This is a genomic window from Candidatus Pelagibacter sp. HIMB1709 (genome assembly GCF_052047635.1).
GTDB lineage: Bacteria > Pseudomonadota > Alphaproteobacteria > Pelagibacterales > Pelagibacteraceae > Pelagibacter.
The window spans coordinates 1031114-1130000 of record NZ_JBNAJW010000001.1 but is presented as its reverse complement, the minus strand read 5'-3'; the positions used below and the strand labels follow the sequence as shown (position 1 = coordinate 1130000).

At 29.4% G+C, this 98887-nt stretch carries 94 protein-coding genes, 5 tRNA genes, 2 rRNA genes and 1 riboswitch (2 of these 102 cut by a window edge); of the genes, 40 read left to right on the top strand and 61 right to left on the bottom strand.

All coding sequences use genetic code 11. The annotated features are described in order from the left end of the window. The 4 genes from ACTTAR_RS06120 to ACTTAR_RS06105 form a co-directional block, all read right to left on the bottom strand. Positions 1-197: ribosomal RNA gene (locus ACTTAR_RS06120) — 23S ribosomal RNA — on the bottom strand (it extends 2556 nt beyond the left edge of the window). 131 nt (positions 198-328) lie between these two features. Beyond that, positions 329-404 (bottom strand) — tRNA-Ala (locus ACTTAR_RS06115). Positions 405-416: 12 nt separating this feature from the next. Further along, a tRNA-Ile gene (locus ACTTAR_RS06110) sits at positions 417-493 on the bottom strand. Positions 494-591: 98 nt separating this feature from the next. Next, positions 592-2066: ribosomal RNA gene (locus tag ACTTAR_RS06105) — 16S ribosomal RNA — on the bottom strand. The 16S and 23S rRNA genes sit together here with 2 tRNA genes alongside, the layout of an rRNA operon. A 337-nt stretch (positions 2067-2403) precedes the next feature. Between ACTTAR_RS06105 and ACTTAR_RS06100 the strand changes: the two genes are divergently transcribed. After that, on the top strand, positions 2404-3696 hold the full coding sequence (locus ACTTAR_RS06100; protein ID WP_440697984.1) for a peptidoglycan DD-metalloendopeptidase family protein: 1293 nt from the start codon (positions 2404-2406) through the stop codon (positions 3694-3696). Here the strand turns inward: ACTTAR_RS06100 and ACTTAR_RS06095 are convergent. The 5 genes from ACTTAR_RS06095 to ACTTAR_RS06075 are packed head-to-tail and all read right to left on the bottom strand — an operon-like array spanning position 3693 to position 8390. Next, complete coding sequence (locus ACTTAR_RS06095) at positions 3693-4151, bottom strand: DUF4167 domain-containing protein (protein WP_440697983.1); 459 nt, start codon at positions 4149-4151, stop codon at positions 3693-3695. The two genes, ACTTAR_RS06100 and ACTTAR_RS06095, sit on opposite strands and share 4 nt — an antisense overlap. Positions 4152-4163: 12 nt before the next feature. Beyond that, entirely contained in the window at positions 4164-5006 is an 843-nt protein-coding gene (gene prmC / locus ACTTAR_RS06090; protein WP_440697982.1) for a peptide chain release factor N(5)-glutamine methyltransferase, read from the bottom strand. Next, the gene (gene prfA / locus ACTTAR_RS06085) at positions 5006-6079 is read right to left on the bottom strand and encodes a peptide chain release factor 1 (protein ID WP_440681217.1); all 1074 of its coding nucleotides are present in this window, start codon (positions 6077-6079) and stop codon (positions 5006-5008) included. The genes prmC and prfA overlap by 1 nt, the downstream gene beginning before the upstream one ends. Further along, positions 6079-7176: a flavodoxin-dependent (E)-4-hydroxy-3-methylbut-2-enyl-diphosphate synthase gene (ispG, locus tag ACTTAR_RS06080; protein WP_440697981.1), complete on the bottom strand. Its 1098-nt coding sequence runs from the start codon at positions 7174-7176 to the stop codon at positions 6079-6081. Before ispG ends, prfA begins: the two co-directional genes overlap by 1 nt. 2 nt (positions 7177-7178) lie before the next feature. Beyond that, the gene (locus tag ACTTAR_RS06075) at positions 7179-8390 is read right to left on the bottom strand and encodes an aspartate kinase (RefSeq protein WP_440697979.1); all 1212 of its coding nucleotides are present in this window, start codon (positions 8388-8390) and stop codon (positions 7179-7181) included. A 77-nt stretch (positions 8391-8467) separates the two neighbouring features. Between ACTTAR_RS06075 and ubiG the strand changes: the two genes are divergently transcribed. Next, positions 8468-9190, top strand: coding sequence for a bifunctional 2-polyprenyl-6-hydroxyphenol methylase/3-demethylubiquinol 3-O-methyltransferase UbiG (ubiG, locus tag ACTTAR_RS06070; RefSeq protein ID WP_440697978.1), 723 nt, complete (start codon positions 8468-8470; stop codon positions 9188-9190). Here ubiG and ACTTAR_RS06065 read toward each other — a convergent pair. Together ACTTAR_RS06065 and argJ are read right to left on the bottom strand one after the other, a co-directional pair. Then, positions 9187-9615: a DUF1178 family protein gene (locus ACTTAR_RS06065; protein ID WP_440697977.1), complete on the bottom strand. Its 429-nt coding sequence runs from the start codon at positions 9613-9615 to the stop codon at positions 9187-9189. The genes ubiG and ACTTAR_RS06065 overlap by 4 nt on opposite strands. A gap of 43 nt (positions 9616-9658) precedes the next feature. After that, entirely contained in the window at positions 9659-10960 is a 1302-nt protein-coding gene (gene argJ / locus ACTTAR_RS06060; RefSeq protein ID WP_440697976.1) for a bifunctional glutamate N-acetyltransferase/amino-acid acetyltransferase ArgJ, read from the bottom strand. A gap of 65 nt (positions 10961-11025) precedes the next feature. Between argJ and secA the strand changes: the two genes are divergently transcribed. After that, entirely contained in the window at positions 11026-13572 is a 2547-nt protein-coding gene (gene secA / locus ACTTAR_RS06055; RefSeq protein WP_440697975.1) for a preprotein translocase subunit SecA, read from the top strand. 2 nt (positions 13573-13574) lie between these two features. Here secA and ACTTAR_RS06050 read toward each other — a convergent pair whose 3' ends face one another. Then, a complete protein-coding gene (locus tag ACTTAR_RS06050; protein WP_440697974.1) occupies positions 13575-14669 on the bottom strand; it encodes an acetyl-CoA carboxylase carboxyltransferase subunit alpha in 1095 nt (364 codons plus the stop codon). Between the two features lie 104 nt (positions 14670-14773). Further along, positions 14774-14857: riboswitch (glycine riboswitch) on the top strand. 79 nt (positions 14858-14936) lie between these two features. Here ACTTAR_RS06050 and ACTTAR_RS06045 point away from each other — a divergent pair. After that, the gene (locus ACTTAR_RS06045; RefSeq protein WP_440697973.1) at positions 14937-17099 is read left to right on the top strand and encodes a malate synthase G; all 2163 of its coding nucleotides are present in this window, start codon (positions 14937-14939) and stop codon (positions 17097-17099) included. Here the strand turns inward: ACTTAR_RS06045 and recR are convergent. The 5 genes from recR to kdsB form a co-directional block, all read right to left on the bottom strand. Beyond that, positions 17086-17697 (bottom strand): recombination mediator RecR, encoded by a 612-nt coding sequence (gene recR / locus ACTTAR_RS06040; RefSeq protein WP_440681227.1) that lies wholly within the window; start codon positions 17695-17697, stop codon positions 17086-17088. The two genes, ACTTAR_RS06045 and recR, sit on opposite strands and share 14 nt — an antisense overlap. A gap of 3 nt (positions 17698-17700) precedes the next feature. Further along, the gene (locus tag ACTTAR_RS06035; protein ID WP_440681228.1) at positions 17701-18018 is read right to left on the bottom strand and encodes a YbaB/EbfC family nucleoid-associated protein; all 318 of its coding nucleotides are present in this window, start codon (positions 18016-18018) and stop codon (positions 17701-17703) included. Further along, positions 18011-19657 (bottom strand): DNA polymerase III subunit gamma/tau, encoded by a 1647-nt coding sequence (gene dnaX, locus ACTTAR_RS06030; RefSeq protein WP_440697972.1) that lies wholly within the window; start codon positions 19655-19657, stop codon positions 18011-18013. Before dnaX ends, ACTTAR_RS06035 begins: the two co-directional genes overlap by 8 nt. 144 nt (positions 19658-19801) lie before the next feature. Beyond that, positions 19802-20635 carry a prephenate dehydratase domain-containing protein gene (locus ACTTAR_RS06025; protein ID WP_440681230.1) on the bottom strand — a complete coding sequence of 278 codons (834 nt, stop codon included), beginning with the start codon at positions 20633-20635 and terminating at the stop codon, positions 19802-19804. After that, entirely contained in the window at positions 20632-21366 is a 735-nt protein-coding gene (gene kdsB, locus ACTTAR_RS06020) for a 3-deoxy-manno-octulosonate cytidylyltransferase (protein WP_440697971.1), read from the bottom strand. The genes ACTTAR_RS06025 and kdsB overlap by 4 nt, the downstream gene beginning before the upstream one ends. A gap of 112 nt (positions 21367-21478) precedes the next feature. Between kdsB and ACTTAR_RS06015 the strand changes: the two genes are divergently transcribed. Continuing rightward, positions 21479-22018, top strand: coding sequence for a c-type cytochrome (locus ACTTAR_RS06015; protein WP_440697970.1), 540 nt, complete (start codon positions 21479-21481; stop codon positions 22016-22018). Here ACTTAR_RS06015 and argF read toward each other — a convergent pair. Then, entirely contained in the window at positions 22010-22939 is a 930-nt protein-coding gene (gene argF / locus ACTTAR_RS06010; RefSeq protein WP_440697969.1) for an ornithine carbamoyltransferase, read from the bottom strand. The genes ACTTAR_RS06015 and argF overlap by 9 nt on opposite strands. Positions 22940-22941: 2 nt before the next feature. Next, a complete protein-coding gene (locus ACTTAR_RS06005; RefSeq protein WP_440697968.1) occupies positions 22942-24108 on the bottom strand; it encodes an aspartate aminotransferase family protein in 1167 nt (388 codons plus the stop codon). A 169-nt stretch (positions 24109-24277) separates the two neighbouring features. On the opposite strand from ACTTAR_RS06005, the gene ACTTAR_RS06000 reads away from it, so the two are divergent. Further along, on the top strand, positions 24278-24772 hold the full coding sequence (locus ACTTAR_RS06000; protein WP_440697967.1) for a GcrA family cell cycle regulator: 495 nt from the start codon (positions 24278-24280) through the stop codon (positions 24770-24772). Positions 24773-24776: 4 nt separating this feature from the next. On the opposite strand, the gene ACTTAR_RS05995 is transcribed toward ACTTAR_RS06000, so the two are convergent. Next, positions 24777-25763, bottom strand: coding sequence for a complex I NDUFA9 subunit family protein (locus ACTTAR_RS05995; protein WP_440697966.1), 987 nt, complete (start codon positions 25761-25763; stop codon positions 24777-24779). Positions 25764-25779: 16 nt separating this feature from the next. On the opposite strand from ACTTAR_RS05995, the gene ACTTAR_RS05990 reads away from it, so the two are divergent. The 14 genes from ACTTAR_RS05990 to ACTTAR_RS05925 are packed head-to-tail and all read left to right on the top strand — an operon-like array spanning position 25780 to position 38208. Beyond that, positions 25780-26391 (top strand): ribonuclease D, encoded by a 612-nt coding sequence (locus ACTTAR_RS05990; protein ID WP_440681237.1) that lies wholly within the window; start codon positions 25780-25782, stop codon positions 26389-26391. After that, on the top strand, positions 26391-27359 hold the full coding sequence (locus tag ACTTAR_RS05985; protein ID WP_440697965.1) for a KpsF/GutQ family sugar-phosphate isomerase: 969 nt from the start codon (positions 26391-26393) through the stop codon (positions 27357-27359). The genes ACTTAR_RS05990 and ACTTAR_RS05985 overlap by 1 nt, the downstream gene beginning before the upstream one ends. Next, positions 27359-27937 (top strand): LPS export ABC transporter periplasmic protein LptC, encoded by a 579-nt coding sequence (locus ACTTAR_RS05980; protein WP_440697964.1) that lies wholly within the window; start codon positions 27359-27361, stop codon positions 27935-27937. The genes ACTTAR_RS05985 and ACTTAR_RS05980 overlap by 1 nt, the downstream gene beginning before the upstream one ends. Beyond that, a complete protein-coding gene (locus tag ACTTAR_RS05975; protein WP_440697963.1) occupies positions 27938-28714 on the top strand; it encodes an ATP-binding cassette domain-containing protein in 777 nt (258 codons plus the stop codon). Positions 28715-28720: 6 nt separating this feature from the next. Next, the gene (aroA, locus tag ACTTAR_RS05970) at positions 28721-30046 is read left to right on the top strand and encodes a 3-phosphoshikimate 1-carboxyvinyltransferase (protein ID WP_440697962.1); all 1326 of its coding nucleotides are present in this window, start codon (positions 28721-28723) and stop codon (positions 30044-30046) included. Beyond that, a complete protein-coding gene (gene cmk / locus ACTTAR_RS05965) occupies positions 30043-30699 on the top strand; it encodes a (d)CMP kinase (RefSeq protein ID WP_440681243.1) in 657 nt (218 codons plus the stop codon). Before aroA ends, cmk begins: the two co-directional genes overlap by 4 nt. Beyond that, a complete protein-coding gene (locus ACTTAR_RS05960) occupies positions 30699-32426 on the top strand; it encodes a S1 RNA-binding domain-containing protein (RefSeq protein WP_440681244.1) in 1728 nt (575 codons plus the stop codon). The genes cmk and ACTTAR_RS05960 overlap by 1 nt, the downstream gene beginning before the upstream one ends. 16 nt (positions 32427-32442) lie before the next feature. Continuing rightward, the gene (locus tag ACTTAR_RS05955) at positions 32443-32733 is read left to right on the top strand and encodes an HU family DNA-binding protein (protein ID WP_440681245.1); all 291 of its coding nucleotides are present in this window, start codon (positions 32443-32445) and stop codon (positions 32731-32733) included. Next, positions 32723-33412: an orotidine-5'-phosphate decarboxylase gene (gene pyrF / locus ACTTAR_RS05950; RefSeq protein WP_440697961.1), complete on the top strand. Its 690-nt coding sequence runs from the start codon at positions 32723-32725 to the stop codon at positions 33410-33412. Before ACTTAR_RS05955 ends, pyrF begins: the two co-directional genes overlap by 11 nt. After that, positions 33412-34041 (top strand): phosphoribosylanthranilate isomerase, encoded by a 630-nt coding sequence (locus tag ACTTAR_RS05945; RefSeq protein ID WP_440697960.1) that lies wholly within the window; start codon positions 33412-33414, stop codon positions 34039-34041. The genes pyrF and ACTTAR_RS05945 overlap by 1 nt, the downstream gene beginning before the upstream one ends. Beyond that, positions 34031-35260 carry a tryptophan synthase subunit beta gene (trpB, locus tag ACTTAR_RS05940; protein ID WP_440697959.1) on the top strand — a complete coding sequence of 410 codons (1230 nt, stop codon included), beginning with the start codon at positions 34031-34033 and terminating at the stop codon, positions 35258-35260. Before ACTTAR_RS05945 ends, trpB begins: the two co-directional genes overlap by 11 nt. After that, entirely contained in the window at positions 35260-36060 is an 801-nt protein-coding gene (gene trpA, locus ACTTAR_RS05935) for a tryptophan synthase subunit alpha (protein ID WP_440681249.1), read from the top strand. The genes trpB and trpA overlap by 1 nt, the downstream gene beginning before the upstream one ends. After that, positions 36057-36986, top strand: coding sequence for an acetyl-CoA carboxylase carboxyltransferase subunit beta (locus ACTTAR_RS05930; protein ID WP_440681250.1), 930 nt, complete (start codon positions 36057-36059; stop codon positions 36984-36986). The genes trpA and ACTTAR_RS05930 overlap by 4 nt, the downstream gene beginning before the upstream one ends. Continuing rightward, on the top strand, positions 36940-38208 hold the full coding sequence (locus tag ACTTAR_RS05925) for a bifunctional folylpolyglutamate synthase/dihydrofolate synthase (protein WP_440697958.1): 1269 nt from the start codon (positions 36940-36942) through the stop codon (positions 38206-38208). The genes ACTTAR_RS05930 and ACTTAR_RS05925 overlap by 47 nt, the downstream gene beginning before the upstream one ends. On the opposite strand, the gene ACTTAR_RS05920 is transcribed toward ACTTAR_RS05925, so the two are convergent. The 4 genes from ACTTAR_RS05920 to ACTTAR_RS05905 all read right to left on the bottom strand — a co-directional run bounded on the left by ACTTAR_RS05920 (position 38205) and on the right by ACTTAR_RS05905 (position 41852). Further along, positions 38205-38522 (bottom strand): thioredoxin family protein, encoded by a 318-nt coding sequence (locus ACTTAR_RS05920; protein WP_440681252.1) that lies wholly within the window; start codon positions 38520-38522, stop codon positions 38205-38207. The two genes, ACTTAR_RS05925 and ACTTAR_RS05920, sit on opposite strands and share 4 nt — an antisense overlap. A 66-nt stretch (positions 38523-38588) precedes the next feature. Continuing rightward, on the bottom strand, positions 38589-40034 hold the full coding sequence (locus tag ACTTAR_RS05915) for an exonuclease domain-containing protein (protein ID WP_440697957.1): 1446 nt from the start codon (positions 40032-40034) through the stop codon (positions 38589-38591). Then, positions 40031-40717, bottom strand: coding sequence for a hypothetical protein (locus tag ACTTAR_RS05910; RefSeq protein ID WP_440697956.1), 687 nt, complete (start codon positions 40715-40717; stop codon positions 40031-40033). The genes ACTTAR_RS05915 and ACTTAR_RS05910 overlap by 4 nt, the downstream gene beginning before the upstream one ends. A gap of 37 nt (positions 40718-40754) precedes the next feature. Then, positions 40755-41852 (bottom strand): DNA recombination protein RmuC, encoded by a 1098-nt coding sequence (locus ACTTAR_RS05905; protein ID WP_440697955.1) that lies wholly within the window; start codon positions 41850-41852, stop codon positions 40755-40757. A 31-nt stretch (positions 41853-41883) separates the two neighbouring features. Here ACTTAR_RS05905 and ACTTAR_RS05900 point away from each other — a divergent pair, with 31 nt between their 5' ends. Further along, positions 41884-42015, top strand: coding sequence for a hypothetical protein (locus ACTTAR_RS05900; RefSeq protein ID WP_256998081.1), 132 nt, complete (start codon positions 41884-41886; stop codon positions 42013-42015). Here the strand turns inward: ACTTAR_RS05900 and hisG are convergent. The 12 genes from hisG to ACTTAR_RS05840 all read right to left on the bottom strand — a co-directional run bounded on the left by hisG (position 41998) and on the right by ACTTAR_RS05840 (position 50713). After that, the gene (gene hisG / locus ACTTAR_RS05895; protein WP_440678924.1) at positions 41998-42690 is read right to left on the bottom strand and encodes an ATP phosphoribosyltransferase; all 693 of its coding nucleotides are present in this window, start codon (positions 42688-42690) and stop codon (positions 41998-42000) included. The genes ACTTAR_RS05900 and hisG overlap by 18 nt on opposite strands. Continuing rightward, a complete protein-coding gene (locus ACTTAR_RS05890; RefSeq protein WP_440697954.1) occupies positions 42690-43742 on the bottom strand; it encodes an ATP phosphoribosyltransferase regulatory subunit in 1053 nt (350 codons plus the stop codon). The genes hisG and ACTTAR_RS05890 overlap by 1 nt, the downstream gene beginning before the upstream one ends. Then, entirely contained in the window at positions 43720-45114 is a 1395-nt protein-coding gene (hisS, locus tag ACTTAR_RS05885; protein ID WP_440697953.1) for a histidine--tRNA ligase, read from the bottom strand. The genes ACTTAR_RS05890 and hisS overlap by 23 nt, the downstream gene beginning before the upstream one ends. A gap of 313 nt (positions 45115-45427) precedes the next feature. Beyond that, the gene (locus ACTTAR_RS05880; protein ID WP_075505957.1) at positions 45428-45640 is read right to left on the bottom strand and encodes a cold-shock protein; all 213 of its coding nucleotides are present in this window, start codon (positions 45638-45640) and stop codon (positions 45428-45430) included. An 80-nt stretch (positions 45641-45720) separates the two neighbouring features. Beyond that, positions 45721-45795: transfer RNA gene (locus tag ACTTAR_RS05875), tRNA-Phe, on the bottom strand. 4 nt (positions 45796-45799) lie between these two features. Then, on the bottom strand, positions 45800-46015 hold the full coding sequence (infA, locus tag ACTTAR_RS05870) for a translation initiation factor IF-1 (RefSeq protein ID WP_440697952.1): 216 nt from the start codon (positions 46013-46015) through the stop codon (positions 45800-45802). A 2-nt stretch (positions 46016-46017) separates the two neighbouring features. Further along, positions 46018-47301 (bottom strand): histidinol dehydrogenase, encoded by a 1284-nt coding sequence (hisD, locus tag ACTTAR_RS05865; RefSeq protein ID WP_440697951.1) that lies wholly within the window; start codon positions 47299-47301, stop codon positions 46018-46020. Positions 47302-47303: 2 nt separating this feature from the next. Beyond that, positions 47304-47696 carry a DUF2948 family protein gene (locus ACTTAR_RS05860; protein ID WP_440697950.1) on the bottom strand — a complete coding sequence of 131 codons (393 nt, stop codon included), beginning with the start codon at positions 47694-47696 and terminating at the stop codon, positions 47304-47306. Continuing rightward, positions 47693-48955 carry a UDP-N-acetylglucosamine 1-carboxyvinyltransferase gene (gene murA / locus ACTTAR_RS05855; RefSeq protein ID WP_440697949.1) on the bottom strand — a complete coding sequence of 421 codons (1263 nt, stop codon included), beginning with the start codon at positions 48953-48955 and terminating at the stop codon, positions 47693-47695. The genes ACTTAR_RS05860 and murA overlap by 4 nt, the downstream gene beginning before the upstream one ends. Before the next feature lie 3 nt (positions 48956-48958). Further along, positions 48959-49519: a dCTP deaminase gene (gene dcd, locus ACTTAR_RS05850; RefSeq protein ID WP_440681264.1), complete on the bottom strand. Its 561-nt coding sequence runs from the start codon at positions 49517-49519 to the stop codon at positions 48959-48961. 97 nt (positions 49520-49616) lie between these two features. Then, on the bottom strand, positions 49617-49817 hold the full coding sequence (locus ACTTAR_RS05845) for a hypothetical protein (RefSeq protein WP_440681265.1): 201 nt from the start codon (positions 49815-49817) through the stop codon (positions 49617-49619). A 173-nt stretch (positions 49818-49990) separates the two neighbouring features. Continuing rightward, entirely contained in the window at positions 49991-50713 is a 723-nt protein-coding gene (locus tag ACTTAR_RS05840) for a TVP38/TMEM64 family protein (protein ID WP_440697948.1), read from the bottom strand. Positions 50714-50807: 94 nt separating this feature from the next. On the opposite strand from ACTTAR_RS05840, the gene rpmH reads away from it, so the two are divergent. The 10 genes from rpmH to ACTTAR_RS05790 are packed head-to-tail and all read left to right on the top strand — an operon-like array spanning position 50808 to position 58200. Then, on the top strand, positions 50808-50948 hold the full coding sequence (rpmH, locus tag ACTTAR_RS05835; RefSeq protein ID WP_023854404.1) for a 50S ribosomal protein L34: 141 nt from the start codon (positions 50808-50810) through the stop codon (positions 50946-50948). A gap of 4 nt (positions 50949-50952) precedes the next feature. Then, a complete protein-coding gene (rnpA, locus tag ACTTAR_RS05830; RefSeq protein WP_075505950.1) occupies positions 50953-51294 on the top strand; it encodes a ribonuclease P protein component in 342 nt (113 codons plus the stop codon). Then, the gene (yidD, locus tag ACTTAR_RS05825) at positions 51294-51542 is read left to right on the top strand and encodes a membrane protein insertion efficiency factor YidD (protein WP_075505949.1); all 249 of its coding nucleotides are present in this window, start codon (positions 51294-51296) and stop codon (positions 51540-51542) included. Before rnpA ends, yidD begins: the two co-directional genes overlap by 1 nt. A 1-nt stretch (position 51543) precedes the next feature. Further along, entirely contained in the window at positions 51544-53220 is a 1677-nt protein-coding gene (gene yidC, locus ACTTAR_RS05820) for a membrane protein insertase YidC (RefSeq protein WP_440697947.1), read from the top strand. Further along, positions 53220-54086 carry an acetylglutamate kinase gene (gene argB / locus ACTTAR_RS05815; RefSeq protein ID WP_440697946.1) on the top strand — a complete coding sequence of 289 codons (867 nt, stop codon included), beginning with the start codon at positions 53220-53222 and terminating at the stop codon, positions 54084-54086. Before yidC ends, argB begins: the two co-directional genes overlap by 1 nt. Further along, positions 54083-54754, top strand: coding sequence for a pyrimidine 5'-nucleotidase (locus ACTTAR_RS05810; protein ID WP_440697945.1), 672 nt, complete (start codon positions 54083-54085; stop codon positions 54752-54754). The genes argB and ACTTAR_RS05810 overlap by 4 nt, the downstream gene beginning before the upstream one ends. 4 nt (positions 54755-54758) lie before the next feature. Next, positions 54759-55586, top strand: coding sequence for a 2,3,4,5-tetrahydropyridine-2,6-dicarboxylate N-succinyltransferase (gene dapD / locus ACTTAR_RS05805; protein ID WP_440693641.1), 828 nt, complete (start codon positions 54759-54761; stop codon positions 55584-55586). Between the two features lies 1 nt (position 55587). After that, the gene (gene dapE / locus ACTTAR_RS05800) at positions 55588-56745 is read left to right on the top strand and encodes a succinyl-diaminopimelate desuccinylase (RefSeq protein ID WP_440697944.1); all 1158 of its coding nucleotides are present in this window, start codon (positions 55588-55590) and stop codon (positions 56743-56745) included. After that, positions 56742-57671, top strand: coding sequence for a histone deacetylase family protein (locus ACTTAR_RS05795; protein ID WP_440697943.1), 930 nt, complete (start codon positions 56742-56744; stop codon positions 57669-57671). Before dapE ends, ACTTAR_RS05795 begins: the two co-directional genes overlap by 4 nt. A 31-nt stretch (positions 57672-57702) precedes the next feature. Further along, positions 57703-58200: an SET domain-containing protein gene (locus ACTTAR_RS05790; protein ID WP_440697942.1), complete on the top strand. Its 498-nt coding sequence runs from the start codon at positions 57703-57705 to the stop codon at positions 58198-58200. Here ACTTAR_RS05790 and truA read toward each other — a convergent pair. The 5 genes from truA to ACTTAR_RS05765 are packed head-to-tail and all read right to left on the bottom strand — an operon-like array spanning position 58174 to position 62299. Next, a complete protein-coding gene (gene truA / locus ACTTAR_RS05785; protein WP_440697941.1) occupies positions 58174-58914 on the bottom strand; it encodes a tRNA pseudouridine(38-40) synthase TruA in 741 nt (246 codons plus the stop codon). The genes ACTTAR_RS05790 and truA overlap by 27 nt on opposite strands. Next, positions 58915-59835 carry a methionyl-tRNA formyltransferase gene (gene fmt, locus ACTTAR_RS05780; RefSeq protein ID WP_440697940.1) on the bottom strand — a complete coding sequence of 307 codons (921 nt, stop codon included), beginning with the start codon at positions 59833-59835 and terminating at the stop codon, positions 58915-58917. It abuts the gene before it with no gap. A 3-nt stretch (positions 59836-59838) separates the two neighbouring features. Further along, positions 59839-60357 (bottom strand): peptide deformylase, encoded by a 519-nt coding sequence (def, locus tag ACTTAR_RS05775; RefSeq protein WP_440697939.1) that lies wholly within the window; start codon positions 60355-60357, stop codon positions 59839-59841. A gap of 24 nt (positions 60358-60381) precedes the next feature. Further along, positions 60382-62142 carry a hypothetical protein gene (locus ACTTAR_RS05770; protein ID WP_440697938.1) on the bottom strand — a complete coding sequence of 587 codons (1761 nt, stop codon included), beginning with the start codon at positions 62140-62142 and terminating at the stop codon, positions 60382-60384. After that, positions 62117-62299 (bottom strand): hypothetical protein, encoded by a 183-nt coding sequence (locus ACTTAR_RS05765; RefSeq protein WP_440697937.1) that lies wholly within the window; start codon positions 62297-62299, stop codon positions 62117-62119. The genes ACTTAR_RS05770 and ACTTAR_RS05765 overlap by 26 nt, the downstream gene beginning before the upstream one ends. Before the next feature lie 57 nt (positions 62300-62356). Here ACTTAR_RS05765 and ACTTAR_RS05760 point away from each other — a divergent pair, with 57 nt between their 5' ends. Further along, positions 62357-62869, top strand: a complete 513-nt coding sequence (locus tag ACTTAR_RS05760) for a shikimate kinase (RefSeq protein ID WP_440697936.1) — start codon at positions 62357-62359, stop codon at positions 62867-62869. Beyond that, positions 62856-63974, top strand: coding sequence for a 3-dehydroquinate synthase (gene aroB / locus ACTTAR_RS05755; protein WP_440697935.1), 1119 nt, complete (start codon positions 62856-62858; stop codon positions 63972-63974). The genes ACTTAR_RS05760 and aroB overlap by 14 nt, the downstream gene beginning before the upstream one ends. Here aroB and ACTTAR_RS05750 read toward each other — a convergent pair. Continuing rightward, a complete protein-coding gene (locus tag ACTTAR_RS05750) occupies positions 63951-64211 on the bottom strand; it encodes a BolA/IbaG family iron-sulfur metabolism protein (protein WP_440697934.1) in 261 nt (86 codons plus the stop codon). The two genes, aroB and ACTTAR_RS05750, sit on opposite strands and share 24 nt — an antisense overlap. A gap of 17 nt (positions 64212-64228) precedes the next feature. On the opposite strand from ACTTAR_RS05750, the gene ACTTAR_RS05745 reads away from it, so the two are divergent. From ACTTAR_RS05745 to ACTTAR_RS05735, 3 genes are read left to right on the top strand one after another with little or no spacing between them, the layout of a single operon-like run. After that, complete coding sequence (locus tag ACTTAR_RS05745) at positions 64229-64762, top strand: J domain-containing protein (RefSeq protein ID WP_440697933.1); 534 nt, start codon at positions 64229-64231, stop codon at positions 64760-64762. Next, positions 64746-65720 carry a cobaltochelatase subunit CobS gene (gene cobS, locus ACTTAR_RS05740; RefSeq protein ID WP_440681285.1) on the top strand — a complete coding sequence of 325 codons (975 nt, stop codon included), beginning with the start codon at positions 64746-64748 and terminating at the stop codon, positions 65718-65720. The genes ACTTAR_RS05745 and cobS overlap by 17 nt, the downstream gene beginning before the upstream one ends. Beyond that, a complete protein-coding gene (locus ACTTAR_RS05735; RefSeq protein WP_440697932.1) occupies positions 65721-67520 on the top strand; it encodes a cobaltochelatase CobT-related protein in 1800 nt (599 codons plus the stop codon). On the opposite strand, the gene ACTTAR_RS05730 is transcribed toward ACTTAR_RS05735, so the two are convergent. The 11 genes from ACTTAR_RS05730 to ACTTAR_RS05680 form a co-directional block, all read right to left on the bottom strand. Further along, a complete protein-coding gene (locus ACTTAR_RS05730; RefSeq protein ID WP_440697931.1) occupies positions 67517-68797 on the bottom strand; it encodes an ActS/PrrB/RegB family redox-sensitive histidine kinase in 1281 nt (426 codons plus the stop codon). The genes ACTTAR_RS05735 and ACTTAR_RS05730 overlap by 4 nt on opposite strands. 2 nt (positions 68798-68799) lie before the next feature. After that, on the bottom strand, positions 68800-70857 hold the full coding sequence (locus ACTTAR_RS05725; RefSeq protein ID WP_440697930.1) for a DNA gyrase subunit B: 2058 nt from the start codon (positions 70855-70857) through the stop codon (positions 68800-68802). Positions 70858-70971: 114 nt separating this feature from the next. After that, positions 70972-71061: transfer RNA gene (locus tag ACTTAR_RS05720), tRNA-Ser, on the bottom strand. Positions 71062-71063: 2 nt separating this feature from the next. After that, the gene (lepA, locus tag ACTTAR_RS05715; protein WP_440681290.1) at positions 71064-72872 is read right to left on the bottom strand and encodes a translation elongation factor 4; all 1809 of its coding nucleotides are present in this window, start codon (positions 72870-72872) and stop codon (positions 71064-71066) included. A 5-nt stretch (positions 72873-72877) separates the two neighbouring features. Then, on the bottom strand, positions 72878-75286 hold the full coding sequence (pheT, locus tag ACTTAR_RS05710; protein ID WP_440697928.1) for a phenylalanine--tRNA ligase subunit beta: 2409 nt from the start codon (positions 75284-75286) through the stop codon (positions 72878-72880). Beyond that, positions 75283-76350, bottom strand: coding sequence for a phenylalanine--tRNA ligase subunit alpha (gene pheS / locus ACTTAR_RS05705; RefSeq protein WP_440681292.1), 1068 nt, complete (start codon positions 76348-76350; stop codon positions 75283-75285). Before pheS ends, pheT begins: the two co-directional genes overlap by 4 nt. A gap of 40 nt (positions 76351-76390) precedes the next feature. After that, positions 76391-76747 (bottom strand): 50S ribosomal protein L20, encoded by a 357-nt coding sequence (gene rplT, locus ACTTAR_RS05700; protein WP_440633264.1) that lies wholly within the window; start codon positions 76745-76747, stop codon positions 76391-76393. A 2-nt stretch (positions 76748-76749) separates the two neighbouring features. Further along, a complete protein-coding gene (gene rpmI, locus ACTTAR_RS05695) occupies positions 76750-76956 on the bottom strand; it encodes a 50S ribosomal protein L35 (protein WP_440681293.1) in 207 nt (68 codons plus the stop codon). Between the two features lie 53 nt (positions 76957-77009). After that, positions 77010-77555, bottom strand: a complete 546-nt coding sequence (infC, locus tag ACTTAR_RS05690) for a translation initiation factor IF-3 (protein ID WP_075484372.1) — start codon at positions 77553-77555, stop codon at positions 77010-77012. Next, complete coding sequence (gene thrS / locus ACTTAR_RS05685) at positions 77556-79472, bottom strand: threonine--tRNA ligase (protein ID WP_440681294.1); 1917 nt, start codon at positions 79470-79472, stop codon at positions 77556-77558. Further along, positions 79473-80627, bottom strand: coding sequence for a glycosyltransferase family 4 protein (locus ACTTAR_RS05680; RefSeq protein ID WP_440681295.1), 1155 nt, complete (start codon positions 80625-80627; stop codon positions 79473-79475). 42 nt (positions 80628-80669) lie between these two features. On the opposite strand from ACTTAR_RS05680, the gene ACTTAR_RS05675 reads away from it, so the two are divergent. Further along, positions 80670-81416 (top strand): serine aminopeptidase domain-containing protein, encoded by a 747-nt coding sequence (locus ACTTAR_RS05675; protein ID WP_440697927.1) that lies wholly within the window; start codon positions 80670-80672, stop codon positions 81414-81416. Here ACTTAR_RS05675 and gltB read toward each other — a convergent pair. Both gltB and ACTTAR_RS05665 read right to left on the bottom strand, forming a co-directional pair. Further along, positions 81409-85914: a glutamate synthase large subunit gene (gene gltB / locus ACTTAR_RS05670; RefSeq protein WP_440681297.1), complete on the bottom strand. Its 4506-nt coding sequence runs from the start codon at positions 85912-85914 to the stop codon at positions 81409-81411. The genes ACTTAR_RS05675 and gltB overlap by 8 nt on opposite strands. Continuing rightward, on the bottom strand, positions 85914-87353 hold the full coding sequence (locus ACTTAR_RS05665; protein WP_440681298.1) for an NAD(P)-dependent oxidoreductase: 1440 nt from the start codon (positions 87351-87353) through the stop codon (positions 85914-85916). The genes gltB and ACTTAR_RS05665 overlap by 1 nt, the downstream gene beginning before the upstream one ends. Before the next feature lie 182 nt (positions 87354-87535). Here ACTTAR_RS05665 and ACTTAR_RS05660 point away from each other — a divergent pair, with 182 nt between their 5' ends. Continuing rightward, complete coding sequence (locus ACTTAR_RS05660; RefSeq protein WP_440681299.1) at positions 87536-88300, top strand: undecaprenyl-diphosphate phosphatase; 765 nt, start codon at positions 87536-87538, stop codon at positions 88298-88300. Here the strand turns inward: ACTTAR_RS05660 and ACTTAR_RS05655 are convergent. The 3 genes from ACTTAR_RS05655 to aceE are packed head-to-tail and all read right to left on the bottom strand — an operon-like array spanning position 88297 to position 93500. After that, on the bottom strand, positions 88297-89190 hold the full coding sequence (locus tag ACTTAR_RS05655; protein ID WP_440650654.1) for a DMT family transporter: 894 nt from the start codon (positions 89188-89190) through the stop codon (positions 88297-88299). The two genes, ACTTAR_RS05660 and ACTTAR_RS05655, sit on opposite strands and share 4 nt — an antisense overlap. Positions 89191-89196: 6 nt before the next feature. Beyond that, a complete protein-coding gene (locus tag ACTTAR_RS05650; protein WP_440697926.1) occupies positions 89197-90459 on the bottom strand; it encodes a 2-oxo acid dehydrogenase subunit E2 in 1263 nt (420 codons plus the stop codon). After that, a complete protein-coding gene (gene aceE, locus ACTTAR_RS05645) occupies positions 90459-93500 on the bottom strand; it encodes a pyruvate dehydrogenase (acetyl-transferring), homodimeric type (RefSeq protein ID WP_440697925.1) in 3042 nt (1013 codons plus the stop codon). The genes ACTTAR_RS05650 and aceE overlap by 1 nt, the downstream gene beginning before the upstream one ends. A 147-nt stretch (positions 93501-93647) precedes the next feature. On the opposite strand from aceE, the gene ACTTAR_RS05640 reads away from it, so the two are divergent. Beyond that, positions 93648-93724: transfer RNA gene (locus ACTTAR_RS05640), tRNA-Arg, on the top strand. A 116-nt stretch (positions 93725-93840) separates the two neighbouring features. Next, positions 93841-94266 carry a PaaI family thioesterase gene (locus tag ACTTAR_RS05635; RefSeq protein WP_262590106.1) on the top strand — a complete coding sequence of 142 codons (426 nt, stop codon included), beginning with the start codon at positions 93841-93843 and terminating at the stop codon, positions 94264-94266. Position 94267: 1 nt separating this feature from the next. Here the strand turns inward: ACTTAR_RS05635 and ACTTAR_RS05630 are convergent, their stop codons facing one another. The 3 genes from ACTTAR_RS05630 to ACTTAR_RS05620 all read right to left on the bottom strand — a co-directional run. Then, positions 94268-96589 (bottom strand): TRAP transporter permease, encoded by a 2322-nt coding sequence (locus ACTTAR_RS05630; RefSeq protein ID WP_440697924.1) that lies wholly within the window; start codon positions 96587-96589, stop codon positions 94268-94270. Positions 96590-96661: 72 nt separating this feature from the next. Beyond that, complete coding sequence (locus tag ACTTAR_RS05625) at positions 96662-97666, bottom strand: TAXI family TRAP transporter solute-binding subunit (RefSeq protein ID WP_262590104.1); 1005 nt, start codon at positions 97664-97666, stop codon at positions 96662-96664. A gap of 84 nt (positions 97667-97750) precedes the next feature. Further along, positions 97751-98887 carry the 3' portion of a pyridoxal phosphate-dependent aminotransferase gene (locus ACTTAR_RS05620; RefSeq protein ID WP_440681303.1) on the bottom strand. Its footprint extends 90 nt past the window's final position, so only the last 1137 of its 1227 coding nucleotides appear in the window; its start codon lies beyond the right edge, outside the window; the stop codon is at positions 97751-97753.

Genomic DNA, 98887 nt, shown 5'->3' with positions numbered 1-98887 from the left:
GATGTTTCAGTTCTCCAGGTTGTCTCTTTAAACCTATGTATTCAGTTTAAAGTACCACATAAAGTGGTGGGTTTCCCCATTCGGAAATTTTCGGATCAAAACTTACATACAGCTCCCCGAAACTTATCGCAGTATATCACGTCCTTCATCGGCTTTCAGTGCCAAGGCATCCACTACACGCCCTTAAACGCTTGATTTATGCACAGAAAAAAATTCTGTGTTGAATCAAATTTTTATTTTGAACATTAGCTAATAACGTTACTAATGTTCGGATATAGATATTGATATTAATTATTAATTCTTAACGATTTTTTATAACTAAGTGTTTTGGTGGAGGATAGCGGGATCGAACCGCTGACCTCCTGAATGCAAATCAGGCGCTCTCCCAGCTGAGCTAATCCCCCATGATCTTAAATTGGTGGGCCGAGAAAGACTCGAACTTTCGACCCCACCCTTATCAAGGGTGTGCTCTAACCAACTGAGCTACCGGCCCCTATGCAAAGAGAAACACTACTTTAAGAAGAGAAATGAGGACGGTCAACATTACCTGTATATTATTTAGAATGAAATTTTACTTTCATTCATCCTTAGAAAGGAGGTAATCCAGCCGCAGGTTCCCCTACGGCTACCTTGTTACGACTTCACCCCAGTCGCTGACTATACCGTGGTCAAGGGTTTTAAACCTTGCCTTAAGGTAGAACCAACTCCCATGGTGTGACGGGCGGTGTGTACAAGACCCGGGAACGCATTCACCGTGGCACGCTGATCCACGATTACTAGTAATTCCAGCTTCATGCACTCGAGTTGCAGAGTGCAATCCGAACTGAGGTATCTTTTAAGGATTTGCTTGACCTCGCAGTCTTGCTTCCTGTTGTAGATACCATTGTAGCACGTGTGTAGCCCAACACGTAAGGGCCATGAGGACTTGACGTCATCCCCACCTTCCTCCAGCTTATCACTGGCAGTTCTTTCAGAGTGCCCAACTTAATGATGGCAACTAAAAGTGAGGGTTGCGCTCGTTGCGGGACTTAACCCAACATCTCACGACACGAGCTGACGACAGCCATGCAGCACCTGTGTTTCGTCCGGCCGAACCGAAAACTCTAATCTCTTAGAGTCGCGACGAACATGTCAAGTGTTGGTAAGGTTCTGCGCGTATCTTCGAATTAAACCACATGCTCCACTACTTGTGCGGGTCCCCGTCAATTCATTTGAGTTTTAACCTTGCGGTCGTACTCCCCAGGCGGTGTGTTTATCGCTTTCGCTGCGACACTGAAAATAAATTTCCAACGTCTAACACACATCGTTTACGGCATGGACTACGAGGGTATCTAATCCTCTTCGCTACCCATGCTTTCGTTCCTCAGTGTCAGTAATGATCCAGAAAGCTGCCTTCGCAATTGGTATTCTTTCTAATATCTACGAATTTCACCTCTACACTAGAAATTCTGCTTTCCTCTATCATACTCTAGCTGAAAAGTTTTAATGGCAGTTCCAGAGTTAAGCTCTGGGATTTCACCACTAACTTTTTCAACCACCTACGAACTCTTTAAGCCCAGTAATTCCGAACTACGCTAGGTCCCTTCGTATTACCGCGGCTGCTGGCACGAAGTTAGCCGGACCTTCTTATTCGGGTACAGTCATTTTCTTCCCCGACGAAAGAGCTTTACAACCCAAAGGCCTTCTTCACTCACGCGGCATCGCTGCATCAGAGTTTCCTCCATTGTGCAAGATTCCCCACTGCTGCCTCCCGTAGGAGTTTGGGCCGTGTCTCAGTCCCAATGTGGCTGATCATCCTCTCAAATCAGCTATTGATCACAGTCTTGGTAGGCCATTACCCCACCAACAAACTAATCAAGTGCAGGCTCATCCAATGGTGCATAAAGCTTTCTCCGTAAAGACTTATCCGGTATTAGCACAAGTTTCCTCGTGTTATTCCAGGCCAAAGGGTAGATACCTACATGTTACTCACCCGTCTGCCACTAAGTATTGCTACTTCGTTCGACTTGCATGTGTTAGGCGTGCCGCCAGCGTACGTTCTGAGCCATGATCAAACTCTCAAGTTTAAAAACGGCGCACACTAGCTTCCATATAAATTCTAAGAATAAAATTTATATGTGATTGAAGTGTGTACGACAAATTTTTGGTAACCTTAACCGTCCACACTTCTCTTCTTAAATTTTTACTTTTTAAATAGCTAATTGAGCAAAAAAGGCTCAATAAATCTCACTAATTTATTGTGTTAACAATAATTTTATTGAGAAAGTTCAGTGCTTATAGGCTAAAATTATAGGAAATCAAGCATATTACATTAAAAAAAAAGATAAAAATGATAGACTTTACTTGGTTTTTTTTGATTTTTAAGAGGCACTAAACTAATAATTGCACATTATTTATTTGAAGATGCTTAAAAATATTACAAAAAAAATAAAAAAAAATTTTGAAATATTTGGACTAGTTGTTCTAATTATAATTGTAGCTCTTTCCACAAATTACTTTAACGCAAAAAAAAATACCGAAATTCAAACTTTTAATAATTTTATAGATAATATTTATTTTAAAAAAACATTAAAGCATGTTGTTGCTAATCTTGAACCTAAATATAAAAAAATAAAACATAAAATTAGACCAGGTGAAACTTTTGATAAAATTTTAGAGAGTTATGAAATTAAAAAAGATGAAATAATAAAAATAAAACAATCTCTTAAAGGTAAAACTAATTTGAATAAATTAAACACCAGACAAATTATTTATTTTAGTTTAGATAAAACAAACAATAAAATTAACGAATTTACTTTTCAAATTTCAAATACCCAGAAAATATATTTAAAAAGAAATTTTGATAGCGATGATTTCAAAAATGAGATGCTCGCTATAAAATTAGATAAAAAAATAATTTATAAAGAAAATATAATTTTACAAAGTTTATATAAATCAGCGTCAGATGAAAATGTACCACCAAATACTATAATTGAATTTGCTAGAATTTATGGTTTTCAAGTTGATTTTCAAAGAGACATTAGAAAAGAAGATAAATTTCAAATTATGTATGAAATATTTTTAAATGAAAATAATGAAATTGTTGAAACAGGCGAAATTCTTTTTGCAAACTTAGAACTGAGTGGACAAGATAATAGTTTATATTATTTTGATCATGAAGGAAGTGAAGGACATTACGATAAAAATGGTAAAAGTGTTAAGAAAGCATTAATGAAAACTCCAATTAATGGAGCTAGACTTTCCTCTCCATTTGGAATGAGAAAACATCCTATCGATGGATTTAATAAAATGCACAGAGGTACAGATTTTGCTGCACCAACTGGAACACCTATAATGGCTTCAGGTGATGGGGTTGTTAAAAAAGCTGGATGGTGTGGAGGCGGAGGTAATTGCGTGAAAATTAGACATAATTCAACTTATCAAACAATTTATGCTCATATGTCAAAATTTGCTAGAGGGATAAAAAGTGGTGTAAGAGTTAAACAGGGACAAACCATAGGTTATGTTGGATCAACAGGAAAATCGACTGGTCCACATTTACATTACGAAGTAATAGTAAATGGTAAAAAAGTTAACTCACAAAAATTAAAGCTTCCATCAGGAAAAATTTTAAAAGGGAATGAAAGAAAAATTTTTGAAACTAAAAAAATTAAACTTGACGTTCTTAAATCTGAAAAAATTATTGGATTAAATTAAACTATCTCAGCCTGAGATTTTGCAGTCTTTTTAACTTCCTTTTTTTCTAAAACTTCTGATTTATCTTCTTCTTTATTTTGATCAGTTATATCCACAACGTTATCTGAAGTCTCTTCACTCAATTCAGCGCTATTTTCAACGTTTTCTGAAAATCTTTCCCTTCTTTGAATTTCTCTTTCATTAAGTACTCTTGTGAAATGGTCTGCATGTTGCATGTAATTTTCTGACAAAATTTTATCTCCATTAGAAAGAGCCTCTCTAGCTAAATCATTATACTTTTCAATTAACTTTGCAGCATTATGGTTATTTCTTCCTGGTGCTTTTCTTTTAAAATTTTCATTATTTGAAAAGTTTGATGAAAATTTTTGTCTATCACCATTAGATTTAAAATTTCTATCATTTCTTCTAAAATTACTACGTCTGTTATTATTGTTGTTATTTCTAAATGTTACCATGATTTTAATAAATTATATTTTTGTTGAAATGATGCATCGATCATTCTTTGCAAGATCTTTCTCTACACTATTAATATAATATCCTTCTTTCTTTAATAAATTTATAACTTTATATTTTTGGTCAAATCCAATTTCTAATATCAATTTGCCATTTTTTTTAATCAGCTCAGAAGATTTTTTTATAACTTTTCTGATTTCTGATAAGCCATCTAATCCGCCATCTAATGCCAATTTTGGTTCAAAACTAGCAACATCTTTATCCAAATATTTAATTTTACTTTTTTCAATATAAGGAGGATTAGATACAATCAAATCATATTTGCCTAATGTAAATTTGTCAACATTTGATTTAAATAGTTTTAATCTGCTAAATACGTTGAGACGATTAGCATTAATTCTGCTTATATTTAAACAGTTTTTACTCAAATCAATGCCAGTGCCATAAAAATCTTTTTTTTCTTTTAACACTGATAATAGAATACATCCAGAACCAACACCAATATCAAGAATACTCAATTTTTTTTTATGCTTAGTTAATTTTAAAATATTCTCAACAATCAATTCAGTATCAGGACGTGGAATTAATGTATGATTGTTGATATAGAACTCCGAGCTCCAAAAAAACTTTTGATTAGTTAATTGAGCTATAGGTTTTCTTTTTAATCTTTCATTTATTAATTTGCTAAAAAAACTTAAATTTTCTTTACTTATTTTTTTATTAGAATTTAGTAAAATATACTTTCTGTCTCTATTAATTGCTTTTGCCATTAATATCTCGGAATCTAAGTATGCATTCGGTATGGATTTATAACTTAAAGCTTTAGAGCCATTCTTAATTGCCTCTGAAATAATCATTAATTTAAATTACTCAAACTTTCTTCTTGTGCTTGTAAAGTTAATGCCTCAATCATCTCATCAAAAACCTCACCCTCTAAAAATTCATCCAATTTATGAAGTGTTAAGTTTATTCTATGATCTGTAACTCTGCCTTGAGGGAAATTATAAGTTCTTATTCTTTCAGATCTATCTCCTGTCCCAATTTTTGTTTTTCGATCTTGAGATCTCTCTTGATCAATTCTAGATCTCTCCAACTCATATAAGCGAGCTCTTAAGATCTTCATACCTTTAGCTTTATTTTTATGCTGTGATTTTTCATCTTGCTGGGAGACTGAAATTCCAGTTGGAATATGAGTTATCCTAACTGCGCTATCAGTAGTATTTACAGACTGGCCACCAGGTCCGCCAGCTCTAAAAACATCTATTCTCAAATCAGAGTCATTAATTTTTAAATCAACTTCTTCAGCTTCAGGTAAAACAGCAACCGTGGCCGCTGAAGTGTGAACTCTACCTTGAGTTTCAGTATCTGGCACTCTTTGTACTCTATGAACTCCACTTTCATATTTTAATGTTGAATAAATATTACTTCCTTTAATTGAGGCAATTACTTCTTTCAAACCACCAGCATCACTTCTTGAAATAGAAATCATTTCCAAGGACCATTTCTTTTTATGACTTACTTTTTCATACATTTTAAACAAATCTGATGCGAATAAACTCGCCTCTAATCCTCCTGTCCCCGCTCTAATTTCTATGATTGCATTTTTTTTATCTGCTTCATCTTTTGGAAGCAAAAATAATTTTAATTTTTTTTCATTAATTTCATACTGAGTTTTTAATTCTGTTAATTCAGAATCTGCCATATTTTTAAGCTCTTCATCAGAAGAACTGTCATTTAAAATTTTTTCTAACTCATTTTTATCATTTTCAAAGGAAACATAGCTTTTAGCTACCTCAATAATCTCATTTACATCTGAATATTCTTTCGATTTTTCAGCAAATAATTTTTTATCTAAGTCCCCTGAAGAAAGTTCTTTCTCAAGAGTAGAGTGTTTAGTTATAAGTTCTTCAACTGTTTTTATTGGTATCATTATTTTTTTTCCAGTTCAGAAGCTTTTTTTTCAACTTCTGATACAACTCTGTTAATTATATCTCCAGTTAAAACTTTTTCACTTTGTACTCCAGAAAGATAAAGCATATTATTCCCCTTTCCACCTCCTGTAATACCAATATCTGTTAATGCAGCCTCACCAGGTCCGTTTACAACACAGCCTATAATTGAGAGTGTCATTGGAGTTTTAATGTGTGATAATTTTTGTTCGAGTATTTTTACAGTATCTATTACCTCAAAACCTTGTCTTGCGCATGAAGGGCATGAAATTATTTTTACTCCTCTTTTTCTTAATCCTAAAGATTTTAGTATCTCATTCCCAATTTTAATTTCCTTTACTGGGTCATCTGATAAGGAAACTCTTATAGTATCTCCAATTCCATCCAAAAGTAATGATCCAAGACCTATAGAGGATTTTATACTTCCTGGAATAAAACTACCAGCTTCAGTAATCCCAAGATGAAGTGGATAATCAGTTACTTTGGATAGCTGTCTGTAAGCAGCGATTGACAAAAAAACATCTGAAGATTTAACACTAATTTTAAAATTAAAAAAATCCTGATCTTCTAAAATTTTAATATTTCGAATAGCACTTTCAACTAAAGCCTCTGGACAAGGTTCTTTATATTTCTCTAATATATCTTTTTCTAAAGATCCAGCATTGACACCAATTCTAATTGAACAATTATTATCTTTTGCAGCCTTTAAAACCTCATGAACTTTATCTCTGTCACCAATATTTCCTGGATTAATTCTTAAACATTTAGCTCCATTTTCAGCTGCTTCAATAGCTCTTTTATAGTGAAAATGAATATCGGCAACTACTGGAATTTGAACATTTTTAGTAATTTCTTTTAAAGCTTTTGATGAACTTTCATCTGGACAAGATACTCTTACAATGTCTGCACCTTCTTCATGTATTTCATTAATTTGTTTTATAGTTGCAGCAACATCAGTGGTTAAAGTATTTGTCATAGATTGAACTGAAATTGGATTGTCTCCTCCAATTTTAACATCGCCAACCTTAATAACTTTTGTTTTTCTTCGATTGATATTTCTAAATGGTCTAAGACTCATAACTAGTCTAATTTAAATTCTTTATGAAGGGCAGCTACTGCTTTTTTTACATTTTTTGAAGAGACTAGTACAGAAATTTTAATCTCTGAAGTTGATATCACAAGTATATTAATTTTTTTTGAAGCTAATGCCTGAAACATTCTATAAGTTATTCCAGGAGTAGTGATCATACCAACTCCAATTATTGATACTTTTGATACATTTTTATCAAAAGTTAATTCTTTGTATGAAATTGACTTATTTTTCTTAATTAACTTTTCTGTTTTTTTTAAATCATCAGCTTTAATTGTAAAAGTTAAATCAGTTTCTTTTCCATTTTGAGATATATTTTGGACAACCATATCCACATTTATTAAATTTTTGGATAAAGGTCTAAATATAGATGCGGCAATTCCTGGTTTATCTTTAACTCCAACGATTGTTATTTTTGCATCATTTTTAGTTGATGAAATTCCTGTAATTATTTGATCACTAAATGATTTTTTTGAACCTGTAATTAATGTCCCAGACTTAGAAACAAATGAAGATTTTACTCTAATGTCTATATTATTTAATTTTGCATCTTGAACAGATGTGGGCTGCATTACTTTTGAGCCTAATGATGCCATTTCTAACATCTCATCATAAAATATTTTTTTAATTTTCTTTGCTTTTTTATACAGTCTAGGATCAGTGGTATATACACCATCAACATCAGTATAAATTATACATTCATCTGCTTTAATAAATTTTGCTAACATTATTGCTGTTGCATCTGAACCACTTCTACCAATCGTTGTAATTCTATAATTGTTATTTATTCCTTGAAATCCAGTAATGATTGGTATTCCACCTGATTTTAAATAATTATTTAACTCTTTTACCTTAACAGATGAAATTCTTGCACCAGAATGAGGTCCCTCTGTTAAAATAGGAAGTTGCCATGAAATAATAGATCTAGATTTAAAACCTTCATGTTTTAATCTTCCTGCAATTAAAGCACAAGAAACTTGCTCTCCAGTTGATACTAACGCATCATACTCAGCTCTATCAAAATTATTACTAATTGATTTTGATTTATTTACTAAATCGTTTGTCACACCACTCATCGCAGAAGAAACAACTACAACTCTATTTCTCTTTTTTTTATAAAAGGCAATAATTTTGCAGACTTTTTTAATTCTCTCTATACTTCCAACTGAAGTACCACCAAATTTTAAAACAACTGTTTTCATGATCTTTTTAAAAAATTATTATTTAATAAATGTTTGATAAAATACATCTTAATTGTTATGTCAACTAATTATCTAATATGACCACTATTAACAAAAAAGAAATAGAAAAATTTTCAAAAATGGCAGATGAATGGTGGGATCCAAATGGAAAATTTAAACCTTTGCATAAATTTAACCCTATTAGAATTCAATATATTAAAGAAAACATAATTAAAAATTTTAATTTGCCAAAAAATAATGAACCTTTGTCAGGTATCAATATTTTAGATATAGGTTGTGGAGGTGGTCTTTTGTCAGAGCCAATGAGTAGACTAGGAGCAAATGTTACAGGTATTGATGCTTCTGAAAAAAATATTCAAATTGCAAAATTACATTCAAAAAAAAATAAATTAAAAATAAATTATATATGTTCATCACCAGAAAAAATAAATGTGAAAAAAAAATTTGATGTCATTTTAAATATGGAAATTGTTGAACATGTTGAAGATATTGAGTTATTTTTAAAATCCTCGTCAAATCTACTAAAAAAAAATGGGTTAATGTTTATTGCAACAATAAATAAAACACTAAAATCTTATATTTTTGCAATTGTTGGAGCTGAATATATTCTCAGATGGTTACCTAAAGGAACACATGAATGGGAAAAATTTGTTAAACCTGAGGATCTAAAAAAAATTCTATATAAAAATAATCTTTCTTTAAGTAAGCTCAATGGTATGAACTTTGATATTATTAAAGATCAATGGAAAATCTCTAACGACTTATCAGTAAACTATATAGCAAAATTTTTAAAAAACTAATTTTCTTGATCTTCTATCCAGGGAATTATTTGAGTATCAATACCCTCATCTTTTAACTCTTTGATATCTTTATTAGATGCTGTTCCATAAATACCTTTTGATTTTTTTTTGCTATTATAATGAATAGTTCTAGCCTCATAAGCAAAATTATCACCTACATATTTAAAATTATCTTTAATAAACTTTTGATAACTCTTTATGGTTTTTTTTACTTCATTTAATTTTTTGAGATCTATTCTTTTTTCTGATTTCTTCTTACTATTTATTAATTGAGGCGACATTAAACTTTTCTCAACTTTTTGAGAATTGCAATTATGACAATTTAAAAATTTTCTTCTTTTTAATTTTTCAAATTCATTCGATGAAGCAAACCAACTATCAAATTGAATACTACAATCTTTGCAAATAAGTCTATATTTAATCATATTTTTACATTTATTTAATTACTTCATCTAATTTTGCAATATCTCAGCTTCTATAATCAGCATTAATCTCAATGTATTTTTTTGTAAGATCCATCGTGTACGCAGTAAAATTTTTTAATCCGGTGTAAATTTCTATATTAATTTCAATATTCTCACCTTTCATATATTGAGCTGCAACTTCCTCATTATAGCTTGAATGTAATTTCCCGTTATCAATAATTTTTATTTTTCCCAATTTTATATTTAATTTTTTTATATTTATTTTTACATTAGCTTTACCAATTGCCATAATTACTCTGCCCCAGTTAGGATCCTCCCCAGCAATTGCAGTTTTAACTAATGGAGAATTGGCAATAGAAAAGGCAATTTTTTTTGCTTCTTCCTCGCTTTTACATCTAGCAACATTTACAGAAATAAACTTTGAAGCACCCTCACCATCTGCAACTACTCTTTTGGCTAAATTAAGCAAAACATTATTTAAGGCACTATCAAATTTCTTTATTTTATTATCATTAATATTTTTGATTTGAGGATTTTGTACTTTATTTGTAGCAAAAATACTTGCCATATCATTAGTACTTGTATCTCCATCGCAAGAAATAGCATTAAAAGTATTATATATATTTTTTTTTAACAATTTTTTTAAAATTTCATTTGATAAAGTTGCGTCAGTAAAAACATAAGCAAGAGTAGTTGCCATGTTTGGATAAATCATTCCTGATCCTTTAGCTATTCCATAAATTTTTACATTTTTATTTCCTATCTTGCATTCTTCCATAGCTAATTTTGGTTTAGTATCTGTGGTCATTATTCCAAGTGCTGCCTTCATCCATATAAATTTGTTTTGGGTATATCTGACTTTATTAACTAAATTTGGAATTTGACTTGCTACTTGATCATAAGGAAACTTTTCACCAATAGTTCCCGTACAACCAAACAAGATATCTTTTGGTGAAATTTTTTGAGGTCTGTCTTCATCTTGTTTTTGTTTTTCAGTTAATTCTTTAGAGATTATATCTGCAAGTTTTTTTAAACTTTCATAACCCTGTGAACCTGTAAATGCATTTGCGTTTCTGGTATTAACTAATAGAGAAAATATTTTTTTTGAATTTTGTGCTAAATTCCATTTTATATTTTCAGAAACAATATTTGATTGGGTATAAACAGATGCATAATTAGCTCCATCCCTAAAATAAAACATTGATAGATCATCTCTATTATTTTTATACAAATTAGCACTTAAAACCGAGATTGATAGACCATCTATATGATCTAGGTCCTGAAAATCAATCATTCTGGTGTTGTTTGATTTAGATGATAAAAAGTTTGATAAATTAATTCCCATGATATTTAAAATATTTATTTAATACATATATTAAAGCATATAAATAAAGAATAAATCAAATAGTCATGTTTAACCCACTTAATTTAATCTCAAAGTTCATCAAATCTAGTAATCAAAAAGAGTTGGATAGGATTGGAAAAATTGTTGAAAAAATAAATTTACTTGAAGAAAAGTTTATTAATTTAAATGACTCAGATTTTCCAAAAAGAACTGTTGAGTTTAAAGATCAAATAAAAAATGGAACATCCCTAGATCAAATTTTGCCAGAAGCTTTTGCTCTTGTAAGAGAGGCTGCAAAAAGAACTCGTAAGGAGAGACATTTTGATGTTCAATTAATTGGCGGAGTAGCTCTTCATGAAGGTAAAATTGCTGAAATGAGAACTGGAGAGGGTAAAACTTTAACAATTACCTTGGCAGCTTATCTAAATGCTCTTAATGAAAAGGGTGTGCACATTGTAACTGTTAATGATTATTTAGCAAAAAGAGATTCTATAGAAATGGGAGAAATATACAATTTTCTAGGTCTGACCTCGGGATTTATAAATAACGATCAAGATGATGTTGAAAGAAAAAAAAATTATAACTGTGATATAACTTATGCAACTAATAGTGAGCTAGGTTTTGATTATTTAAGAGATAATATGAAATTCTCTGAAAACCAGATGGTTCAAAGGGAACATCACTTCTCAATAGTAGATGAAATAGATTCATGTTTAATCGATGAAGCCAGAACTCCTCTAGTTATATCAGGAGCTGCTGAAGACAAAACTGCTCAATACTTAGCCATAGATAAATTAGTAAGATTATTAAATGATAAAGATTATGATATTGATGAAAAAGAAAAAAGCATTCTACTTACAAATGAAGGAATCAATAATGTTGAAAAACTTTTTTCAAATGCTGGTATTTTAAAAAATAATAATTTTTATGATCCAGAAAATCTTCATCTAGTTCATCATGTAAACCAAGCCCTTCGAGCAAATCATTTATTTGAAAAAGGCAGGGATTATATTGTAAAGGAAGGTAGTCTTAAAATTATAGATGAGCTAACAGGAAGAATTTTAGAAGGAAGGCGTTTTGGAGATGGTTTGCATCAAGCTCTTGAAGCTAAAGAAAAAATTCAGGTTCAGGCAGAAAACCAAACATTGGCTTCTATAACTTATCAAAATTATTTTAAACTTTATAAAAAAATTTCAGGATGTACTGGAACTGCAGCCACAGAGGCTGAAGAATTTTTTGAAATCTATAATTTACCAGTATTAGTAATTCCAACAAATAACGATATGATAAGAAAAGATTTCAACGATTTAATCTTTAGAACTGAAAAAGAAAAAAATGATGCTATTATTAATAAAATTATAGAACGTCATAATATTGGTCAGCCAATTTTAGTTTTTACATCAAGCATCAATAAATCTGAAGTTTACTCAAACTTATTAAACCAAAAAAATATTAAACATGTTGTGCTAAACGCTAAAAATCATGAAAATGAAGCAGAAATAATAGCAAATGCTGGAAAAGAGAAATCATTAATAATTACAACAAGCATTTCTGGAAGAGGTGTTGATATACAACTTGGTGGAAAAAAAGGATCTATTCCTGACGATGAGCTTAAAAATAATAAAGAAAGAATTAAATCTTTAGGTGGTTTGTTTGTTATTGGAACTGAAAGAATGGAGTCAAGAAGAGTTGATAATCAAGCAAGGGGAAGAGCGGGAAGACAGGGAGATGAAGGAAGTTCTGTTTTTTATGTAAGCTTAGAAGACGACCTGATGAGAATTTTTGGGTCAGAGTCAATGAATACAATGCTTGAAAAACTTGGTCTTAAAGATGGAGAAAGTATTGACCACCCATGGATAAATAAAGCGCTCGAAAGAGCACAACAAAAAGTTGAAGCTCGTAACTTTGATATTCGGAAAACTCTTATAAAATTTGATAATGTGCTTAATGATCAAAGACATGTAGTTTTTTCACAAAGAAAAAATGCAATGAATAGTGAGCATATTTTTGATTACTCAGATGAATTTTTAAAAGAGATTAATGATGATTTAATTAAACTTAAAATTTCAAATTTATCTGATCCTAAAAGTAATGAGTTCAGTAATAGGATTAGACAAATTGTGGGTAAAAGCTTCAATGAAATTGAATTAAAAGAGTTAATTGAAGCAAAAGATATTGAGCTAAAAGAAAAAATTTTTAGCAAATTTAGTGAAACAAGAAACGAAAGAATTAAAATTTTAGGTGAAGATCATGCTAAAGATATTGAGAAAAGAATTTTTCTTCAATCAATTGATTTAAATTGGAAATCTCATATTCAATATTTAGAACAACTAAGACAAGTAATTGGACTTAGATCATATGGTCAAAGAGATCCATTGGTAGAGTACAAAAAAGAAGCTTTCGAATTATTTTCAAATCTTTTAGAAAAACTAAAACTTGATTATGTTACCATTTTAATGAATTTAAAAATTGTTAGAGACTCAGGTCAAAACGAAAAAAAGAATGAGGAAGAAAATACAAAACAAATATTAAAAAATAAAAAAATTGGTAGGAATGAACCTTGTTTTTGCGGCTCAGGAAAAAAATTCAAACACTGCCACGGATCCTTATAAATTTAAAATAAGAAAAAAGCTGTTATTAATAATATTACTCCAGCACCAATTGCTATTAAACTCTTTTTAGATTTAAAGATTTTTTCTAAATTGTTTCCTTTGACACTAAGAGTGCTTAAATCTTCAGTAGTACTTATAAAACCTTCATTTCTTCCTATTTTTAGAAATTTATTTTTTCTTTCATTGACAATATCCTCAGAGCTTAATTCTTTAAAATATTCTAAATTACTAATTAATGATTTTTTTAAATTTTCTAACATCAAATCCCTATCTCTATGTGCTCCTCCAATAGGTTCTTTGATAATTTCATCAATAACTTTTAATTTTAACAAATCTTTAGCTGATAATTTCATGGCTTTTGCTGCATCAAGCATTTTTTTTGGATCCCTCCACAAAATTGTGGCACATCCCTCAGGTGAAATAACTGAATAAATTGCATTCTCTAGCATTATAACTTTGTTGGATGAAGCTAGAGCTATTGCACCACCAGAGCCTCCTTCTCCAATAATTACTGCAATTGTAGGAACCTTAAGCTCCATGCAACATTCGATAGATTTTGCAATCGCCTCTGCTTGTCCTCTTTCTTCAGCACCTACTCCTGGATAAGCTCCTGGAGTGTCAATAAATGAGATTATTGGAATATTAAATTTATTAGCTAATTTCATTAATCTTATTGTTTTTCTATAACCCTCTGGTCTCATCATTCCAAAATTTCTCTCTATTCTGCTCTCTAAATCTTCTCCCTTTTCTTGACCGATTACTAAAACTGATTGACCATTAAACTTTGCGAAACCAGTTAAAACTGATTTATCCTCTCCATAATAACGGTCTCCAGACAAAGAAATAAAATCCTCAAATAAATTATCTATAAAAAATTTAGATTTAGGTCTGTCTTCATGACGTGCAACCATTGTTGTTTGCCAAGGATCCAGGTTTGAATAAATATTTTTTAGTTTTTCATCTATTTCTGACTGTGTACTTGAAATTTTTTGGGTATCTACTTCAGATAATCCATCTTGGTTATATGGATCTTTTAATTTCTCTAGCTCATTTTCTAGATCTTTAATTTCCGTCTCAAAATTTAGGTAATTTTTCATATAATATTTATATCGGATGGTTAGATTAGAAAAAAGGCAATAAAGTGATCAATTATAAGACTTTGTAATTGTTATCAATTGACTTAATTCTTTTTAAAGATACAAATTATCTATCGGGAGAGACTATTATTAGCGCCGAAGGAGCAACCGCCCCGGAAACTCTCAGGCAAAAGGACCGATTAAAGCATAACACTCTGGAAAGAGATTAATTTCCGCCGAAGGAGCAAAACTCTCAGGCAAAGATACAGATGGGGTAATAAAAGTGCTATGCAACATAAATATATACAAATTAAAAATCTTAAAGTTTCAGAAAATCTTGCAAAATTCATAGAAGAAGAATTGTTAAAAGACACAGATGTCAGTGTAGAAAATTTTTGGACAGGTTTTGAGAAGTCTCTAGATGAGTTAGTTCCAAAAAATAGAGACTTAATAAAAATCAGAGAAAATTTACAAAAAAAAATAAATGATTGGCACATAAATAACAAAGGTGAGGAATTAAATTTAGAAGAATACAAAAAATTTTTATTAGAAATTGGTTATTTAAAAAATGAAGGACCTGATTTTAAAATTGAAACAGAAAATGTTGATGATGAAATCACAAGTATAGCTGGTCCTCAATTAGTAGTACCTGTTATGAATGCTAGATACGCATTAAACGCTGCTAACGCAAGATGGATGAGTTTATATGATAGCCTTTATGGTACTGATGTAATTGAACAATCTGAAGATAGTGTATCTGAAAGATATGATCCTCTGAGAGGTGAGATGGTAATAAAATATGGAAGAGATTTTTTAGATAAATATTTTCCTTTGAAAGGACTTAGTTGGCAAAAAATTACAAGTTTTGCAATTAAAGATGGTAAGTTTAAAGTATTAAAAGGAGCTGATATTTTTGATTTACAAGATGAAAATAAATTTATTGGTCATAGAGGCGAAATTGATAATCCTTCAGCGATAATTTTAAAAAATAATAATTTACATATTGAAATACTAAAAGACTCGAGAGCATTTGCAGCTCAACAAGATCATGCTGGGATTAGTGATATAATTCTGGAGTCTGCGGTTTCAACTATCTGTGATAATGAAGATAGTGTTGCTGCCGTAGATGCCGAAGATAAAATCATTTGTTATCGAAATTGGCTTGGTTTAATGAAGGGAGATTTGAAATCTACTTTTGAAAAAGATGGTAAATTATTTGAAAGAAAACTAAATCCAAATAGAAGTTATGTTTCAAAAGAAGGTAAAGGTTTAAAACTTCATGGTAGAAGTCTTTTATTAGTAAGGAATGTAGGTCATCTTATGACCAATCCATCAATAATATTAAGTGATGGAAATGAAATTCCTGAAGGTATCATGGATGCATTTATTACTACAGCTGCTGCTTTACATGATCTTAAGAATAAAAATAACTCAAGGAGAGGTTCAATTTATATTGTTAAGCCTAAAATGCATGGACCAGATGAAACTGAATTTACTGATCAAATTTTTTCTAAAGTTGAAGAGGTCTTAGGTTTAAAAAAATACACATGTAAAATTGGAATAATGGACGAGGAAAGAAGAACTTCAGCTAACCTTAAAGAATGTATTAGAAACCTTAAAAATAGAGTGTTTTTCATAAACACTGGTTTCCTAGATAGAACAGGTGATGAAATGCATACATCAATGGAAGCAGGTCCTATGATTAAAAAAGGTGACATGAAGACTTCTAAATGGATTAACGCCTATGAAAATAATAATGTTGATGTTGGTTTAAGATGTGGTTTTTCGGGCAAAGCACAAATAGGAAAAGGAATGTGGGCAATGCCGGATAAAATGAAAGATATGATGGAGCAAAAAACTGGACATTTAAAAGCAGGAGCTAATTGTGCATGGGTACCATCTCCAACAGCAGCTGCTTTACATGCTTTACATTATCATGAAATAAATATTTTTGGTGAGCAAAAAAAATTAATCAACAGGGAAGCAGCTAAACTAGATGATCTCTTAACAATACCAGTAGCAGATAGACCAAATTGGTCAGTAGAAGAGATAAATAAAGAAATTTCTAATTCAGCACAAACCTTATTAGGTTATGTGGTTAGATGGGTTGATCAGGGGGTTGGTTGCTCTAAAGTTCCTGATATTAACAATGTGGGATTAATGGAAGATAGAGCAACACTTAGAATTTCATCTCAACATATTGCAAATTGGATTCATCATGGAATTACAACTAAAATACAAGTAACTGAAATCATGAAAGATATGGCTAAAATTGTTGACGATCAAAATAAAAACGACCCAAAATATGTTAAGATGAGTGATAATTTTGATAGTTCAATAGCTTTTCAAACTGCATGTGATTTAGTGTTTAAAGGTAAAGAACAACCATCAGGTTATACTGAACCTTTGCTTCACTTAAATCGATTGAATAAAAAATCTAATCTGAATTAGAAACTAAACTAGATCTATTTTTAAAAGCAGAAAATAAAGTTCCATCATCCAAACTTTCAATTTCTCCACCCACTGGCAGTCCTTGTGCAAGCTTAGTTATTTTAATATTTAAATTTTTTAAACTATCTTGAATATAATATGCTGTTGTTTGACCTTCAACAGTTGCGCTAGTTGCAAGAATTACTTCCTCAATATTTTCTCGATTAACTCGATCAACTAGAGAATTTATTAAAAGATCTTCTTTTCTTTGACCTACTGAAGATATTGTTCCACCCAATATATGAAAGTAACCTTGGAATATATTTGAATTTTCTATAGACCACTGATCTGCAATATCTTCGACAACACAAATTTTATTGTATTTAGTATTTTTGTCCTCACAATTAATACATCCTGTTGAAATAGATTTTAAAGATCCGCAAGAGTTACATCTAACAACATTTTTATAAAGTTGAGCCAAAGTATTTGCCATTGGTTTAACAAGTTCATCTCGATTATTGATCATCTTTAAAACAATCCTTTTTGCTGACTTTGGTCCTAAACCTGGAAGTTTAGAGATTAGCTTTATTAATTCTTCTATCTCACTAATGTTTTGCATTTATTATAAAGGCCACTTAAAACCAGGTACTCCAAAGCCTCCTGTTGCTTTTGAAATTTCCTCAGTTGTTTTTGATTTTAGCTGAGATTTAGCGCTGTTATGAGCGGCAACAATTAAATCTTCTATGATTGTTTTATCTTCTTTCATTATTTCATCCGATAAATTAATTTTTTGCATCTCACCTTCTCCATCCAGTACAATTTTTACCGAATTAGACCCAGAAACTCCCTCAACTCTTATCTCTTTTATTTTTGCTTGGCTCTCTTTCATTTTTGCTTCAAGTTCCTTAGCTTTGTCTAAAATTTTACTAAAATCAGTCATTTGAATCTCCTTCTTTAATTAAACTTACATCTATCAACTCAGCATCTGGAAAATTATCAATTACTTTTTTAAAAATATCTGATTTTTTTGCCTCTTCTACCAATAACTTTTTATTTTGAACAATTTTATCTTTTATAGAAATTTCACCTTTTGCCTTACTAAACGTAATAATCCATCTTTCATTAGTCCACTCAAAAAGTTTTGTCGATAAATCTTTTACAAAGTTTTTATCTAAATTATCATTAAAGGATATCTCGATTCTATTTTGCTCAAATTTTACTAGATTAACATTTTTTTCTAATTCATATTTTAATTTAATTTCTTTTTTGTCTAGACAAATTTGGATTAGACCTTCAAGAGAATTAATTTTTAAAGAGCTATCAGCCTTAACTTCATTAGAGAGTTCTGGTTTGCTTTTTTCTTCTTGAGCAATATTTTTTATTTGATTTACAGTTGGAGAAGACAGATTTTTTTCTTTAATTTCATTAGAATTATTAAAATCTTTAATATCATCCATTTTAGTTTTAGATTTAGTAGAGCTTAAATACATCAATCTGATAAGAAACATTTCAATTGACAAATGTTGATTGGAAACAATATCTAGCTCCTCAAGGGTAGAAATAGTAAATTGCCAAAATAATATCAACGTATCTGGGTTTACTTGATTTTCTATATTTTTAATTTTTTCAAATTCATCATCATTTAGAGAAAAATTGGTACTTTCTAAACTTAGTGAATTTATATTTTTAAAATAATATAATAATTCTAGAAAATCATTTATAAATACTTTTGGTTCAACACCTTGGTCATAAATTTTTCTATAAGTATTAATTACTTTATCCTCTTCCCCTTTTAAAATTAATTCAAATAAATCTATAAGTTGTGATTTATCAAAATATCCAAATATTTTTTGTGCAGCTACTAAATCTAATTCTACGTCATTTTCTAAACTTAACATGGCCCTATCTAAAAGCGACAAAGCATCTCTAACGGAACCCTCAGAAATTTTAACAATTAATTTTAAAGCATCATCTGAAATGTTTCCTTTCTCTTTGTCTTTTATTTTTTTTATAAATTCCAATAATTCTGAAGATTTAATTCTAGACAAATCAAATCTTTGACACCTTGATACTACAGTTATTGGTATTTTTTTAATTTCAGTAGTTGCAAAAATAAATTTTAAATATGGGGGTGGTTCTTCTAATGTTTTTAGTAATGCGTTAAATGCCTGTTTACTGAGCATATGAACCTCATCGATGATAAAAATTTTAAATTTTGCTGTAGTTGGTCCATATCTAGAAAATTCAATTAAATCTCTAACATCATCTACACCTGTTTTGCTAGCTGCATCCATCTCAAGAACATCAATATGTCTTGAATTACTAATCGCATCACAATGTTCACAATAATTTTCCTCACATAAATTTTCTATTCCATTTGAACAATTAAGTGCTTTAGCAACAATTCTTGCTGTTGTCGTTTTTCCTATCCCTCTAATTCCTGTAAATAAGTAAGCGTTAGGAACCTTATTTGCTATAATAGAATTAATTATTGTTTCAGCTACTACTTCTTGACCAATGAGATGATCAAATGTTTGAGGTCTATATTTTAAAGCTAATACTTTAGAATTATTATTCATATTTATATAATTTAGGAGACTAGAACCTGAATAACTGTCTCTACGACTGCTTCCGTTAAGATCTGGTCGGGTTCAAGCAGCATCCACCTCTAGCCTCCAGATCTATTATAGCAGTTAAAATTTCTAATCCACAAGAAAAGAATATTATTTTTTTTCTCTAAGGGTATCTGCCTCAAACACACCTAAAACGTGAAAATCTTCACAGTGAAGACCTAACTCTTCTAAAGATTTTTGAACTTTTAAATCCTCAATATGTCCATCTAAATCACATAAGAAAAAATATGAATCAAAACTATTTTTTTCTGGGTAACTTTGCAATTTTGTTAAATTGACACCATTTATAGCAAAACCTCCTAGTGACTGGTAGAGGGCTGCTGGTTTACTTTTAAGTTTAAACAAAAAAGAGGTTATATATTTTTTATCTTTAAATTCAGGTTGAGAAATATTTTTTCCCATAACTAAAAATCTAGTCAAGTTTCCAGTCTCATTCTCTATATTTTTTTTTATTATTTCTAATCCATAAATTTCAGCACTTAATGAAGATGCGATTGCAGCTTGTTTTGGATCTTTTGTTTTAGAAATCATTTCTGCAGATCCAGCTGTATCTGCTCTTATATGTTCAGATAAATTATTTTCTTTAATGAAATTTGAACATTGAGATAAACCTTGTGCATGAGAATATACTTCTTTGATACTTTCTAGTTTTACACCAGGTTGTCCAAGTAAATTATGTTCAATTTTTTGAAAGTGTTCCTTATAAATATTTAATCTGTGTTTAAAAATTAAATATTCAATTCCTATATTTCCAGTAATTCTGTTAGACTCAGGAATTATAATCTTGCACTCATGCTCTTCGGAAGCTTTATTAAAACAATCATCAAAAGTTTTACAAGGTATAATCTCAGCATCTGGATCAATTGATAGAGCGGCTAAATGTGAATACGCACCATAAGTTCCTTGGAAATATATTTTGCTCATAACGATTTATATTCCATAATTTTTTTCAAGGCCAGATAATCTTCCTCGGTATCAACCCCTATAGGATTTGAATTGGCTATACTTACATTGATATCAATTTTATTATCTAAAGCTCTCAATTGCTCTAGTCTAAATTTAATTTCATTTTCTGTTTGATTTAAATTTACAAACTTTTCAAGTGTATCAGCAGCGTAACAATAAATACCAATATGATGATAAGTATTACTGATATTTTTAGATATTCGATTAAATGACTTAGCTTTAGAAAAATTATTATCCTCAAGTTTTTTTTCTGTTAATACTTTAACAACATTTTCATTTTCCAAATCTTTCTGATCTTTTATTTTGGCTGCAAGTGTGCCTATCTTTGATTTATGGACAATCATTTTTTGATTTAAGCTAATTATATCTTCAACTTTAATAGATGGTTCATCTCCTTGTAAATTCATAATCAAATCAATATTTTTTATATTTAGTTTTTTATAGGCCTCATAAATCCTATCAGTCCCAGTTTTATGTTTATTGCTCGTTAAAATAGCTTTAAAACCATTTTTTTTAACATCATCAACAATTTCTTGATCTTCTGTTGCCACATAAACATCCCCAATATTTGCCTCTGATGCTCTTTTGCAAACATGAGAAATAATTGATAAATCATTAATTTTTAACAAAGGTTTGCCTGGAAGTCTGGTAGCAGACATTCTTGAGGGTATAATAATTATGGTTTTCATTATTTTTGATTTATTTAACCATTAATTAATGAGAGAGGCAAATTTATACATTAAATTTTAGCGATTTTTTTATTTAACGTGTTATACGTTCAATCTCATAATAAAAAAAAAAATGGATTCTTTTGAAATAAATAAGATTATTGCAGCAGTATTAATAGTTGCTCTTTTGGTTATAGGAATCGGTAAACTATCTGATGCTATATTTTATGTGGAGAAGCCTGAAACTCCTGGCTATACAGTTGAAATAGAGAATGCAACCACTGTATCTACTTCTAGTTCTGCAAAAGAAGAGGAAAAAATAGATATTGCAGCATTAATGGCAATGGGAGATATAGCAACTGGTGAAAAAGTTTTTAAAAAGTGTGCAGCATGTCATTCAATAATTAAAGGTGGAAAAAATGCAATAGGGCCAGCTCTCTACAACGTGGTGGGAAGAAAAGTTGGATCTATAGAAGACTATAAGTATTCAAAAGCATTAGCAGCTTATGACAAAGAATGGACATTTGAGGAATTAAATGGTTTTCTTCAAAAGCCAGCAAAATATATTAAGGGAACCAAAATGGCCTATGCTGGACTTAGAAAAGAGAGTGATAGAGCATCAGTAATTAAATATTTAAATGAGAATTCAGATAATCCAGTACCTCTACCTTAGTTTCCCAAAACAATATAATAAAATACTTTTTTGTACGTGAACTCTATTTAGAGCTTGCTGCCAAACATGAGAATTTTTTCCTAGAAAAACTTCTTCACTAACTTCATCTCCTCTAGGCAAACAATGTAAAAATATACAATTTTTATTTGCAAAGCTCATTAGTTTTTTGTTTATTTTAAATTTCTTGAAAGCTTGTATTTTATTTTTCTTATTAACTTTATCATTTAGAGAAATTACTTTATCAGAAAAAATTACATCTGCTCCCACTGCAGCTTTTTTAGGGTCATTGTATATAAATATTTTTTTTTTATTTTTTTTAACCCAATTTCTGACTTGTTGTCCTGGTTCAAATTTTTTTGGACAACCAATTTTCAATTTAAATGAAAATTTAACTGAAGCCGCAATTAAACTATCTAAAACATTGTTAGAGTCGCCTATCCAACAAATATTTAATTTAGAAATAGGTTTTTTTGTTATTTCCTCAACTGTAAAAACATCTGATAGAACCTGGGTTGGATGAGAAGATGGACTCAAACCATTAATTACTGGTATTGATAGATGATCTTTAAAATCCTCAACTTTTTTATCACTATCAGTTCTCAACATAAATCCATCCCCATATGTTGAGAGAATTTTAGCAGTATCAGCAATACTTTCGCCCCCTTGACCTAAGTGTAATTCGTTAGAACGTAAAGTTAAGGTTCCGCCACCAAGTTGTTTTATTGCTAAATAAAAGCTTAATCGAGTTCTTAAACTTGATTTTTCAAACATCTGTATTAGCAATTTTCCTTTTAAAGGTGCTCCTTTATCTAGCTCAAGTGTACTTAATTTTTTTCTTAAATTTTTTCTTTTTTTTGCATCAATTAAAATCTTTCTTAGGTCTTTAGCAGGTATATCTTTTAAATTTATAAAATGTTTCATTATTATTTTAACTCTTCACATACTTTTTTAATAATTTTTAAAGCTTGATTAATTTCAACTTTTTTAACATTTAATGGTGGTAGAATACGAACCACATTTTCAGCAGCACGTATAGTTAAAAGTTTATTATCCATTAGTTTTTTTATAAATAATGTTTGATCTTTTTGAAGTTGAATTCCGATTAATAAACCTTTCCCTCTAATCTGCTTAATAATTTTAGGATACTTATCTTTAATATTATTTAGATTTGATATGAAATGTTTTGATAAATTTTTTACATTTGTTAAAAATTTCTTATTTGAAACAATATCCATAACAGCATTACCAACTGACATTGCTAAAGGATTTCCTCCAAATGTTGATCCGTGTGTGCCTGGCACCATACCAATAGCAACTTTTTTATTCATTAAAACTGCTCCAATTGGAAAACCGCCACCAATTCCTTTTGCAATTGGTACAATGTCTGGCTTAACTTTAGATTTTTCAAATGCGAAAAAATCACCAGATCTTCCAATTCCGCACTGAACCTCATCAAGTATCAATAATATATTTTTTTTATCACATAATTTTCTTAATTCTCTCAAGCACCAATCAGGAATAACTTTAATACCACCTTCACCCATTATTGTTTCAACCATGATTGCAGCAGTGTTTTTGGTTATTTTTTTTTTCAATAATTCATGATTGCCAAAATCAAAATGATCAAAACCATTTACTTTTGGACCAAATCCTTCTGTCATTTTTTTAGAACCACTTGCAAATATTGCTGCCAGAGTTCTTCCATGAAATGAATTTTTTACACATAAAATTCTATTTTTATTTGGTTTTCCTATAGAAAAAAAATATCTTCTAGCAACTTTTATAGCAGCTTCAGTGGCTTCTGCCCCACTATTTTGAAACATGACAAAATCTGCAAAAGTATTTTTACATAATTTTTTAGCTAATCTTTCTCCCTCTGGAATTTGAAAAGCATTTGAAACATGCCAAAGTTTTTTTGATTGCTTGTTAATTGTTTTTACTAATTTTGGGTGTGCATGGCCTAATGAATTTACAGCTATACCACTTACAAAATCTAGATATTTCTTTCCATCAGTGGAATATAAATAACTTCCCTTTCCATGACTAAATGAAATTTTTTTTCTATTATAATTTTTAGCTAGATTGCTCATAAATAAATTTTGTTTTTATAAATTTTAATTAATAGATACAAGTTATGATTGAAACTGGTGAGTTGGTTTCTTGTAAATCGTGTTGATAACTCTTATTTTTTGATTGTTTAATTAATTTTTATAACAGTATATTGTTATTTTTAAAAATTTTAATACAACATATTGATATATGAGCTGGACTGAAGAAAAAGTACAAAAATTAAAAGAGCTTTGGGGCAAAGGAAATACTGCAAGCCAAATAGCTGAGATTATTGGTGGTATTAGTAGAAATGCAGTTATTGGTAAAGCACATAGACTTAATTTATCTGCAAAAATTAAGACAAGATCTGCAACTTCTAATCAAAATTTTGAAGAAACAATTAGTGAAAAAAATATTAGATCTAGAAGAGGACGAAAAAGTAAATTTAAATCTTTAATAATTGAAAAAGACTTTGAGCCAGAAAACCCAAAACAATTGGAAGAACTTGATGAACATTCTTGCAAATGGCCAATAGGTCATCCAGATGAGAAATCATTTTATTTTTGTGGAAGATCTTCTTTAAAAGATTTTTCATACTGCAAACTACATCTTCTATATGCTTATCAGCCTAAAGGTAAAAAAGAAGAAGTAACTGATAAAGAAGAAGTTCCAGAATTTATTGAAAAGAAAATACAGTCAGCTTAATTTGTTAATTAGCTTTTATATCTAAATCATTCTCTGAATTATATTTTTCTGTAGAAAACTGACCGCCTTCTCTCCACATATAACAATATTTTTTTACCTCTTGATCAAAATACCTTAAACTTGGAATTCCTATATCAGAATTAGTTTTGTACTTACCTGAAGCAATATTATTATATTTTAAAAGTCTTAATTGATCTCTTGTAAGCAAAGGTTTTGGCATAATTTCAAAAAATCTTGCAGAAAAATTAGCTACTGGTAGAGGTAGGGGTATAAGTAATCTTTTTTTTCCAATCAAATTTAATAATTTTTCAAGAAGCTCTTTAAAATTAATTTCTTCAGGTCCTACACATTCAATTATTTTTGAATAAACATTATTTGAAATAATATAATGAATTGTATCTGTTAAATCAGAGCAATGAATAGGAGCAAACTTAGTCTTGCCTTCATAATATAATGGGAAAATAGGAAGTCTATTCAGTAAAGTCATAAAGTTTGTAGTAAAATTATCATCAACAGAATAGACAATAGATGGTCTTAGTATTGTTGCCAAAGGAAAATTTTTTAAAACTTTGTTTTCACCATCAAGCTTACTTTTTGCATAGTCGGAATCCAATGCATCATTAATTCCTAATGCGGATAAATGAATAAAATGTTTTAGATTATATTCTTTTGAGAGCTTTGCTAATAAAGAAGGGAATATTGAATGGATATTATCAAACGTATTTCCTTTTTTCTGCTCAAACAAAATACCAATTAAGTTTATGCATATGTCTGCTTTTGAAAAAAGTTCTCTTATTTTTTTTTCATCAAAAATATTTGCTTCAGCAATATCAATATAGCCTGCATTAGCTTGTGTTTTGATAACATAACTTTTTTGATGAATGTTTCTTGTTACAACAGTAACTTTATAATTATTCTTAGTTAATTTTCTTATTAAGTTTCTTCCAATTTGGCCACTACCACCAAAAATTAGACAATTTTTTGCTTTCATATATATATGTTTAAAAATGAGTAATAATATTCAACTTCACAAAAACGATCTACCAGATGATTTAAATTTAGGCAATATAATTGCCATAGATGGTGAATTCATGGGTCTAAATGTCAGACGTGATCCATTGTGCTTAATTCAAGTATCTTCTGGCAACTCAGATGCACATATAGTTCAATTTGATAGAAAAAATTATCAAGCACCTAATTTAATTAAAATATTAAGCAACGAAAATATTGTAAAAATTTTTCATTATGGACGAGCAGATATGGCTCATATTAAATATTATTTAAAAACAGAAACTAAAAATATTCTAGACACAAAAATTGCATCAAAGCTTGCAAGATCTTATTCTGACAACCATTCATTAAAAACGCTTATTAAAGAGTTTATAAATATAGATATTAGCAAACAATTTCAAAGTTCAGATTTTGGAGGTGAATTAACACCTGCACAACTAAAATACTGTGCTAACGATGTAATATATTTACATCGAATACATGATGAATTGAAAAAAATATTGGAAAGAGAAAATAGAATGCAACTTTATGAAGATTGTCTTAAATTTTTAAAAACAAGGGTTGACCTTGATCTTGCATTATTTAGAGATGATATCTGGTCGCACTAATGAATAAAAAAAAATTCATAACTGAAGCAAACAATGTAATTAACTTAGAAATAAAAGCGCTTCAAAAATTAAAAAAAAGTATCAACAGCTCTTTTGGTGAAGCAGTAATAAAAATAGCAAAATGCCAATCAAAAGTAATTTTGTGCGGAGTTGGTAAGAGTGGTTTAATAGCATCTAAAATTGCAGCAACTCTTGCTTCTGTTGGAACTCCATCATTTAGTCTTGCTGCTAGTGAAGCTTCTCATGGTGACCTTGGAATGATATCAAAAAATGATATTTTAATACTAATTAGTAATTCTGGACAAACAAATGAACTAAAAAATATTATTCAATTTGCCAACAGAAATAAAATTCTCTTGATAGGAATAGTGTCTAAGAAAGATTCAGTTTTATATAAAACAGCTGATATAAAACTTTTAATTCCTCAAGTAATTGAAGCTGAAGGCATAATTCCAACATCTAGCACGACGTCTCAGCTTGCTTTGGGTGATGCTCTGGCCATTTGTTCAATGAAATATAAAAAATTTGGAAAATTAGATTTTAAAAAATTACATCCCGCAGGTAGTCTTGGAGCTCAACTTAGAACAGTAGAAGATATTATGCTAACAGGAAATAAAATTCCTTTTATTGATGAAAATCTAAATATGAAAAAAGGTTTACAAATATTAAGTAAAAAAAAATTAGGATTTCTACTTATTCAAGATAAACAAAAACGGACTAAAGGAATAATCACAGATGGGCAAGTTAGAAGATTTAATGAAAAAAAAGAAAATCTTTTTAATGTGTCTGCAAAAGAAATTATGACAAAAAATCCAATTAGTATTGATAAAGACTCATTAGCAGTAAAAGCGTTAAGCTTGATGAATGAGAAAAAAATTACTTCTCTTTGTGTACATAATAAAAAAAATAAACTTAAAACTATCGGTATTCTTCATATTCATACTCTATTAAAATCCAGCATTAATTAATGAAAAGTATAAATTATAGAGTTTTTATTTTCATAATTATATTAGCTGTAAGTTTTTTTTTCATTTATTCAAATTATTTCCAAAAAGAAAAAAATAATCAAAATATAAGTTTAGAAGCTGAAGAAGAGATTTCTACAAATTCAAATATTATTAAAGATATTAAATATTCTTCAAAAGACCTAAAGGGAAATGAATATATAATTTTGGCTGATGAAGGCGAAATAGATCTTGATAATAGTGACATTATCTTTTTAAAAAATGTAAAAGCTTTCATCAATTTAATTGAAAAAAATGAGACGATTACAGTTGTCTCTGACTTTGGCAAATATAATACAATAAATTATGATACCATTTTCTCGCAGAACGTTAGAATTCAATATCAAGATAATTCAATTACTGGGGATTATTTAGACTTTTCAATGAAGAAAAATTTATTGATTATTTCAAAAAATGTAGTTTACACAAACCCTACTAATATTTTAAAAGCAGATGTAGTTGAACTTGATACAATAACAAAAGATACAAAAATTTTTATGCACAATTCTAAAAATAAAGTAAATATAGAAAGTCGAAATTAAATGGCGCTTATAAAAAAATTTAGAATTAAATCATATAAGCAACCTAATTCGATCATCTCTTTTGAAAATGTATCCCTGTCATATGGAAATCGATTAATTTTAGATAATATCAATTTTAAAATTAACGAAGGTGAAATTTTTGGAATGCTTGGACCAAATGGTGTTGGTAAATCTACAATATTCAATTTAATAACAGGACTTATTAAGCCAGATAGCGGTCAAATTAAAATCAACAACACCAATGTTGTAGATTTTCCAATATATCTAAGAACAAAAAAATTTAAAGTTGGATATGTTCCTCAATATGGTGGTTTTTTTAGCGATCTAACTTTGTACCAAAACCTAAAAGCTATCGCAGAAATTGTTATTAACGAAAAAAATAGTGAAGAAAACAAAATTAATGAATTAATTAGTAAATTTGAATTAGAGAATTTAAGAAACATAAAAGCGAAATTTCTTTCTGGTGGGCAAAAAAAGAAATTAGTTATTGCTCTATCACTTTTAAGTGATCCAAGTGTTCTTCTTTTAGATGAATGTTTTGCAGCTCTAGATGTCCTAACAATAAAAATGTTACAAGAAATTATTGTAAACTTACAAAATGAGAAAAAAATTACTATCTGTATATGTGATCACCAAGCAAGAGATTTACTCGCTTGTGTAGATGTTGCAATGATTTTGAGCAATTGCAAGATTATTGCAGAAGGCTCTCCATCTGATCTAGTTAATAATATTGAAGCAAAAAGTGCATACTTTGGTGAGTCTTTCAGTTTTAAATAATTGCAAATGTCAAAAATAATTTCTGTAAATCATAAAATTAAAAAATTTAAAAAAATTATAACAGTTCCTGGTGATAAAAGCTTAAGTATTAGATGGGTACTTTTTTCCTCGTTAGCAAAAGGAACATCAAAAGCAAAAAATCTTTTAATGTCTGAAGATGTATTGGCTGCAATAGAGGCAGTAAAAAAATTGGGAATTAAAGTAATTATAAAAAAAAAAGAATGTAAAATTTATGGAAAAGGAATTGATGGCTATAAATATAAAAAAAACCTCACAATAGATGCTCAAAATTCAGGTACTCTTGGAAGACTTATTCTTGGACTGTTAGTAAATTCTCCAGAGCCAATAAATTTAATTGGAGACAAAAGTTTATCAAAAAGAGATTTTAAAAGAGTATCAGATCCTTTAAGCAAGTTTGGAGCTAAATTTAAATTAAGGAGCAATAATTTTTTACCGTTAAAGATCTATGGATCATCAAAGCTAAAACCAATTAAATATAATGAAAACAAAGGATCAGCTCAGTGCAAAAGTTCAATTATTTTTGCAGCAATGAGAACTGATGGAACAACAACAATTAAAGCGAAAAAATCAAGAAACCATACTGAACTATTATGTAAACATTTGAAATTACCAATAAGTATTAAAAATAATAAAAATTTTGATGAAATTAAAATTGAAAAAGTAAAAAAAATTAATTCTTTAAATTATGATATTCCATCGGATATTAGTTCTAGTGCATTTTTCATTGTCCTAACTGCGCTCTCTAATAATTCAGAATTAGTTATTAGAAATGTAAATATAAATCCATCTAGGATCGGTATAATAACTATTTTAAAAAAAATGGGAGTGAGAATAATTTTTAAAAATCAAAAAACTTATAAGGGTGAGAAAAAGGCTGACATAAAAGTAGTGAGTGCAAAAAATATAAAGGCGATTAATTGCCCTCCTGAATTAAATAGTGGTGCGATTGATGAATTTTTAGTTATATTTTTAGTTGCTGCCAAAGCGAAAGGTGTTTCATATTTTAGTAATCTTGGTGAATTAAATCAAAAAGAAAGCCCAAGGTTAAAATGGGCTGATAAAATTTTATCCAATTTAGGAGTAAAAACAATTACAACAAACGACTCTATTAAAATCTATGGCAACCCTGATCTAAATTTAGATTTTGACAAAAAAATTACAATTAAAAATTATTTAAAAGATCATAGAGTTTTTATGACAAGTTTGATTGCAGCGTTAAGTTTTGGTGGAAAATGGACTATTCACGATAAAGATTCAATCAACACATCGTTTCCTAATTTTATAAAAATTATTGAGGATTTAAAAAAATGATTAAAAGAAAAAATATTTTAAAAATTGCTATTGACTCACCTGCTGCAGCAGGTGCTGGAACTTTAGCAAAAGCTATTTCAAAACATTATAATCTATTTTATCTTGATACTGGAAAAATTTATAGATTTATTGCTTATCTAAAAATTAAATACCCAAAAAAATTTAATAATAAATTTATAAAATCAAAAATTAAGTCATTAAAAATAAAAGATCTCTCAGACAATAATTTACTGTCTGATGAAGTTGGAACTGAAGCTTCCATAATTTCTAAAATTAAATCAATAAGAAAAATGGTCCATTCTTTTCAAATTAATTTTGCATATAACCCACCTAAAAAATATAAAGGTTCTTGCTTAGATGGAAGGGATATTACATACAATATTATTCCTGATGCTGACTTTAAATTTTATATAACTGCAAATGTAAAAACTAGAGCATTAAGAAGATATAAAGAATTAAAAGGGTTAAAGAAAAAAATAACATATAAAGATGTCTTAAAAAGCATTAAAAAACGTGATAAAAGTGATTTAAATAGAAAAATATCTCCTTTAAAGAAAACAAAAGATTCACTATTGATTAATACGACAAACCTTAATAAAAGGTCATGTTTTTTAAAAATAAAAAAAATAATAGACAGGAAAATTAATATTTAATGGAAATTTATAAAGACTTATCAAATCCAGCATCTCAAGAATTCGAAAAATTACTAAGCAGTCAACTTTCAAAAGTTCAAATAGAAGAAGGTAAAATCATTGAAGGAAAAATAAATAAAATTACAGAGAAATTTGTATTTTTATTTGTTGAAGGTTTAAAATCAGAACCAGTTCTTGATATTAATGAATTAAAGAGCATGGGACTTTCTGAGAAAATCAAAATTGGAGAAACAATTCCTGTGCTACTTGAAAAAATTGAAGATAAGCATGGTGAAATTTTAGTTTCAGCTAGTAAAGCCCAAAAAATCAAAGGTTGGGATAAATTAGTAGAAGCATATGAAAAAAATGAGCCTATCATGGGAAAAATTACATCTAAGTGCAAAGGAGGATGTATAGTTGAACACATAGATACAGGTTCATTGATGTTTTTACCTGGCTCACAGATCAGTGATAAGCCTTTAAAAGATATAAGTCATTTAATGAATGAACCACAAAAATTTGCTCTAATTAAACTTGATAAAGTAAGAGGTAATGCGTGTGTCTCAAGAAGAGAAATAATTTCATCGTTTAAGAAAGAAGATAAAGCAAAAATAGTTGAGAAATATAAAGTTGGTGACATTATTAAGGGTGCAGAAGTAAAAGGATATAGCTCTTTTGGCTGCTTCTTTAATGTTAATGGTGAATTAGATGTACTAGTTCACTTACAAGAAATTTCTTATTCAAGAGTAAACCATCCAGATGAAGTTTTCAATATAGGTGAGAAACATGACTTAAAAGTAATTAGTGTTGATAAAGAAAAATTACAAGTTGGATGTTCAGTAAAACAATTGTCTCCTGACCCTTTTGAGCATATTGAAAATTATGAGTTAAACAAAATCTATAAAGTCAAGGTTGTAAAATTAATGGACTTCGGTGCTTTCTGTGAACTAGAACCAGGTTTAACAACTTTACTTCATTCTAGTGAACTAAGCTGGACTAAGAAGAATATTTCAGCAAAAAAAATGTTTAAAGTTGGAGATGAAATAGATTGTGTGATTACTGAAATTGATAAAGATAAAAGACGAGTTGCTATTTCACATAGACTAACCCAAGAAAATCCATTTGAGACATTTGAGAAGAAATATCCTATCGATAGCATTGTTGAAGGTGAGGTTGTGAATAAAAACGAATACTCATTGTTTGTCAAAATAGAGGATTTAGATATTGATGCTTTTTTACATTGTAATGATTTGACGTATTTAAATAATGGCGAAGAAGAATTAGCCAAGTATAAAAAAGGCGATAAACTTCAAGTTAAAGTTTTAGAAATTAAATCTTCTGAACAAAAAATTAGAGTTGGTCTAAGACAAACACAACCAGATCCGTTTGACTGGTTTAAAGATAAAGCAAAAAATCAAACAATAACTGTTAAGGTTGTTTCAACTGATAACAAAGGTCTGATTGTGAGACCAGAAGGCTGTGAAATGGATTTCCAAATTAAAAAATCTGCGATAGCAATTAATGCTGCAGACGCTAGGCCAAGCAGATGGACAGGTGGTGAGAAATTAGACTGTGCAATAGCAGATTTAGACCTAAACAAAAGAAAAGTAACATTAAGTATTAGATTGCTTGAAGAAATTGAGAAAAAAGAAGCTCTTGAAAAATATGGATCTGAAGGTTCTGGTAAAAACTTGCCTTTTTCATCATTATCTGAAGATCTGAAGAAAAAAGAAGAAGAGAAAGAATAATTGAAGAAGATTTAAATTGGCTATTGTAAAATCAAAGCTTTTAAAACAACTTTCAAATAACTACCCAAATTTCTTAAAAAAAGACCTAGAAAAATTTACTAATATAATTTTAAATGAAATAAAAAGAGCTCTTCGAAGAGGAGATGGGGTTGAATTAAGAAATTTTGGAACCTTTAGAGTTAAAACTCAAAAAGCTTCAATCAGAAGAAATCCAAAAACTGGGGAAAAAGTTGCAGTTCCTGAAAAAAAAGTAATATCATGGAAAATGAGCAAAGAAATGTTTAAAAAGATTAATAATGAGGAATAAAACTATATTTGTTGCTTGTGATACTTCAAATTTAAATCAAATAAATCAAATCCTTAAAAATATTAATACAAAAAAATTAAAAATTGTTCCAAAATTTGGATTGCAGTTTTTTTATTCTAAAAATGGAAGAAAATTTTTGGAAAAATATAAATCAGATTTTTGGTTAGATTTAAAAATTAACGATATACCACAAACAGCTCTTTCTGCGGTTGATAGTTTAAAAGATTTAAAAAATTGTAAATATATTACAGTTCATGCAAACGGTGGTCTTGAAATGCTAAAAGCAATTAAAAATAAGACTAAACAAATTAATAAAAATTTGAAAGTACTAGGAGTTACTATATTGACTAGTCTTAACAACAAATCTTTAAAGGAAATTGGTCATACCAAAACAGTTGATCAACTTGTTTTAAAACAAGCAAGTATTATAAAAAAATCAGGCTGTGATGGAATTGTTTGTTCAGCGCAAGAAGCAAAAATGATTAGAAAAAAATATAAAAACTTTTTAATCATAACGCCTGGTATAAGAATGCCAGGTGATAATTTAAATGATCAAGCAAGAGTAATGACACCAAAGAATGCATTCAAAAATAAAGTTTCAGGAGTTGTAATTGGTAGATCACTTACAAAGGGTAATATTAAAAATAATGTTAAAAGACTAATTGATCATTTAAACTGATGATCCAAGGATGCAAAATCTGTGGGATTTCAGATCCTAATACTCTTAATTTTCTAATTAATCATCCCCACCCACCTAAGTTTATTGGATTTATTTGTAACTATCCAAAGAGTCCAAGGTATGTTGAATATCAAAATTTAAAAAAACTTGTAAGTATAAATTCTAAAAAGAGTTTCTATGTTGCTGTTCTAGTAAAGCCTGATACTAAAATTTTGGAAAAAATTAAAAACTTACCTTTTGATTACTATCAAATATATGATTGCCTGCCAGAGGAGATAAGAGAAATAAAACAAAAATATCAAAAAAAAATTATTACAGCTTTTACAATCAAAACAGAGTCTGATTTAATTGATTATAAATTATATTCTGATGTAACTGATATTTACCTATTTGATAGTAAAGGCTATGAGAAAAGTCAGTCTTTTAATCATGACTTGCTTAAAAATATCAATTTAAATAAGGAATTAATGATAGCTGGAAATATTCAATTCAATGATGATCTAAAAAATTTCAAAAATTTAGCAAATTTTATCGATTTATCTGGAGGTGTAGAAACATCTGGATTAAAAGACTTATCCAAATTAGAATTTTTTTTAAATAAAGTGAACGAAATTAAAAATGAAACTTAAAAAAGGTGTTCCATTAATTGATCAACATGACCAAAAAGGGTTTTGGGGAGGAAAATTTGGAGGAAGTTTTATTCCTGAAACTTTAAAAAAACCTGTAGAGGACTTAACTAGAGAATTTAAAAAACTAAGAAATAATAAAGAATTTCTTAAAAAAAGAGATTACTATTTTCAAAACTACATTGGCTCACCAACTTCTTTTGTAAAATTAGAAAATTTATCTAATCATTTAGGTGGAGCTCAAATTTGGGCAAAAGTAGTGTCAGAGGCAAATGGTGGAGCTCACAAAATTTATAATGCAACTGTACATGCACTTATTTGTAAAGCTATGGGTAAAAAATATATTGTAGGCGATACTGGAGCTGGCTACGCAGGAAAGATGTTGAGTATGGCAGCTAAAAAATTTGGTCTCAAATGTAAAATTTTTATGGGTGCAAAAGATATTAAAAGACAAAAACCAAACTGTGATGCTATGAGAAAAAATGGAGCAGAAATAGTTCCTGTTTATTCCGGAAGCCAAACTTTAGTAGATGCTGTAAGTGAATGTATGAGATATTGGGTGTCAAATTGCGACAATACTCATATGTGTGTAGGAAGTACAGTTGGGCCAAATATATTTGTTAAAATATGTGGTTGGTCTACTGCACAAATTTCAAGAGAATTAAAATCACAGATTAAAAAAGAATTCAAAAAAATCCCAAATAAAATTAAACTAATTAATTGTGTTGGAGGTGGAAGTTCTGCTTATGGTTTTTGGAGTGAGTTCATAGATTTTAATAAGAAGCAAATTGAATTAATAGGTGTTGAAGCCGGAGGCCCTAAAAAATCAAAACTTCATGCTGCTCCTCTAAGTAGAAATGCAAAAGTTGGAATTTTACATGGTGCTGCTTCATATGTATGTCAAAATAATGAAGGACAAATAAATGACACAGAGTCTATAAGTGCTGGATTAGATTATCCAGGTGTAAGTCCAATTCATTGTTTTTTAAAAGATACGAAAAGAGCAAGATATACTTATGCTACAGACGAGGAAGCATTAGACGCTCATGTAATGGTCACAAAATTTGAAAAATTAAATCCAAGTCTAGAACCAAGCCATGCTTTTGCTGAAGCAATAAAAATTGCGCCAAAGTTAAGTAAAGACACAATTATAATTGTCAACTCATGTGGTGATGCAAAAAAAGATAGGGATATTTTAAGGGAAAGGTTAGGGAAACATTAATGAGCTCATTACTTAACAAAGCCTTTTTAAATGCAAAAAAAGAAAATAGGCCTGCTTTACTAACGTATACTGTTGCAGGAGATAATACTAAAAAAAAATCTCTAGAGATTCTCAATTCTATATCAAATTATGCTGACATATGTGAATTAGGATTTCCGCATAACACACCTATAGCTGACGGTGGACAAATACAAACTAGTGCCTATCGGGCTATTAAAAACGGAATCAAAATTAATGATGTATTTGAAATCGCAAAAGATTTTAAAAAATTAAAAAAAAATACTCCAATTATATTAATGGGATATTACAATATGATTTTTCAGTACAATGAAAATAAATTTATTAACAAATGTAAAAAGTCAAATGTAGATGGATTAATTGTTGTAGATTTACCCTACCCAGAAAATAAGAGTTTTGCCTCAAAGTGCAAAAAAAATGGTGTTAACTTTATACAACTAGTATCTCCAACAACTTCACAATCAAGATTAAAAAAAATCATAAAAGATTCACATGATATGGTTTATTATATAAGTATGCTATCAACCACAGGTGGGAAATTAAAAGTTTCACCTAAAAAAATTTTGGAAAGATATGCAAATATTAAAAAACAAAACACTTCAAAAAATGTAGTAATTGGATTTGGAATTACTGAAAAAACAATAAAATCTTTAAAAAGTGCAGATGGTTTGGTGGTTGGAAGTGCAATTTGTAAGGAAATATCTAAATCAATAAAAAACAGACAAAATACTGTCACAAATGTTACTAATATTGTGAGAAGATTAAAAAATAAAATTCAATGAACTGGATAACAAAAATAATAAAAGCAGGTGAAAAAATTAAAACTGCTATTAGAGAAAGATCTACAAAAGAGGATATTGAAAAAAGTGATTGGACTTCTTGTTGTAGAGGCCCAATTCTTAAAAAAGATTTAGAAAAAAATCTATGGGTTTGCCCAGATTGTAATAAGCATCACAGAATTAAACCAAAACAAAGATTTGATATTTTGTTTGGAAAAAATAATTATGAAGTATTCAAAACACCAATTCCAAAAGATGATCCATTAAATTGGACAGATTCTAAATCATACAAAGATAGATTAAAGATCGCTCGTAAAAAAACTGGATTAGAGTGTGGTATGATGGTTGCCTCAGGTACAATAAATAATATTAAAATTACTGCAGTTGCATCAGATTTTGATTTTTTAGGAGCCTCGATGGCGGCTGCGGAAGGTGAAGCATTTTTATATGGAATTCAACATGCTATTGAAAATCAAACTCCATTCATTTGTATAAGTGCAGGTGGAGGAATGAGAATGATGGAAAGCTTAATCTCACTATCACAAATGACAAGAACCACACTTGCTATAAACGAATTGAAAAAAAATGGTCTTCCATATTTGGTATGCATAACCGATCCTACTGCTGGAGGGATTACTGCTTCTTATGCAATGTTAGGAGATATACATATTGCAGAACCAGGAGCACTAATAGCTTTTGCAGGCGCAAGAGTAATTCAAGGAACAGTAAAAGAAGAACTTCCGGAAGGATTTCAAAAGAGTGAATATGTTGAAAAAACTGGTTTTGTTGACTTAATTGTTGAACGAAAAGACCTTGCAGCAAAAATTGGAACCTTATTATCAATATTGTTAAAACAGAATTCTGTTATATCTTCTGATCAAAATGAAACTTCAGAAGATAGTCAATCACTTACAAGAGCTGCATCCTAAAGAAATAGATTTATCTCTCAATAGAATTAAAAATCTTTGTAAAAATCTAGGAAATCCACAAGATAATTTAAAAACAATTTCTATTGTTGGAACGAATGGAAAATACTCTACCATACGAGCACTCTTCGCAATTTTAAAAGAAGCTAATTTTAATTGTAATATTTATACCAGTCCTCACATCGTAAGAATAAACGAAAGGTTTATATTTAATAATCACGAATTAAATGATGAAGATTTGAGCAAATTACTTGAGGATGTTGCAGAAGCAAACAATAATGATCCAATAACTTTTTTTGAGATACTTACTGCAGCTTATTTTTATCAAGCAGCAAAAACTCCTGAGAATATTAATTTAATTGAAGCAGGATTATTCCACCGTTTTGATGCAACGAATATTCTTAAGAAAAATTTGGCTAGTGTTGTCACTTCTATAGGATTAGATCACCTAGATTGGCTTCCAAAAAATGAGCAAAATATAGAAAAAATTATATTCGAGAAAACATCAACACTTTTAAATTCAAATATTATCGTTTCCAAACAAAGTTCGGATTATATTAAAAGTGAAATAAAGAAATCTTTATCGAGAAATAATTCAAAAAAATATTTTTTTGGAGATGATTATAATTATTTATTTAATGAAAATGGCTTTGTTTATTATGAAGATAAAAAAGGTGGAATAAAACTTCCTCAACCCAATATAAAAGGTCAATTTCAACTTGATAATATTTCAAATGCTATTGCAACTTTAAGATCTCTAGAAGAGCTCAATATAAATGAAAATCATATTAAAAGTGGGATAACAAAAATTAAAAGTATTGCAAGACTCCAAGAAATTAATTCAGGAAAGCTAAAAGAATTAGTTAGAGATAATATATTACTTGTAGATGGTTCTCATAATCCATTAGGAGCAAAAGTTTTAAATGAATATTTAAATAGTTTAGATTGTAATAAGCATATAATTCTAGGAATGATGGCAAACAAAAATCATAAAGAATATATGAGCTATTTTAAAAATATCTCAACCTTGACCACCATTGAAATTCCAAATCAACCAAATTCAATAAATGGGAAAGAGTTAAAAAATAAGCTTAATTCTTTCAAAAATGTTCAATATAAAGAAAGTATTAGTGAAGCAATCAAGTCAATTCCGGTCAAGAAAAATGATATTATACTAATTACAGGTTCATTGTACTTGGCAGGCGAAGTTTTGAATTTAAACTAGATATTTTTATCTAAGAATTCTTTCATGTGGCTTTCAGGAACTCCACCAACTTTTCTATCTACCTCAACACCTTTTTTATATACAATAACAGTGGGTACGCCTCGAATACCTGCAGCACTGCCTGTGTTTATCCCACCATCTTCTATATCGGCATAGTAAAAACCTGCTTTATCTTTATATTCATCAGATAACTTATCCATCACGGGTTTAAGAGCCTTACAAGGACCACACCAAGCAGCAGAAAATTGAATCACTGATACCTCTTCATTTTTGATTTTGTTTTCAAAATCTTCATCTTTAAAGTCTATAAGCATGCTTCAGATATAATATATTCAATTCATTATTCAATGGTCAAAAATAATTATTTTTAGTTTATTAAATCAAGCATCAGAATATTTTTGCTCGAGATTCATCACATAATCATTAATTCCATCTAAAAATTTTAATTTTTCATCAACATTTTTGAAAGAAAACATCTTATCTTCATTCTCTCTAATCTCATCACACTCAGAATAAAATGCAGAAACAGTCCACCATTTTTCTTTATTAGTACTCAAAATTCTTGAAGCTATTCTTCTTTTAATTTTTTTATAAATTTCTTTTGGCAAAATTTCTGGAGCTTCATTAAAAATTAAACTATGACCAAATGTTACTAATCTATCATCTTGAAATTTATCTAATAGAGCAAATTTCTCCTTCCAATCAGCGCTATGAAATTTTGGAAATAAAGCTTCATCTTTAGATGAAACAAAGCCTCCAGAATATATTGACTCTTCGGGCTCAATATCTTCTTGGGAAGCTGTTTCCATTTTTTCCTCTGCTGCTTCTTTGAGAATATTGCAAATATCCTGGGAAAATTTTTCATTAGTTTTCATGAGTTCAGCTCTTTTATTTAACAAATTTTCACCAATTTTTTTATATGGATCTACCTTTATACCTAAGCTTTTATCTAAAATTATAGGAGCTTTGTTTGATTTAATGGTTTTATAAAAACGAGGAGATTTTTTCATTTCTCTTTTTAAATCTTGGTAGTTTAGTTTTTGAAGCTCTTCTATATTTGCAGATAAATTTACCACTTGTCCCCATTTGTAAACTGGGTGCATACATGAATTAGGATGCAATGGTGCAACTAAAAATAAATAATTTTTACCAAAAAAATTTTCATTTATTGTAAACATTTTTTCTTGTTTAATTAAATTCTCAACCACAACCTTACTTTTAGTTTTTAAATATTCGTGCCACAAATCAGGTTGCTTATCTTTTAACAAACCTAAAACTTTAACTGTTAACTCAGTATCAAATAATGCAGAATGTGCATCTTTTGAGTCAAAACCATTTAATCTTGCAAGAGACTCTAGCTTCATTGATTTATTGCCTTTATTATTTAATTCAGTTTTTAAAACATTTTCATCTATGGCAAATGCAGCTTTGATCATATTTAAAGCATCATGTCTTGAGTTACCATCTGTGTTAGTTAAATATGGTTTTCTTAAAGATTTAAAAAACTCGCGTCTTAAAATCTCATCATCGAAACCAATGCTTGAGAAACCCATAAATGTAGCTGGTGACCATTCTTTAAATTTTTTTTCAAGTTGAGAAATCATTTGGTAGTGGCTTAAATTACCTTTGGAAATTAAATCTACATTTGATTTGTTAATACATAATGCGGTTGCTGATGGAACTCGATCTTGAGGCATCCTGCATCTATATGAAAAACGCTCTTTTTCATTAAAGTTTTCATCTAAAAGTATTGCTCCAACTTCAATCATAGTTGCCCAATCCAATTGGGCAGAATCTGTTTCAATATCCCAAATTACGTAATTCAATTTGCTAACCTCTGTGAGTAAAATTGCTCTACTTTATCCATAAACTGCATTTGATAACCTCTAAATCGCTCTCCATCTATTACAAATCTTTGAAAAATGTTTTCTTTTGTACATAAAAGTATTGCAGCTTGGGTAATATTTGATCCATAAACTTTATTATGTGCCATTGCATAAGCAGCACATTGCAAATAATAGTCACCTATCCACTCATCTTTCTTAGGTTTATTGCTTTGTTTAAAATCTATAATTGTTTCTTTATTTTCATAAACACCAATGCAATCTGCTGCGCCAGCATATTTTCCTGGATAATATAAAGTTGCCTCACAACCCCATATTTCATCAAGTTTATTTCTTAAACCATTTTCTATAATTTGATCAGCCATCATTTTTTCGCGAGTATTATCTCCAAGTAAATCTAAATTTAATTTTCCAAGTAAAAATTTTTCAAGATAGTCATGCATAGAGCTTCCTCTTGAAGTGGCTTCTCTTGAAATAATTTCAGCTTGCTTATATCCAACTCTTTTTTTCCATTCTTCTAATTTTGCTTTTTTTTCCTCAGACTCAGTCGCTTTTAAAATTGTTGTTACCGAAGGCAAATTTTCTTGATTGACTGAATAATGACGTGATCCTTGAATAATTGATCTTGTTGATTTTGGATAAATATATTTATTATTCCACTGCATGTAATTTCTTATAGTCGTTAATTGGGAAAAAAAGAAATTAATTTTTGAGCTGTCTATTACGTTCAACAAATTTTTCTACGTTTTCAGTTTGTACAGCTTTCTCAACCTGCTCAGGATCTTTAATACTTTCTAAAGTTCTGTTAATTGATCTTGCATCTGTTCCAAATTTATCTACTACACCCATAGCATCTTCTAATTTTTTTCTAAGAACAACTATGTTGTCAAAGTGTTTTGAAAATCTTGTACTTATTGTTTTTAAATGATTGTAAATTTCTGTTGCACCTTTTTGAACTTTCAATGATTGAAAACCCATATGTAAAGATTGCAAATATGCTGACAAAGTATTAGGGCCACAGATTACTACTTTATATTTTTTCATTAATTCTTGGGTTAATAATTCTTTTGTACTTGGATCTTGGTATTCAGTTAACTCTTTGTATAAACTTTCTGTTGGAGCATAGACAATTGCAAAATCAGTAGTTTTTGGTGGAACAATATATTTTTCATTCACACTTTTAGCCTTTGCTTTAAATGCAGTGGCTAATTTTGCTCTAGCATCAGCAACTAACCTTTTGTCTTCCGCGTCATGACCATCAGTAATTGCCTTAAATTTCTCCACTGGAAAATGACTATCAACTGGAACTAAAACATCACCTTGAAGCTTAATTGCAAATTCTACATTCTCACTTGTATTTTCTTTCATTTTCACATTTGTCATGAATTGAGAAGCTGGTAGTAAATCTTTAATCAGTGCATCCAAACTAAACTCTGCAAGAGTTCCATATTTTTTAACTCCAGCCAAAATCTTAGTTATTCCTTCTTGGCTTTGGTTTAATAATTGAACTTGCTGATTAAAATTTCCAACTTTTTCATCTACTTTAGTTAAAGCCTCTGTCATATCTTTTGTTACTCCAGTAGATAGATTATTAAATGAAGTGGACATTGCACCAAGTGAGCTATTGATTGTTGTATTTAAGGTATCCTTTAAACTTGAGATTTCGGATTTTAAATTAGCTATTTCTTCAACTTCTTTATTTTCTTTTTGATCTTCAGGCTTAGATCTCAAATTTAAGTAAAGAATTGCCAAAACTACTCCGAGCAACAGAATTAAAATAAATAAAAATATAGCTTCCATGAATCACTTTATATCATATATAAAATATGTAATGGAATTATTATTAATATTTAAAATTATTATTGGTTTAGGAATACTTGTTGGTGTTTATGCAATCCTTCGAAACCTAGATATTATTAAAATTATTCTTATTTATTGGAAAGATTTAATTCTTAGAAAGTAATCTAGCTAAACTTTGAAGAGATTTATTTTTAGACGATGATTTAGATATCATCATACAAGCCTCTGATTTTAATATTTCACCATCTTTTAAAATTCTTAGATTATTAGCTTTTAAAGTTTCTCCCGTTGAAGTGATGTCAGTAATTATTTCTGATGAGCCAGTGAAAGGATATGCCTCAGTTGCACCTAAACTATCTACTAATTTAAATTGAGTAACACCTTTAGAAAATAAAAATTCTCTTGTTAAATTTGGATATTTGGTTGCAACTCTTAATCTTTTCTTTTTCTTATCTCTAAACTCAAATGCTATTTCCTCTAAATCAGCAATAGTTTGAACATCAATCCAAGGATCTGGAATTGCAACTACTAACGTGGCCTTCCCAAAATCATATTTTTTAATAACGTTAATTTTCTTTTGAATATTTATTTCACTTTCTTTTAATAAATCAAAACCAGAAAATCCTAGATCTAATGAACCATCTCCGAGTCTTTCTATAATTTCTCTTGCATGAAGGTATAAAATTTTAACATTTTTCTTTTGTTTAATTGAGCCTAATAAATCTCTTTCTCCTCTTTCGGAAATTAAATTTAATTTATTTTTTTTAAATATGTTTAAAACATCCTTTCTGAGTCTGCCTTTACTAGGAATTCCAATATTTAAAATATTTTTCTTCATTAATAATTTAAATTTAATGCAGCCCCAACTGCTGGTATTTGTTTTTTTGACCCAAGATCAGAAATTAATCGATCATAACGACCGCCATTAATAATATTTTTTAATTTATTTTTTGATTTAACATCAATTTTAAAAACCATTCCTGTGTAATATTCTAATTGTCTTCCAAACGAAGTTGAAAATACTACATTAAGTTTTGACACTTTGTTATTGGAGACAGAAAAATATCTTTGATCAACTACTAAATTGATTCTATTTTTCTTAAAAAATTTGTTTAATACAGATGCAGCCTCATTGATCGGGCATTTGATTTTTAAGAAGTCTTTAATAATTTTCGAAACACCTTTACCTTTACTAGCTCTTCTTGGATCTTTAATTTTGTTATCAAATCGATTTAATATCTCATTAATAGTTCTTCCTGCTATTACATTTGATAAATCTTCTTTTAGCATTTTTAAATAACGTTTTTTATCAATTTCAACAATAGTTGGATCTACATCAGAGTTTGTCTCTAATCTTTTTAAAAGATCATTAAAGTAATCTTCCCTCCAAAAATGTCTTGATAATCTTAACTTCCATCTTTTCGGAATATCTAGTTTTGAAATTAACAAATTAAATATCTCAACATTTCCTATTGTTAATTTACCTGATGAATATTTAATATTTTGAAGAGATTTTAGTGAAGTATTGATGATTTCTTTATCATCATTTTTTTCATCTTTAGAACCTAAAATTTCAAAACCAATTTGATCTCTAATAATAGAGTCACTTTTATTTTCTGATTTTCTATAAGCTTGACCGCTATAAAAAATTTTTTCTTTTCCTTTTAAATTATTCTCTAAGTATCTTAAGCAGGATACAATTGTTAAATCTGGTCTAAGACATAACTCGCTTCCATTTTGATCAGTAAATGAAAAAATGAATTTTCTAAAGTTTTCACCTGACCTTTGAACGATATGATTTGCCTCAATAACTGAGGGTAATTCTATATATTTGTAACCCTTAGATTTTACTGATCTAAGAATATTTTCAGATAAGTTTTTTGATTTCATCTATTAAATTTGATTTTGAAAATGTTTTATTATTTTTACCTTTAACACCTTTAAGATTTTTTATAGTTACTGTGCCTTCATTAAATTCATTTTCACCACATATAACTGCTACATTTAATTCACGCTTATTTGCTAAGGTTAATTGCTTACCTAAATTTTTTTTTGTGTCTAAAAAAATTTCTGCATTAATGTTATTTTCTCTTAATTGATCTACAATTTCGTAATAATTTTTTAGATATTTTTCATCCATCACACAGACTAGAACTGGCTTTTGATCATCCACCTTAATCTGATCTAATTGCAAAAGTGCAAATAACAATCTATCCACACCAAAGCTAATTCCAGTACCTGGAATATCTACCCCTTTAAATCTTGAGATAAGTTTAGCATAAGACCCTCCGGAACAAATGCTGCCAATATCAACTTCTTTTCCTTTATTATTTGTAACTTTAAAATTTAGGTTAGTTTCAACAATAAAATCAGAATAATAAGCTAAACCTCTTACAATAGTAAAATTGGTTTGTACTTGTTCTAAATTAGAACTAAATCCTAAAATTTCAAAAACTTCCTCAAGCTCTTTAATTCCTTCTTGAGATAATGGATTTTTTAAATTTTCTTTCAATTGTTTTAAGTCTTTTATTTTTAAGAAATTTAATATTTGTGATGCTTGTTCATCTGTTAGATCGGCACCTTTTGTAACTGCACCGCTTGCATCTTTTCTCTCTTTTTTAAGAAGATCTTCAACACCTTTTAAACCAAATCCAGGTTTATCTAATTTATCAATAGCTCTAATTACTTTTAATTGCTTATCTTCAGATATTTTTAAATCATCAATTAAACCTTGTACTATTTTTCTATTACTAATATTGATTGTGAATTGATCTTTATTCAAACCACAATCTAAGAGTGTACTTGAAATTAAATTACAAAGTTCTGCATTAGCTTGAGCTGAATTAACATTTCCAACAATATCAAAGTCGGCCTGCATAAACTCTCTGTATCTTCCATTTCCTGCTTTTTCATTTCTAAAAACATTCTGAATTGCATATCTTTTGTAAATTGATGGAAGCTCTTGGTTGTTTTGAGCAACAAATCTAGCTAAAGGACTAGATAGATCGTATCTAAGTGTAATATTTTTATCACCATCTTTGAATGAGAATACATCAGACATAGGGTTATCCTCGTCCTCTGCTAAAAACGAACCAATATTTTCACTGATCTCAAAAGAGGGTGTCTCTAATGGCTCAGCTCCAAATTTTAAAAAATTTTTTTCAATCACTTTTAAAAGTTGTTTTTTTAAAACTAACTTTTTGTTCCAACGATCTTCAAATCCAGATGGTAAGGAAGGATTGAGTTTTTTATCTTTTTCCATTTTAGTGGTACTTTGGGTAGGTTACGCTCCTACGACTTCGGATCCACAAACCGACGTGATACTATTTCACCACCAAAGCTTATCCTTAAGTTATTATCTTATTTTATGTGGATTGAAAATTATAATATAAATAAATAGCCTAATGGCTATGGAAACAGTTTCTGTGAGTACTTCTGTAAGTAGCTCTGTATGTATTATTTATATTCATGAGCAGCGTTTTAGACAAAAATTATTAATATTCAAGGCCTAAATAAAAAAAAGGACGTTTATCTACTAGATGTAGAAAAAACGTCCTTAAGAATTAATGTGAAAATTAGTCTATTTTTTTTAAATTTACTGCAGAAGGACCTTTGGGACCATCTTCTAATGTGAATTCAAGTTTATCACCTTCATTAAGAAATCTCATACCAGCAGCTTTTACAGCTGAAGCATGCACAAAGGCATCTTTTTCTTTGTCGTCTCTCTCAATAAAGCCATATCCCTTTTTACCATTATACCATTTTATTTTACCTTGTAGTGTACTCATCTTGTTTCTTCGTCCTTTTGTTATTTATTATATTAATTAAGTTAATTTCTTTTCTGGGTATTTCAAGATCAAACTTTGGGTGGTGGCTGAGGAAGGATTCGCACCTCCGACACAAGCCTTTTCAGGGCTCTGCTCTACTCCTGAGCTACTCAGCCTTATTTATCCTCTAAAGATTATTCTTCCTTTAGAAAGATCGTAAGGTGTCATTTCCACAGTTACATTGTCACCTTGAAGAACTCTAATTCTGTTTTTTCTTAACTTACCTGCTGTATGAGCTGTAACTGTATGACCATTTTCTAATTTAACTCTAAACATTGCATTCGGAAGTAGATCTATTACAGTTCCCTTGAATTCAAGTAAGTCTTGTTTTGACAAATTTATTTTCTCCTTATTCTTTTAATTACTGATTGAGCATGCCCAACCAAGCCTTCATAATTTGCAAGTGTTATAACTGATGGTCCAAGACTTTCAATACCCTTTTTTGATAGGTTTATATATGAAATTCTTTTGTAAAATTCATTTACACTTATACCACTTGAATATTTTGCTGAACCGTTAGTTGGTAAAACATGGTTTGATCCAACATTGTAATCTGTCATTGCCATAACAGCATATTTACCTAAACATATTGATCCAGAATTTTTTATTTTTGAAGCTAAAGATTTATAGTTCTTAACATTAAGCTCTAAATGCTCTGGTGCTATCTTATTTACAATTTTAATAATTTTTTTATCAGAACTTACGTGCATTAAAATACCATTATTTTTTAAACTTTTTCTTGCAATAGATTCTCTTGGAATTTCTTTCAGTTGTTTAAATATTTCAGTTTTAACTCTATCTAATAAGTTTTTATCTTTTGAAATAAGTATGCACTGTGCAAGATTATCGTGTTCTGCTTGACCAATTAAATCGCTTGCAACCCATTCTGGATTTGAATTCTTATCACAAACAATGGTTACTTCTGATGGACCAGCAATCATTCCTTCAATCCCTACATCTCCAAAAACTTCTTTTTTTGCTGCTGCAACATAAGCATTTCCAGGACCAACAATTTTATCAACTTTTTTTATTTTTTTTGTACCATAGGCAACTCCTGCAATTGCAGATGGACCTCCAATAGAATAAATTTCCTTAATTTTACATTTTCTAGCAGCATACAATACCGCAGGGTTCTGTTTTCCTTTGAAACCTGGATTGATCATTACAATTCGCTTAACACCTGCAACAATTGCAGGAATAGCATTCATTAATACACTTGATGGATATGATGCAGTTGAACCTGGTACATAAATTGCAACTGAGTCTAGAGGCAAATATTTATACTCAAGTTTATTTTTAAATTTATCCGTATAAGAAATATTTTTAAATTTTTGTAATGAATGAAATTTAAAAATTCTATCATAAGCAGTATCAATTGATTTTTTTACTTTAGAATTTAATGATTTAATAGATTGTTGTATTAGTTTTGAACTTGGTTCAATTACAACATTTTTGTTAAATTTCTTTTCATATTTAATTAAAGCCTTATCTCCATTTTTTCTTACATCTTTAATAATATTGGTAACTGATACTGAGTTTGACTGAACCTTATTTTTTCTTTGAATTAACAAGGTATCCAATAATTTATCAAAATTCTTTGTTTTACTATCTAAAACTTTCATTTCTATTCTATTTCACTTTGATCCTCTAATCTTGCCTCGATAGTTTCGGTGGTCAAAGCAATATGAGCATTGTTACTAAAAATAAGATTTATTTCATAATCATTATTATTTTTCAAATAATCTATTCCAATTAGCTCTAAAGTTAATTCTTCATTTGATTGATCAATATTCTTAGATCTCACCTTATCAACAAAATCAAATCTACAAATACTGTTAACTTTTTTATCCTCATTTTCATTTTCTACTTTTATTCTCTCAATTGATAACAAAAATACTTTATTAGAAGCTAAATACTTAATATCTGAAACCTTTACTTTGGCTCCTGAGCTACAAGCTGAAATTACTTGTAATCCCTCCTGATCTGTAGCAATGATTTTAGCTAAATATTTACTCATTTTTTTAATCTTTTAATTTTAATACCTATATTTTTTAATTTATTTTCTATTTTTTCATAACCTCGATCTAAGTGGTAAATCCTGTTGATAATTGATTTTCCATTCGCAACAGAGGCAGCTAGTACAAGAGCAACAGATGCTCTTAAATCACTAGACATTAGTTCTGCAGCTATAAACTTAGTATTTCCATCAATAAATGCTTTGTTATTTTTTATTGTTATGTTTGCTCCTAATCTCTGTAATTCTGCAACGTGCATAAATCTATTTTCAAATATATTTTCTGTAATTGAGCTTTTGCCATTAGCCTTACACATTAAAACCATTAATTGCGCTTGAAGATCTGTTGGAATACCTGGAAATTCCTTTGTTTTAATATTTTTGATAGGTTTTATTGTTTCAGGTCCTTTAATAGAAATTTTATTTTTATTTTTACTTATTTTTGCTCCTGTTTTTTTTAAAAAGTTTAATTCAGTGCTTATTATTTTTGGATCTAAGTTATTGATTTCCAAACTACCTTTTGAAAGAGTAGCTGCTACACAAAATGTACCTGCCTCTATTCTATCAGCCATCACAGAATAGTTTATTGATTTTAAAGAATTAACACCATTAATTGTACATGTTCTTCCTATCCATTCAATTTTTGCACCCGCTAAATTTAAAAAATTAGTTAGATCTTTAATCTCTGGCTCGATAGCACAGTTTTTTAATACTGTTTTTCCTTTTGCTAAACATGCGGCAATAATAGAATTTTCAGTTGCACCAACTGAAATTTTAGGAAACTTGATAACTGCACCTTTAAGTTTGCCATTTGATTTTGCTATAATATAACCATCTTTAATTTCATAATTCATTCCAAGTTTTTCCAACGCAGATAAATGATAATTAACTGGTCTAGCACCTATTAAACATCCACCTGGTAGGGAAGTTTTTGATTTATAAAATTTTGCAACTAAAGGTCCTAATACCAAAATTGAACCTCTCATTGTCTTTACCAGCGAGTAACTTGCAAAAGTTTTCATATTTTTTGGATTAGAAATTTTTGCTATTTTTTTATCTTTTGAAAGTTCAACTTTTGAACCAAGAGATTTTAATAAATTAAGCATGGTACTTATGTCTTTTACCCTTGGCAAATTCTTTATGGTTACTGGTAAATCAAAAAGCAAAGTAGCTGCTAATATTGGTAACGATGCATTTTTTGAACCAGATATTGAAACTTTGCCCTTTATTTTACTAGGACCATCTATCAGAAATTTGTCCATAAATTACTTTTTGATTTTAGCAACTTGAATAGTTGTTTGTCCCTGATATTTACCGTTCTTTGATTTGTAAGTTGTTTCTGGTTGAGTATCTGATTTAAAAAATAAAAACTGTGCTATGCCCTCATTTGAATAAATTTTTGCTGGGTTTGGAGTGGTATTACTTAACTCTATAACTATATTTCCTTCAAATTCATTTTCAATTGGAGTTACATTACAAATTATTCCTGTTCTTGCATAAGTACTTTTTCCAACACAAATACAAAGCACATCTTTTGGAATTCTAAAATACTCAACTGTTTTAGCTAAAACGAACGAGTTAGGTGGTATAATGCAGTGTGGCCCTTTTCTTTCAATAAAATTGTCATCTGAGAAGTTTTTTGGATCAACTAATGAACTGTTTACATTAGTAAAAATTCTATATTCATCTGAAATTCTGACATCATATCCCATACTACTTAAACCGTATGATATTTTTCCTTCTGCAACCTGATGATCTAAGAATGGTTCTATCATATTGTGCTCAACACACATCTTCTTAATCCACGAGTCAGGCTGAATAGACATTACTTAGATTTTTTTTTATTCTTTTTTTGAAACAATTTTCTTTTTTTTAAATTTTTTCTTAAAGCTAAACTTAAACGCTCATTTTTATCTTTAGAACTCATTCTTTATTTGGATTGGTCAAAAAATCTAAAGATATTGGTTTATTTGGATCAAGAGGTTTTGATTTAGGTTCTTCTTGTTTTGGGCCTTCTTTAGCTAAACGCTTAGCCTTTTTTTCAGCAAGCTTTCTTTCTCTTTTAGCTTGCTTTTCCATAAGCTTGTTGCCTTTTGTAGATTTATAATCGTAGTGAATTCCCATAACATTTTTTTTAGTAGATATAGATCATTATAATCAAAAAATTAAGGCAATAATTTGAAAAAAATGCTTTATTATCAATAAATTACTAAATGTATTTTGGCTCCTGTAGTTAAATGGCATAACAAGTCATTGGTAATGACTAGTTCCCTGGTCAGTACAGGGTGGGAGCACCATTAACTTTTGTAAAATTTTTTTCTAAAAATAATTGAAATCACAATTAAAACAAAAAACGCTAAAAGAGGAATATAGATATCTGGAGAAAAGATAATATCTATTATTCCAGGAACTTCTGAATTTTGATCGATTACTTTTTCAATCCCACTTCCAATTGAAACAGCCAAAAAAATCTGGGGTATTATTCCTAAAAAAGTTGCAAATAAAAAATTTTTAATTTTAACATTAAATAATGTTGGCAATAGACAGCTTATTTGCCAAGGAACTCCTCCAATAAATCTGTAAACAAGTAAATAAAAAAATTCAGATTTTTTAAATTTAATTTCAAGATTTTGAAGTTTATTAAGAAATTTTTCTCTAATTAAATCTCTTAAAAAATAATTTCCAAATATATATAAAAAAGTTGCACCTACACTTAAACCAGTTACTACAACTAATGTTCCAATCCATTTACCAAAAATAAAACCACCCATAAGTGCTACGGGAGATCCAAAGCCCAGAAAAGGAAATACCCAGAGCACTGTTAGAAACAAAAAAGAAAATGAAACTAAAAATAAATTAGAATTCTTCAACCCAACTAAATAAGATCTATTATTTCTCAAAAAATCATAAGATGTAATCTCCTGAAGACTAAATTTTGAAAAGAAAAAATATAAAAATAAACTAACAATTAATAAGTAAGATAAACCAATAAATAGTTTAATTTTTTTTGTTTTTTCCATGAATATTGTTATTTTATTCCTAAATCTTCTATTTGCTATTTTTATTATTGCTAATATAAAGGGGCAAAATTTATAAAATTTAATCAATTTATTTATGAAAAGAACATACCAACCTTCAAATAAAAAAAGAGCACGAAAACACGGCTTTAGATCAAAAATGAAGACTAAAGGTGGAAAGAAACTTTTAGCTAGAAGAAGAGCCAGAGGAAGAAAATCTTTAACTGTATCAGTGTAAATTAATGAAAAGCAAAATTGTTGCTCTTTCAAAAAACGAAGAATTTAAAAATTTACTTAAACAAAAAAAGTTCTCGAATAAGTATGTAACTATTTTCTTTGGTAAATTAATGAATAAAAATAATAATAAACTCAATATTAGCTTTGTAACAAAAAAGAAATTAGGGAATGCAGTTAAGAGGAATAAGATTAAAAGAAGATTAAGGAATATTTTAAACGAAGCAGTTAAAAAAATATCAATAAATTTTAACTATTCATTCCTTGTTATCGCTAAGTCATCTATGCTAAATAATGAATACAAATTAATAAAAGAAACTCTATTTCAGGATTTTGAAAAAATAAAATAATGAATATTTTTACAAATATATTAATTAAAATTATCAAAGGTTATAAATATTTGATTAGCCCTCTATTTGGACATTCTTGTAGATATTTACCTACTTGCTCAGAATACAGTATTGATGCACTTAAAGAATTTGGTCTGTTAAAAGGATCTTTTTTAAGTATTAAAAGAATCTTATCTTGTCACCCAATCAAATTTTTGGGTGGTGGTGAAGGTTTTGATCCTGTTAAAAAAAATACAAAATTAAAATAATATGGATACTAAAAATATAGTAGCGGCAATTTCATTATCAGCAGCAGTTATAGTTTTGTATTCACTATTTTTTGCTCCTCCACCAATTACTAAAGAAAATATGGCTGAAGGAAATAAAGTTGAACAAAACAGCGATACACCTTCACTAGATCAAAAAGAAAATGTTGCTGAAATTTCTAGAGAAGAAGCTTTAAATCAAAGTGAAAGAATTAATTTTGAGAATGAAAGTATTGTTGGTTCTATTTCACTTAAAGGTGGTGTAATTGATGATCTAACTTTTAAGCAATATAATGTCAGTCTAGACTCACAGGAAAAAGTTACACTTCTTTCACCAAGAAATTCAAAAGATGGTTATTTAATTGAAAGTGGTTTTATTACATCTGATAAAAATGTTGAAATTCCAAATTCAAATTCTATTTGGAAAGTTTCAGGAAATAATAAATTAACAGATCAATCTCCTATAAAAATATCTTGGACAAATGATCAAGGTATTACATTTGAAAAAGAGATTGCCTTAGATGACAAATATTTATTTTCAATTAGACAAAGTGTAATCAATCCTACAGATAAAAAGTATGATTTTTATACTTATGGGCAAATCATTAGAAATGAAATGCCTGATATATCTAACTTCTATATACTTCATGAAGGATTGGTGGCAACACTTGATGATGAACTTATTGAAGAAGATTACGATGATATACAAGAAAAGAAATTTTCAAGAACAGCTCAAAAAGGATGGCTAGGGATTGGAGATAAGTACTGGGTAACTTCACTAATTCCACCTAGAGAAAAAGAATTTAAAACAACATTTGATTATAAAGATAAGTTCAGAGCAAACTTTGTTTCAACTGAGCCATTGGAACTTAATGAAAATTCATTGATTGAAGAAACCTTACAAATCATTGTTGCTGCAAAAAGAGTTGATGTAATTGATGGATATGCTGAATCTTTAAACATTGATAAATTTGACTTAACAATTGATTGGGGATTTTTATACTTTATTACCAAGCCATTATTTTTTGGAATAGATTATTTCTTTAAATTACTTGGAAATTACGGCCTAGCTATCATAGCAATTACAATTTGTATAAGATTAGCATTTTTCCCACTTGCAAACTTTTCGTTTAGAAGCATGGCAAAAATGAAAGCCTTACAGCCTGAAATGGCGAGACTAAAAGAGCTACACAAAGATGACAAAATGAAATTGCAACAAGCAATGATGGCTCTCTATAAAAAAGAGAAAGTAAACCCGATGTCTGGTTGTTTACCAATACTTGTACAAATTCCAGTTTTCTTTGCTTTATACAAAGTTTTATTTGTAACAATTGAAATGAGACAAATGCCTTTTTATGGCTGGATACAAGATTTATCTGAGAGAGACCCTACCTCTTTGTTTAATCTATTTGGATTATTGCCTTATGATGTACCATCATTTTTAGTCATTGGAGCATGGCCTGTCGCAATGGGTGTTTCTATGTGGGTTCAACAAAAATTAAATCCTGCACCAACAGATCCGATGCAAGCAAAAATATTTATGTTCTTTCCATTATTCTTAACAATAATTTTGGCACCTTTCCCAGCAGGGTTGGTAATATATTGGACAGTAAATAATATTTTAACTATGGCACAACAAGTTTTTATAATGAAACGAACCACTGTTAAAACAACAACTTAATGTTGGATATTAAAGAAGAAGAATTAAAAACAATTCTACCACTCGATGGTCCTTCAACTGAAGAAGTAAAAAAATATTTAGAAAAATATAACGATGAATATATTGTTATTAAATGTGGTGGTAGCGTTTTAATTGATCAAAATCTTTTTGGTATTTTTATTAAAGATATTTCAACACTAAATAAACTAGGATTTACTCCTATTATTGTTCATGGGGGTGGGAAAAGAATAAGCAATAAACTTAATGAGATAGGTTTAGAAAGTAAATTTATAAAAGGATTAAGGGTAACCGACAAAGAAACTATTGAAGTTGTAGAAGAAGTATTAATTGATTTTAATAAAGAAATTATCAATGCTCTAGATCAGCAAAATTGCGAAAGTCAGAGTATTAATTCCAAGGAAAATAATATTTTAACAGTTGTACAAGAAAATGAAGAGCTTGGTTTCGTGGGCTCTCCTACAAATGTAGATCAATCAATAATAGATAAAATTATAGCAGATAAAAAAGTACCTATTATTGCACCCTTAGGTTTAGATAAAAATGATCAAACTTATAACGTCAATGCAGATACTGCAGCTGGCTTTATTGCTAAAAAAATTAACGCAAGAAGGTTAATTATATTAAGTGACGTAGAAGGTGTTTTGGATAACAATAAAAATCTAATTCCGGAAATTAATTCAGTGTCTATAAAAAACTTAATCGATAATGAAACAATTACTGGTGGTATGATTCCAAAAATAAATAATTGCTTAGATGTAGCTAGTAACGGAGTAAAAGGAGTTGTTATAATAGATGGAAGAAAAAATCATTCTGTTCTATTTGAACTTTTATCAGATGAGGGATCTGGAACTTTAATTAGACAATGAAAAATTTAAGCCATATTAAAAATATTCTATTTGATTGTGATGGTGTTCTTTATAGCGACCTAGAGGCAGTATTTGGTCAAGTAAGCCGAAAAATGACTGAATATATCTCAAGTAAACTTAATGTAGATTTAAAAAAAGCCAAAGAGCTTCAGACAAATTACTTTCACAAATATAACACAAGCTTAAATGGTCTAATGATACATCATGAAATTGATCCTAAAGAATTTTTAGATTTTGTTCATGATATTGATTTATCTTTTTTAGAAAAAGATACGGCATTAAGATATGAGTTAGAGAATATAAATTTAAGAAAATTTGTCTTCACTAATGGTAGTTACAATCATGTAAAGCATATCACTACAACACTAGGAATTGATGACCAATTTGAAGGCATATTTGATATCGTAGATGCAGAATATCACCCAAAACCAGAAGCTAAAGCTTTTGATTTAATGGTAGAAAAATTCAAAATTGATCCAAAAGAAACTTTGTACATTGAAGATATAGCAAAAAACTTATCGATAGGTAAAGAGCGAGGAACTATTACTGCTTGGTTAATTAATGATGAGGAATGGGGCAAGAAAGAATCTGATAAAGAATATATTGATTATAAAATTGAAAATCTTACTTTATTTTTAAAAGAAATAAGGTTATTAAAAAACCAATAAAACTATGAGTATAGAAAACATTATAAATGAAGCTTGGGAAAACAAAGATCAAGTTAATCAAAATTCAGATCAAAAATTAAAAGATACTATTAATCAAGTAATAGAAGATCTAGATAGTGGTAAATCTAGAGTTGCTGAAAAAATTGATGGTGAATGGGTAACTCACCAACACCTAAAAAAAGCAATTATGCTAAGTTTTAGAATTCATGGAATGGAAACTTTAGATGGTCCCTACTCAGCTTGGAGAGATAAAGCTCATTTGTTAAAAGGAAAAACAGCCGGATGGTCAAACGATGATTTTGAAAAAGCAGGTTTTAGAATGGTACCAAATACTGCAATGAGAAAAGGATCATATGTTGCTAAAAATGTTGTTCTAATGCCAAGTTATGTAAATATTGGTGCTTACATAGATGAAGGAACAATGATGGATACATTTAGTCGTGCAGGTAGTTGCTGTCAGATTGGAAAAAATTGTCATATTTCAGCAGGAACTGGTATTGGTGGAGTTTTAGAACCAGCACAAGCGCTTCCGACTATTATTGAAGATAATGTTTTTGTAGGTGCTATGTCAGAAGTTGTGGAAGGGGTAATAGTTGGTGAAGGTTCAGTATTAAGTATGGGTATGTATATTGGCCAATCAACTAAAATCGTTAATAGAAAAACTGGTGAAGTAACTCACGGTAAAATACCTCCTTACTCAGTTGTTGTTCCAGGATCATTACCAGACAAAAATAATCCTGCTGCACCCTCGTTATATTGTGCAGTAATCATCAAACAAGTTGATGAAAAAACAAGATCTAAAACATCAGTAAACGATCTTTTAAGAGATTAAAATGCAAACCATTAATGAATTACAATTAGCCAAAGAGCTAATTCGTTACCCGTCTATAACACCAATAGATGCTGGAGTAATGAAATTCTTAGAAAAACAATTAAGAAAACTTGGTTTCAAAACTAAAATATTAGAGTTTAAAGAAAAAAACACTAAACCAGTAAAAAATCTTTATGCAAGACTTGGAACCAAAGGTCCAAATTTTTGCTACGCTGGTCACTTAGATGTTGTACCTGCTGGAAACTTAAAAGATTGGACAGTAAATCCTTTCAGACCCTCAATTAAAAAAGGACATTTAATTGGAAGAGGAGCAAATGACATGAAAAGCTCTATTGCAGCTTTTGTTTCTGCTGTCAGCATTTTTGTTAAAAATAACAAAGAATTTAATGGCTCTATAAGCTTACTAATTACAGGTGATGAAGAAGGAATTGCTATTAACGGTACAAAAAAAGTTGTTGAATACTTAAAAAAAAGAAAAGAAAAAATAGATTTTTGTCTAGTTGGAGAACCAACTAATCCAAATAAATTGGGAGAAATGATTAAAATTGGTCGAAGGGGAAGTATGACTGGCAGACTTTCAATTATAGGTATTCAGGGCCATGTTGCTTATCCTCATAGGGCTAACAATCCATCAACTGCTCTTGTTCAAATATTGAGAGAATTAAAGGAAATTAAATTTGATAAAGGAACAAAAGACTTCCAACCAACAAACCTAGAAGTTACAAAAATAAATATTGATAACACAGCTGATAACGTAATTCCAGGTTTGGCTAATGCAACTTTTAATATTAGATTTAATAATAAACACTCATCGAATTCAATTAAAACAAAAATAAATAAAATATTGAAGAAAATTTGTAATAAAAATAAGTCAAATTATAAAATTGAATATAGTGTATCTGGTGAAGCTTTTTTAACTAAACCAAACCAAACTACTTATATGATACAAAATATAATTAAAAAGATTACTAAAATTAAGCCTGAACTCTCAACCACAGGAGGCACCTCTGATGCAAGATTTATTAGAAAGATTGCTCCCTGTTTAGAATTTGGTTTGGTTGGAAAAACAATGCACAAAGTAGATGAAGCTGTTTCTTTAGGTGATTTAAAAAAATTAACTTTAATTTATTCAAATATTTTAAAGAATTATTTTAAGTGAAAACAGCTTTAATTACTTCTGATACATACAAAAATCATAATACAGGAGATGGACATCCTGAAAAAATAGACAGGGTTACAGCTGTTATTGATAACTTTAAAAAATTAGATAACAAAAATTTAATATGGAAAAAGCCTTCAAAATTTGAAAAATCAATATTAATAAAAACTCATTCTTCTGAATATATTAATCATGTCGATCGATCATACCCTCAAAATGGATTTAATTTTTTAGATGGAGATACAGTTGTCTCCCCTGGTAGCAAAGAAGCAACAATGGACGCTGTTGGATCAATTATTGCAGCGATTGACGGTGTGGAGGAAAAAGAATTTAAAAATGCTTTTTGTGCAGTAAGACCTCCAGGTCATCACGCAGAAAAAGAGAAGGCCATGGGCTTTTGTATTTATAACAATGTTGCAGTTGGAGCTAATTATTTAATTGAAAAATATGGTTATAAAAAAATTGCTATAATTGATTTTGACGTCCATCATGGAAATGGGACGCAAGATATTTTTTTCAATAATGAAAAAGTTTTATATATTTCCACTCATCAATTTCCATATTATCCAGGTTCAGGTTCAGAAAAAGAGATTGGAAAATTTAATAATATTTTAAATATTCCACTTGAAGCTGGTACAAGTGCTAGAGAATATTTAAATGCATACGAACTAGTATTAAAAAAATTAAAAGAATTTAAACCGGAATTTCTATTGTTTTCTGCAGGTTTTGATGCTCATATTGATGATCCTTTGGCACAATTAAAACTTAATGCTGAAGATTATTACACAATTACAAAAAGAACTTTAGAAATTTCGAAATCATTCTGTAGAGGTAATGTAGTATCTATTCTAGAAGGTGGATATGACTTAAAAGCTCTACAAGATAGTACTCAAAGACATGTTGATGCTTTAATAGAATTTAATTGAAAATTCCCAATAAAAATTTAAATAAAACTCAATGAAATTATATAAAATTAAAAAATCTGATATCGATAAAAAAGGTAGAGGACTTTATGCTACTAAAGATATCAAAGAAGGTACAAAGATAATCGATTACGTTGGTAAACTAATTACAAAAAAACAAACTGAAGAGTCTGATAAATATGACAATAGTAAACCAATCTATTTATTTACTATCAACAAAAGGTATGACCTTGATGGAGATTTTCCATGGAATACTGCAGGATTAATTAATCATTCTTGTGACAATAATTGCGATTATGATGGTAAGGGTCTAAAAATTTGGGTTAAAGCAATTAAAGATATCAAAAAAGGTGAAGAATTTACCTGTGATTATGGTTTTGGTTATGATGAAAATTACAAACAATTTCCATGTAAGTGTAAATCAAAAAATTGTTGTGGGTACATTGTAAGAGCAGAATCTAGATGGCGAATAAATAAAAAATTTGCCATGAGTAATAAAAAAAATCTAATAAAAAACTTTAAACAAAAATAAACCAGTAGGTGGTGCTGGAGGAGAGCACATTAATCTTTTTTTAGATTTTAAAGCTTTATCAAATTTTTTTAAATCCCATTTCTTTTCACCTAAATATTTTAAACAACCGACCATAGATCGTACTTGCTGTTGAAGAAAAGATTGAGATTTAAAATGAATTTCTATTTTATCATTTAAAGATTTTAATTTTACAAAATCCATCGTTCTAATTGGACTCTTAGCATTGCAACTTGAAGCCCTAAATGTTGAGAAATCTTTAGTACCAACTAATTTTTTTGCACCTAATTTCATCAAATCTAAATCTAATTTTTTTCTTACATGCCAAACTTGGTTTTTTTCAATCACAGGTGAACTTGTTCTATTTAAAATGACATATTTATAAACTCTCTTTTTTGCAGAAAATCTTGAATGAAAGTTACTGCTCCTTTTTCTTATTTTAAGGATTGCAATATTTTCATTTTTTAAAAAGTGATTAATTGAGTTAATAAATTTATCTAAGTCTAATAATTTATTTTTTAAATCAAAATGTGCAGACTGCTCGATAGCATGAACACCAGCATCTGTTCTGCCTGATCCAACTATAGTAACATTTTCTTTTAATAACTTTCTAATTTTGTCTTGAAGTATTCCTTGAATGGTTTTATTTTTTTTTTGAATTTGCCAACCTTTGTAAGTTGTGCCTAAATATTCTATCAAAAGCTGATATCTAAACATTTATATCTTAGAGCCTTTTTTTATCTGCGAACCTTGAATAAATTCAACAATATTTTGAGGTCTTTTCCCTTGCCTCTGAATTTCCTTAATAATTATCGATTGATTATTACCACAAGCGATTTCAAGATTATCACTCAATATTGATCCTGGATTTCCTTGAACTCTTCCAATTTGAGCTTTTAAAATTTTATATCTTTCTCCATTAAAAATAAAAAATGCTCCTGGTGATGGATATAAACCGTTTATCTTACCAATAATTTTTTCAGCATTTTCATCCCAATTAATTTGACCTTCAACTTTTTGAATTTTAGATGCATAGGTTGCATTTGAATGATCTTGCTCAACAAAATTAGCTTTATCCTCTAAAATATCATCTACATTATCTAAAATTTTCTCTGCTGCTAAGTTAGAGAGCTTTTCACTTATTTCTAATGCATTCATATTGTTATTAAGTTCAATTTTATAACTATTACAAACTGGACCTGTATCTAATTTTTCAGCAATTCTCATAATACTTATTCCAGTTTCTTGATCTAAATTCATAATTGATCTTTGAATTGGTGCAGCTCCTCTCCATTTAGGTAATAAGGATGCATGAATATTTATAAAACCTTTTTTAACTAAACTTAGAAACTTTTTAGGTATGATTTGTCCATAAGCTACAACTACAACTAAATCTGCATCTAAAGATTTTAAATAATTATACTCATCTTCATTATTTAATATTGATGGGGTCCTATATTCTAAATTCAGAGTTTCAGAAATACCTTGTATTGGAGACTTATTTATTTTCTGTCCTCTTTTTGATTTTTGAGGAGGCTGTGTATATACACATGAAATATTGTATCCATTTTGATATAAAGATTTTAAAATTGGTACAGCAAACATGGGCGTACCCATAAAAATTAGCTTTTTAAACATTTATTAAACTTCAGCTGAATTTGATTTTAATTTAGAAAGTTTTTTGATGATCATTGATCTTTTTAATTTTGAAAGATAATCAATAAATAAAATTCCCTCTAAATGATCCATTTCATGTTGAATACATGTAGCGAGTAATCCATCTGCTTTTATCAATTGTTTCTTTCCATCATAATCTAAATATTCTACCTCACATTTGCTTGGTCTATCAATTTCAGCAAATTGATTTGGAACAGATAAACAACCTTCTTCATATGTAGCTTTTAATGGATCTTTATTTTTTATTATTGGATTAACAAAATATCTAGGCTCTTTTTTATTTTCATCCTTACTAATGTCCATCACTATAATTCTTTTTGGTACACCAATTTGAATTGCAGCAAGTCCAATTCCATTTGCGTCATACATTGTATCCAGCATATCATCCATTAATTTTTGTTCTTCACTACCCACAACTGCTACAGGTTTTGAAATTTGTCTAAGCAACTTATTTGGTTCTGTAATTATTGTTCTAATAGCCATAAAAATATTATGTTATTATAATTATTATACTTTTAAAGGAAGAACTTTTAATAAAAGTTTGTTTCTAATTAAATCAGCATTTATTTGGTTTAGCACAGTTGAAATTACATACAGTCTTTTTTCATCAATGTTTTCTAATTGATCTTTACCAATAATTTCAATTAAGGATAACAAAACAGTTCCAACTTCCTTTGCATCTATCAATGCTTGCAAATTATCATCTAATTCATAAGGTTTTACTGAATATAAATTGTCATATTCGCTTGGTATTTCTACACCATCTGATTTGAGACTTTCTATAAAAATCATATCTTTTATATTTAAAGTTTCATTGCTAAAAACTATTTTATCTAAAAACTTCTTAATATCTTCTTGAATTTCAGATTTAGAGTAATCACCTCTAAAATAATTAACCCATTTAGACTGATGCAAAATTTTATTATTATACTCTATTTTTTTAAATTCTTTATTCCCACTTTTTAAATAATTATTATAAAAAGCAAGATAATCTGAAGGTACATCTTCAACTTGAATTTCACTTAAAAATTTATTTAATTCTAAATCAAAAGCTAATCCAATTTGGTTTTGCTCAAATAAATTTTTTAATAACTTTGAGTATTCTAATTTTAATTTTGGTTCTTTAGTTAATAAAGCTCTTTGATATATTAATGCTCTAGCTTCTAGTGGAGATAATGATTTGTATACTTCTTTAGCATTTATTAATTGATCAATATTGAATTGGAATTTTTTATAGTGCTCAAATAAATCTTTTTCAGAGAAAATTTTATAATGTATAGCTTTCTCAATTACTGAAATTTTATTTTTATCATTAATATCAATATTTTCTAAATCAGGTAGTAAATTTGTATTTGATAAATATTTCCAAATCAGCTGGGAAGTGTTTTCATTAGGTTCAAATAAAAAATTCGAATTTGTTCTATGAGCTAAATGAAAATCTAGTACTGAAGACTCAGAAGTTTCTTTACTTGCTTCTTCAATGTAACCAAATAAGTAATTAATTTTATTTTCATAGTATTCATCCTCAAAACCTAATTCTTTTTTAAGATCTAAAATTAATTGCGCCTCCTCATTTTTTCCATAATTAATCAAACAATATAAATTAAATTTAGACAAATATTCATCTTCAACTGGTTCGTTAATTTTTGTAAAAAATTCACAAGATTTTTTTATGTCTGCTTGAGATAAATAATTATCTAGCAAATGTCTTGTAAGTTTAGGATGAGAATTTACAATTTGATTGTTAATTAAAAATTCTTCAATTAATTCCAAATTAGAGTTTTTAATTAACCAATCTGACTTAAATTTTAAAAACTCATTTTCGCTAATATTATTATTGGGATAGTGAGCATTTGTTAGTAAAGAAACCTCCATAATATCTAATGCATCATTGGAAAGGTCAATTTTTTCAATGTTGCTAAAGAGATTTTTTAATTTTTGACCATCTGAATTTATCCACATATCAATAGTTAGTCCATGCTCTTGTGGATCATATAAACCAACAATTTTTACATCCTTTGATATTAAATCTTCGTCTAACTTAATAGTGTCATTTTTTTTATCAGATTGCATATCAAAAACACTTACCTGTTCATTGTTGGTTATATTTTCAGTTGAAATATTTGTCTCTTTAACAGTGTCTGTGTCTTTTTTTTCAAGGTTCCAAATATCTATAGGCTTATCCTCTGCGTTTGCTGTACAAATGGAAATCAAATAAGTTAAAAAAATTAAAACAATTTTTTTATTTAACAATTTTAAAGTTTTCATTTGGAATAATTTTTTCTATTTCCTTTTTTGGAGAAGGAAAATCGATTGAATTTAGAATTAAAACAATACCTGTAATAACTGCTAATCCAAAAATAGATTTAACAATAAGACCAATTGCATTTTTTTTAGGTGAACTTGTATTTTTATCAAATTGCATATAAATTTAATTAATTTCAAATTAAGACATATTTGTGTTTTTTCAATATTTTAACTTATGAAATCAAAAAAAAATCTTGTTTTTTTAGGTATGATGGGTTCAGGAAAGAGCTCTATAGGCTCTTTAGTTGCAAAAAAATTTAAATTAAATTTTCTTGATATAGATAAGGAAATTGAAAAAAATTTAAACACAACAATCAGAAAAATATTTGAAACAAAGGGAGAGGAATACTTTAGAAAAGTTGAAGAAAAAATGACTCTAAAAAAGTTAAAACTTAATTCAACAGTTATCTCTCTTGGGGGAGGTGCATTTGCAAACAAAAATATTAGAAATGAAGTTTTAAAAAATCATTTTTCATTTTGGCTAAATTGGAGTGATAAAATTTTAATTGAAAGGATTAAGAATAGCAAAAAAAGACCTTTAACAATAAATGCAACAGATAATGATTTAATTGAATTAATTAAAAAACGAACTAACATTTATTCAAAAGCTTTATATGAAATTAAATGTGATAATTTGACAAAAAATGAAATTGTAAACAAAATTCAAGAAATTTATGAAGCCAATTAAATTGAAAATTAAAACTAAAACTCAAAATTATCCAATTATAATTGGATCAAATTTAATATCTAAATTTTCTCAAATAAATAAACAAAACTTTTTATCATTCAATAAGTGCCTTCTTGTTGTTGATAAGAATGTTCCAAAAAAATTTATTACTGAAATAAAAAAATCTCTGAAAAAAAATGAAGTTTTTATTTGTTTTTTTAAAGCTAATGAAACTAATAAAAATTTTCCTATTATAAATAAGATAATAGATACACTATTAAGCAAAAACTTCTCTAGAGAAGATTGTTTAATTTCTATTGGTGGAGGTATTACCGGTGATGTCAGTGGCTTTGCAGCAAGCATATTTAAAAGAGGAATGAAATTTATAAATGTACCAACTACACTTTTGTCCCAAGTAGATTCCTCAATTGGAGGTAAAACTGGAATAAACTCTAGTCATGGGAAAAACTTGATTGGTAGTTTTTACCAACCTAATTTAGTTTTATCAGATATTAATTTTCTTAAATCTCTTCCAAAACGAGAAATAGCTTGTGGTTATGGTGAGATTTTAAAACACTCTCTGATCAATGATAGAAAGTTTTTTCATTTTTTAAATAAAAATGTAAATAAAATTCTTCAACTGTCATCACCTATAATTGAAAAAACAATTTATGAGAGTTGTAAAATTAAAAAAAGTGTAGTTGAAAAAGATGAGAAAGAAAAAAATTTAAGGAAAATTTTGAATTTTGGACATACTTTTGGGCATGCTTATGAAGCAAGTTTAAATTATAGTAAAAAACTAAATCATGGAGAAGCGGTTATACTGGGTATGAAAACTGCATTGACCTATAGTTTTAATTTAAAATTACTTAACAAGAGAGATTTTGAGCTAATAATAAATCATATCAATAATTTAAACCTTACAAATTCTATAGATAAATTTTTTACAGTAAAATATTTAAATAAAATATTATTTTTTATGACAAAGGATAAAAAAAACAAATCTCAAAAAATTAGTTTAGTACTTTTAAAAAAAATTGGATCTCCTTTAATAAACAAAGAATTTTCAAAAAATAAGTTAAAAATATTTTTAAATAATTATTTAAGAAATAAAAATTTGGATTGAGTGTATCGTTTCTTTGAGTTCTTGATCTAATATTTTGTAAATTTTTTTATTACTTTCAATTCTACCCAGATTTTTTAATTCATCAGAAACTATATTTAATTTTAGGTGAAACTTTCCCTCTTGATTTCCTTTATGTTTTTTGTGTAAAAAAGATTTATCCTCAATTTCAATATTTTGAATATTAATTTTATCTGATAATTTTTTTTTTATAATTGCAATTAATTCATTTATATCCATATAATATTCCTTATATCATGAAAAATATATGTGATTGGAATAATTGTAAGGAAATTGGCGAATACAAAGCACCAATCGAAAAAGATAACAGCAGAAAGTATAGAATGCTTTGCCTTGAACACGTGAAAGAATTTAACAAAAATTGGAATTACTTTTCAGGAATGAGTGATAATCAAGTTATTAATTTCTTAAAATCAGATATGACGTGGCACAAACCTACACAAAATTTTAGTTCTTCTGATAATTTTTTTAAAGTTCTTTGGAATACAACATTAAAAGATGAGTTTGATAAAGATAAATTTAATGGAGACTATAACCACATGCGTCAATTTAAATTTGATCATAAAGATATAAAAGCATTTGGAATACTGGGTATAACAGTGGGTTTAAAATGGAAAAAAATACAAGAAAAATTCAAAGTGCTTGTTAAAAAATTTCACCCTGATATGAATGCCGGAAATAAAAAATACGAGGAAAAATTAAAATTAATAACTTTAGCTTACACGCAACTTAAAAACACTTATAGAGAAAAAATTGACACCAAATCTTGATATTAAACCTGATATAAAAGTCTCTTTAAAACAATCATTTGGAATTGATTCTGAAATGGAAGTTGATGCTTTTTCAAAAAAAAGTGAATACGTTCCTGAAATAGATAAAAATTATAAATTTGATAGGGATACTACCCTTGCAATCATTTCAGGATTTGCATTTAATAAAAGAGTTTTGGTGCAAGGATATCACGGTACTGGAAAATCTACCCATATAGAACAAATAGCTGCAAGACTAAACTGGCCTTGTATCCGTGTGAATTTAGATAGCCACGTCAGCAGAATAGATTTAATTGGAAAAGATGCAATTGTACTTAAAGATGGAAAGCAAGTAACACAATTTAATGAAGGAATTTTACCTTGGTCAATTCAAAATCCAGTTGCATTAGTATTTGATGAATATGATGCAGGAAGACCTGATGTAATGTTTGTTATTCAAAGAGTATTAGAAGCTGAAGGAAATTTTACTTTACTAGATAAAAATAAAGTAATTAGTCAGAATAAATATTTTAGACTATTTGCAACTTCAAACACTGTAGGTCTTGGTGATACAACAGGTCTATATCATGGAACTCAACAAATTAACCAAGGTCAAATGGACAGATGGAACATTGTTACTACACTAAATTACTTAAGTCTTGATAGAGAAATGGATATAGTTTTGGCAAAAAATAAAAATCTAAATAACCCCAAGGGTAAAGAAAAAGTTGCTAACATGATCAAAGTTGCTTCCTTAACTAGAAAAGGGTTTATTGCAGGAGATATATCTACAGTCATGAGTCCAAGAACTGTTCTTCATTGGGCTGAAAACTCAGAGATTTTTAAAGATACTGGATATGCTTTTAGAGTTACCTTTTTGAATAAATGCGATGACATAGAAAAAAACACTATCGCAGAATATTATCAAAGATGTTTTGGTGAAGAATTGCCCGAATCTTTGATAAATATTCAAATCTAAATGAGTAGTAAAGAAACAAACTTAAAAGAAAAATTTAGAATTGCCTTAACATCAACAGCTAAAGTTATTGCTGATGATTTTGAAATAAACAATAAATCTTCTGAAGATAAAAAAGCTCAAGAAATCAGTTCTTTAGAAGTAGATACTCTTAATAGCCCAAGTGATTTTATTAAATTAAGAGCTGAAACAGACTCAAAAGCACTCAAAAAGAGATTCTCTGATGATAAAATTTATAAAAAAAATTTACCTTCTAATACCTCTTCAAGATCTTTGTATAATATAGCTGAAAAAATTAGATATGAAGTGATAGGAGGAAAAATGTTAAAAGGAATTCAAAAAAATTTTTCTGAAAACTATAATCAAATAATTAATCGTAAAAGGAAAGATCAACTTAAAACAAAAGAAGATATCCCTGTGTCGGAGGCATTTGAGTTATATATGCTCAAGCACTTTCACAATATAGAATTAAACTCTTTAACAAGTAAAATGCTTAATTTCTGGGAAAAAGATTTTGAGCAATCAATTGAAAAACATAAAGAGTTTTTGCTAGAAAACTTAGAAGATCAAAACACTTATAGTTCAAAGTTTTCTCAAATATTAGAGGACATGGATATTTTTCAAAGTGATGAAGAAGATAAAGAAGAGGAAGAAAATCAAGACCAAGGTCAGGACAATCCATCAAATGATGATCAAAATAAAGATAACGAGGACAATAAAGATGAAAACAATGACCAAGAAACAGAAGCCTCTGTTGATGCTGATTATAGTATAGATGAATTTAATGTAGATGAACAATTGTCAGATGTAGAATCTGATGAACAAAATTCTGAGCAAGTAATTCAAAAAAAAATTGATAATGTTAATCTTGATTATAAAATATTTACAACTCAATATGATGAAGTAGTCAAAGCTGAGAAATTAGAAAATGCAGATGAAGCTACTAAGTTGAGAAAAAATTTAGATCAACAATTGATTGCTTTTCAGGACGTAATTACTAAATTAGCCAATAAACTTCAACGACAATTACTTGCGAAACAAAATAGAGCTTGGGAATTTGATTTAGAAGAGGGTTTACTAGATAGTTCAAAATTACCAAGAATTATAATGGATCCATATAATTCTCTATCTTTTAAAAAAGAAAAAGATCTTGATTTCAAAGATACTGTTGTAACTTTACTTATAGATAATTCTGGATCTATGAGAGGAAGACCTATTACTATTGCAGCTATATGTGCTGATATTCTTTCAAGAACACTTGAAAGGTGTTCTGTAAAAGTAGAAATTTTAGGATTCACTACAAAAAATTGGAAAGGTGGGCAAAGTAGAGAATTTTGGACCAGAAACTCAAAACCAAAAACTCCTGGAAGACTAAATGATTTAAGACATATCATTTATAAGGGTGCTGATACTCAATGGAGACAAGCTAAAAATAATTTAGGCCTGATGTTAAAAGAAGGTTTACTAAAAGAAAATATAGATGGTGAAGCAATATCATGGGCATACAATAGGATTAAAAAACGAAAAGAGGAAAGAAAAATTTTAATGGTAATTTCTGATGGAGCACCAGTGGATGACTCAACTCTTTCAGTAAATTCTGGAGATTTTTTAGAAAAACATTTAAAAAAAATGGTTAAATTTATTGAAAACAAATCTGATATTGAAATATTGGCAATCGGAATTGGTCATGATGTTTCAAGGTATTATGATAAAGCTATAAAAATTACTGATGTAAATGAGTTAGGAGATGTAATGATATCTCAGCTAAGCTCTTTATTTGAAACAAAGAAAAATTATCATTAAATATTAAAGAGATCTTTATTTTTCCATCTTATTATTACTTCTGCCCCAGTTCTAGTTTTTGAATTTCTACAAGTAACAAAGGCAAAGTTTTTCTCTAATAAAGTTTTTCCTATAAAAAGACCTAATCCTAATCCAGTTTTTGATTTATCTTGAGAATTGTCTGATTTTAAATATGGCTCACCAATTTTTGATAAAATATCTCTAGGATATCCCTCACCATCATCCTCAATGCTTATTTCAGTAATTTCACTATCACTTTTTAAATTTATAAAGATATTTACATGTGCAAATTTATTAGCATTTCCAATAAAATTTCTTAATCCATAAACAATTTCAATAGACTTGGTAATTTTTTTCGGATTAGAATCTTGATCAATATTTAAAATAAAATTTTTGGAACTTATTTCTTTAAAAGATATAATAATTTCATTTAAATAATCTCTTAAAGATATGTCTTTATCAATAAACTCATCTTCCTCAACTGGATTTAAAGTTAATCGCTTTAAGATTTCATTACATCTTTCAACTTGGCTAGATAGTAATTTAATATCTTTTTCAACATCTTCTTTGCCTTCAAATTGTTTTACTAAATCTTGTGTAATTATTTTTATAGTTGAAAGTGGTGTACCTAGTGAATGGGCGGCGGCAGCAGCTTGACCACCCAGTGATAAAAGCTCGTGTTCTTTTGCCATTACCTCTTCCATTTTAGTAAGTGCCTCTTTCCTTAATCTAGTTTGTGTCCCAAATGTCATTGCAAAATAGTTTAAAAAAATAAGAGCAATTAATAAAGCAACCGGAATAGAATAATAATAATACGGACTTACATAAAAATTTTCGTTTAGTGGTGATGGTAGTTCTGTAGAGTAAAAAGTTAAAAAAATAATAGAAAAAGCTGTTAAAAATACAAGTAATGTATTTGTTCTAAAACTCAAATTAGAAGATGAAAATACACTTGGAATTATTATAAAAATAACAAAAGGATTAATTATTCCACCTGATAAGTAGAGTAAAATTGCAAGTTGCAAAATATCAATAACCAAAAATATGAATGCTGATCGATCTGATAATTGAGTTTTTTTATAAATGAAAATTAAATAAAAATTACTAATAATGCCAAATAAAATAACTAGGTTTGATATAAGAAAGTCAAATTTAAAATTTAATACAAAATATACGAAATTTACTGCAATTAATTGTCCAATAATTCCAATCCATCTTAAACTGATATAAGTAGATTTTTTAAAAGAATGATGTTTCGAAGTTTCAAAAAACTTCATTTTTAAATATCAAGATTTTTTACATTAATAGCATTAGAAACTATAAAATCTTTTCGTAAGGCAACATCATTACCCATTAGTGTGTGTATTAAACTTTGATCTTTTTTTAGATCTTTTGAATACTGTACTTGTAATAAATTTCTAGTTTCTGGATCTAATGTGGTATTCCACAACTCTTCTGGATTCATTTCACCAAGCCCTTTAAATCTTTGAATATTCATTTTTGATTTTTCTAAATCTAAAGCATTAGAATATTCTTTTGATCCTTTCTTTAATTTTTTTAAATCTTTATTATTCATAACAATGTAATCTTCTAATTCTTTCTCATCCTTAATATAAATGCCTTTAGATCCTTTATTGATTTTAAACAGTGGTGGTTGAGCTAAGTATACATGGCCATTTTCAATTAATTTATTAAATGGTTTGTTATTAAAAAAAGTTAATAGCAATGCTCTTATATGAGAACCATCTACATCCGCGTCGGTCATAATAATAATTTTGCCATATCTTAGATCTTTTAAATCTATTTCTTGAGACTTTGGATCTAGGCCCAATGCGTTAATAAGTGTTACAATTTCATTTGAAGAAATCATTTTTGCTAAAGCTTTAGTTCTTTGATCAGAGCCATTGCCATTTCCATTTTTTTTCAAATTTACATCTTCAACATATGTATTTAAAATCTTACCTCTTAACGGTAATACGGCCTGATTAGCTCTATTTCTTCCCTGTTTAGCTGAACCACCCGCTGAATCACCCTCAACAATAAACAATTCTGTGCCTTCTTGCTTTCCTATTTGGCAGTCAGCTAATTTCCCAGGTAAACCACTTAATTCTAGTGCTCCTTTTCTTCTAACATTTTCTCTAGCTTTTCTAGCGACATCTCTTGCCATAGCTGCCTGAATAACTTTCGCTAGAACTATTTTTGCAATAGATGGGTTTTGATCAAACCATATAGATAATTTTTCATTAACCAGTGTTTCAACAATCATTCTTACTTCTGAGGAAACTAATTTATCTTTGGTTTGAGAAGAAAACTTTGGATCTGGGATTTTTGTTGAAAGAACACATGTTAAACCTTCTTTAATATCATCTCCAGATATAGCTAATTTATTTTTTTTTAATAAATTATTTTCATTTGCATACTTATTTACTACTCTTGTTAGTGCACTTCTAAAACCTAATAAATGAGTTCCACCATCTTTTTGATAAATATTATTTGTATAAGGAAATATATCCTCTGCATAACCAGCATTCCATTTTAAGGAACATTCTATTTCGATATTATTTTTTTTACCTTCAATATAAATTGGTTTTCTAAAAAGATCATTGCCATTTTTATTTTGCAGCTTTTCTCTTTTTTCATCTAAAAAATCTACAAATTCAAGCACACCTCCATCAAATTTAAATTCAGATGTTTTTTCTTTTTTTTGACTAGCATCAGTAAAAATTATTTTTATACCCTTGTTTAAAAATGCTAGCTCTCTCATTCTTTTTATTAAAATATTTGCGCTAAATTTTATTGAGGAAAAAATATCCTTTGAAGGCAAGAATGTAATTTGGGTACCAGTATTTTTAGACTTACCAATAACTTTTAAAGGGGATTTTGCTTCACCATTTTTAAATTCAATATAATGTTTTTTTCCATCTCTATTGATTTCCAATTGTAATTTTTCTGATAATGCATTTACAACCGAGACTCCAACTCCATGCAGCCCACCAGAAACTTTATAAGAATCATGGTCAAATTTTCCTCCAGCATGAAGTTGAGTCATAATAACTTCTGCTGCAGATTTTTTTTCACCTTTGTGCATGTCAACAGGGATACCTCTACCATCATCATTTACAGTAATTGTTCCATCAGAGTTAATTCTTACATTAATATTTTTACAATGACCTGCTAATGCCTCATCTATAGAATTATCAACAACCTCATAAACCATATGGTGTAAACCTGTTCCATCGTCAGTATCACCTATATACATCCCTGGTCTTTTTCTAACTGCTTCAAGACCTTTTAAAACTTTGATGGAATCTGCTTGGTATGTATTTTTGTTTGTCATTTTTTAAATTTTGGAAAAAATTAATTATAACATTTTTTCAAAAAATTGCTGATTTATCTTACTATTAAAGCCATTAAATGGATAAATTAATGTGGAAAAACTTAACTTATTTAATGGCGGAGAGAATGGGATTCGAACCCATGAAAGAATTGCTCCTTTACACGCTTTCCAAGCGTGCGCCTTCAACCACTCGGCCACCTCTCCAGTTATTTTTCTTTTGAAATTTTAAGAACACCAATAAATGCCTCTTGAGGTATTTCCACTCTTCCAAATTGTTTTGATCTAGCTTTACCTTTTTTTTGTTTTTCTAATAATTTTCTTTTTCTATCTGTTGCTCCACCACCGTGAATTTTTGTTAAAACATCTTTTTTAAAACCTTTGATAGTTTCTCTTGCAATAATTTTTCCACCAATTGCAGCTTGAACAGGAATCATAAAATTATGTCTTGGAATTAGGTCTTTTAGTTTTTCACAAACTTCTCTCCCAGTTTTTTGAGCAAAATCTTTATGTATCATCATAGCTAGAGCATCAACAGGTTCGCCATTCACTAAAATACCTAGTTTTACTAGATCACCTTCTCTGTGCTCAATTATTTCATAATCAAAACTTGCATATCCACTTGTCATTGACTTAAGTCTATCGTTAAAATCAAACACAACCTCATTTAAGGGAAGTTCATAATTTACTACAGCTCTATTCCCTGAATAGCTAAGGTTTGTTTGTACTCCTCTTTTGTCCTGACACATTTTAATTATTGAACCTAAGTACTGATCTGGAGTAATAATAGTTGCCTTAATCCAAGGTTCTTCAATATATTTTATTAATGTAGGATCTGGTAAGCTTGATGGATTTTGCAAATCCATAGTATCACCATTATTCAAATGAACTTTATAAACTACTCCAGGAGTTGTTGTTAATAAATTAACATCAAATTCTCTTTCAAGTCGCTCTGTTACAATTTCTAGATGTAGTAAACCTAAAAATCCACATCTGAATCCTAAACCTAAAGCTGAAGATGATTCTGGTTCAAAAGAAAAGCTTGCATCATTTAATTGTAACTTTGCTAAACCATCTTTTAATTTTTGAAACTCTGAGCTATCAACAGGGAATAATCCACAAAATACTACAGGTTTACTTGGTTTAAAACCTGGTAAAGCTTCTTTCAATGGTTTTGTTGCGTCACAAATTGTATCTCCAACTTTTGTTTCTGATAACACTTTTATTCCTGTTGTGATAAATCCTATTTCTCCTGTTTTTAATTCAGTGATATCAACTGGCTTTGGAGTAAAAACACCAACTTTTTCAACGATATATTCTTGATTTGTAGACATCATTTTGATCTTCATGTGTTTAGAAAGTTTTCCATCTATAACTCTAACTAATATGACAACACCTAAATAAGTATCGTACCAACTATCGACTAGTAAACATTTTAAATCCGATGAACTTTCTCCTTTTGGTGCTGGTAAAGTCGTTATAATTTGCTCTAAAATATCTTCTATTCCTTCGCCAGTTTTTCCAGAACACGGAATAGCATTCTCAGTATCTATCCCGATAACTTCCTCAATTTGCTTTTTTGTTCTCTCTAAATCAGAAGCTGGTAAATCTACTTTATTTAATACTGGGACAATTTCATGATTTGTATCTAATGCCTGATAAACATTTGCTAAAGTTTGAGCCTCAACCCCTTGAGTACTATCTACAATCAAAATTGAACCTTCACACGCATATAATGATCTACTTACTTCATAGCTAAAGTCTACGTGGCCTGGAGTATCTATAATATTTAAAATATATTCTTTTCCATCTTTAGCTTTATAATTTAGCTTTACTGTTTGCGCCTTAATTGTGATGCCTCTCTCTCGTTCAATATCCATTGAGTCTAAAACTTGAGCTTTCATCTCTCTTTCAGTCAAACCACCACAACTGTGAATTATTCTGTCTGCAATAGTAGATTTTCCATGATCAATGTGTGCAATGATTGCAAAATTTCTTATATTATCGATTGAACTCATTGGCTTTAGGATCGAATTTTAGCGCCAGTTTTATTTTCTACTGTTTCTATAATTGATTTATTGATTTGATCTAAATCAGCATCTTTAAGAGTTTTTTCTTGAGATTGAATTGTAACACTGATTGCAATTGATTTTTGATTTTCTGGAATATTATCACCTTCATAGACGTCAAAAACTTTAATGTTAGAAATCAATTTTTTATCAACATTTGAAATAACATTTACTAAATCTTGAACATTAATTTTCTTATCGACTATAAAAGCAAAATCCCTTTCTGACTTTTGGTAATCTGAAACAGAATATTTTGTTTTTTGATCTTTTAATGATTTTTTTGGTAATTTTAAATTATCAAGAAATATTTCAAAACCTACTAGTGACTCTGTTTTCATATCAATTTCCTTAATGATATTCGGATGAATTTCACCAAAGTATGCAGCTAGACTTTCTTTGCCTCTGTTCAAAAATAATCTTCCTGATTTACCTGGATGATAATAATCAGGGGTTTCATCATCAATAAAAAATTTTTCTGAATCATAGCCTGCTTCAACTAAAGTTTGAACTACATCTTTTTTAATATCAAAAACATCAACATTTCTCTCTTTTTCTAACCAAGAAAGACGTGATTTTTTTCCAGCAGCTAATCCACAAACTACTGTATTTTGTTCACCAGGTTTTTTTCCAAAAAATGTTGGGCCAATTTCAAAAATAGATAAATCTTTAATTCCTCTATCTATATTTTTGCTCATATACATAATTAAATTAGAAAATATTGAATTTCTTAAAACTCCTAATTCTGAACTTATAGGATTCACAATTTTTAATTCTTCTTTTTGACCTTTAAAATGGTTATTATATTTTGAGTCCGTAAAAGACCATGTAATAGCCTCCAAATAACCCTTTGAAGCAACAGATCTTTGAAGAAAATGAAACAGTTTTTGAGTTTGTGTTAAAGTAGATTTTTTTCTTTCTTTGATTGGCTCTTCAATCTTTATCTTATCATAGCCAACTATTCTTACCAATTCCTCAACAACATCTATTTCCTGAGAAATATCTGGCCTCCAGGATGGTACGGTTAATTTAAAAACCTTTTTATCTTTTTTGCATTTAAAACCTAAGTTGTCTAAAATTTTTAACATATCTTTTGTTAAAATTTTAAAACCTGTTACTTTTTCAAATGAATTTGGATCAAATTTAATTATTTGATTTTTAAATTTACTAATTTTTTGAATATCTATCTTACTAATTTCACCACCACAAATTTCTTTAATTAAAAATGCTGCTTTATTTAAACCTTCTTCAATTGACAATTGGTCTATTCCCCTTTCAAATCTAAATTTTGCATCTGTATCAATATTCAATTTTTTTGCTGTTCTTCTGATTGATCTTGGATCAAAATAAGCTGATTCAATTAAAACATTTTTTGTATCCATCTCAGTTCCAGATCTTGTGCCTCCAATGATACCTCCAAGTCCTAGCACACCATTGTCATCACTAATTACACACATATCATCTTCAAGCTTATATTTTTTGTTGTCTAATGCTGTAAACTCTTCTCCAGATTTTGAGTTTCTAACAATTATTCCTTTTTCTATTTTATCAGCATCATAAGCGTGTAATGGACGATTAATGTCTATCATTACATAATTTGTAATATCAACTATTGCTGAAATAGGTTTTTGACCTATAGAAATTAATTTATCTTTCAACCACTTTGGGCTTTCGGTATTTTTTACATTTGTTATTAAGCAGCTTCCAAAAGAAAAGCATCCTTGATTTTTTTCGTTCGTGATTTTAACATTAACTGTTTGAGATTTTTTTGATTTTATTTTTTGTTCTCTAATCTGCTTTAATTTACCAAAACCAGATGCTGCTAAATCTCTAGCTATTCCTCTAACACCAAGACAATCCGGTCTGTTCGGAGTGATAGATAAATCAATTAAATTTGAGCTTGATTGTGTAAAAAAACTTTTTCCTATACTTTTGTTATATTTCGAAGATGAAAGCTCAGTAATTCCATCACTTTCATCAGACAAATTTAGTTCAGATTCTGAACAAAGCATTCCATAAGATGTAACGTCTCTAATTTTAGCTATTACCAATTTAGTTTTATTTTTTGGTATAACCGCACCAGGAGGAGCGTAAACAGTTATCAAACCTTCTCTAGCATTTGGTGCGCCACATACAACCTTCTTTACTTCATTTTCGCCTACATCAACATCACAAACTTTTAAACGGTCTGCATTGGGATGTTTTTCGGTTTTTAAAATTTTTGCTACTTTAAATAAATCTAAACCTTCAGCTAAATTATCAACACTTTCAACTTCAAGTCCAATATCAGTTAATTTCTCAAGTAACTTTTCTTCCTTGGCACTTACAGTTAAATGATCTTTTAACCAATCAAATGTTATCTTCATCGACTTAATCCTCTATAATTTGTAGGCACGTCAAGAGGATCGAATCCAAAATGATTTAACCATCTGTAATCACAATCAAAGAAAGCTCTTAAATCATTGATACCGTATTTTAACATTGCAAGTCTATCTATTCCTATGCCAAATGCATATCCTTGGTATTTAGCAGGGTCAACTTTGACATTTTTTAAAACGTTTGGATGAACCATTCCGCAGCCCAAAATTTCAAGCCATTGATCTCCCTCTCCTATAATAATTTTGCCATCTTTAATTTCGTAACCAATATCTACTTCTGCAGATGGTTCAGTAAAAGGGAAATGGCTTGGTCTAAATCTCATTTTAATTTTTTCCACTTCAAAAAACTCTTTAATAAAATAATTTAAACATCCCTTCAAATGACCCATGTTAATATTTTTATCTATATGGAGGCCCTCAACCTGATGAAACATTGGTGCATGTGTTTGATCACTATCTGATCTATATGTTCTACCTGGAGCAATAATTTTAAAAGGTGGTTTATCTTTTAACATTGTTCTAATTTGAACAGGTGAAGTGTGTGTCCTTAATAAAACTTCCTTATTTTCATCTAAATAAAAAGTATCATGCATGTCACGAGCTGGATGATTATCTGGAGTGTTTAGCGCTGTAAAATTATTATATTCGTTTTCTACATCTGGTCCTTCTTCCACGCTAAAACCTATTTCTGAAAATATAGATGAAATCTCATCTATAGTTTGAGATACAGGATGAATTTTTCCTCTAACAAAAGGTCTTTCAGGTAGAGTTATATCAACTTTTTCTTTTTCAAGTTTTTGATTAATTTCTTTTGTTTCGATTTCTTTGATTTTTTCCGAAATTAAAGATTGAAGTTCATCTTTTATTTTATTCAAATCTGCTGCAAATCTTTTTCTATCAGACTCTGGAATTGATCCTACAGTTTTAAATAAAGATGAAATTTGACCATTTTTACCAAATAAGTCTGTTTTGATTGAATTGATTTCATCTAGGCTTAATCCGTTTTTAAGCCTTGATACAAATTGATCTCTAATATTTTTTATGTCTGACATATTAGTAGATTATTTCCTTAAGAAATAAAAACAATAGAGATTAATTTAAAGCGGATTGAGCTTTTTGTACAATTGTTTTGAACGCTTCTGGACTATCGTAAGCAATTTCTGCTAAAATTTTTCTATCTATTGCAACACCACATTTACTTAAACCATTAATAAATTTTGAATAAGTCATTCCCTCAGCTCTTACACCTGCATTAATTCTTTGTATCCATAATGATTTGAAGTCTCTTTTTTTATTTCTTCTATCCCTATAAGCATACTGCATGGATTTTTCCATTGCTTGCTTTGCAACTCTGATAGTATTTTTTCTTCTTCCCCACTGACCTTTTACAGCTTTTAATACTTTTTTATGTTTTGCTTTACTGGTTACACCTCTTTTAACTCTAGCCATTATTAACCTCTTAAACTGTACGGCATATATGATTTAACAATTTTGCCGTCTTGTTTTGACAAAGTTGTAGTGCCTCTAAGTTTTCTTATTTGTGAATTCGTTCGTTTAATCATGCCGTGTCTCTTACCTGCCTGAGCAGACATAACTTTGCCTTTAGCAGATACTTTAAATCTTTTTTTTGCTGAGCTTTTTGTTTTTAATTTTGGCATAATTCTGCGGACTTATACAAAGAATGTTGAAATTTTACAACCTCTATTAAAGCTTATAAAGGTTGAATTACCATAATCATTTGCTTGCCATCAAACTTAGGGTGCAGTTCTACCTTGCCAATATCCTTCATATCTTCTTTAATTTTGCCCATTAACTCGTTACCTAAATGAGAATGCTGAAGCTCTCTACCTTTAAATCTTATTGTAAATTTAACTTTGTCTCCTTTTGCTATAAATTTCTTTGCATTTTTAACCTTAAATTCATAATCATGCGTTTCAGTAACGGGTCTCATTTTAATTTCTTTTAATGAAACTATTTTTTGTTTCTTTTTTGCAAGATTTGCTTTTTTTTGAGCATCATATTTATACTTACCCATATCCATAATTTTACAAACAGGTGGGTTTGCATTTGGTGCAATTTCAATTAAATCCAAACCTTGGTTTTTTGCCATTGAAATAGCTTCATTAGTGTTCATCACTCCAAGATTTTCTCCATCACTTGCGATAACTTGAACATCGGGTGAAGATATACGGTTATTAGACCTTGGACCTCTATCTTTTGTTCTTCTTTGAAAATAGTTTTGTTTGAAATCTGCCACTTAGTTTGATGATGCTTTGTTTAAAGCAGAGAAAGTTTTTAAAAATAAGTTTATATCCATATTTTCTTGTTTAGTAGAGTCTAATCTTCTAATCGTTACTGAATTGGAGTCAACTTCTTTTTTACCACAAATTAATAAAAGAGGTATTTTTGCTAAAGAATGATCTCTAATTTTATAGTTTAAATTATTGTTTTTAATATCAACAGCAGAACTTATACCTGCATCTTTTATTTTTTTAGACACTTCTATTGCATAATCATTAAATTCTTCTGAAATGGGAATTACCATTGTTTGCAATGGGGAGATCCAAAAAGGAAATTTACCAGCATAATTTTCAATTAATATTCCGATAAACCTTTCTAAAGAACCAAATAGCGCTCTATGAAGCATAACAGGAACTTTTTTTGTTCCGTCTTTATCAACGTAGGATGCATCTAATCTTCCAGGTAAATTTAAATCAACTTGTAAAGTTCCACATTGCCAATCTCTACCAATAGCATCTCTTAAAACAAATTCTATTTTTGGACCATAAAATGCACCTTCACCTTTATTAATACTATATTCTAACTTAGAGGCTTTAACTGCTTCAAGAAGTGAAGCTTCTGCTTTGTCCCAAACCTCATCATCTCCAACTCTAACCTCTGGTCGATCTGCATATTTTAAAATTACATTTTCAAAACCAAGGTCTTTGTAAATATCCAAAATTAAATTTGTCACATTTAAACACTCACTCGTAATTTGATCTTCTGAGCAAAAAATATGTGCATCGTCTTGCGTAAAAGCTCTTACTCTAAGTAAACCATGTAAAGCACCCGATGGCTCGTAACGATGAACCTTGCCAAATTCTGTTATACGTAATGGAAGATCTCTATAACTTTTCAATCCCTGATTAAATACTTGTATGTGACCAGGACAATTCATTGGTTTAATTGCAAACACTTTTTCATCAGGAGTTTCTGATGTATACATATTTTCCCCATATTTCTCCCAGTGACCAGATTTTTCCCATAATTGTCGGTCTAAAATTTCAGGTGTATTCACCTCTTTGTATCCAGCAGCATCTTGTCTACTTCTCATATAGTTGATTAATTTTTGGAATAATGCCCATCCTCTCTCATGCCAAAATACTGAGCCAGGACTTTCTTCTCTGAAATGAAACAAGTCCATTTCTTTTCCTAATTTTCTATGGTCTCTTTTTTCTGCCTCTTCTATTCTTTTTAAATACTCATCCAAATCTTTTTGAGAGGCCCAGCTTGTACCATAAATTCTTTGAAGCATTTCATTATTTGAATCACCTCTCCAATAAGCTCCAGAAACTTTCATTAATTTGAAGTATTTTCCAATTTTACCTGTTGAAGAAAGATGTGGTCCTCTACAAAGATCATGCCAATCTCCATGAAAATAAATTGAAACATCTTCATTCTCCGGTATTGCTTCAATTAACTCAGCTTTATAGATCTCACCTTTGTTTTTAAAATGATCTATTGCTTTATTTCGGTCCCAAACTTCCCTTTTAGTAATCTCGTCTCGATCAACAATTTCTTTCATTTTATTTTCAATCATTGTTAAATCATCTTCTGTGAACGGATCTTTTCTAGCAAAATCATAATAAAATCCATTTTCAATTACAGGACCAATCGTAACTTGTGTTCCAGGGAATAATTCTTGCACTGCCATTGCCAATATATGAGCAGTATCATGTCTAATAGTTTCCAGCCCCTCAGGATTTTTAGATGTAAAAATTTTTACAGAACAATCTTTCTCAATTAAATGCTCTAAGTCTTTTAACTGACCATCTACGCTTATTACCATTGCTTGTTTAGCTAATGATTTGCTAATTTTTTCTGCTACTTCTAATCCAGTAACTTTATTTGGGAAATTAATATTATTTCCGTCGGGTAATGTAATTATAGGCATTTAATTTATTAATCTTTTATACTCTGAATAAGTAGAAAAGCACATTTTTTCAACATTAAATTTTTGAACTATATTTTTTCTTCCTTCAATACCAATTAATTTTAATTGAGTTTCGTCAATTGTCAGAGTTTTCAAAATTTTCTGACTTAAAGACTTTGCATCACCAGCTTCAAATAAATAGCCTGTTTTTTCATCAACAACAGTCTCATTAGAACCGCCAATATTACTAGCAATTATTGGTTTCTCCATAGACTGGGCCTCCACAGCAACTCTACCAAAAGCTTCTGGTTCAATAGAAGCTGAAACAATTATATCAGAAACTTTGTAAGCTAATGCCATATCTTTACAGTGATCGATAAATCTTAGCTGTTTAGTCAATCTATATTGTTCTGAAAGTCTGATTAGTTTTTTTTTGTACAAATCTCGTCCCTGATCACTTCCAAGGATAACAGCATAAAACGCCTCATAACCTAATTCAATATTTACAAGATTAATTGCTTCAATAAATACCTCTTGTCCTTTCCAGGTAGTTAGTCTACCAGGCAAAAGTATAATTTTTTTATCTTTTTCAATTTCCCATTGTTTTAATAATTTTTCCTCTTCAGTTTCAAGTTTTGTGGTAGGGTCAAAGTAATCAATATTTATTCCTCTAAATACTACTAATAGTTTTTTTTTTTGATTTAAGTAATTTGAATAATTTTCTTTGATGTGTGAAAAAATAAAATTTGATCCTGCAATAATTAAATCAGATCGAACCATTACTGAATTATATAATTTTTTCAAATTACTTTTAAAATTATAAGTGCCGTGAAATGTAGTCACAAACTTTCTACTTGTTATCTTAGAGGCTATTAAACAAGACCATGCAGGCGCTCTACTTCTAGCGTGTACTATCGAAATATTATTAAATAAAATGATAAAAATTAAAATTATTGCATTAATTAAGATTAATATTGGGTTTTTACTTTGAACTGGAAGTCTAAAAACTTTTACTTTATTTTTATCTACAAATTTAAGTAACTCACCACCACTAGTAACAATAAATGATTTACAACCGTTCTCTGGCAAATAGTGAGCAATATCATAACAACCAGTCTCTGCACCACCATATCCAAGTTTTGGAATTACTTGCAAAACTTTTAAATTAGATGACATTTGATATGATTATATATTAATTACCAATTCTTATAAACGATTATGGCAAATTTCAGATTCCACAAAATTTCAAAGACTAAGAAAATTAGACATATTTGCAAAATTTATAAAAATTCCCCATTCATAGTTTTCTTACATGGATTTATGTCAGATCTTGAAGGAAAAAAGCCAGACGCTTTTTTAAAATTTTCAAAAAAAAATAAAATAAGCTTTCTTGCTTTAGAGTATTCAGGTCATGGAAAATCTACAGGTAAATTCACTAATGGAAATATTTCAAAGTGGAGTAAAGAAACTTCTACGTTAATAAATAAATATATAAAAAATAATAATTTTTATGTCATTGGTTCAAGTATGGGCGCTTGGATTGCTTTAAGACAATTCGAAGTATTTAAAAAACAAATTATGGGATTTTTAGGTATAGGGTCGGCACCTGAGTTTTTAGAAAATTTGATGTGGAAAAAATTCTCCAAAAAAATAAAGCAAGAAACAATCCAAAAAGGTATATATCACCTAAAACATGGAAATTATGAATATCCAATCACTTATCAGCTTATAAAAGATGGAAGAAAAAATAGAGTATTAAATAAAAAAATAAATTCAAAAATTAATGTTACCATGGTTCATGGTGAATATGATGAAGCTGTGCCGGTAAGTTATTCTAGAAAAGTTTTAAAACTATTTCCAAAAGCAAAAAAGAAATTGATCATCGTAAAAAAAGGTGACCATAGCTTATCAAATAAGAGATGGCTTAATATAATTTTAAAAGAATTAAAATTATTAATTAACTAACTTCTTTTATAACTTTTTTTAAACTGATAGGGTTTTTAAGTTTATCCAACATTTCTTTAGGACAAACCTGAATGAAATTATTAATTTCATTATCATAATTTTCAATTATTTCTTTAGATAACAAAGATCCTGTCTCTTCATGGTGTTCTTTGATTAAATTTTTTAAACTTTCTTTCCAATAATCTGTTTCAACATTCTGCCAAACTACTGACTCTGGGTTTACTTTTTTTTCAAATTCTTGTGATTTGTCATAGATATATGCCATACCACCTGTCATACCAGCAGCAAAGTTATCTCCAACATCTCCAAGAATTACTACAGTTCCACCAGTCATATACTCACAACCATTCGAGTCACATCCCTCAATAACTGTAACTGCACCTGAATTTCTTACAGAGAATCTTTCACCAGCTTGACCAGCTGCAAAAAGTTTTCCAGATGTTGCTCCGTATAGAACTGTATTTCCTAAGATAGTATTTTCATTTGAAACTAAGTTACTTTCCTCTGGTAGTCTTATAGAAATTGTAGCTCCTGAAAGACCTTTACCGACATAATCATTTGCATCGCCTTTTAATACCAACTTCAAACCTTTGGATGAAAAGGCTCCAAAAGATTGGCCAGCTGACCCTTTAAAATTTAATACTAAAAAATCATCATCAAGTTTTTCATAGCCGTATTTTTTATATAAATGATGAGAAATTCTTGTCCCAACTGCTCTGTGAGTATTTTTAATTAAATATTCTTTTTCAATTTTTTCAGAACTATCTAAAGCTTTTTCAATCTCAGGCCATATTTCTTGGTCTAGAGTATCTGGCACCGAATTAATTTTTTGGTTTTCACAATATCTAGTATTGTTCCCAGTATCTGCTTGAACAAATAAAGGATTTAAATCTAAATCATCTAAATTATCTGAACCCTTGCTAACTTGTCTAAGTAAGTCAGTTCTGCCAATAATATCATTTAATGATTTAAAACCTAATCTAGCTAAAATTTCTCTAACTTCAGTTGCTATAAACGTAAATAGATTAACAACCTTATCTGGTGTTCCAGTAAATTTTTCTCTTAATTTTTCATCTTGAGTACAAACACCAACAGGGCATGTATTCGAATGACATTGTCTTACCATTATGCATCCCATTGCAACTAATGCAGTTGTTGCAACTCCATACTCTTCTGCTCCCATCATAGCAGCTATAACAACATCTCTACCTGTTTTAATTCCCCCGTCAGTTCTAAGTGTAACTGTATGTCTAAGATTATTTAATGTTAAAACCTGATTAGCCTCTGTTAATCCCATCTCCCACGGTATACCTACGTATTTTACACTTGTTTGCGGAGTAGCTCCAGTTCCACCGTTATGTCCTGAAATTAATATTATATCTGCTTTTGCTTTGGCAACTCCTGCAGCAATAGTCCCAACTCCTGAGGATGCAACTAGTTTTACTCCAATTCTTGCTTTTGGATTAATCTGTTTTAAATCATAAATAAGCTGCGCAAGATCCTCAATCGAATAAATATCATGGTGTGGTGGAGGAGAAATTAGCGTTACACCAGGTGTTGAGTGTCTTAACTTTGCTATTTCATCAGTAACTTTGAAACCTGGGAGTTGTCCACCTTCTCCTGGCTTTGCACCTTGTGCAATTTTTATTTCAATCTCATTGCAATTGTTTAAATAATTAACTGTTACACCAAATCTTGCTGAAGCTATTTGTTTTACTCTTGAGTTTGCACTATCTCCATTATCTAACACTTTAAATCTTTTTTGATCTTCACCGCCTTCACCACTACAAGAAGCACCTTTAATTCTATTCATGCCTGTAGCCAAAGTTTCATGTGCCTCTTTAGATAAAGCGCCATGAGACATGCTTCCACTTCCAAATCTTTTTAAAATATTTTCTATTGGTTCTACTTCTGAAATATCTATAGCTCCCTTTAATTTTTTTTCTCTAAAATCAATTAAGTCCCTTAAATTTATTGGTGGTAAATTATAAATACCCTCTGCATATCTTTTATAAGCGTCATAAGAATTAGAACCAACTGCACTTTGAAGTAAATGTATAAGTTTGCCTTGATATTGGTGTGTTTCTCCATTTTTTCTATATCTATAAATCCCTCCAATAGGAAGAATTGTATCAGTGCTTTCAAATGCTTCTTTATGAATTGCTCTTATTTTTTTTTCGATTCCAGTAAGTCCAATACCAGAAATTTTAGACACAACTCCTGGAAAATAATCTGAAACAATAGTTCTGCTTAATCCAACAGTCTCAAAATTGCATCCACCTCTGTAAGAACTTAAAACAGAGATACCCATCTTAGACATAATTTTTAATAAACCTGCATTGACAGATTTAATGTATCTTTCAACACATTCTTCAAAGCTAAACTTTCCAAATAATTTTTTTTCAAATCTTTGATATAAACTGTCGAACGCCAAATAAGGATTTACTGTTGTTGCTCCAACACCAATTAAAGTTGCAAAAGAGTGTGTATCTAATGCTTCTCCAGATTGGACATTGATTGACACATAGCCTCTTAATTTTTTCTCAATTAAAAAAGAGTTAATTGCACCAACTGCAAGCAGCATTGGAATTGGAAGTTTTGAAATTGATAAATCTTTATCGCTAAGAATTAATTGTGTAACACCCTGTCTAACAGCAATTTCTGCATCTTTTTGAATTTTTTTAATAGCTTCGTACAAACTGTTACTTTCTTCAAAAGTACAATCAATTATTGTTGAATTATTTCCAAAAAAATTGATGAATTTTTCAAACTGAGAATTAGATAAAATTGGGCTATTAAGAACATAAATATTCTGTTTTGTTAAATTATCAAAATCTAGAATATTGCCTAGATTTCCAAATCTTGTTTTTAAACTCATCACTTTGTTTTCTCTTAAAGAGTCTATTGGTGGATTTGTAACTTGGCTAAAATTTTGTCTAAAAAAATGATAAAGAGGTCTATATTTATCTGATAGCACAGCTAAAGGGGTGTCATCGCCCATAGATCCTGTAGCCTCTTTTGCATCCTCAGCCATAGGGTGTAAAATTAATTCAAGATCCTCTAAACTAATTCCAAAAGTATATTGTCTTCTTCTTAAATCATCCCCTGAAAAAGAATTTTTTTCATCTTCAATCGTTAGTTTGTCATCTAAATCAATAATTTGTGAATTAAAATGTTTATACTCTTTTGCTAAGTAATCCTTAATTTGTTTATTAGTAAATACTTTACCTTTTTCGATTCTTACTCCTATAATTTCTCCAGGACCTAATCTTCCTTTTGATAAAATTCTTTTTTCATTTAGCTCGATCATCCCAGTTTCCGAGCCTGCAAACAATAACTTATCCTTTGTGATTGCATATCTTAAAGGTCTTAATCCGTTTCTATCATTTGCTGCAATAACCCACTCATTGTCAGTTCCAGCTATAGCGGCAGGTCCATCCCAAGGTTCCATTGTGCTATTTAAAAAATTAAATAATTGCTGGTGATCTTTTGGCAAAGTCTTATTTTTCTTAGACCATGCGTCAGGAACTAACATTAGTTTAGCTAATGGTGCAGGTTGACCTGAAATATTTAATAATTCGAAAACATTATCTAAAGCTGCAGAATCTGAGGCTCCTTGTTGAATAACTGGCTTAAGATTTTCTATATCATCAAATAATGGACTATTCATTTCTTGCTCATGAACTTTCATCCAATTTTTATTTCCTCTATAAGTGTTAATTTCTCCATTATGTGCAATTGCTCTAAATGGTTGGGCAAGATTCCAACTTGGAGCTGTATTGGTTGAAAACCGCTGATGAAATATTGCATATCTTGATACAAATCTTTCATCATTTAAATCTAGATAAAATTCTGAAATTGCTTCGGCTAAAAACATTCCTTTGTAAATAATTGACTTTGAACTTAACGAACAAATATAAAAATTATTTAATGATTTTTTGAAAGCTTCGTTTTCGATTTTTCTTCTTGTCTCATAAATTTTTCTCTCCAAATCTTTATTTATAAGTTCTTTATTATGAGGTTTGAAAAGTACCTGAATAATTTCAGGCATAGTTTGAAAAGCTTTTTCACCTAAAACCTTTGGGTTAACAGGAACTTGTCTCCAGCCATAAATACTAAAATCATTTTTCGTTAATTCGCTTTCAACAATTGTTTTACAGCTCTCTTGTGCTGCATAGTCATTACGTGGAAGAAAAATCATTCCTACGCAGATTTCAGAATTATCGTGTATGTGTCCAGTAACCTCAATTTTTTCAATAAAAAAATCTTTTGGAATTTCTACGTGAATTCCAGCTCCATCTCCTGTTTTTCCATCAGCATCTACTGCACCCCTATGCCAAACAGCTTTTAAAGCTTCAATTCCATACTCAACCACATTCCTGGATTTTTTTCCCTCTGTTGAAGCTATTAAACCTACCCCACAAGCATCATGCTCCATATCTTCAGAATAGACATTGTTTTTCTTAAGTAGATCAAAGTTTTTTTTATAAGTTTTCATTAAGCAACTTTTTTCTCATTTTTGGATTTTGTTTCTAAATAATTTTTTATGGAATCTGCTGCGTCTCTCCCATCTTTAATTGCCCAAACAACTAATGAAGCTCCTCTAACAATATCCCCAGCAGCAAAAACACCGCTTAGATTAGTTTCCATAGTATCAAAATCTGTTTTTATTGTTCCCCATTTTGTAACTTGAAGTTCGTGGCTATCAAATAAATTAGGTAAATCCTCTGGATCAAATCCAAGAGCTTTAATAACCATATCTGCTTTTATTTCATAACTTGATCCTTCTTGTACTTCAGGTCTTCTTCTACCAGTTTCATCTGGTTCACCTAACTTTATTTGATCTACAATTAAATTTTCTACCTTATTAGTTCCTTTAAATTCTTTGGGACTAGATAACCATACAAATTCAACACCCTCTTCTTCAGCATTTGCAACTTCTCTTGCTGAACCAGGCATATTTTCTTTATCTCTTCTGTATAAGCATTTTACTGATTTTGCTTTTTGTCTTACTGAAGTTCTCACACAATCCATTGCTGTATCACCTCCGCCAATTACAACAACATCTTTTCCCTCAGCATTTAGAATTCCCTTGTCAAATAATTCAACGTCATCGCCCAATCCTTTTTTATTTGATGCTGTAAGAAAATCCATCGCTGGAAAAATATTATCTAAATCATTACCTGGTAAATTAACTTCTCTTGCTTTGTAAACTCCTGTTGCAATTAATACTGCATCATGTTTTTTTCTTAATTGCTCTAAGCTTGCATCCTTTCCAACTTCAAAATTTTGTATAAATTCTATTCCACCATCTTTTAAAAGCTTTGTTCGTCTTTCAACTATTTCTTTTTCTAATTTAAAATTTGGAATTCCATATATTAACAATCCTCCAGCTCTATCATAACGATCGTAAACTGTAATTTTATATCCATTTTTTCTCAACTGTTCTGCCGCCGCTAATCCAGCAGGACCAGCTCCTATAATTCCAACACTTTGATTTTTTTCATTTGTAACTTCAATTGGTTTAACCCATCCTTGTTCCCAGGCGTTATCTGTTATATATTTTTCAACAGATCCAATTGTAACTGTTCCATGACCAGACTGTTCAATTACACAATTCCCCTCGCATAATCTATCTTGTGGACAGATTCTTCCACAAACCTCAGGCATATTATTAGTGCTTTGGGAAAGCTCGTATGCTTCTTTTAATCTTCCCTCTGCAGTTAACTTTAGCCAGTCAGGAATATTGTTACTTAAAGGACAATGAACCTGACAGAAAGGAACTCCACACTGTGAACATCTACTTGATTGTTCTTTAGCTTTTTCATTGATATATTCGTCATATATCTCGTTAAAATCCTTTTTTCTTTGATCAACTTCCCTTTTAGGTGGAGTTTGCTGACCTATTTTTACGAATTTTAACATTTTGTCAGTCATAAAAAATATAATTTTCGGCAAATTATATAATGATTTTATTAAATAAAGCATTAAATAGGTCATATTTATTGACCTTTAATCTCTCATTTTTGTTATAAACAAACAGGTTTCTAATAAATGCATAGCTACTATGATCAAATCGTATTGTTTGAAATATAAGCTTTATAAGCTACGAAGAAATTATGTTTCAGAATATTATAGAAGTTTTAATCCTTTCGGCAATTCAAGGGATCTCAGAATTTCTTCCAATAAGTTCTTCTGCACATTTAATTTTAGTTTCAAGTTTGTATGAATTTAAATCTAGCTCATTACTAATTGATATTAGCCTTCATCTAGGATCTCTTGTTGCAATAGTATATTATTTCAGAGAAGAGTTATTAAACATTAATAAAAATAAAAGACTAATAAGTTTAATTATTATTGGATCTATTCCATTAATAATCTTTGGATATATTTTATACACTACGGGGCTAATTTATAGTTTACGAAACATTGAAACTATTGCATGGACAACTTTAATATTTGCAATTGTTTTATACATTTCTGATAAAAGTCGTTTTGATAATAAAATTTCTACAAATTTAAACATTCAATCAATTCTATTTATAGGAGTAATGCAAATTTTATCATTGATACCTGGAGTAAGCAGAGCAGGTATTACAATAACAGCTGCAAGGATTTTAAGATTTAATAGAGTGGATTCGAGTAAAATATCTTTTTTGCTATCTATCCCAGCATTAACTGGTGCAAGTATACTTGGTTTAAAAGATATTTTTAATCAACCAACGGAATTTAATTACTTGGTAATAATTGCAATTATATTTTCTTTTATTTTTTCTTTTTTAACAGTTAAATATTTTTTAATTTTTATAAATAAGTTTTCTATGAACGCATTTGTAATTTATAGAATAATAATTGCTTTTGTATTGTTTAGTTTAATTTATTAAATTTTTTTTCTTTTTATAAGCGGGAGTAATTGTGATAATAAAACTCCACACAAAATGAAAAAACATCCAAGTATATTATTTATATCTAATACTTGATTTAAAATAAACCATGCAGCTACAGTTGCAAATACGCCCTCAAGGGAGAAAATAATTGCTGCTGGTGCAGGTGTAATATTTTTTTGTGCATAAATCTGTAATACAAATGCAAATCCTCCAGATAATATTCCAGCATATAATATAGAATACATTTCCATTAGAATGTTGTTCCAAACAAATTCTTCGTAAAGAATTCCAATGAAAAAAGACAAAATAGCTACGATTAAAGTTTGAATTGCTCCAATTGTAAGTGGAAGATTGTATTTAGAAATAATAATTCCAGTAAATATAATATGTGTGCTCCAAAATAAAGCTCCTAGTACAACCAAAGTATCTCCCAGCCTAACTGTTGCATCGTAAAAATTTGTTAATAAATATCCTCCAATTAAACACAAAATTACTGAAGGCCAAACACTCCAATGAATTGATTTTTTTCCAAACAAATAAATTATGATAGGCACCATAGGTACATAAAAGATCGTAAAAAAGGCTGCATTTGCAACATCTGTATAGAGCAAAGCAACCTGTTGTAATGCAGAACCTAAAAATAAGGACAATCCTATTAAAGACACATAAATTACAAATGTTTTTTTATCTGTTTTTAATTCTGGTTTAAAATTTTTTAATTCAAATAAAATTACGAGTGGGGTAATAGCTAAAAAACCAACAAAAAATCTAACAGCATTAAATGTAAAAGGACCAATATTGTCCATGCCAGTGTCTTGAGCAATAAAAGTTGTGCCCCATATAAAAGTGCATAACAAAGCACTTAATAGGGAAATAGGCTTAGACATTTTTGATTATACAGCTAGCTTATAAGCAAAATTTTTGCCTAAGTTTTCTTTAAGATCATTGTTAAATCTTGCTGCCTCAGCTCCATCAATAATTCTATGATCATAAGACAAAGAAATCGGTAGCATTGTTCTAGTTTGAAACTTTCCATTTATATAAATTTGTTTTTTCTCTGATCTACCTACTCCTAAAATTGCTACTTCAGGATAATTTATTATTGGTGTAAAAAATGATCCACCTATTCCACCCAAACTAGTAATAGTCATTGAACCACCAAATAATTCTTTTTTATCTATTTTTAAATTTCTACAAAGCTCACTTACCTCTCTCAACTCTCTACTAATATGAGAAATTTTTTTATTATTAGCATTTCTAATTTTTGGAACCATTAGTCCATTTGGAGTGTCTACAGCTATACCTATATGGTAATATTTTTTCATTGTCATTTTACCTGTTTCAATTTCATCAATTGAAGAATTAAAACTTGGAAATTTTTTTAATGAAGCAACTAAAGCTTTTACAATAAATGCTAAAGGAGTAATTTTAATTTTTTCTCCCGTATAAATATCAGTCAAAGAATTTCTGAAGCTTTCCATTTCTGTAATATCAGCCTCATCATGATTTGTAACATGAGGTATGGTGGTCCATGAATTTGTTAAATACTTTGATGATAATTTTTTTACTCTTGGTATATCTTTGGTCTCTATTTCACCAAAATCTGAATGCTCAAATTCATTTTTGATTTTGCTTGGTTTTTTTTCCTCAACAACCTCCGTGTTATTGTTTGATCTTAATGCTACAAATTTTTTGATATCTTCTTCAACAACTCTTCCATCTCTCTCACTTCCTAAAACTTTATTTATATCTACACCGAGTTCTCTAGCAAATTTTCTAGCTTTTGGGCTTGCTGATGAAATATTAGATACATTATTTAAAACTTTAGTTTCTTGTTGAACTTCAGGTTTTATTACTTCAATTTTTTTAAATTCTTTTTCTATTATTGGCTTCTGTTCAACTTTTTGATTTATCTGTGATGACTTTTCTAAAGTTAAAATTAAATCTCCTTCAGATACTTTATCTCCAACTTTTATATTTAAGTTAGAAATTTTACCTTCAAAACTAGATGGTATTTCTACGCTAGACTTATCACTTTCTATTGTAATTATAGGGTCATTTTTTTTAATTGATTGGCCTTTTTTTACTAATACCTCAATAACCTCAACATCTTTAAAATCTCCTATATTTGGTACCTTAATTTCAATATCTGACATTATAATTTTGTTGGCATAGGTTTATCGCCATCAATTTTGTATTTTTTCATAGCATCTTTCGCATATTTTGAAGCTATCAATTGCTCTTTTGCTAAAATGCTTAATCCATAAGCTACTAAATGTTCTTTATCTACCTCAAAGAATTTTCTTAAATTTTTTCTAGTATCACTTCTTCCAAAACCATCAGCACCTAGAGAATAAAAGCTCTTATTGTTTGTGTAAGGTCTTATTTGATCAGAATTCATTCTCATATAATCAGATGCTGCCATAATTGGTCCTTCAGTACTTCCAAGACATTGCTCTACATATGATTTTTTAGGAGTTTTGTCCGGATTTAGAAGGTTATATCTTTCAGCTTCCATCCCATCTTTTCTTAACTCATTAAAACTTGTAACACTCCATATTTCACTATCAATTTGATAATCGTTTTGTAAAATTTCAGCTGCTGACATCATCTCTCTTAATATCGTTCCTGAGCCTAAAAGTTGAAGTTTTGTTTTTTTATATTTGTTAAATTCCTTTATCTTATACATTCCTTTAAGAATTCCCTCTTCACAATTTTTATCCTTAGGCATTTCAGGATGTGAATAATTTTCGTTCATTGTTGTAATATAATAAAAAACATTTTCTTTCTTCTCATGCATTCTTCTTAGACCCTCTCTAAAAATAGTTGCTAATTCATAGTGAAATGTAGGATCATAAGTTACACAATTAGGAATTGTTGATGCAATCAAATGACTATGTCCATCTTGATGTTGTAATCCTTCACCTGCTAATGTTGTTCTTCCGGCTGTTGCACCAACTAAAAAACCTCTAGCTTGGCTATCACCAGCAGCCCAAGCTAAATCTCCAATTCTTTGAAATCCAAACATAGAATAAAAAATGTATATTGGAATCATTTCAATATCATGATTTGTATAAGCAGTTGCAGCTGCTATCCAAGAAGACATCGCTCCTGCCTCATTAATTCCTTCCTCAAGCACCTGTCCACTTTTATCTTCTCTATAAGAACTTAGTTGCGCAGCATCCTCGGGCTCATATTTCTGTCCTTCATGAGCGTATATTCCAATTTTTTGAAAAAATCCTTCCATACCAAATGTTCTTGCTTCATCTGGGATAATTGGAACTAATCTAGGTGAAATATTTTTATCTCTTAACAAATTAGTTAACATTCTTACGAGCGCCATTGTGGTAGACATTTCTTTTTCACCAGTTGAAACTTTCATAAAATCAAAAATATCTTTTGATGGTGCTTTAATAGGTTTTGCAAAAGTTGATCTCTCTGGTAAATAACCTCCCAGTTTAAGCCTTCTTTCTTTTATGTATCTAATCTCTGGAGATTTCTCATCAGGCCTAAAGTATTCTATGTTCCTAACTTGTTCATCAGTTAGAGGAACGTCAAAACGATCTCTATAATACATAAGATCATCCACATCTAATTTTTTAGTTTGGTGAGTAGTGTTTACACTTTCACCTGTTTTTCCCATTCCATATCCCTTGATTGTTTTTGCAATAATAACTGTTGGACTTCCTTGGTTTTTAATTGCTTTATCATAAGCTGCATATACCTTATGGGGGTCGTGCCCTCCTCGATTTAATCTCCAAATATCTTTATCTGACATAGATGAAACCATCTCCAAAGTATCTGGATTTTTTCCAAAAAACTTTTCTCGTACATATGCACCATCTCTTGCTTTCATAGCTTGGTATTCACCATCTACAGTTTCGTTCATAATTTTTACTAATTGACCAGTTTTGTCATTAGCTAATAATGAGTCCCAATATGAACCCCAAATAACTTTTATTACATTCCATCCAGCACCTCTGAAGCTACCTTCAAGTTCTTGTATAATTTTTCCATTTCCTCTTACAGGTCCATCAAGTCTTTGGAGATTACAATTAATTACAAAAATTAAATTATCTAGTTTTTCTCTAGCTGCTAATCCAATTGCACCCATAGATTCTGGTTCATCCATTTCACCATCTCCTAAAAAAGCCCAGACCTTTCGTCCCTCATCTTTAATCAATCCTCTATTGATTAAATATTTCATGTATCTTGCTTGATAAATTGCAAGCATTGGTCCTAACCCCATCGAAACAGTCGGAAATTGCCAAAAATTTGGCATTAGCCAAGGGTGAGGGTATGAAGATAATCCTCCAGGTTTTACTTCCTGTCTAAAACTATCTAGTTGTTTCTCAGTTAATCTACCCTCTAAAAATGCTCTAGCATACATTCCAGGTGCACTGTGTCCTTGGAAATATACTAGATCACCTCCAAATTTATTGTTTTTTGCTCTCCAAAAATGATTCATTCCAACATCATATAAAGTTGCAGCAGATGCAAAGGTTCCTATGTGTCCACCTAATTCTGGAAATTTTTTGTTAGCTCTTACTACCATTGCAGCTGCATTCCATCTGATCAGAGATCTTATTCTTCTCTCAATATTTTGGTCTCCATTTGATTTTATTTCAGCCTCAGGAGGAATGGTATTTATATACGGAGTATTTTGGGTGTAAGGAATATTTGCTCCTTCACGATAGGCTTTGTTAATTAATTCCTTAATTAAAAAATGAGCTCTTTGATTTCCATCTTTTGAAATTACTGCAGATAAAGACTCTAGCCAATCTTGAGTTTCTGAAGGATCTGTGTCTAATCCATTTGTAACTTGAATTATAGATTGTTTTTTTTCTTTAGCTGGCTCAGGAACATTCACCAGCTCCTCTTTATTTACAGCCATAGCTTCCTCAGCTTGTTTAATAATATTTTCTGTATCTTTAGGAAGATTGCTTTCTGAGAGACTTTTGGTTGAATTGCTTAAACTTAAAAGTAAATCACCTTTTGAAACTTTGTCACCTACTTTGACATTAATAGTATCAATTTTTCCTGAAATAGTTGATGGAATTTCAACACTAGATTTATCACTTTCAATTGTGACTATTGGATCATTTTCCTTGATTGTGTCTCCTGGCTTTACAAGTAATTCTATTACCTCAACATTCTCAAAATCACCAATGTCAGGAACAAGTAGTTTTTCGCTCATTATTAAAAAGGCTTATACACTCAAATAAAATATATTTTTATGTTATTTTATCACATTAATTAATCTTTTTATGCAAAGCTGTGTTTTAATTGAACAAAATTTGTTAATAAAACCATAAAATACAGTATCTTTAATAAAATTAATATTGGACCGCTGGCCAAATTGGATAAGGCGCTCGGCTACGAACCGGGAGATTCCAGATTCGAGTTCTGGGCGGTCCACCAAAAAGGATAAAAATGATTGATTGGTTATTAAAAGCTTCTTTACAAAAATCAGTAATTTACTTTTTTATAATAATTACATTGTTATTATTGCTATTAACAATTGTATTGTAAATTTTATGAGTAATGAGTTTGAACAAATAAGTTTAACCCAAGGGTTCATGAAACATAATGGAGGTGTTTTGTTTAGAAACATCTCTGAAACTGAATATGAATTTAAATCTACTATAAATGAAAATCACTTAAATGCTGCAGGAATAACTCATGGAGGCTATCTATCAGCATTAATAGATGCTGGTGCCGGAACCGCAGCTCACAGATCTGCTGGTAATGCTCCATGTGTAACTATTTCGTTAGATATTAAATTTATTGGTGCCTCAAAAGTTGGTGATGAAGTTATTGGGCACACAAAAATATTAAAAAAAACAAATACATTAATATTTTTATTTTGTGAGCTAAAATGTAACAATAAAATTATAACATCAGCAACTGGAGTTTGGAAAATTTTAAAAGTTAAACCTTCAAACTTAGGTCCAGGTGGTTAATTCATTCCTTTCTTCTGATATTAAAATATCCACAAATAACTAATAAAATTAAAGCAATTGGATAAACTATATTTTTCGATGGTCTATCAGAATTTTCAATTTTGAATTCACTGATATAATCTCCCATTTCAAAACCATTTTTTTTTGCTTCTCCATTCCATTTTAAATTATCAACTATTATTTTTTCATCCTGCTCTAATAAAGTAATCCCATAATCCTCTAGAGTAAAATGATCCTCAAATGTATTTTTCGATATTACAAAAAGTTTATATCTTTCTCCATATAAACTAGGTCTTGTTATTTTAATTTGAATTTCTTTTTCTGAATCTAATTTTAATGAATTTATTTTACTAATTTCTTCATAATTATATTTTGGATAAAATTTATTTAAAACAAAATCTGGAGACAACAAAGAAATAGAAATAATTAAAAAAATAATAATCTCATACCATTTAAGCTTATTTATAAACCAACCTTGAGTTGCTGATGTAAAAACTAAAATTCCAATTAGTGAAGTTATAATAACAATAAGCCCATGCCAGATATTCTCAATACCAATAAGTAAAAGTTCATGATTAAACAAAAAGACTATTGGTAATATTCCTGTTCTTAAACTATACCAGAAGGCTTGAACACCAGTTCTCAATGGATCTCCTCCAGATATTCCCGCAGCTGCATAAGAAGCTAAACCTACTGGTGGCGTTACATCTGCCATCAATCCAAAATAAAAAACAAATAAATGGACTGCAATCAATGGAAAAATAAATCCAGATGCATTACCAACATCAACTAAAACAGTTGCCATCAAAGATGCAACAACAACATAATTTGCAGTGGTTGGTAAACCCATTCCTAACAATAAACACAAAATTATAGTTAAAAATAATAGTATTGTGACATTATCTTTAGCAATAGATTCGATAACAATAATTAAGTTTGTACTTAAGCCTGTTGAGCCAACTGCACCTACTATGATACCAGCTGTAGCAATTGCAATGCCAACTGCAACCATATTTAATGCTCCTTTTTCAAAACCAACGATTGTTTGATTAAACCATTCTTTAAAAGAATCTTTAGAATAATTATTTTTAATTATTAAGTTGATTAGATTTACTAAAATTAAAGTAATTGTTGCATAAAAAATTGAATACGAGGCAGTAAACCTTAAATAAACAAGAGTATAAATTAAAACAAAAATAGGAATTAAAAAGTGAATTCCAGATAAAAATGTTTTTTTCAAATTAGGAACGTCCGCATCGTCCATTCCTTTAAGATTTAATTTTAAAGCTTCTAGGTGAGATATATAAAATAGAGCAATATAGGAAATAATTGCAGGTAAAAAAGCATGTTTAACTATTTCAAAATAAGTAACTCCAATAAAACTTGCCATTACAAATGCTGCGGCACCCATCACAGGCGGCATTATTTGTCCATTTACAGATGATGAAACCTCAATTGCACCTGCCTTTTCTTTAGAGAAACCTGTTTTTTTCATTATTGGAATAGTAAATGTTCCAGTAGTTACGGTATTAGCAATTGATGATCCTGAAATTAAGCCAGTCATTCCTGAACCTAGAATTGCGGCTTTGGCTGGTCCACCTCTCATTTTACCAACCATCGCAAAGGCTAAATCTAAAAAATATTTACCACCACCTGCCGTTTCAAGTAAGGCTCCAAATAAAACGAACAGAAAAATAAAATCTACGGAAACCCCAATAGGGATTCCAAATATTGCTTCTTGATCCAACCATTGAAATCCTACCAATCTATTTAAAGACAAGCCTCCATGAGAAATTATTTCTGGTGCATACCTACCAAAATATGAAAATAATAAAAAACAAGTTGCAATGATTACCAAAGGTAATCCAATTGCTCTTCTTGTGGCCTCTAAAAGAATTAAAATACCACATCCTCCTAAAATTAATTCTACTGGAAAATTGAATGTATCAGTGATTTTGAAACTTAAAAGGACACCGCCCCTCTCTACTAATTGATCATAAAAAAAATAAATATAGAGACAAGAAAAAGCACCCACAAAACTTACAATAATATCAAAAAATGAAATTTTTTTTCCTTTTGTTACTGGGTAGATTAAAAATGCTAAAGTTAATGCAAATCCTAAATGTATTGCTCTAGCCGGTAAACCTTTGAACATTCCTATATTCAACATAAATGGAAATGGTGATGCGTACCAAAGTTGAAATAAGGACCAAATGATAGCTATTGCAGATACTAACTTTAAATGAAATCCAGTAATGTTTCTAGTTGGTGATAAATCCTCGCTTATTTTATTTTTTATATTGGCGCTAATTGAATCACTCATAAGAAATATTCATACCATAAAAAAAAGGCCCGGTAAAAATTACCAGGCCTTTTAAAAAGTAAAAAACTTAGATTACATTAATCCAGCTTCTTTATAATATTTAATTGCACCAGGATGTAGTGGAGCAGATAAACCATCTTTAATCATGTTTTTCTTTTCCAAAAATCCAAATGCTGGATGTTGTTTTTTGAAATCATCAAAGTTTTCAAAAACTGCTTTTGTAACTAAGTACACTAATTCTTCAGAAACATCTGCCGAAGTTACCACAGTTGCTTTAACACCAAATGTAGTAGCATCTTTTTTCTGTTTTGTATAAGTGCCTTTAGGAATTACAGCCTGCGCATAATAATCAGCACCATCAATTAAGCCTTGAACTTCTGGTCCAGTCAAATTGATTGGAGATGCTTTAGCGGCACAAGTTGCTGCTTGTTCCATTGCACCATTTGGAAATCCAACCGAATAACCAAATGCATCAATTTTACCATCACATAAAGCTTTCACTTGCTCTGAAGAAGTTAACTCTGTTGTTGATTTAAAGAAACTATTATCAACACCCATAGCTTTCATTAGCTCTTCCATAGTTCCTCTCTGACCAGAACCAGGGTTACCAATGTTTACTACTTTACCTTCTAAGTCTGCAAAATCTTTAATTCTTGCTTTTTTTCTAGCCCAAATTTGAAAAGGTTCATTGTGAACTGAAAACACAGCTCTCAAATCACTAAACTGTTTTCCTTCCCATTTGCTTGAACCATTTACTGCGTGATATTGCCAGTCAGATTGAGCTACACCAAATTGAAATTCTCCAGCTGCTATTTGTCCAATATTGTAGTTTGAACCACCTGTCGATGGAGCAGTACATCTATACGCTTTAGCTGTACCTTTTTTTCTACCATGCTCAGCACTAATTGCTGATTTATGAAGCATTTTACATATAGCGTTACCTGTTTGGAAATATACTCCAGTAGGTCCACCAGTTCCTATCGTGAAGAACTCAGCTGATTTAGCAACTGTAGTTAAGGACAGTGATGCAAATAAAATCAGTAAAGCACTTGATAGGGATGTGATTATTTTTTTCATTATTTTTCCCTCTCTATAATTGTATGTCGTTATTTTTTATAAATTAATCTTACCAAAAAATTATAATAAATGTATAGGTTGATTTTAAAGATTTTCTGACCATTTTTTTAAATTATCAACACCTTCTACAACCTTTGGTGCCAACTTTTCGATTATATTAAAATCAATAGATTGATCATCCTTAATACTATTCATGAATTTTTCTCCATCAAAATCAGTAAAGCTTAATCTTGCAAGCATTTTACTTTCATTAAATCCAAAATCTGATCCAGGTAATAATGCAACACCTGTTTCTTTTAAAATATTTTCACACATTTCTGATGAAGTTTTAAATTTAGAATTTAAAAATTCAGGCATTAAATAGAAACCTCCTTGAGGTTCATTAATTAAAATTTTGTTTGATTTTAAATTTTGATAAACATAATTGCCGACAGCATTTAAAATATTTCTAGATTTATTAATGTATTTACTATGATTGTTTTCATATGCTTTTATTGCAGCATATTGGATAGGCGCACTTACTGCTGAAAAGGTTTCACTGGCTAAAACATTAATCATGTTTTTTATGTCGTTTAAGCTCTCTGGAACAATAAAATATCCCAATCTCCAACCACCAGCTCCACACCATTTACTTAGGCCGGTACTGATAATTGTTTTTTCAGGACAAAAATTTGAAATAGACTTATAATTTTTTGTAAAAGTCAGTTCAGAATATATCTCATCAGATAAAATTATAAGATTATGTTTATTTGCAATATTAGAAATCTCTTCCAAATTTTCACAAACTTGTCCTGAAGGATTATTGGGGGAATTTAAAAATAATAAATAATTTTTATTTTTATCTTTTAATATTATTTCCTCTATTTCTTGAGCTGTAGGGAACCAATTATTTTCTCTTTTTGTTTGTAAAATTTGAATTTTGTTTCTTCCTAATATTGCTTGTGGCGCGTAAGAAACCCAACTAGGTGCAGGCAATATAATTTCACCATCGAATATTACATGAAGTAAAAACATCAACTCTTTAGAGCCTGGTCCTATGATGACATTTTCAGAATTATATTCATAATTTTTTTTCTTTGATGTGTATTTTGCAACAGACTGTCTTAGTTCTGAAAGGCCTTGCATAGGCAAATATTTGTTTTGATAAGCATTATTTTTAAGCTCCTCTACTACGTCTTGTGGAACTTTAAAGGGTGATTGTCCAAAACCAAATTTAAATAT

Bases quoted from the DNA above. Each gene is read 5' to 3' on its own strand.
- ACTTAR_RS06100 (WP_440697984.1), top strand. From the start codon at position 2,404: ATGCTTAAAAATATTACAAAAAAAATAAAAAAAAATTTTGAAATATTT.
- ACTTAR_RS06095 (WP_440697983.1), bottom strand. From the start codon at position 4,151: ATGGTAACATTTAGAAATAACAACAATAATAACAGACGTAGTAATTTT.
- prmC (WP_440697982.1), bottom strand. From the start codon at position 5,006: ATGATTATTTCAGAGGCAATTAAGAATGGCTCTAAAGCTTTAAGTTAT.
- prfA (WP_440681217.1), bottom strand. From the start codon at position 6,079: ATGATACCAATAAAAACAGTTGAAGAACTTATAACTAAACACTCTACT.
- ispG (WP_440697981.1), bottom strand. From the start codon at position 7,176: ATGAGTCTTAGACCATTTAGAAATATCAATCGAAGAAAAACAAAAGTT.
- ACTTAR_RS06075 (WP_440697979.1), bottom strand. From the start codon at position 8,390: ATGAAAACAGTTGTTTTAAAATTTGGTGGTACTTCAGTTGGAAGTATA.
- ubiG (WP_440697978.1), top strand. From the start codon at position 8,468: ATGACCACTATTAACAAAAAAGAAATAGAAAAATTTTCAAAAATGGCA.
- ACTTAR_RS06065 (WP_440697977.1), bottom strand. From the start codon at position 9,615: ATGATTAAATATAGACTTATTTGCAAAGATTGTAGTATTCAATTTGAT.
- argJ (WP_440697976.1), bottom strand. From the start codon at position 10,960: ATGGGAATTAATTTATCAAACTTTTTATCATCTAAATCAAACAACACC.
- secA (WP_440697975.1), top strand. From the start codon at position 11,026: ATGTTTAACCCACTTAATTTAATCTCAAAGTTCATCAAATCTAGTAAT.
- ACTTAR_RS06050 (WP_440697974.1), bottom strand. From the start codon at position 14,669: ATGAAAAATTACCTAAATTTTGAGACGGAAATTAAAGATCTAGAAAAT.
- ACTTAR_RS06045 (WP_440697973.1), top strand. From the start codon at position 14,937: ATGCAACATAAATATATACAAATTAAAAATCTTAAAGTTTCAGAAAAT.
- recR (WP_440681227.1), bottom strand. From the start codon at position 17,697: ATGCAAAACATTAGTGAGATAGAAGAATTAATAAAGCTAATCTCTAAA.
- ACTTAR_RS06035 (WP_440681228.1), bottom strand. From the start codon at position 18,018: ATGACTGATTTTAGTAAAATTTTAGACAAAGCTAAGGAACTTGAAGCA.
- dnaX (WP_440697972.1), bottom strand. From the start codon at position 19,657: ATGAATAATAATTCTAAAGTATTAGCTTTAAAATATAGACCTCAAACA.
- ACTTAR_RS06025 (WP_440681230.1), bottom strand. From the start codon at position 20,635: ATGAGCAAAATATATTTCCAAGGAACTTATGGTGCGTATTCACATTTA.
- kdsB (WP_440697971.1), bottom strand. From the start codon at position 21,366: ATGAAAACCATAATTATTATACCCTCAAGAATGTCTGCTACCAGACTT.
- ACTTAR_RS06015 (WP_440697970.1), top strand. From the start codon at position 21,479: ATGGATTCTTTTGAAATAAATAAGATTATTGCAGCAGTATTAATAGTT.
- argF (WP_440697969.1), bottom strand. From the start codon at position 22,939: ATGAAACATTTTATAAATTTAAAAGATATACCTGCTAAAGACCTAAGA.
- ACTTAR_RS06005 (WP_440697968.1), bottom strand. From the start codon at position 24,108: ATGAGCAATCTAGCTAAAAATTATAATAGAAAAAAAATTTCATTTAGT.
- ACTTAR_RS06000 (WP_440697967.1), top strand. From the start codon at position 24,278: ATGAGCTGGACTGAAGAAAAAGTACAAAAATTAAAAGAGCTTTGGGGC.
- ACTTAR_RS05995 (WP_440697966.1), bottom strand. From the start codon at position 25,763: ATGAAAGCAAAAAATTGTCTAATTTTTGGTGGTAGTGGCCAAATTGGA.
- ACTTAR_RS05990 (WP_440681237.1), top strand. From the start codon at position 25,780: ATGAGTAATAATATTCAACTTCACAAAAACGATCTACCAGATGATTTA.
- ACTTAR_RS05985 (WP_440697965.1), top strand. From the start codon at position 26,391: ATGAATAAAAAAAAATTCATAACTGAAGCAAACAATGTAATTAACTTA.
- ACTTAR_RS05980 (WP_440697964.1), top strand. From the start codon at position 27,359: ATGAAAAGTATAAATTATAGAGTTTTTATTTTCATAATTATATTAGCT.
- ACTTAR_RS05975 (WP_440697963.1), top strand. From the start codon at position 27,938: ATGGCGCTTATAAAAAAATTTAGAATTAAATCATATAAGCAACCTAAT.
- aroA (WP_440697962.1), top strand. From the start codon at position 28,721: ATGTCAAAAATAATTTCTGTAAATCATAAAATTAAAAAATTTAAAAAA.
- cmk (WP_440681243.1), top strand. From the start codon at position 30,043: ATGATTAAAAGAAAAAATATTTTAAAAATTGCTATTGACTCACCTGCT.
- ACTTAR_RS05960 (WP_440681244.1), top strand. From the start codon at position 30,699: ATGGAAATTTATAAAGACTTATCAAATCCAGCATCTCAAGAATTCGAA.
- pyrF (WP_440697961.1), top strand. From the start codon at position 32,723: ATGAGGAATAAAACTATATTTGTTGCTTGTGATACTTCAAATTTAAAT.
- ACTTAR_RS05945 (WP_440697960.1), top strand. From the start codon at position 33,412: ATGATCCAAGGATGCAAAATCTGTGGGATTTCAGATCCTAATACTCTT.
- trpB (WP_440697959.1), top strand. From the start codon at position 34,031: ATGAAACTTAAAAAAGGTGTTCCATTAATTGATCAACATGACCAAAAA.
- trpA (WP_440681249.1), top strand. From the start codon at position 35,260: ATGAGCTCATTACTTAACAAAGCCTTTTTAAATGCAAAAAAAGAAAAT.
- ACTTAR_RS05930 (WP_440681250.1), top strand. From the start codon at position 36,057: ATGAACTGGATAACAAAAATAATAAAAGCAGGTGAAAAAATTAAAACT.
- ACTTAR_RS05925 (WP_440697958.1), top strand. From the start codon at position 36,940: ATGAAACTTCAGAAGATAGTCAATCACTTACAAGAGCTGCATCCTAAA.
- ACTTAR_RS05920 (WP_440681252.1), bottom strand. From the start codon at position 38,522: ATGCTTATAGACTTTAAAGATGAAGATTTTGAAAACAAAATCAAAAAT.
- ACTTAR_RS05910 (WP_440697956.1), bottom strand. From the start codon at position 40,717: ATGCAGTGGAATAATAAATATATTTATCCAAAATCAACAAGATCAATT.
- ACTTAR_RS05905 (WP_440697955.1), bottom strand. From the start codon at position 41,852: ATGGAAGCTATATTTTTATTTATTTTAATTCTGTTGCTCGGAGTAGTT.
- ACTTAR_RS05900 (WP_256998081.1), top strand. From the start codon at position 41,884: ATGGAATTATTATTAATATTTAAAATTATTATTGGTTTAGGAATACTT.
- hisG (WP_440678924.1), bottom strand. From the start codon at position 42,690: ATGAAGAAAAATATTTTAAATATTGGAATTCCTAGTAAAGGCAGACTC.
- ACTTAR_RS05890 (WP_440697954.1), bottom strand. From the start codon at position 43,742: ATGAAATCAAAAAACTTATCTGAAAATATTCTTAGATCAGTAAAATCT.
- hisS (WP_440697953.1), bottom strand. From the start codon at position 45,114: ATGGAAAAAGATAAAAAACTCAATCCTTCCTTACCATCTGGATTTGAA.
- ACTTAR_RS05880 (WP_075505957.1), bottom strand. From the start codon at position 45,640: ATGAGTACACTACAAGGTAAAATAAAATGGTATAATGGTAAAAAGGGA.
- hisD (WP_440697951.1), bottom strand. From the start codon at position 47,301: ATGAAAGTTTTAGATAGTAAAACAAAGAATTTTGATAAATTATTGGAT.
- ACTTAR_RS05860 (WP_440697950.1), bottom strand. From the start codon at position 47,696: ATGAGTAAATATTTAGCTAAAATCATTGCTACAGATCAGGAGGGATTA.
- murA (WP_440697949.1), bottom strand. From the start codon at position 48,955: ATGGACAAATTTCTGATAGATGGTCCTAGTAAAATAAAGGGCAAAGTT.
- dcd (WP_440681264.1), bottom strand. From the start codon at position 49,519: ATGTCTATTCAGCCTGACTCGTGGATTAAGAAGATGTGTGTTGAGCAC.
- ACTTAR_RS05845 (WP_440681265.1), bottom strand. From the start codon at position 49,817: ATGGGAATTCACTACGATTATAAATCTACAAAAGGCAACAAGCTTATG.
- ACTTAR_RS05840 (WP_440697948.1), bottom strand. From the start codon at position 50,713: ATGGAAAAAACAAAAAAAATTAAACTATTTATTGGTTTATCTTACTTA.
- rpmH (WP_023854404.1), top strand. From the start codon at position 50,808: ATGAAAAGAACATACCAACCTTCAAATAAAAAAAGAGCACGAAAACAC.
- rnpA (WP_075505950.1), top strand. From the start codon at position 50,953: ATGAAAAGCAAAATTGTTGCTCTTTCAAAAAACGAAGAATTTAAAAAT.
- yidD (WP_075505949.1), top strand. From the start codon at position 51,294: ATGAATATTTTTACAAATATATTAATTAAAATTATCAAAGGTTATAAA.
- yidC (WP_440697947.1), top strand. From the start codon at position 51,544: ATGGATACTAAAAATATAGTAGCGGCAATTTCATTATCAGCAGCAGTT.
- argB (WP_440697946.1), top strand. From the start codon at position 53,220: ATGTTGGATATTAAAGAAGAAGAATTAAAAACAATTCTACCACTCGAT.
- ACTTAR_RS05810 (WP_440697945.1), top strand. From the start codon at position 54,083: ATGAAAAATTTAAGCCATATTAAAAATATTCTATTTGATTGTGATGGT.
- dapD (WP_440693641.1), top strand. From the start codon at position 54,759: ATGAGTATAGAAAACATTATAAATGAAGCTTGGGAAAACAAAGATCAA.
- dapE (WP_440697944.1), top strand. From the start codon at position 55,588: ATGCAAACCATTAATGAATTACAATTAGCCAAAGAGCTAATTCGTTAC.
- ACTTAR_RS05790 (WP_440697942.1), top strand. From the start codon at position 57,703: ATGAAATTATATAAAATTAAAAAATCTGATATCGATAAAAAAGGTAGA.
- truA (WP_440697941.1), bottom strand. From the start codon at position 58,914: ATGTTTAGATATCAGCTTTTGATAGAATATTTAGGCACAACTTACAAA.
- fmt (WP_440697940.1), bottom strand. From the start codon at position 59,835: ATGTTTAAAAAGCTAATTTTTATGGGTACGCCCATGTTTGCTGTACCA.
- def (WP_440697939.1), bottom strand. From the start codon at position 60,357: ATGGCTATTAGAACAATAATTACAGAACCAAATAAGTTGCTTAGACAA.
- ACTTAR_RS05770 (WP_440697938.1), bottom strand. From the start codon at position 62,142: ATGAAAACTTTAAAATTGTTAAATAAAAAAATTGTTTTAATTTTTTTA.
- ACTTAR_RS05765 (WP_440697937.1), bottom strand. From the start codon at position 62,299: ATGCAATTTGATAAAAATACAAGTTCACCTAAAAAAAATGCAATTGGT.
- ACTTAR_RS05760 (WP_440697936.1), top strand. From the start codon at position 62,357: ATGAAATCAAAAAAAAATCTTGTTTTTTTAGGTATGATGGGTTCAGGA.
- aroB (WP_440697935.1), top strand. From the start codon at position 62,856: ATGAAGCCAATTAAATTGAAAATTAAAACTAAAACTCAAAATTATCCA.
- ACTTAR_RS05750 (WP_440697934.1), bottom strand. From the start codon at position 64,211: ATGGATATAAATGAATTAATTGCAATTATAAAAAAAAAATTATCAGAT.
- ACTTAR_RS05745 (WP_440697933.1), top strand. From the start codon at position 64,229: ATGAAAAATATATGTGATTGGAATAATTGTAAGGAAATTGGCGAATAC.
- ACTTAR_RS05735 (WP_440697932.1), top strand. From the start codon at position 65,721: ATGAGTAGTAAAGAAACAAACTTAAAAGAAAAATTTAGAATTGCCTTA.
- ACTTAR_RS05730 (WP_440697931.1), bottom strand. From the start codon at position 68,797: ATGAAGTTTTTTGAAACTTCGAAACATCATTCTTTTAAAAAATCTACT.
- ACTTAR_RS05725 (WP_440697930.1), bottom strand. From the start codon at position 70,857: ATGACAAACAAAAATACATACCAAGCAGATTCCATCAAAGTTTTAAAA.
- lepA (WP_440681290.1), bottom strand. From the start codon at position 72,872: ATGAGTTCAATCGATAATATAAGAAATTTTGCAATCATTGCACACATT.
- pheT (WP_440697928.1), bottom strand. From the start codon at position 75,286: ATGAAGATAACATTTGATTGGTTAAAAGATCATTTAACTGTAAGTGCC.
- pheS (WP_440681292.1), bottom strand. From the start codon at position 76,350: ATGTCAGACATAAAAAATATTAGAGATCAATTTGTATCAAGGCTTAAA.
- rplT (WP_440633264.1), bottom strand. From the start codon at position 76,747: ATGGCTAGAGTTAAAAGAGGTGTAACCAGTAAAGCAAAACATAAAAAA.
- rpmI (WP_440681293.1), bottom strand. From the start codon at position 76,956: ATGCCAAAATTAAAAACAAAAAGCTCAGCAAAAAAAAGATTTAAAGTA.
- thrS (WP_440681294.1), bottom strand. From the start codon at position 79,472: ATGCCTATAATTACATTACCCGACGGAAATAATATTAATTTCCCAAAT.
- ACTTAR_RS05680 (WP_440681295.1), bottom strand. From the start codon at position 80,627: ATGTCATCTAATTTAAAAGTTTTGCAAGTAATTCCAAAACTTGGATAT.
- ACTTAR_RS05675 (WP_440697927.1), top strand. From the start codon at position 80,670: ATGGCAAATTTCAGATTCCACAAAATTTCAAAGACTAAGAAAATTAGA.
- gltB (WP_440681297.1), bottom strand. From the start codon at position 85,914: ATGAAAACTTATAAAAAAAACTTTGATCTACTTAAGAAAAACAATGTC.
- ACTTAR_RS05665 (WP_440681298.1), bottom strand. From the start codon at position 87,353: ATGACTGACAAAATGTTAAAATTCGTAAAAATAGGTCAGCAAACTCCA.
- ACTTAR_RS05660 (WP_440681299.1), top strand. From the start codon at position 87,536: ATGTTTCAGAATATTATAGAAGTTTTAATCCTTTCGGCAATTCAAGGG.
- ACTTAR_RS05655 (WP_440650654.1), bottom strand. From the start codon at position 89,190: ATGTCTAAGCCTATTTCCCTATTAAGTGCTTTGTTATGCACTTTTATA.
- ACTTAR_RS05650 (WP_440697926.1), bottom strand. From the start codon at position 90,459: ATGTCAGATATTGAAATTAAGGTACCAAATATAGGAGATTTTAAAGAT.
- aceE (WP_440697925.1), bottom strand. From the start codon at position 93,500: ATGAGCGAAAAACTACTTGTTCCTGACATTGGTGATTTTGAGAATGTT.
- ACTTAR_RS05635 (WP_262590106.1), top strand. From the start codon at position 93,841: ATGAGTAATGAGTTTGAACAAATAAGTTTAACCCAAGGGTTCATGAAA.
- ACTTAR_RS05630 (WP_440697924.1), bottom strand. From the start codon at position 96,589: ATGAGTGATTCAATTAGCGCCAATATAAAAAATAAAATAAGCGAGGAT.
- ACTTAR_RS05625 (WP_262590104.1), bottom strand. From the start codon at position 97,666: ATGAAAAAAATAATCACATCCCTATCAAGTGCTTTACTGATTTTATTT.